Origin of the sequence: Pseudomonas sp. QL9, from assembly GCF_041409665.1 — a bacterium.
In the GTDB taxonomy this organism is placed as follows: domain Bacteria; phylum Pseudomonadota; class Gammaproteobacteria; order Pseudomonadales; family Pseudomonadaceae; genus Pseudomonas; species Pseudomonas knackmussii.
In genome coordinates, this window is sequence record NZ_CP166971.1 from 3,585,001 (window position 1) to 3,696,754 (window position 111,754).

The following is a 111,754-nucleotide window of genomic DNA, read 5'->3' on the forward strand; positions in this document are numbered from 1 at the left end:
GGAGCGTTCTGTAAGCCTGTGAAGGTGAGTTGAGAAGCTTGCTGGAGGTATCAGAAGTGCGAATGCTGACATGAGTAACGACAATGGGAGTGAAAAACTCCCACGCCGAAAGACCAAGGGTTCCTGCGCAACGTTAATCGACGCAGGGTTAGTCGGTCCCTAAGGCGAGGCTGAAGAGCGTAGTCGATGGGAAACAGGTTAATATTCCTGTACTTCTAGTTACTGCGATGGAGGGACGGAGAAGGCTAGGCCAGCTTGGCGTTGGTTGTCCAAGTTTAAGGTGGTAGGCAGAGATCTTAGGTAAATCCGGGATCTTAATGCCGAGAGCTGATGACGAGCGTTCTTTTAGAACGTGAAGTGGTTGATGCCATGCTTCCAGGAAAAGCTTCTAAGCTTCAGGTAACTAGGAACCGTACCCCAAACCGACACAGGTGGTTGGGTAGAGAATACCAAGGCGCTTGAGAGAACTCGGGTGAAGGAACTAGGCAAAATGGCACCGTAACTTCGGGAGAAGGTGCGCCGGTGAGGGTGAAGTATTTACTACGTAAGCCCATGCCGGTCGAAGATACCAGGCCGCTGCGACTGTTTATTAAAAACACAGCACTCTGCAAACACGAAAGTGGACGTATAGGGTGTGACGCCTGCCCGGTGCCGGAAGGTTAATTGATGGGGTTAGCGAAAGCGAAGCTCTTGATCGAAGCCCCGGTAAACGGCGGCCGTAACTATAACGGTCCTAAGGTAGCGAAATTCCTTGTCGGGTAAGTTCCGACCTGCACGAATGGCGTAACGATGGCGGCGCTGTCTCCACCCGAGACTCAGTGAAATTGAAATCGCTGTGAAGATGCAGTGTATCCGCGGCTAGACGGAAAGACCCCGTGAACCTTTACTGTAGCTTTGCACTGGACTTTGAGCCTGCTTGTGTAGGATAGGTGGGAGGCTTTGAAGCGTGGACGCCAGTTCGCGTGGAGCCATCCTTGAAATACCACCCTGGCATGCTTGAGGTTCTAACTCTGGTCCGTTATCCGGATCGAGGACAGTGTATGGTGGGCAGTTTGACTGGGGCGGTCTCCTCCTAAAGAGTAACGGAGGAGTACGAAGGTGCGCTCAGACCGGTCGGAAATCGGTCGTAGAGTATAAAGGCAAAAGCGCGCTTGACTGCGAGACAGACACGTCGAGCAGGTACGAAAGTAGGTCTTAGTGATCCGGTGGTTCTGTATGGAAGGGCCATCGCTCAACGGATAAAAGGTACTCCGGGGATAACAGGCTGATACCGCCCAAGAGTTCATATCGACGGCGGTGTTTGGCACCTCGATGTCGGCTCATCACATCCTGGGGCTGAAGCCGGTCCCAAGGGTATGGCTGTTCGCCATTTAAAGTGGTACGCGAGCTGGGTTTAGAACGTCGTGAGACAGTTCGGTCCCTATCTGCCGTGGACGTTTGAGATTTGAGAGGGGCTGCTCCTAGTACGAGAGGACCGGAGTGGACGAACCTCTGGTGTTCCGGTTGTCACGCCAGTGGCATTGCCGGGTAGCTATGTTCGGAATAGATAACCGCTGAAAGCATCTAAGCGGGAAACTAGCCTCAAGATGAGATCTCACTGGGAACTTGATTCCCCTAAAGGGCCGTCGAAGACTACGACGTTGATAGGTTGGGTGTGTAAGCGCTGTGAGGCGTTGAGCTAACCAATACTAATTGCCCGTGAGGCTTGACCATATAACACCCAAACAATTTGTGTGTTAGACGGTGAAGTCGACGAACCGAAAGTTCGTGAGAACCGCAAATACCTGTCACATACCCGAATCGGGATGAGCGTGTGCGCAAGCCACGAGCGTCCGAAAGAATTGCTTGACGACCATAGAGCGTTGGAACCACCTGATCCCATCCCGAACTCAGAAGTGAAACGATGCATCGCCGATGGTAGTGTGGAGTTTCTCCATGTGAGAGTAGGTCATCGTCAAGCACCTATCCCAAAGCCCCGGTCAGCTTCGCTGTCCGGGGCTTTGCCTATTAGCGTAAGCACATAGATTGTGCTTCCCGCTGACGAGAAGCGCTGCTGCTCGAAAGCGCAAGCGGTTGAGTAGAAAAGAGATTTTCGAAAAACAGCTTGACAGTAAGAAAGGCTGCTGTAGAATGTGCGGCCTCGGTTGAGACGAAAGACTTCGCCGAAACGCTCTTTAACAAGTTGAATCAAGCAATTCGTGTGGGTGCTTGTGAGTTAAGACTGGTGATCGCAAGATTATCAGCATCACAAGTAACACTCGTGAATTCGAGAGTTTTTTGCGATTGCTGAGCCAAGTTTAGGGTTTTCTCAAAACCCAATCAGTATTGAACTGAAGAGTTTGATCATGGCTCAGATTGAACGCTGGCGGCAGGCCTAACACATGCAAGTCGAGCGGATGAAGGGAGCTTGCTCTCTGATTCAGCGGCGGACGGGTGAGTAATGCCTAGGAATCTGCCTGGTAGTGGGGGACAACGTTTCGAAAGGAACGCTAATACCGCATACGTCCTACGGGAGAAAGTGGGGGATCTTCGGACCTCACGCTATCAGATGAGCCTAGGTCGGATTAGCTAGTAGGTGAGGTAACGGCTCACCTAGGCGACGATCCGTAACTGGTCTGAGAGGATGATCAGTCACACTGGAACTGAGACACGGTCCAGACTCCTACGGGAGGCAGCAGTGGGGAATATTGGACAATGGGCGAAAGCCTGATCCAGCCATGCCGCGTGTGTGAAGAAGGTCTTCGGATTGTAAAGCACTTTAAGTTGGGAGGAAGGGCAGTAAGTTAATACCTTGCTGTTTTGACGTTACCAACAGAATAAGCACCGGCTAACTTCGTGCCAGCAGCCGCGGTAATACGAAGGGTGCAAGCGTTAATCGGAATTACTGGGCGTAAAGCGCGCGTAGGTGGTTTGGTAAGATGGATGTGAAATCCCCGGGCTCAACCTGGGAACTGCATCCATAACTGCCTGACTAGAGTACGGTAGAGGGTGGTGGAATTTCCTGTGTAGCGGTGAAATGCGTAGATATAGGAAGGAACACCAGTGGCGAAGGCGACCACCTGGACTGATACTGACACTGAGGTGCGAAAGCGTGGGGAGCAAACAGGATTAGATACCCTGGTAGTCCACGCCGTAAACGATGTCGACTAGCCGTTGGAATCCTTGAGATTTTAGTGGCGCAGCTAACGCGATAAGTCGACCGCCTGGGGAGTACGGCCGCAAGGTTAAAACTCAAATGAATTGACGGGGGCCCGCACAAGCGGTGGAGCATGTGGTTTAATTCGAAGCAACGCGAAGAACCTTACCTGGCCTTGACATGTCCGGAATCTTGCAGAGATGCGAGAGTGCCTTCGGGAATCGGAACACAGGTGCTGCATGGCTGTCGTCAGCTCGTGTCGTGAGATGTTGGGTTAAGTCCCGTAACGAGCGCAACCCTTGTCCTTAGTTACCAGCACGTTATGGTGGGCACTCTAAGGAGACTGCCGGTGACAAACCGGAGGAAGGTGGGGATGACGTCAAGTCATCATGGCCCTTACGGCCAGGGCTACACACGTGCTACAATGGTCGGTACAGAGGGTTGCCAAGCCGCGAGGTGGAGCTAATCCCATAAAACCGATCGTAGTCCGGATCGCAGTCTGCAACTCGACTGCGTGAAGTCGGAATCGCTAGTAATCGTGAATCAGAATGTCACGGTGAATACGTTCCCGGGCCTTGTACACACCGCCCGTCACACCATGGGAGTGGGTTGCTCCAGAAGTAGCTAGTCTAACCGCAAGGGGGACGGTTACCACGGAGTGATTCATGACTGGGGTGAAGTCGTAACAAGGTAGCCGTAGGGGAACCTGCGGCTGGATCACCTCCTTAATCGAAGATCCCGGCTTTCTCATAAGCTCCCACACGAATTGCTTGATTCACTGGTAAAGCGACGGTTAGGCAACCCTATATGGGTCTGTAGCTCAGTCGGTTAGAGCGCACCCCTGATAAGGGTGAGGTCGGCAGTTCGAATCTGCCCAGACCCACCAATCGTTGGAAAAGAGGGGGCCATAGCTCAGCTGGGAGAGCGCCTGCTTTGCACGCAGGAGGTCAGGAGTTCGATCCTCCTTGGCTCCACCATCCACGTCGCGAAAGTTCAGACATGAATGTTCAGGGTAATGGAACATTGATGTCTGGTCTTTGTACCGGAACCGTTCTTTAAAAATTTGGGTATGTGATAGAAGTAGACTGAATAATCTCTTTCACTGGTGATTATTCAAGTCAAGGTAAAATTTGCGAGTTCAAGCGCGAATTTTCGGCGAATGTCGTCTTCACGTTCGAGACGTATAACCAGATTGCTTGGGGTTATATGGTCAAGTGAAGAAGCGCATACGGTGGATGCCTTGGCAGTCAGAGGCGATGAAAGACGTGGTAGCCTGCGATAAGCTTCGGGGAGTCGGCAAACAGACTTTGATCCGGAGATCTCTGAATGGGGGAACCCACCCAGCATAAGCTGGGTATCTTGCACTGAATACATAGGTGTAAGAGGCGAACCAGGGGAACTGAAACATCTAAGTACCCTGAGGAAAAGAAATCAACCGAGATTCCCTTAGTAGTGGCGAGCGAACGGGGACTAGCCCTTAAGCTTCTTTGAATCTAACAGAACGCTCTGGAAAGTGCGGCCATAGTGGGTGATAGCCCCGTATGTGAAAGGTTCTTGGAAGTGAAATCGAGTAGGACGGAGCACGAGAAACTTTGTCTGAATATGGGGGGACCATCCTCCAAGGCTAAATACTACTGACTGACCGATAGTGAACCAGTACCGTGAGGGAAAGGCGAAAAGAACCCCGGAGAGGGGAGTGAAATAGAACCTGAAACCGTATGCGTACAAGCAGTGGGAGCCTACTTTGTTAGGTGACTGCGTACCTTTTGTATAATGGGTCAGCGACTTATATTCAGTGGCGAGCTTAACCGAATAGGGAAGGCGTAGCGAAAGCGAGTCTTAATAGGGCGTTTAGTCGCTGGGTATAGACCCGAAACCGGGCGATCTATCCATGAGCAGGTTGAAGGTTAGGTAACACTGACTGGAGGACCGAACCCACTCCCGTTGAAAAGGTAGGGGATGACTTGTGGATCGGAGTGAAAGGCTAATCAAGCTCGGAGATAGCTGGTTCTCCTCGAAAGCTATTTAGGTAGCGCCTCACGTATCACTCCAGGGGGTAGAGCACTGTTTCGGCTAGGGGGTCATCCCGACTTACCAAACCGATGCAAACTCCGAATACCTGGAAGTGTCAGCGTGGGAGACACACGGCGGGTGCTAACGTCCGTCGTGAAAAGGGAAACAACCCAGACCGTCAGCTAAGGTCCCAAAGTTATGGTTAAGTGGTAAACGATGTGGGAAGGCTTAGACAGCTAGGAGGTTGGCTTAGAAGCAGCCACCCTTTAAAGAAAGCGTAATAGCTCACTAGTCGAGTCGGCCTGCGCGGAAGATGTAACGGGGCTCAAACCATACACCGAAGCTACGGGTGCATCGTAAGATGTGCGGTAGAGGAGCGTTCTGTAAGCCTGTGAAGGTGAGTTGAGAAGCTTGCTGGAGGTATCAGAAGTGCGAATGCTGACATGAGTAACGACAATGGGAGTGAAAAACTCCCACGCCGAAAGACCAAGGGTTCCTGCGCAACGTTAATCGACGCAGGGTTAGTCGGTCCCTAAGGCGAGGCTGAAGAGCGTAGTCGATGGGAAACAGGTTAATATTCCTGTACTTCTAGTTACTGCGATGGAGGGACGGAGAAGGCTAGGCCAGCTTGGCGTTGGTTGTCCAAGTTTAAGGTGGTAGGCAGAGATCTTAGGTAAATCCGGGATCTTAATGCCGAGAGCTGATGACGAGCGTTCTTTTAGAACGTGAAGTGGTTGATGCCATGCTTCCAGGAAAAGCTTCTAAGCTTCAGGTAACTAGGAACCGTACCCCAAACCGACACAGGTGGTTGGGTAGAGAATACCAAGGCGCTTGAGAGAACTCGGGTGAAGGAACTAGGCAAAATGGCACCGTAACTTCGGGAGAAGGTGCGCCGGTGAGGGTGAAGTATTTACTACGTAAGCCCATGCCGGTCGAAGATACCAGGCCGCTGCGACTGTTTATTAAAAACACAGCACTCTGCAAACACGAAAGTGGACGTATAGGGTGTGACGCCTGCCCGGTGCCGGAAGGTTAATTGATGGGGTTAGCGAAAGCGAAGCTCTTGATCGAAGCCCCGGTAAACGGCGGCCGTAACTATAACGGTCCTAAGGTAGCGAAATTCCTTGTCGGGTAAGTTCCGACCTGCACGAATGGCGTAACGATGGCGGCGCTGTCTCCACCCGAGACTCAGTGAAATTGAAATCGCTGTGAAGATGCAGTGTATCCGCGGCTAGACGGAAAGACCCCGTGAACCTTTACTGTAGCTTTGCACTGGACTTTGAGCCTGCTTGTGTAGGATAGGTGGGAGGCTTTGAAGCGTGGACGCCAGTTCGCGTGGAGCCATCCTTGAAATACCACCCTGGCATGCTTGAGGTTCTAACTCTGGTCCGTTATCCGGATCGAGGACAGTGTATGGTGGGCAGTTTGACTGGGGCGGTCTCCTCCTAAAGAGTAACGGAGGAGTACGAAGGTGCGCTCAGACCGGTCGGAAATCGGTCGTAGAGTATAAAGGCAAAAGCGCGCTTGACTGCGAGACAGACACGTCGAGCAGGTACGAAAGTAGGTCTTAGTGATCCGGTGGTTCTGTATGGAAGGGCCATCGCTCAACGGATAAAAGGTACTCCGGGGATAACAGGCTGATACCGCCCAAGAGTTCATATCGACGGCGGTGTTTGGCACCTCGATGTCGGCTCATCACATCCTGGGGCTGAAGCCGGTCCCAAGGGTATGGCTGTTCGCCATTTAAAGTGGTACGCGAGCTGGGTTTAGAACGTCGTGAGACAGTTCGGTCCCTATCTGCCGTGGACGTTTGAGATTTGAGAGGGGCTGCTCCTAGTACGAGAGGACCGGAGTGGACGAACCTCTGGTGTTCCGGTTGTCACGCCAGTGGCATTGCCGGGTAGCTATGTTCGGAATAGATAACCGCTGAAAGCATCTAAGCGGGAAACTAGCCTCAAGATGAGATCTCACTGGGAACTTGATTCCCCTAAAGGGCCGTCGAAGACTACGACGTTGATAGGTTGGGTGTGTAAGCGCTGTGAGGCGTTGAGCTAACCAATACTAATTGCCCGTGAGGCTTGACCATATAACACCCAAACAATTTGTGTGTTAGACGGTGAAGTCGACGAACCGAAAGTTCGTGAGAACCGCAAATTACCTGTCACATACCCGAATCTGGATGAGCGTGTGCGTAAGCCACGAGCATCCGAAAGAATTGCTTGACGACCATAGAGCGTTGGAACCACCTGATCCCATCCCGAACTCAGAAGTGAAACGATGCATCGCCGATGGTAGTGTGGAGTTTCTCCATGTGAGAGTAGGTCATCGTCAAGCACCTATCCCAAAGCCCCTGATCAGCGAAAGCTGGTCGGGGGTTTTGCTTTTGCGCGCGGAAAAATATCCGGGCGGCGAAATGCGGCGAAGAGCCTGCTACGGCGCCAGCCCTGGGTCCTCAGGCGCGCGGCCGGCATGAGTGCCGCGAGCTCGGGATCCTCGATTTACCTTCCTTTCGTCTTGCTCGTCACGAATTACACATGCGCGCTGTGGCAGCTCTTATGCGAGACGCTTCTTTCAGATACTCGCTATGCCATTTCTGCCTTTTTCGAGGTGTCTGGAGCGGCGCCTTGCACTAGGCCAGTCGTCTACAATAGCGACAAATCGACGCCGAGCTTTTTCATGTCCGAGACTGATAGCCGCTCTCTACAGAACCTTCCCCTGGACCAACTTATCGCCTGCCATGAGTGTGATCTGCTGATGCGGCGTGAGCCCGTCCCCCTAGGGCAGCGTTCGGTATGCCCACGCTGTGGATATGAACTGGAGATTCATCGCCCGTACATGGTCAGACGAGCGCTGGCATTGGTTGTGACGGCATTGCTGCTCTACGTTCCCGCCAACTTCCTGCCGATCATGAACATCACAATCCTTGGGCAGACTGGGGTCGATACGGTCTGGAGTGGAGTAAAAGGGCTGTACAGCTCCAACATGGAAGGGGTGGGAGTCCTCGTTTTCCTGTGCAGCATGGTAATTCCGCTCGCCAAGCTGCTGTTCCAGCTCTTCGTACTGATCACCCTGCGCTTCGATGTCGCTCGGGAGCAAGGCATGACGCTGTTCCGTTGGTATCAGCACCTGCGTGAGTGGGGAATGCTCGAGGTCTACCTGATGGGCATCCTGGTTTCCATCGTGAAGCTGGCTGGCATGGCCGAGTTGCATGTTGGTATTGGTCTTGCGTGCTTCGTGGCGCTGCTTTTCTCGCAGATATGGCTGGAGGTGACCATGTCGCGGCACCAGGTATGGGAAGCGCTGGCAGGGGAGTTCGACGATGCGAGCCATTGATGCCGGCATTCTGATTTGTGGCGAGTGCCATCAGCTCAATCGGCAACAGGATGAAGACGACGGCCACCAGCATTGCACGCGTTGCGGTTCGGTCCTGCACGCCCGGCGCCCCAACAGCCTCACGCGGACCTGGGCCCTGCTGCTCACCGCCGCGGTTCTCTACATCCCGGCCAACCTGCTGCCGATCATGACGGTGAACTTCCTCGGCAGCGGCATGCCGGCCACCATCATGGAAGGCGTCGTAGAGCTGATCAACGCGGACATGCTGCCGGTTGCCGCAGTGGTCTTCGTCGCGAGCATCCTCGTACCGACCTTCAAGCTCGTCGGCATCACTCTACTGCTTTACTCGATCCAGCGGCGGCAGCCGCTTTCAGCACGCCAGCGGATTGTGATGTACCGCTTCATCGAATGGATCGGTCGCTGGTCGATGCTCGACATCTTCGTCATCGCGATCCTGGTGACCATGGTGAACTTCGGCAATCTGGCCAGTATCGAGGCCAACCTCGGTGCGGCTGCTTTCGGCAGTGTGGTGGTGCTGACCATGCTGGCGGCGGTGACTTTCGATCCCCGACTGATCTGGGATAACACGGACGCGGAAAACGACGATGACTGATGAGCTCCCCAAGCCAAAGCTGCGCAAGACGACGAACTGGTCGGCAATCTGGATATTGCCCCTGATCGCCCTGGCGATTGGCGCCTGGCTCGGTTGGCGCGCCTACGATCAGGCCGGTGTGATGATCAACATCCAGTTCGAGAGCGGCGAAGGCCTCCAGCCGAACAAGACCGAGGTCATCTTCAAGGGCATCGCAGTCGGCAAGGTCGTCGACATGCACGTCAACAAGCCTGCGCTGGGCATCACCGCGACCGTGGAAATGCGCAAGGAGGCTTCCGAATACTTGAGCAAGCAGACCCGTTTCTGGCTGGTCAAGCCGCGGGTCTCCCTGGCTGGCGTCACAGGTCTGGAGACCCTGGTATCCGGCAACTACATCGCCATTGACCCGGTGAAGGGTGAGATGAGCCACGATTTCGTCGCGCTCAAGGAGCCGCCCCCGTTGTCCGACAGCCTGCCGGGCCTTCATCTGACGCTGAAAGCGGAGCGCCTTGGCTCGCTGGAGCAGGGAAGCCCCATCTACTACCGGCAGATCCAGGTTGGCCAGGTGAAGAGCTACCAGTTGGCCGCGGACCAGAAGACCATCGAGGTGAAGATCCACATCGAACCGGCCTACGCCAACCTGGTGCGCAAGCACACGCGCTTCTGGAACGCCAGTGGCATCACCCTTTCCGGGAGTCTCAGTGGCCTGAAGCTGCGTACCGAGTCGCTGGCCAGCATCGCCGCCGGTGGTATCGCCTTTTCCACGCCTGAAATCTATGCGGACAGTCCGCCGACCGATCCGAGCAAGCCGTTCCGCCTCTATGAGGACTACGATGCGGCCCAGACCGGCATTCCGGTGCACCTGAAAGTCACCGACATCAGCGGTCTGACCGCCGGTGACACGCCGGTTATGTACAACGGTGTGCAGGTGGGTACGGTCAAGACCGTCGACATGGACTCCGATTTCAACGGCGCCACTGCAACCCTGTCGATGGACCCGCGCACGGAAGATTTCCTCAACAGCAAGACCGAGTTCTGGATGGTCAAGCCGAGTATCTCGCTGGCGGGCATCACCGGGCTCGAGGCGCTGGTGAAGGGCAACTACATCGCGGTGCGCTTCGGCAAGGATGGCGAGCCGACCCGCGACTTCGCGATCCGTCCGAAGGCTCCGCCGCTCAATCTCGATGCGCCCGGCCTGCACCTGGTGCTGACCAGCGATCACCTGGGGTCGCTGGACGTGGGCACGCCCATCCTCTACCGGCAGATGAAGGTCGGTACCGTGCAGAGCTACCAGCTCTCCCGTGATCGCCAGCGGGTGGTGGTTGGCGTGCACATCGAGCCGGAGTTTGCTGACCTGGTGAACACCTCGTCGCGCTTCTGGAACGTCAGCGGGGTGACCCTCAGCGGCGACCTCAACGGCATCAAGTTCAAGAGCGAGTCGCTGCAGACGCTGATCAGCGGCGGCATCTCCTTCGACACTCCCGATCCCAAGGCCGCGCCGCTCACCAAGGTACGGCGTTTCTACCTGTTCGACAGCGAGGACGACGCCAAGGCCAAGGGACAGTTCATCGAGTTGCGTACCGACAGCGCCGACGGACTGCGCGAAGGCACGGTGCTTCGCTACCGGGGCCTGGATGTTGGCCGTGTCGAGCAGGTCGACCTCAACCGCGACCTTTCCGGCGTGGTGCTCAAGGCTCGCATAACGCGCGCTCAAGACAGCATCGCTCGCGAAGGCAGCCGCTTCTGGGTGGTGAAGGCGCAATTGGGCCTGTCTGGAGCGGAGAACCTGGGCACCCTGGTCAGCGGCCCGTACATCGAGGTGATGCCGCGCGAGAAGGCCGGTGCGGTGCAGACCCGTTTCCCGCTGCTGGACCAGGAGCCCAACCGCCTGCTCGAAGCCGACGGCCTGCGCCTGACCCTGAGCGCCGCGCGCCGGGGTTCGCTGAAGCCTGGCGTGCCCGTGACCTACCGGGAAGTGCAGGTGGGCAAGGTGACTTCCTTCGAGCTGGGCGAGACCGCTGACCGCGTACTTATCCACATCCTCATCGAGCCGCGCTATGCGCCGCTGGTGCGCACCGGCAGCCGCTTCTGGAACACCAGTGGGGTTGGCGTCGATGCCGGGTTGTTCAAGGGCGTGAAGGTGCGTACCGAGTCGTTCGAGACCATCCTCGCTGGCGGCGTTGCGTTCGCCACTCCGGACAACGCGCAGATGGGCACCGCGGCGAAGCCGGGGCAGACCTTTGCGCTGTTCGATGAGTATCAGGACGAGTGGCTGCAGTGGGCGCCGAAGATCCCGCTGGGCAAGGCGGTCGGGCAATAACGCTCGTCCCCGAGCCTAAAACGAAAACGCCCCGCCGGGAGACCGGCGGGGCGTTTTCTTTTGCAGCCTGTTTGTAGGAGCGAGCTTGATCGCGAATATTCCAGAGCGGTTCGCGAGCCAGCTCGCTCCTACGACGAAGCTCCGCTTCGCGCTGCGCGGGTGGTCAGCAGGTAGACCGGCACGCCGGAGATGAGGATCAGCAAGGCTGCATAGGGCGCAGCCGCTGCGTATTCCAGTGTGGAGGTATGTACCCAGACCGCGGTCGCCAGGGTGCTCAGTCCGGTAGGGCCGAGCACCAGCGTCGCGGTCAGCTCCTTCATGCTGTCGAGGAACACCAGGACGAACCCCGCGCCTATGGCCGGCGAGATGATCGGCAGGGTGATGCGCAGGAAGGCGCGCAACGGCGTTTGCCCGAGGGTGCGGGCGGCCTCTTCGAGTTGCGGCGAAGCCTTCTCCAGCGCCACGCGGATCGGCGCCTGGGCCAGCGGCAGGAACAGCAGGGCATAGGCGATCAGCAGCAGCGCATTGGTCTGGTAGATGGCCGGTACGTAGTGCAGGGCGAAATACACCAGCGACAGGGCGATCACCAGGCCCGGCAGTGCCTGCAGCAAGTAGGGTAGACGTTGCGCCCAGCGCGCCAGCGGACCGGGATAGCGCACCACCAAGAAGCTCACCGGCAGGGCCAGCAGGCAGCCGAGCAGTGCTCCACCGAACGACAGCGAGAGCGACGAGAACAGCGCCTGGCCGACCTCCAGCAGAGGGAAGGCCGCCGAGGTGCCGGTGAGCAGCCAATAGCCGAGCATCGCCATGGGAATGCCGGTGCCGACAACCACGAGCGCTGTGAGCAGCAACTGTACCGGCCATTTCCCAGCACCGAGGCGGATGCGCTCGGCCTGCCGGGCGCTGCCCTGGCCGGTACGCACGAGTCGGCCGCGACCACGCATGCGAAGCTCCAGCCATAGCAGCAGGAAGCACAGCGCGAGCAGCACTGAGGAGAGCATCGCCGCGGTGGCGTTGCTGAACTGCAGCTCGAACTCCTGGTAGATGGCCGTGGTGAAGGTCTGGAAGCGCAGGATCGACAGCGCGCCGAACTCCACCAGCATGTGCAGCGCTACCAGCAGGCTGGTGGCGGCCAGGGTGGGACGTAGCAGCGGCAGGGTGACCCGCCAGAACACCTGGCGACGCGATACGCCGAGCATGCGTGCACTCTCTTCCAGCGCTGGATCGAGGTTGCGCAAGGTGGCGGCCAACGGCAGGTAGACCAGCGGATACTTGGACATCGCCATGACCAGCACGGCGCCGCCCAGGCCTTCGTAGAGCGGGCTCAGCGAAACCCAGGTGAAGCTGCTGACGAAGGACGGGATGGCGAACGGCAGGCAGAGCAGCACGTTCCAGTAACGCCGGCCGGGCAGGTCGCTGCGTTCTACCAGCCAGGCGCAGGCGAGGCCCAGAAGGGCGCTGGCGAGCGTGACCAGCACCATCAGCTTCAGGGTGTTGCCGAACAGGCGGAACACGTAGGGCCGCCAGAGCAGGTGCCAGGCCGCCTGCCAGCCGGTGTCCCAGGCCTTGGCGGCGACGTAGCACAGCGGCAGGGCCGCCAGCAGGGCGAGCAGAAGGACCGGCGGCAGCAGCCAGAGCGGAGCCTTGCGCGCCTGGCTGCCGCGAGCCTGAAGCGGTGGTGAGGCCGGGAGCATCAGTTCAGGCCGACGTCGCGTTCGAGGTCGAGGGCGTCGTTGGCTTCACCCATGTCGGCCGGGGTCAGCTTGGGCGCCTGCAGTTCGGCGAACGGCTTGAGCGCCGGGTCCGGTTGCATGCCCTTGCGCAGCGGGTATTCGGCCGACTGGCTGAGGATGGCCTTCTGGCCCTCTTCGCTGAGCATGAAGGCAACGAACTGCTGGGCTTCCTTGGGATGCTGGCTGGACTTGAGGACGGCGGCGCCGGAAACGGTGACAAGGGCGCCCGGGTCCTGGTTGCCGAAGAAGTACAGGCGCGACTTCAGCTCGCCCTTCTCTTTCTTCAGGGTGTACCAGTAGTAGTTGTTGATCAGCGCCATATCGACCTCACCGTTCTCCACGGCTTTCATGGCGGTTACGTTGTTGGTGTAGATCGAGCCGAAGGCCTTCAGGCCGGTGAGCCACTCTTCGGCGGCGTCCTGGCCCTTGAGCTTGATTACCGCGGAAACCTGTTCGAGGAATGCGCCACTGGTGGGGACGAAGCCGAAGCGCCCGGACCATTGGCCGTCGGCCAGGTCCATCAGGCTCTTGGGCAGGTCCTTCTCGGCGATCTTCGCCGGGTTGTAGGCGAGCACGCGAGCACGGGCGGTGATACCGACCCAGTCACTGCGGGCGCCAGCGTTTTCAGCTTCCACCTGGGCCAGGGTCTGCGGATCGAGCGGGGCGAGCAGGCCGGCCCCGGACAGGCGCACCAGCGGCGGCGACTCCTCGGTGTAGATGACGTCGGCCGGCGAGCGCGCCCCTTCTTCGGTGATCTGGCTGGCCAGTTGGCCGTCGCCACCCTTGCGGATTTTTACCTGGATGCCGGTCTTCTCGGTGAAGGCCTTGGCGATGGCCACGCCGGTGGCGGCGTGCTGGCCGTTGTACAGGGTGAGGGTAACCGGATCGGCGATTGCATTCAGCGACAGACCGCCGAGCAAACCGGCCAGGACAGCGCGCTTGAAGCCCGCGAGCAGACGAACAGACATGGTAACTCCCGTGCTTTCGCTAATGAGAATGCAAGCCATTATATGTAAGCGAGTCTGTCAGGCCAAACTCAATAGCTTGCTTAGCATCCACAAATCATCGGGAGAGGGCATTCCGCCGCCGGTTTTACACCGGCGGCGGAGGGTGGATCAGGCCGGCTCGGCGGCCTCTTCGGCCTCGGCGGCGGGGGCTTCGGCGGGACGTTCGCGGCGACGGATGAATTTCCAGTCGGCTTCGTCGATGTAGATGCCGTTGGGACCGCTGCCGCCTTCCAGGTCGATGGCCACCTGCGCCGACACCTGCGGCTTCACGCTCGCGAGGATCGGTACGAAGCCCAGCTGCAGGCTGGTTTCCAGCAGTGCGGCCTGGTTGCGTTCGTCGATGTCGGCGGCTTCGTCGAGGTAGTAGGGCAGGCGGATGCGCCCGGCCTGCTCGCGGTCCATCAGGTGCAGCAACAGGTACATGTTGGTCAGCGCCTTGATGGTCATGGTGGTGCCGTTGGAGGCGGCGCCGTCGATGTCGGTGTGGACGATCGGCTGGCCGCCGACCTTGGTGATCTCGAACGCCAGCTCGAACAGGTCCTTCAGGCCCAGCTGGTTGTTGTTCGCGGCCACCAGGCGCGACAGGTAGTCCTTGGCTTCCTCGTTCTTCGCATCCTGCTCGGCGCCCTGGGTCAGGTCGAACACCGAGAGGTTCTCGCCTTCCTCGTACTGGCCGGCGCTGTGGATGATCTGGTCGATGTGCTTGAGCGCTTCCTTGTTCGGCGCGAGGACGATGCGGAAGCTCTGCAGGTTCGACACCTGGCGGCGGTTGATCTCGCGGTTGAACAGCGCGAGCTGGTGCTCGAGGTTGTCGTAGTCGCTGCGGATGTTGCGCAGGGTCCGGGCGATGTCGGTGACCGCGGCACGGCGTGCCTTGGCCAGGGTCAGGGCCTCGTCGGTGCGGTGCGCGTAGGCGTTGATCAGCAGTTGCAGGCGACGCTCCGGATCGTCCTCGCTGTCGAACTTGGCCACGCCTTTGAGGCGCACCTGGGCGTACAGCGCCTCGATCTGGCCGTCGATGCGCTGCAGCGATTGCCAGGTGTCCTGATAGTCGTTGAGCAGCGGCAGCAGGTTGTCCAGCGAGTCGTCCACCGGCTCCATGAACGGCGTGCCGAAGGGCAGGTCGGCGGGCAGCAGCTGGCGGCGGCGCAGGGCGTCGTCGAGGGTGCGCTGCTTGGCTTCCAGGTCGGCCAGTTGGCGGCCCACCAGTTGCAGCTTGGCGGACAGCTGCTGGACGCGTTCGGTGAAGGCGTCGGCCGAGCGCTTGAGTTCGTCCTGGGTGGCTTCCAGCTGCGCAAGCTGTTCCAGCTTGACCGGTTCCTCAGCGCTCAGGGTTTCGCTGCGGCGGAAGTCTTCCAGGGCTTTCTGCGCGTCGAGCACGTCCTGGTAGAGCTTGTCTGCCTGTGCCTTGCTGGCGTTGCGGTCGGCGGCAACGCTCTGCTGGGTCTTGAGCTGCTTGAGCTCCTTCTCCAGGCGCTCCTTCTGGTCGCGCAGCGCGGCGCGGTCGGCCAGTGCCTGCAGGGCCGGCGGCTCGATGTGCGAGAGGTCGATGGACAGGCCGGGCACTTCGAAGCGCTCGCCCTTGAAGGCGTCGAGGATCTTCTCGACGCTGCCGACCCACTTGCCTTCTTCGTCGAGGTCGACGCCTTTCTCGCCCAGCGGCAGGCTGAACAGCGCACCGTTGAACAGGCGCATCAGGCGCTCGACGTCCTGCTGCGAGAACTCCTCGCGCAGGCGGGCGTAGCTGTTGTTATCGGCGTGTTCGAGCTGCTGGCGCACGCCTTTGACGCGCTTCTCCAGGTCACGCACGCGCTCGTCGAGGTCTTCGCTGGAGAACTGCCGGGAGTGCGCCAGGGCGCCGGCCAGTTCGTCGTGGGCGTCCTTGGCGGCGAGCAGTTGCTGCTCCAGCACCTTGGCGTCCTCGACCAGCGCAAAGCGGTTTTTCAGCACTGCCAGCTCGCCCATCCAGCGCTGCAGCTCGCTGATCTCGCGCTCCAGGCGCATCAGCTCGGCGGTGCCGCCGCGCTGTTCGTTCTGCAGGCCGTCCTGTTCGCGGCGGTAGTGCTCGGCCTGGATCACCAGCTCTTCCTTGCGCGCCCCGGCGTACTCCTCCCAGGTGCCCAGCAAGCTGTCGAGCAGCGGGGAGAGGCGATGCATCTTGCCGCGCAGCAGTTCGCGCTGTTGCACGCCGTTGGCGAGGGCCTCGACCAGCGGGCCGGCTGCCACCAGGGCCTGGTAGTCGCCCTCCATGCGGCGTACGTCGCGGAAGGCCTCTTCGCAGGCGGCGATGTAGTCGACGCTGCCCGAACGCAGGCTGTGCTCGAAGGCGTCGAGGAACAGCTGCTTGAGCTTGGCCGCGGTGATCTCGCGCATGTGCAGCAGGTTGATGAACAGTGCGCGGAAGGTCTTCAGGCTCTGCTCGCTGGTGGAGCGCAGCGGGATCAGCGTGAGGTCCAGCGGAATCGAGGTGTGGCCGCCGACGAGCAGGCGACGCAGCTCGTCGGGCTTGAGTTCGTAGGCCTTCAGGCCCGCGCGTTCGAGGCTGGCGTAGAGCTCGCGCAGGCGCAGGCAGGTGCCGTTCTTCTGGTAGTGGTCCAGGTCCAGCTCGCCCTGGTAGGCGAAGAACTGGTGGCCGAAGCCACCGCCCGGGCCGCGTCCGCCGACGCCGATGACGTGGCGGCCGTGAGGAAGTTCGAGCTCGATGAGGATGTAGCTGGTGTCGGTGGCGAAGTAGAACTTGCGCGAGGCTTCCAGGCTGTACTTGCCGAAGCTCATGTCCGACATGCGTGCCAGGATCGGGAACTGCAGGGCGTTGATCGACGCCGACTTGCCGAGGTTGTTGGCGCCGTACACCGACAGCGGCTGTTCCAGCGGGAAGATGCCGAGGCTGTAGCCGGCGGTGTTGAGCAGGGCGAAGCGGCGGATGCCGTAACGTTCTTCGGTCATGCCTGGGCCTCCATGTCGGCTTGTTCTTCGGCTATGGCGCGGGCGAGGGCGTCTGCCTCGCTTTCCTCTTCTTCAACGACCGGTGCGACGGCTGCCGGGGCTGGAGCCTCGTAAGGCTCGTCGAGGCTGACGATGGGCTCTTCCTCTTCCTCGGCCAGTGCCGGGGCGACGAAGGCCAGGTCGGCGGCGTGCATGCTGGCGGCCAGGTCGCGGTCCTGCTGCACCGACAGACAGACGTCGAGGAAGCGGTGGATCGGCGGCAGGAAGCGGTACACGCCGTTGTCCTCGGCGGCGAAGCCGAGCTGGGTCAGGCGGCGCATGACCTTCTCTTCGAGTTCTTCCTGGGTGGTCACCTCGGCCTGCAGGAACAGGTCGCGGTACTTCTCCAGCAGCGGCGGCAGCTCGTCGCGGCCGATGCTGCCGCCATCGAGCACGGCGAGCGGATCGCGGCCCTGGTCGGCGAGGTGCTCGACGAGGATGAAGGTGAACAGCGCCAGGCGCTGGGCGGTCTTGTTGACCTGGGCGCCGATCTGCTCGGGGACGAAGTAGTAGAAGCCGCGCGTGTCGCAGACAAGTTCGAAGCCGAGCGAGCGGAACAGCGTGCGGTACTGGTCCTGCTGGTTGGACAGCTGGCTGTACAGCTCGGGGTCGCGGCGGCTGATGTGGAAGCCCTTGAACAGCTCGCGGAAGATCGGCCCGAGCTGGGTCAGTTCGGTGAGATTAATTTGCATGGGGTTCGCTCGCTTGGTCGCCCTTGCCGGTCGGTGCGGCAAGCAGGGCGAAGGAGCACAGGCTGACGCTGTGCTGGGCGGTTTCGTAATCGCGGCGCTCCAGGCGCTCGCGCTGGAAGCGGCCATCGCGCGACAGGCGCGAGAACCAGTAGAGCAGCTCGTCGGTGGCGCCACCGGGCTCCTGGTCCAGCAGCCAGACCATCAGGTCCGGCAGCGGCAGGGCCGCCTGGCAGCGGTCGAGCATCTCGCGGGCGGTACGCGGCGCGCTGCGCGGGCCGTCGCCCTTGCGGTTGCCGCTGGCTTTCGGGAAGTGCGCCGGCTTGGGCTCGAAGCGCGCCAGGGCGAAGACGTAGCTCTCGACCTGCGAGGCGCTGCCGAGGAAGGTGCTCTGCGGCCGGGTGAACAGCGGCAGCGCGGCCTGCGGAACGGCTTCGATGCCCTTGCGGCGGATCACCGAGAGCGCCAGCGCGGCGCCGCGGGTGATCGCGTTGTGCCGGCGTGCTTCTTCGCGCAGCGGCAGCAGCAGTTCGCGGGCGCGGCGCAGGGTGAGCTGGGCGGTGGTCTGCATTTCCAGGATGCGCGCGTGGGTGCGCAGCAGTTGGTCGTCGTCAACCAACTGACCGAGACGGTGCTGTTCGCCCAGCAGGCGCAGCAGCACTTGCTCGACGCGGCGCACGCCCTGTTCGAAGGCGCCGTCGGCGGAGACCAGCTGGATCATCGGCTCGACGTATTCGTCCCAGGTCGCCAGGACTTCGGCGTAGCGCTGGCGCAGCGGAATCTGCCGGTCGCTGGTCTTGGCCCGCTCGGCCACGGCGATCAGCGCCTGTTCGTCGTTGGCGAGCTTCTTCAGTACGTCGCGCACGCGCATGTCGAGCAGGCGCAGCTGGCGCGCCAGGTCGTTGCCGTCGCGCACTTCGAAGGCGTCGCGGATATAGCCGGCCAGGCGTTCCAGGTGGCGCAGATAGGCCTCGATCTCCAGGCACAGGCCCAGGCGGTGCTCGTGGCGCAGGTAGGCGAGGAAGTCGTGGATCTGCGCGTTGAGCTCGAAGCGGTTGGGGCTCTTGGCCACCGGCACCAGGATGTCCAGGCGGATCCACTGGTCGAGTAGGGCGGTGATGTCCGCCGGGCTGCCTTCGGCGAGCTGCGCGGTGAGTTGCAGGCGCAGTTCCGCCAGGCTCAGGGTGCCGCTGTCGAAGCGCTCGCACAGCGGTTCGAGCAGGGCCCAGTGTTCGGCGAGGGCGCGCAATACGCGTCGGGGATCGATCATCGGGAAGCCGCAGGTAACGGATAAAGGGGGCGATTGTACTGCAAAGGTTTGCCCACGGCGGAAGGGGTGACGAAAAGCGGCAGTTTGCGACCGGAGGCAGGCGGAACGGGGCCGGAATGGCCCCGCATTTGTGATCCAAGTCACTGAATTTCCTGGCATGTTTTCTGCGATGGGAAGAGCAGTCACTCGCCAATTGCCGCCATGACCTACGACGCCGCCCTCGCCAAGGCCCGCTGGGCCGAACTGGAACGCCAGAACGATCTGGACTGGGATCTCGATGCCATCACCGACCGCAGCGAGGCCATCGCCTTCCTGCGCCGTTTCGAGAACCGCCTGTGCATCTACTCGTCGTACGTCGAGAAGCTCTACAGCAACTACAGCTTCGTGATTCCCGAGAGCCAGGAAGGCGGCATCACCATCCTTCCCGACGAGCAGGCCTGGTTCGACACCTTCCACGACATCCCCGCCGAGGCGGTCGAGCCCACCGGGATTCACATCCTGCCGGGTGAAACCATGGGCCATAGCGGCCTGTACATGAAGATTCCCGGCGAACACCGCCTGGCCGGCTCCGCCGAGATGCGCTTCCAGGACGGCCTGAAGCTGCTGATCCGCCGCTACCGCATGCGCGACGAGCCCTTCCTGCCGCTGCTGGTGAAGGGCGACCTGCGCGAATACGAGGCGCGCATGCCGTCGCTGCACCTGCACCGGCTGAACGTCGCCAAGCTGCAGTCGCAATCGCGGCTGAACATCGAAGGCGTCAAGGGCGCCATCGCCGAGCACCTGATCGGCCTGTTCCGCCACGCCTGACGGCGCGTTCCCGTCTTCGCCGTTACGCGGGTGTGACAATGGGTAACACCCGCTTTCGCCCCATCGGGCCGTTCTCGACTATGGGTTGGGCTGTGCTAGCCGGGGAATCCTGCATAGTGGGATCACGGCTCCGAGTCCCCGTGCGGATCGGATCGGCCCACAAAACAAGAACGGGAAAACGCCATGCCTTCGTCCACTCGTCTGCCCGCGCGCGTCTTTGCCGTCCTCTGCGGCAGCCTGCTGGCCGTGTCCGCCCAGGCCCACATGCAGGCGATGGACGATGGCGAGTTGTCGAACGTGACCGGCCAGGCCGCCTTCCTCACGGTGGATGCGTCGACCTACCAGAACTACCAGTACACCCGCCTGAACTTCGGCGCCGACATCAGCCTGCTGACCAACATGGACCAGCTGAGCCTGGGCAACTACACCCGCACCGGCTCCAATACCGTGTCCTCGCAGCCATCGGACATCCTGATCAACAACTTCGCCCTGGGCCGGGTGGACAACGCCAACTCGGCCCAGGCCAGCGTGGTGCCGTTCCAGATCCAGGACCCGTACGTCGAGTTCGCCTTCCAGACCAACGCCCAGGGCGTGCGCCAGCTGGTCGGTGCACGGATCGGCTTCGGCCGCGCGCTGGGTGACCTGTCCGGCGACATCCAGTCGTTGACCGGCAACCTGCAGGGCAAGATCTACGGGCCGGCGTCCATCGCCCAGCAGTACTACATGCAGCAGCACAACCTGAACGGCTTCACCTGCCTGTTCGATACCAACTGCCTGGCGCTATCGCTGGCGGGCAACACCCAGGTCTATGCCGACGTCAATTTGCTCAAGGCCGGCACCGGGGAAACCACCATCAACGGCCAGCCGATCAACCGCGCCACGCAGATCGGTATCGCAAAGGGCGACTCGCTGCACAGCGACGAGAGCGGCCTGATCGCCTCGCTGATCCCGACCCTGTCGACCACCAGCAACTGCCAGGCGTTGGGCCTGACCACCTGCTTCGACCTGACCAACTACAAGAGCATCTACATCGGCAAACCGGGCGGCACCAACGTCGCCACCGATGGCGCCCAGGGCATCTTCTTCTCGCTGCAGAACCAGAACGTGCCCTGGAAGGACCTCGCCAACGCCGGCAATTTCGTCAGCACCCAGTCCGGCGCCTTCGCCAACTTCCCCAAGGTGGGTACCGGCGCCGATGCGGTCTATCCGATCCTGATCAACCTCTACGACGCCCTGCGTGGCCTGCCGCGGGTCTCCACCTGCATGGGCGCCCAGGCCTCGGGGTGCTGACATGAGCCGCCGTCTGCTTTCCCTGTTGTGCCTGTGCGGCGTGTTGCTGAGTTTGCCGGCCATGGCGATGAAGGCGTTGGATGACGAGCAGCTGGAAGGCGTCAGTGGTGCCGGCCTGGGCTTCTTCATCGACGGTTTCAGCTACGACCAGGCCACCGCCACGGCGAAGATCACCGGGGTGAAGAACAGCTCCGGCGCGGACGTTGCCGTGGACATCACCGGTGCCTACATCAAGGGCGCCGGCAGCCAGCGTGGCACCCAGGACGTGAAGGCCTACCTCGGCACGCCCATGCATCCCTTCACCCTCGGGCCGATCAAGTACGCCAGCGGGCAGAACATCCCGGTCGGCTCCCAGGCGCTGCAGCTGAAGACGCCGACCTGGACCGACCCGATCAACGACACCCACCAGTTCGGCCTCTGGTCCTACTACCAGGGCTGCCTGTACGGCGAAGCCGGGTGCACCGATCCGACCAAGGCCACTACCAAGATCAACGGCGAGCTCAGCGGCCTGACCAGCCAGCGCGATGCGATCTACACCACCTATGGCACCAACCTCACCACGCTGAAGAGCGGCATAGACACCGACATGGCGGCGGTGAACACCCAGCAGGCCCAGGTCGCCACCGCGCAGGCTGACGTCAACGCCAAGTACGCCAGCATGTCCAGCCTCTATAACCAGTTGCCCTCGCAGATTTGCGGCATCACCTGCCAGAGCAAGCCGGCGCTGGGGCAGACCTACAGTTGCCCGCTGTTCGCCAACTGCTCGGCAGCCACGAACTACAACAACTCGGTGTCGGCCTACGGTACGTCCTCGGACAACCTCGAATCCGCCCAGCAGAATCTCAGCGCAGCCTGGAACGTGCAGCGTAACGGTCGCACCTTGAGCCAGCGCGCCAGCGACTACGACAGGTTCGTCCAACTGTGCGGAGCCCAGAGCGGTAGTGCCACCACGTGCGTCGGTGGCTCGATCAAGCGCACGCAAGGCAATGTCGCCACCGTGCAACTGGTCGCCAGCACCCTGCAGACTTCCGGCAACACGCGCATCCAGGGCCTGGATATCGGCCTGAAGACCACCTTCACGCTGCCGAGCGTCGCCTACAACAGCGATGGCAGCCAGGGCGCCACTACGACCCGCCAGGACTACTTCGCCATCGACATCCAGAACTTCACGCTCAACGGCTCCTACCTCAACATCTGGGGCGCCGCCGCTGGCATGAAGCTTTCCATGAGCCTGCAGATGTATGCCGACAAGATGATCATCAGCGGTTGCCAGACCTGCACCGACAACGACCGCGCGGTGCTGAAGAACATCTACTTCGACCTCAACCTGGGCGACGCTAACTACCAGCCGGCTACCCTTACCGTGGCCAGCACCGGCGACCTGGTGCTGAACGCGCCGGGCGTCACCTGGGCCAACCACGACGCCTTCTACCAGAACGTGCAGAAGAGCAATATCAGCATCGGTGACCTGAGCATCAGCGGCACCGACCTCGGTTCGCAGGCCATCCGCGGCATGCGCATCGACTACCTGAACGTGCAGACGCACGCCCTGCCGCGCTGAGGAGAACCGCGATGAACATGCCTTCCCGCCGCCTCCTGCTCGCCGTCCTGTTCGCTGCCGCGCCGCTGGCCCATGCCGAGATGCAGGGCCTCGACGACAGCGAGATGTCCAGCGTCAACGGCCAGAACGGCGTCAGCCTGGCGGTGAACTTCAACCTCGCGGCCAATACCGCCGACACCCGTTGCAGCGGCGGTTGCGGCGCGCGCCTGGCGATCCAGCCGCTGAACAGCACCGGCTACATCGTGCTGGACAACTTCAAGGGCACCTTCAGCTTCGATGGCATGACCATCGATGTGGTGAACATCAACAGCGGCTTCAACGGCGACGGCGCGCTGTTCAACCAACAGGCGCTCAAGGTCGGCCTGACCAACGCCAGCGCCACCAACCTGCAGTTCTCCCTTGGCGGCGCCAACCAGGCCAAGGCGGGCGCCGGGCTGCAGCAATCGACCCTGCTCACCTACCAGGCTTCCGGCGCGGTCAAGCTGACCGGCAACATCTACGTCTTCGGCACCCACTGACGGCGCTTCCGCCGGCCGGACTTTCCGCGCGCGGCGTTTCACGCGACAATCCCGGCCCGTTGTGATTTCCCTGCAGCCGCAGGATGCCCACAGGTACTGGACTCTTGATCGAAGAAGCCCGCCGTCGCGCCTACCTTGGCGCCATGCAGGTCGCCTCCTGGCTGCCGCGCGTGGCCTTGCCCTTCGCTGCGCCTTCGCGCCCCGAACTGCTGGAGCCGCTGGCGCCCGCCGAAGAGGTGGCGCCGGCCGCCGTACCCGAAGCCCGTACTGAAGCAGCGGCTCCTGCGGTAGCGCCGACTCGCCCGGCGATCCCGGTGGTGATGCCCAAGCGTGCCGAGAAGGCAGCCGAAGCACCGGCCCAGGCCGAGCCCGAGGCGGCTGCCCCGCGCGCGCCCGTCGAGCCGCCGCCGCGCTTTGCCCTGCAATTGCTGCGTGCCGGCAGCTGCGCCCTGCTGGTGGAACTGCCCACCGGCGAGCCACTGGCCAGCCGCGACCCGGCCTACCTGCTGCTCAAGGACCTGCTGCGCGCCGCCGGCCTGCCGGACAGCCCGCAGATCATCGGCGAGCCGGTGCGCTGGCCGTTGCTCTCCCGCGGCAACCTGGACCAGGGCCCGCAGGCTGCACGAGAGTTCGTCCAGGGCTTCGTCGCCGCGCGCCTGGAAGAGAGCGGTGCCTGCAAGTGCCTGTGGCTGGTCGGCCGCCCCGCCGTGCGCTTCGCTGGCGAGGCCGAAGACGATGCCCTTTACCGCGAACTGCAGGTCGAGGAGCTCGGCGTCGCCTGGGCCATCCCCGGCCTGGAGCGCCTGATCGAAGAACCTCCGCTCAAGGCCGAGCTCTGGCGCGCCATGCGCCGGGTGCGGCAGCGCTGGACGAGCCAGAACGACGCATGACCGACGCGATTTCCTTCCGCCCCATGACCGAGGCGGATCTCGATGCCGTACTGAAGATCGAATACGCCGCCTTCAGCCACCCCTGGACCCGCGGCATCTTCACCGATGGCCTGAAGAGCTACGACTGCTGGCTGATGTTCGAAGGCTCCCAGCAGGTCGGCCACGGGGTCATCCAGATCATCCTCGACGAGGCGCACCTGCTGAACATCACGGTGAAGCCGGAAAGCCAGGGCCGCGGCCTCGGCCTGCGCCTGCTCGAGCACCTGATGGCCCGCGCCAACGAGCTGGGCGCGCGCGAGTGCTTCCTCGAAGTGCGCGAGTCCAACCAGGGCGCCTACCGCCTCTACGAGCGCTTCGGCTTCAACGAGATCGGGCGCCGGCGCGGCTACTACCCGGCCGTGGGCGGTCGCGAAGACGCATTGGTCATGGCCTGTACGCTTTTGGACTGATCCGTCACTCCGGCCATATCCCGCAGTTACCGGCTGGTCTAGGCTTTCGACCAATAACAAGAACAAGGTCGTGCCATGAAGCCAACCGCTGCAACGGCGGTGCCGTCCACCCGGGGCGCCACCCGCTGTGCCCGGCATAGCGCCGGGTATTCTCCTGCCGTTTCCCACCCTGCACGACGTGCGTCGGAGTCTGGCGCCGTCGCTGTGAACTAGGGAGGCGCCGGCATGTGCGACACCCTCGTCCTGCGCAGTGAAAATCGCACCTGGTTCGCCAAGAACAGCGACCGCGAGCCGGCCGAGCCGCAACGCCTGCTGCGTCTGCCGGCCGTGCGTGGCGACAGCGCCGCGCACGTGCGCACCACCTACCTGGAAATCCCCCAGAGCGCCGAACGGCATGCCGTGATCCTCAGCCAGCCGAGCTGGATCTGGGGCGCGGAAATGGGCGTCAACGAACACGGCGTGGCCATCGGCAACGAAGCGGTTTTCACCCGCCTGACCAGCCAGCAGGGCGAGGCGCTGCTCGGCATGGACCTGCTGCGCCTGGGTCTGGAACGTGGCGCCAGCGCGCGCGAGGCGCTGGAAGTCATCACCGAGCTGCTGGAGCGCCACGGCCAGGGCGGTCCCGCCGGCTTCCGCAACAAGCGCATGCGCTACGACAACAGTTTCCTGATCGCCGACGCCGAAGAAGCCTGGGTGCTGGAGACCGCCGGGCGGCTGTGGGCGGCCAAGCGCGTTGAGCGCTGGGCGATCTCCAATGCCCTGACGCTAGGCCACGAATACGACCTCGCCAGTGAAGACCTGCCCGGCCAGGCGCGCCGCCTGGGCTGCTGGAACGGCCGGGGCGACTTCCACTTCGCCCGCGCCTTCGACGGCCGCGTGCTGCCGTGGATCGCCGGCGCGCACCAGCGTCGTCGGCTGAACATGGACTTCCTCGCCAACTGCCCGAGCCAGCCCGATTGGCAGGCCCTGGTCGTCGCCCTGCGCAATCATGGGCAGCGCGAGCATGACTTCCATCGCCACGACAACCGCCAGGTGTGCATGCACGCCGGCAGTTTCTGGCGACCCTCGCAAACGACGGCCAGCCTGATCGCGCGCCTCGGCGGCGGTGAACCGCGGCTGGCTGCCACCGGGACCTCGGCGCCGTGCCTGTCGCTGTTCCAGCCGCTGGCGTTCGACCCGGCTGCCGGTGCCAGCCTGCTCAGCAATGCCGATGACCCGGTGGAGCGCTCGCTCTGGTGGCGCTTCGAGAGTGTCCATCGGCGCGCCCTGGTCGATGCGGAATTCGCCGCCGCGCTGCGCGCCGGGCATTCCTGGCTGGAGAGCGAGCAGCTCGCCGCGCTGGACCGGCGCATGCCGGAGTGGGCCCGCCTGGCGGCCGAGGCCGAGGCCTGGCATGGCGCCTGGCAGCAGTTGGCCAGGCATCTGCAACCACGGCTGCCGCGCTGGTGGCGGCAGCATGCCGCGCCCTAGGGGATGGCGCTTGTCAAAGGTGCCGGTGCTGACTAAGGTGCGGCACCGGACTGGAGGAGCCAACCATGAGCGACCTGCAACAGCTGTTCGACAACAACGCCCGCTGGGCCGAAGCGATGAACCGCGAGCACCCGGAGTTCTTCGCCAAGCTGGCCCAGCAGCAGACGCCGGAATACCTGTGGATCGGTTGCTCCGACGCCCGCGTGCCGGCCAACGAGATCGTCGGCATGCTGCCCGGCGATCTGTTCGTCCACCGCAACGTCGCCAACGTCGTGCTGCACACCGACCTCAACTGCCTGTCGGTGATCCAGTACGCCGTGGACGTGCTCAAGGTGAAGCACATCCTGGTCACCGGCCACTACGGCTGCGGCGGCGTGCGCGCCTCCATGCAGGACCGCCAGTTCGGCCTGATCGACGGCTGGCTGCGTAGTATCCGCGACCTGGCCTACGAGCACCGCGAGCACCTCGCCCAGTTCGCCACCGAAGAGGAGCGGGTCGACCGCCTCTGTGAGCTGAACGTCATCCAGCAGGTGGCCAACGTCAGCCACACCACCATCGTGCAGAACGCCTGGCATCGTGGCCAGGAGCTGTCGGTGCATGGCTGCATCTACGGCATCAAGGACGGCCGCTGGAAAAACCTCAACGTCACCGTCAGCGGCCTGGAGCAACTGCCGTCGCAATACCGCCTGCGCCCAGTCGGCCAGCCCTGAGTGCCGCCGACCGGTCATCCGGCGCGCTCGCCGGGTGCGCCGGGCGGTTCGATCATGAATGGGTAGATGGACGTGGAAGGCGAGGCGGGCATGCGTGAACTTTGTGTAATCGCCGGTGACGGCATCGGCCGCGAGGTGCTTCCGCCGGCTGTCGCCGTGTTGCAGAAAGTGCTGCCGGAGCTGCGTTTGCGCGAAGCCGAGGCTGGCTGGGACTGCTTCCAGCGCCACGGTACCTCGGTGCCCGAGGCTACCTTCGAGGCACTGCGGCAGTGCGGTGCAGGGCTGTTCGGCGCGGTTTCCTCGCCCAGCCACAAGGTCGAGGGCTATCGCAGTGCCATCCTCCAGCTGCGCCAGAGGCTGGGGCTCTACCTCAACCTGCGCCCGGTACGCAGCCTCCCGGTGGTGTCGCACCATCCCGGCGTCGACCTGCTGATCCTGCGCGAGAACAGCGAGGGGATGTACAGCGGCCGCGAGCACTGGGAAAGCGACGGCGTGGCGATCGCCGAGCGGGTCATCAGCCGCGCCGCCTGCGAGCGCCTGGCGCTGGCCGCCGCGCGTATCGCCCATGGCCGCAAGGCGCGGCGAATCACCCTGGTGCACAAGGCCAACGTGCTGTCGCTGACCTGTGGGCTGTTCCGCGACACCTGCCGCGACACCCTGACCACCGAAGGCTGGAGCAACGTGCTGGACGAGCGTCTGGTCGACGTCGCCGCGCTGCAACTGGTGGAGTGCCCGGAAGGCTTCGACATGATCGTCACCAGCAACCTGTTCGGCGACATCCTTTCCGATCTTGCCTGCCACTGGGGCGGCGGCCTGGGGCTGGCGCCTTCGCTCAACCTGGGCGACGGCCTGGCTCTCGCCGAGCCGGTGCACGGCAGCGCCCCCGACATCGTCGGCAGTGGCCGCGCCAACCCGTTGGCAGCCATCCTCAGTGCGGCGCTGTTGCTGCGCAATCACTGGCAGGACGAAGCCAACGCGCGGCGTATCGAGCGGGCAGTGGAGGCCTTCCTGCGCGAGGAGGGCCATATCGATCACGGCGTGGAAACCACTCGCGTGGTGGGCGAGGGCGTGCTGCAGCGGCTCTAGCGGCTCAACCCAGTTCGGGGTGCGCGGCCAGGTAGCGGCCGATGACGGTACCCAGGACGATCAGCGGCAACGCCGCCAGCGCCAGGCGCCAGCCGGTGTCGAGAGGCAGCCAGTGGAGGAAACTGGTGTATTGCGTGGCGAGCAGTCCCAGCCCGAGCGACACGGCGGTCGCCTCGAAAGTCCTGAAATCGCGAGGCATACGGGGAAACCTGTGGCAGAAAAATACGCCATTGCCCAAGGGGCAGCGTGTGGGCAATGGCGCCATTGGAGAGCAGGTAAATGGAGAAACCTGCGGCGCCAAAGATACCGATGCGAGCGGACCATTAGCCAGCTAAGCAAAGGCGAATCTGTGTTGCCGAGATCGAAACAATCCAGTCTTCGAGGCCCCTGTCTGGCTTCATCGGACCGGCATTCTGTCGCCCGAGGATCGGGCTTTGCCGCGCGCCGCTGGATAGGCTGTAAGCCTGCCATGCATCGGATCGCGAGGACGCGAAATGGACAAACCACTGCAAGGGCGGGTGATCGCCATCACCGGCGCCTTCGGCAATCTGGGGCTGGCGCTGGCCGTTGAAGCTGCGCGCCGAGGCGCACGGCTGGCGCTGCTCGGGCGTGCGTCGGTCGAGGGCGTGAACCTGCCGGTCGAACTGCACGAGGCGCTGCTGCTGGGTGGCGTCGACCTGACCAGCGAGGACTCGGTGGCGCAGGCCCTGGCGCACATCGAAGATCACTTCGGCCAGCTGGACGGCCTGGTCAACGCCGCCGGCGGCTTCCGCTGGCAGACCCTGGACGGCGGCCAGCTGGACGCCTGGGACGACCTGTACCGGACCAACCTGCGAACCGCCGCTACTGCGAGCAAGGCAGCGCTGCCGCTGCTGCAACGCTCCAGGGCCGGGCGCATCGTCAACATCGGTGCTGCCGGCGCGGTAAAGGCGGGAGCCGGGATGGGCGCCTATGCCGCCTCGAAGGCCGGTGTCGCGCGTTTGACCGAGAGCCTGGCGGAAGAGCTGAAGGACAGCGACGTGACGGTCAACGCCGTGCTGCCCGGCATCATCGACACTCCGCAGAACCGCGCCGACATGCCGGGCGCCGACGTCTCCCGCTGGGTCACGCCGGCCGCGCTGGCGGCGGTAATCCTGTTCCTCCTCTCGGACGATGCAGCTGCCATCACCGGCGCGCTGCTGCCTGTCACCGGACGGCTCTGACGTGCTGGCCGTATTCTGCGAACTGGTGCTGTTCGGCGCGTGTGCGTGGGCAGCCTGGGGCTGCGCCCGCCGAGGCCAGGGCTGGGCAGTGCTCGGTTTCGCTCTGCTGGGTTTCGCCGCCTTGCTGGGGGCTCTGACCTATGCCGGTGTGGCAGCCGTCAGCGAACCGCACCATTGGTTATCCACAGCCGCTGGCCGCGTTGCGCTGGTGCTGATCGCCTTTGCCGGCGGAATCGGTCGCTGGCGAGTGTTCGGCGTGCTGGCAGCGGTGGCAGCCATGTCTCTGCTACCGGACAACCTGGCGCTGGCCGGCAACCTGGCCGCCCTGCTGGCGATCGCCTGGAAAGGCCGCTCCGCTCGATGGCCGTTCGCAGTCGCAGGCGTGGTGCTATTCGCCTCGGCCGGCCTGCTGATCGGCACGCACGGCGAATGGCTGGGCATGGCGCGGCTGGACCTGTTCCACCTGTGCCTGGCGGCGGCGGTGCTGACCTGGGGCGCGGCGGGAATTGGCGAGGGGCGGTTGGCGGGGCGGAGCGCGCGTCCGGAGCTGGCGCGCGGGCATTAAAAAAGCCGGCTTGTGGCCGGCTTTCAGGGGGTGGTCCGTTCTCACTTCTGGTAAGCAGCGACCGCCTTGATAATTCTGTGGACGGGGCGCTGGCGCCGGCGTCGTGGGCGCGCACTTTAGCAAATTCGTCCGGGCTTGCCTAATGGCATTTGCGCCAAGCGGCGGCTAATGCGGCTGCTACGCTCTGCGCTGGCAGTTTGCGGGAGATGGCCGATGCACAAGGCTTGGATTGGAATTCTGCTGCTGGGGCTGGCGGGCTGCCAGTCGCCGGGAGCGCTGAAGGAGGAGGTATCGGTGTCGAGCGTGCAGACGCTGAAGTCGCCGCCGGTGTATCGCGATTGCCTGTTGCCGAAGTGGCGCGCCTATCGCTCCGGCACCGAGCAGGTGGAAGTCCGTTACGGCTATCGCCTGGTTCTGCCGGATAGCGCCGGCCAGCCCGGTGCGTTGCTGGAGGTCGGTGCCAATGAGCGCGGCAGTCTGGTGTCGCTCTATCAGCGACCCGGTGTGGACAGCGTGCTCGCCGAGCGCAGCCTGCGTGAGTGCCTTTAGCACCCATGAAAAAGCCCCGCGCTTGGCGGGGCTTTTTAGCAAGGCAGCGGGCGAGGCCCGCGTCCGTCACTTGGCCTGGAAGGCGGCGACGGCCTTGGTGATGTATTCGCGAGCTTGTTCGGCGTTGCCCCAGCCCTCGACTTTCACCCACTTGCCCTTCTCGAGATCCTTGTAGTTCTCGAAGAAGTGCTTGATCTGCTCCAGCAGCAGGGCCGGCAGGTCGGTGTATTCCTGCACGTCCTTGTAGAGGACGGTCAGCTTGTCGTGCGGTACGGCAACCAGCTTGGCGTCGCCGCCGGCTTCGTCGCTCATGTTCAGCACGCCGACCGGACGGCAGCGGATGACCGAGCCCGGCGCGACCGGGTAGGGGGTCACGACCAGCACGTCGAGGGGGTCACCGTCGTCGGCCAGGGTGTTCGGGATGAAGCCGTAGTTGGCCGGGTAGAACATCGGGGTGGCCATGAAACGGTCGACGAACAGGCAGTCGGTGTCCTTGTCGATCTCGTACTTGATCGGCGCGTGGTTGGCCGGGATCTCGATGGCGACGTAAATGTCGTTCGGCAGGTCTTTGCCAGCCGGGATGCTGCTGTAGCTCATGGACGACTCCAGGTGTCTGTCGGACCGAAAAAAGTGCGGCGGATTATAGGCAGATTGCCCCGCGCAAGCCACAGCCGGCGCTCAGTGCGGGGGATGTTCCTGATATTCGGGGTGTTCGCGCTGCAGGCTGCGCAGGCGCGCCAGCGGATCTTGCCGGTAGAACAGGGCGAGCTGCTGGTAGACCTTCGGATAGGCCGCCTCGAGCAGGTCGGGGCCGGTGAAGAAGTATTCGCTGGTCACGGCGAAGAATTCCGCCGGGTTTTCCGCCGCGTACGGGTCGATGGCCGTATGCGCGTGCGGGTTGTGGTCGAGCTGGCGGTTGAGGTCGTCGTAGGCCGACTGCATGGCGCTGGCCCAGTCGGCGATGCGCATGTCGCGGTGCAGCGGCGGCAGGCCGTTGGCGTCGCCGTCGAGCATGTCCAGCTTATGCGCCAGCTCGTGTATCACCAGGTTGTAGGCATCCCAGCCGCCGCCGCTTTCCACGCCGGGCCAGGCGAGGATCACCGGGCCTTGGAAGGAGGTTTCGCCGCTGCGTTCGTCGTCGAATTCGTGGACCACGCCGGCCGGGTCGCGGTGTTTCTGCGGGCTGAGGAAGTCGTCCGGGTACAGCAGCAGTTCGTGGAAGCCCTGGTACCAGTTCAGTTCCGGCAGGTGCAGCAACGGCAGCTGCGCTTGGGTGGCGAGCAGCAGGCGGCGGAAGTCGTCGAGCTCGACGCCGGGCAGGGCGTTGAGGCGCTTGTCGCGCAGGAACAGCAGCGCCCGCTCGGCGAGCAGGCTCAGTTCGTCGGCGCTCAGGCCGTCGAGGATCGGCAGTTGCCGGCGGACCTCGGCCCATAGCGCCGGGTCCAGCGGATGTCGGGCGAGGAAGCGGCGCCTGCGCCAGGCGCCGAACGACCACATGGGCTCAGCGCTCCGAGGTCTGGGCCTTGGCGTTGCGCGACAGCTTGTGGCGGATCACGCCGATCGCCATGGGGACCAGCGAGAAGGCGATGATGCCGATGATCATCAACGAGAGGTTCTGCTTGATGAAGGGCACGTTGCCGAAGAAGAAGCCGAGGGTCACCAGGCCGCCGACCCAGGCGATGCTGCCGACGACGCTGAAGGCGAGGAAGCGCAGGTAGGGCATGTAGGCCATGCCGGCGACGAAGGGCGCGAAGGTCCGCACGATGGGCAGGAAGCGCGCCAGGGTCACGGTCTTGCCGCCGTGGCGTTCGTAGAAGGCGTGGGTCTGGTCCAGGTAGTCGCGGCGGAACAGCTTGGAGTTGGGGTTGCTGAACAGGCGTTTGCCGAGGGTCCGGCCGATCACGTAGTTGGTGCTGTCGCCGCTGACCGCCGCGAGCAGCAGCAGGCCGCCGAGCAGCCAGGGGTCCATGCCGCCGCTGGCGCAGATGGCGCCGGCGATGAACAGCAGCGAATCGCCCGGCAGGAAGGGAGTCACCACCAGGCCGGTTTCGCAGAAGATCACCAGGAACAGGATGGCGTAGATCCAGGCACCGTAGTTGCTGACCAGCAGCGTGAGGTAGGTGTCTAGGTGCAGGACGAGGTCGATCGGGTTGAAGTCCATGAAGTGCCTTGAGAACGACGGGGTGAACTGGCCAAGCGGGGCATTATAGGCGGCGCAGGGATGCCACGGGGCGCGCATTGTCGCGCGGCCGCGGAAACTCAGATTGCAGGATATTACAGCCTCCGGGTGAAAAAGCTGTCGGCATGAAGCCTGCAGTTTCCCCCTTCGATAGCCATCGTCGGGGGACGCTCCATGCGCCACAGCTCCATCGCCCGCCTGGCGCCCGGCCTTGCGCTGTGCGTCGGCACCGATCTGCCCGAGCAGGCGGCGCGGTTGCGCACGCACTGGCTGGACGGACGGCAGGGGCGGCCACCGCTGTTCATGCTCGCGCTGCTCTGGGGGCGCGGGCGCACCGATATGGTGCAAACCCTGGAGGCGCTGCTGGATGGCCTGTTCGCCGATTTCGCCGGAACGCCCGAGGGGTGGTCGGAGACCCAGGCGGTGCGCCAGGTGCTCGCCTCGCTGAACATGCAGCGCTTCCGCCTGGCCCGTGGCGGGCAGGCGCTGCCTGAGCTGGCGGTGGGCATCCTACTGATCCAGGGCGAGGACGTGCATTTCCTGCGTTGTGGCAACGTCGGTCTGCTGCGCGTTCGGCAGGGCGAGCTGCAATCCCTGGCCGGGCGCGAGGACGGCTTCCTCGGAAGTCAGGCGGAGCTGGCGCTGACCCAGCACAACCTGGCGAGTCGCCCGGACGAGGCGTTGCTGCTGGCACCGCAACCCTTGCTCGAGGTGATGGACCGACGGCCGCTGCAGGCGCTTGGTGCATTGAGTCCCGAAGTTGATCCCGGCGAACTGCTCGCGCCTTTGCTGCAGGCCCCTGGTGCGGCAGCGCTTTTGTTGCCGGCTCGCGCGCTCGGTCAGCCCGGCATACCCCAGCCGAACACCTGGCCAGCACCGCCTGCCTTGCATCCTGGCGACGAACTGGACGGCTGGCGGGTGCTCGAACGTTGCGGATACGGGCCAGAGGCGCGCTTGTATCGCGTGCGCCATGACGATGGTCGCGAAGCCTGGCTGCTGGCGGCGGAACACGCGGCGGACCAGGCCTACTGGCTCCGCGAATGGGCCCTGCGCTGCTGCAAGGTCGCGAGCCTGCCGGATGTGCTTTCGCCGCGCGAGGCGCGCCGGCATGCCTTCCAGTTGCTCGGCCTTCCGCCTGGAACATGGCGAAGCCTGGCGGACTGGCGCGGGGCCCGTCGGCAACCCTCGGCGAGCGAGCTGCTGGGGTTGCTGCGGCAACTCGTCGAGGCGCTGCGGGCATTGCAGCGGCGCGGTGTGCTCGGGCTTTGGGTTTCGCCGCGGCAGGTGCTGGTGAACGAAAAGGGCATGCTGGTGCTGGTGCCTGAGGTTGCGGCGGTGGTTCCCGGAGTCCCCCGCCAGGCTCTGCCGGGAAATGTCTTGCCGCTGGCGCCGGAGCTGCGTAACGGCGGTGCGCTGGACAGTCGGGCCGATCAGTTCATGGTCGCGGCCTACGCCTATTGGCTGGCCAGCGGACGTTGGCCGGCGTTGGCGCTACCGGATGCCGAGGAGGGGGCGCGCTATGTGCCGCTGGCGGAGCGGGGCGTGCGGGTTCCCGCTGGCTGGGACGGCTGCCTGGCGCGGGCGTTGGCGCCTGAGCCCGGGCAGCGCTTCGAGGCCATGTCGGAGTTCATGCAGGCGCTGGAGCGCCCGCTACTGCATGCCGACCCAGTTCAGGGTTGGCGGCGTCGGGCGATATTCGCTGCGCTGTTCGGCGTGACCCTGGCCGGGGCCGTGCTCTATCTGTTCGGCTAGCGGGTGCTCGGCCACCGCGCGCATGGCCTGTGCCGTTTCGAGGTGGGCGTCGGCGATCAGCTGCTGCAGTCGCCCGCTCTGACGCAGGGTACGCAGGCTGCGGTCGAGGTTGGCGGCCAGTGCTTCGCCGCCGCTGCGGGCCTTGGGAATCAGCACATAGAGCGGCTTGACTTCCAGGGGAGGCTGGATGAACTCCAGCTGCTCGCGCAGCGCCGGGGCGTTGCGGGCCAGCAGCTGGTAGCCGGTGTAGCGATCCACCACGGCCAGGTCGAGGCGCCCGCGCAGGAGCTTCTCGAGGTTCTGCCAGTCGCTGTTGACCACTTCCTTGTTCAGGTAGTCGGCGGCGTCGAAGTCCGCCTGGTTCACGTAGCCGCGCACCACGCCGATGCGGTACGGGCGCAGGCTGTTCAGGTCCCCGGGGTTGTAGGCGATGGCGCGGTCGCGGCGGTGAAAGAAGCCGAGCTGCGAATCCAGCAGCGGCATCGAGGTGTAGAAGTCGCGGCTGCGATCGACCGACAGGTAGGCCGGCATCAGCGCGTCGTAGTGGCCCTCGCGGGATTCGTTGAGGGCGCGTTGCCAGGGAAGGAAGATGACCTCGGCCTTGTCGCCGTTGAGGGCAAGGGCTTCGTCGAGAATGCGGGTGGCCAATCCTTTGCCCGGCAGGTCGGGCCCCACGTAGGGTTCCCATTCCAGGGTCGCCACGCGCAGGGTTTCGGCGTGGGCGCTGCCCAGGGCGAGCAGCAGGGCGAATGCCAGGCGACGCAGAGATCGTTGGGGAGAATGCATGTAACCCCTTATCCGTCGGACTACGGATGCTGCACCTACGGTGCCATGACTCTAGCGCTGCGGCCCCGCTGCGACCAGCGGGGCGGGATAAATGCTCAGACGAGGTCGTCGCTGATCGGCAGGATGTAGTTCTTGAACTCGGTGTCCTCGCGGAAACCGATCGATTCGTAGACCTTCTGCGCCACTTCGTTGCCGATGCTGGTCGACACGCGCATGCGCACGGCGTTGGTGTCGCGCGCCATCTGCCGGGCGTGCTGCAGCAGGTGGTCGGCGACCAGCTGGCGGCGCGCGTCCTCGGCGACGTAGATGTCGTTGAGGATCCACACGCGCTTGAGCGACAGCGAGGAGAAGCTCGGGTACAGCTGGCAGAAGCCCAGGATGCGGTCGTCAGCGTCGTCGGGCAGGGCCAGATAGATCACCGACTCCTTGCGGCTCAGGCGCTTCTCGAGGAATTTCCGCGACGACTCGGGGTAGGGGAGCATGCCGTAGAACTCGCGGTACTTGACGAACAGCGGAGTCAGCATGTCGAGGTGATCGAGGGTGGCTTGCACGATGCGCATATCGATTCTCTGCGGTCGGTGAATGGGCTGCTATCACGATGCAGTTGCTATGCCAGCGAAATGGCATGGGGCTGGATGCTGCACCAGAAATCGTGGAAAGCGCAATCCAAGCAAGCGTTTGATCGAAGGCGGTGTGGCAGCTGTTTCGTAGGCGCGAGCTTGCTCGCGAATGCCCCGCTGCGAAGCCGGTTCGCGAGCAAGCTCGCTCCTACAGGGAAATTTTCTGCGTCAGTTGCCGGCAAGCAGGAAGTTGGCGCCCGGCCCCTCGCCACCCAGGCTCGGCAGTTCCGCCTCGTCCTTCAGGTTGACCCCGGAGAGCTGGCGCCGGCAGGCCTCGCGCATCAGGTAGAGCAGGCGGTGCGCGGCCATGCCGTAGCTCAGGCCTTCCAGGCGCACGTTGGAGATGCAGTTGCGGTAGGCGTCGTTGAGGCCGACCTTCGGCGCCCAGGTGAAGTACAGGCCGAGGCTGTCCGGCGAGCTGAGGCCGGGGCGTTCGCCGATCAGGATGACCACCATCCTCGCCCGCAGCAGTTCGCCCACTTCGTCGGCCACCGCGACCCGGCCCTGTTGCACCAGGGCTACCGGCGACAGGCTCCAGTTTTCAGCCTGCGCCTGTTCTTCGAGACGTTCCAGGAAGGGCAGGGCATGGCGCTGCACGGCCAGGGCGGAAAGCCCGTCGGCGATCACCACGGTAAGGTCGTAGCCCTGCGGGTTGGCCTCGGCGTGCTGGCGCAGGAGTTGAGCAGAATCAGCGTGCAGGCGCCGGCCGAGATCGGGGCGTTGCAGGTAGACATGGCGGTCGGCGGCGGCGCTGTGCAGCAGCAGCGTGTCGCGGCCGCGTTCGGCCAGGGCGGCGCTGATGCCGGCATGGTCGAAGGGCAGGTGCACGGCGTCGCGGGCCTGCGCGTGGGCGAACTGGAAGTCCAGTTGCGCCTGGGTCGGCAGGCTGGTGCCGGCGCGGCCGAGGGCGATGCGCGCTGGGGTCAGGCGGCGCAGTTCCTGCCAGGGATTGGGCGTGGCGGTGGGCTTGTCGTCGTGCATCGCGCTTCCTCAGCTCAGTTGCGCCAGGGCCGGGCGGAACGCCGGCGGCAGTTGCTCGGCCAGGCGCACGCGGCCTTCCTGTTGCTGGAGAATCTGCATGCGTTCCAGCCACGCCTCGAACTCCGGTGCGGCGCGCAGGCCGAGGCTCTGCCGCGCGTAGAGCGCGTCGTGGAAGGAGGTGGTCTGGTAGTTGAGCATCACGTCGTCGGAGCCGGGGATGCCCATGATGAAGTTGATCCCGGCCACGCCGAGCAGGGTCAGCAGCATGTCCATGTCGTCCTGGTCGGCTTCGGCATGGTTGGTGTAGCAGATGTCGCAGCCCATCGGCACGCCGAGCAGCTTGCCGCAGAAATGGTCTTCCAGGCCGGCGCGGATGATCTGTTTGCCGTTGTACAGGTACTCCGGGCCGATGAAGCCGACCACGGTGTTCACCAGGAACGGCTTGAAGTGCCGGGCCACCGCATAGGCGCGGGTCTCGCAGGTCTGCTGGTCGACGCCGTGGTGGGCGTTGGCCGAGAGCGCGCTGCCCTGGCCGGTCTCGAAGTACATGAGGTTGTCGCCGAGCGTGCCGCGCTTGAGCGACAGGCCGGCCTCGTAGCCTTCCTTGAGGACTGCCAGGCTGACGCCGAAGCTGGCGTTGGCCGCCTCGGTACCGGCGATGGACTGGAAGACCAGGTCCAGCGGCGCGCCACGATTGATCGCTTCGATCGAACTGGTGACGTGGGTCAGCACGCAGGACTGGGTGGGAATCTCGTACCGCTGGATGATGGCGTCGAGCATCTCCAGCAGGGTGCAGATCGACTGCAGGCTGTCGGTGGCCGGGTTGATGCCGAGCATGGCGTCGCCGTTGCCGTAGAGCAGGCCGTCGAGGACGCTGGCGGCGATGCCTGCCGGGTCGTCGGTCGGGTGGTTGGGCTGCAGGCGGGTCGACAGTCGCCCGCGCAGGCCCTGGGTGTTGCGGAAGCGGGTGACCACGCGGATCTTCTGCGCGGCCAGTACCAGGTCCTGCACACGCATGATCTTCGATACCGCCGCTGCCATCTCCGGCGTCAGGCCCGGCGCCAGGGCGCGCAGGCTGTCCTCGTTGGCGGCGTCGCCGAGCAGCCAGTTGCGGAAGTCGCCGACTGTCAGGTGGCTGACCGGCGCGAAGGCGGCGCGGTCGTGACTGTCGATGATGAGGCGGGTGACCTCGTCGTCCTCGTAGGGGATCAGCGCCTCGTCGAGGAAGCGCTTGAGCGGCACCTCGGCCAGCGCCATCTGCGCGGCGACGCGCTCGGCATCGCTGCTCGCCGCGACGCCGGCCAGGCAGTCGCCGGAGCGCTCCGGGCTGGCCTTCGCCATGAGGTCCTTGAGACTGTCGAAGCGCCAGGTCTGGCCGCCGACGCTATGGGCGTATCCGGGCATGGGATCTCCTTGGGGCGACGAAGGCGCCAGGCCCTGCGGCCCGGCGCCGGTGGATCAACCTTCGCTGGCGAAGCTGGCCGGCACGCCACGGCGCGCGGCGATCACCAGGTTGCAGCAGATGATGCCGGCGAGCATCAGGACCACGAACACCACGGCGATGACTTCGTTGTACCAGAGCATCGCCACCAGGCACAGCAGCGCCAGGCCGAGCGCGATACCCGGCACGATCGGGTAGCCGGGGGCGCGGAAGGTGCGCTCCAGGTTCGGCTCGCTGCGGCGCAGCTTGAACAGGCTGAGCATGCTCATGATGTACATGACGATGGCGCCGAACACGCTCATGGTGATCATCGCCGCGGTCAGGGTCATGCCCTGCAGGCTGATCAGGTTGTCGCTGAAGATCGCCGCGATGCCGATCACGCCGCCGGCGAGGATCGCCCGGTGCGGGGTCTGGAAGCGCGACAGCTTGGCCAGCGCCGGCGGCAGGAAGCCGGCACGGGCGAGGGCGAAGAACTGCCGCGAGTAGCCGAGGATGATGCCGTGGAAGCTGGCGACCAGGCCGAACAGGCCGATCCATACCAGCATGTGCATCCAGGTCGAGTTGTTGCCGACCACCGCTTTCATCGCCTGCGGCAGCGGGTCGTTGATGTTCGACAGGGTGCGCCAGTCGCCCACGCCGCCGGCGAAGATCATCACGCCGATGGCCAGCACCACCAGGGTCAGGATGCCGCCGATGTAGGCGCGCGGGATGGTGCGTTTCGGGTCCTTGGCTTCCTCGGCGGCCATGGCTGCACCCTCGATGGCGAGGAAGAACCAGATGGCGAAGGGGATCGCCGCGAAGATGCCGCCGATGGCCGAGACGCTGAATTCGCTGGAACCGGCCCAGCCATTCAGGACGAAGTTGCTGAAGCTGAAGCCCGGGGCGACCACGCCCATGAACACCAGCAGCTCGATCACCGCGAGCACCGTGACCACCAGCTCGAAGGTCGCGGCGATGCTCACGCCGATGATGTTCAGGGACATGAAGATCACGTACGCGCCGGCCGCCGCCCACTTCGGATCGAGGGCCGGGAACTGCACGTTGAGGTAGGCGCCGATGGCCATGGCGATGGCCGGCGGGGCGAAGACGAATTCGATCAGGGTGGCGATCCCGGCAATGCTCGCGCCGGTCTTGCCGAACGCCCGCAGGCTGTAGGCGAAGGGGCCGCCTGCGTGGGGGATCGCAGTGGTCAGCTCGGTGTAGCTGAAGATGAAGCAGGTGTACATCAGGGCCACCATCAGGGTGGTGACCAGGAAGCCGAGGGTGCCGGCGGTGCCCCAGCCGTAGCTCCAGCCGAAGTATTCGCCGGAAATCACCAGGCCCACGGCGAGGCCCCAGAGGTGCAAGGTTCCCAGCGTCGGTTTTAGTTGTGATGCGCTCATCGAGGACTCCTCTGCCCCTAGGGGCGTGGTCGGGTTGCCAGGCCTCGATGGTAGCGAGCGAGGCGGGCGAGGACTTGACCCTGGGGCACCGCGTGCGAGCCCTGCGGTCAAGTTGCAACAGGGTGTTACCCATCGCCCCAGAATGAGGCGTGGCGCGCCCTCCAAGGTGGCGCGATGGTTTGCCGATAGCCCCGTTTGACGCGCTTTGGAGGTGTCGGCAAACGAGGCATGGGAATTGCAAATCCGTTTTCTTGGATAAGTGATCAATAAAACGAGCGTGCGCCCATGACCCCGTCTCTGTTCTCCGCCGCCGGCCTTGCGCCCACGGCCAGCAACATCGGTGTGCTGTCCGCCGCCGCCAGCGGACTGGATGGTTTCATCCGCGCCCAGGGCGGCGACCTCGACCGGGTCTTCGGCCGCGCCGGCATCGATCCCGAACAACTGCGCCACCCGACGCTCAGCCTGGCGCTGACCAACTATTGCCAGGTGCTGGAAGAAGCGGCGCGGCAATCGGGCTGCGACAACTTCGGCCTGCGCTACGGCCAGCAATTCCAGCCACGCGCCCTCGGCCTGCTGGGCTATGTCGGGCTGTGCTCGGAAACCCTGGAAGACGCCCTGCGCAACTTCGCCGCGGCATTCCCCTATCACCAGCACAGCACGCTGATCCGCCTGGTCGATTGCGGCGAGTGCTACCGCTTCGACTACCAGGTGCAGCACGGCGCCATCCTCGACCGTCGACAGGACGCCGAGCTGACCATGGGCATGGCGCTGAACCTGTTGCGCCACGCCCTCGGCGCAGATTGGACGCCGCGCGCAGTGGGCTTCGAGCACGCGCGGCCGGATGGCTGGCAGGAACATGGCAAGGTGTTTGGCGCGCCGGTGCATTTCCAGCGCGGCTGCAATTCGCTGCTGGTGCCCAAGGCCGACATCCGCGGCCGGCTGATGCCCGAGCGCGACGCCAACCTGCTGTTCCTGGTCCAGGACGTGATCCGCCGCCTCGGTGAACAGGGCAATCGCCCGGACCTGCTGGAAGATGCGGGCACCCAGATTCGCCTGGCACTGGGCGAGGGTGAGCCGGTGCTGGAGCTGATTGCAGAACGCCTGGAGCTGACCGCGGCCGGCCTGCAGCGGCGCTTGCGCGAGGCGGGCCTGAGCTTCAGCCAACTGGTGGAAAACACCCGCCGCGACCTGGCGCTGCACTACCTGCGCCAGCGCCAGCGGCCGATTTCCGAGCTGGCGCCGCTGCTTGGCTATTCCGAGACCAGCGCCTTCTCCCGCGCCTTCCGCCGCTGGTTCGGGGTGAGCCCGCGGCAGTGGCGTAGCCATGAGGGCTGAGCGCCCCAACTAGACCTGAGCCATCCCCGCTGCAGAAAGCACTGTAGGAGCGGACCTTGTCCGCGATCGCGGGCATGGCCCGCTCCTACAGGATGCGCGGGTGCCAGGGTTTTCGCGGATAAGATCCGCTCCTACGCGGTGCCGCTTTCCGCAAGGCAAAAAAACGCGGCCCGCAGGCCGCGCAAAGAAGAGAGTCGGGAGCCGCCCGCCGCAGCGGGCGGGTGGATCAGAAGAAGCCCAGCGGGTTGATGTCGTAGCTGACCAGCAGGTTCTTGGTCTGCTGGTAGTGGTCGAGCATCATCTTGTGGGTCTCGCGGCCCACGCCGGATTTCTTGTAGCCGCCGAACGCGGCGTGCGCCGGGTACAGGTGGTAGCAGTTGGTCCACACGCGGCCGGCCTTGATGCCACGGCCCATGCGGTAGGCGCGGTTGATGTCGCGGGTCCAGACGCCGGCGCCCAGGCCGTACTCGGTGTCGTTGGCGATGGCCAGGGCCTCGGCTTCATCCTTGAAGGTGGTGACGCCGACCACCGGGCCGAAGATTTCTTCCTGGAAGACGCGCATCTTGTTGCTGCCCTTGAGCAGGGTCGGCTGGATGTAATAGCCGGTGGCGAGGCTGCCTTCGAGCTTCTCGACCTGGCCGCCGACCAGCACTTCGGCGCCTTCCTGCTGGGCGATGTCGAGGTACGAGAGGATCTTGTCGAATTGCTGCTGCGAGGCCTGGGCGCCGACCATGGTGTCGGTGTCCAGCGGGTCGCCGCGCTTGATCGCCTTGACCTTCTTCATCACCACTTCCATGAACTGCGGGTAGATGGATTCCTGCACCAGCGCACGGGACGGGCAGGTGCAGACTTCACCTTGGTTGAAGAAGGCCAGCACCAGGCCCTCGGCGGCCTTCTCGATGAAGGTCGGCTCGGCTTGCATGATGTCTTCGAAGTAGATGTTCGGGCTCTTGCCGCCCAGCTCTACCGTGGAGGGGATGATGTTCTCTGCGGCGCACTTGAGGATGTGCGAGCCCACCGGGGTCGAGCCGGTGAAGGCGATCTTGGCGATGCGCTTGCTGGTGGCCAGCGCTTCACCGGCCTCGCGGCCGAAGCCCTGAACGACGTTGAGCACGCCCTTGGGCAGCAAGTCGCCAATGATCTCCATCAGCACGCAGATGCCCAGCGGGGTCTGCTCGGCCGGCTTGAGCACGATGCAGTTGCCGGCGGCCAGCGCCGGGGCGAGTTTCCAGGCGGCCATCAGCAGCGGGAAGTTCCACGGGATGATCTGCCCGACCACGCCCAGCGGCTCGTGGATGTGGTAGGCCACGGTGCTGTCGTTGATCTCGGCGGCCGAACCTTCCTGGGCGCGGATGCAGCCGGCGAAGTAGCGGAAGTGGTCGGCGGCCAGCGGGATGTCGGCGTTGAGGGTCTCGCGCACCGGCTTGCCGTTGTCCCAGGTTTCGGTGACGGCGAGCACTTCGAGGTTCTGTTCGATGCGGTCGGCGATCTTCAGCAGGATGTTCGAGCGCTCTTGCACCGAAGTGCGGCCCCAGGCGTCGGCGGCAGCGTGGGCGGCGTCCAGCGCCTTGTCGATGTCGGCGGCGTCGGAGCGGGGGAATTCGGCAATCGCCTGGCCATTCACCGGCGAGGTGTTGATGAAGTACTGGCCGTTCACCGGCGGCACGAACTCGCCGTTGATGTAGTTGCCGTAGCGCGACTTGAAGGACACGACGGCACCGGCAGTTCCAGGTTGGGCGTAACGCATGGTTGATCTCCTGACTCTTGTCTTTGTTGGGGAGGACGCGTTTGCGGTTTAACAAGACTAGAGCAAGGGCCGGGCCATGCCAGTGGAAGGCCCGTCATTGCTGGGCCAACGGTCGGATTGTGGAACCTGCCTGGAAGGCGCTGTGGCAGCTGCGGGACAGTCGCGGGTGACAGTTTGTCCCGCTTTCGGTACAGCCCATGACCTGCGGGTCACACGGCCATTGCATTGCTCCGCGCGCTGGACGATGCTGCGGAAACGGTCGCCCCGGGACTGCCTGCCGTCCCTTCCGTGGAGAACCAGAACAATGAGTGCGAACGCCATGAGTCGCCACGCCCGCCAGGTCATGACAGTGGCCAGCGGCAAGCTGCAGCAGAGCGGACCCGGAGCCGATCCGTCGATCGCCCGTTCCTGGTTGCGTTGCCTGGAGCAATACCACCTCGATCCGTCGCGGATGCTGCCGCCGACGGTGCTCGAACATACGCGCATGCTCGAACGCCGCGAGGGCCTGCAGCAGGTGCTGGAGATCGCCAACGGCGAGATGGCCAGCCTGCACCAGCAGCTCGCCGGCTCCGGCCACGCGGTGCTGCTCACCGATTCGCGCGGGGTGATCCTCAACCGCGTTTGCGCCGACGCCGACCGCGATGCCTTCGAGCACGCCGGGCTGTGGCTCGGCGCCGACTGGAGCGAGGCCAGCGAGGGCACCAATGGCATCGGCACCTGCCTGGTCGAGCGCCAGGCACTGACCATCTTCCGCGACGAGCACTTCCGCAGCCTGCACACCGGGTTGACCTGCTCGGCGAGCCCGGTGTTCGACCCGCAAGGCGAGCTGCTGGCAGTGCTCGACGTGTCCTCGGCGCGCCCCGATCTGTCGCGGCAGAGCCAGTTCCACACCATGGCCCTGGCCAACCTCTCGGCGAAGATGATCGAGAGCTGCTACTTCCGGCGCCGCTTCGAAGGGCAATGGCTGCTGCGTTTCCACCTGCAGGCGGATTACGTCGGCCTGTTCAGCGAAGGGCTGCTGGCCTTCGACGGCGGCGGGCGCATCCTCGCCGTGAACCAGAGTGCGCTCAACCTGCTCGATCACCCGCGCGACGCGCTGCTCGGGCGTTCGGTGGAAGACTGCTTCGACCTGCACCTGGACGACCTGCTCGGCCGCGCCAGCGCGCAACCGTCCGCCAGCTGGCCGCTGCGCAGCCACGCCGGGCGGCTGTTCCATGCCTTGTTGCGCGGCGAACCGCGTCCGCTTCGCGTGGCCTTGCCGCGAGAGTCGAAGGTGCCGGCAGCGCCGGGGCTGTGCCTCGGCGACGAGCGCCTGGCTGCCGATTTCCGCCGCGCGCTGAAGGTCTACGCGCATGACGTGCCGCTTTTGCTGCACGGCGAAACCGGGTCGGGCAAGGAGGCTTTCGCCAAGGCCGTGCACCTGTCCGGCGAGCGTGCCGGCAAGGCCTTCGTCGCGCTGAACTGCGCGGCCATTCCGGAGAGCCTGATCGAGAGCGAGCTGTTCGGTTATCGCGGCGGCAGCTTCACCGGTGCACGCAAGGAAGGCATGCGCGGCAAGCTGCGGCAAGCCGACGGCGGCACGCTGTTCCTCGACGAGATCGGCGACATGCCGCTGACCCTGCAGACCCGCCTGCTGCGCGTGCTCGAAGAACGCCAGGTGGTGCCGCTGGGCGATGCCGTGGGGCAGCCGGTCGACCTGCGCCTGATCAGCGCCACGCACCGCGACCTGGAGGCGCTGGTGGCCGCCGGCAGCTTCCGCGAAGACCTCTACTACCGCCTCAACGGCCTGGTGCTGCAATTGCCGGCGCTGCGTGAGCGCGAGGACAAGGCGCAGTTGCTGGCGCAGCTGCTGACCGAGGAATCCAAGGGCCGGCACGTCCTGCTCGACGAAGACGTGCGCCAGGCACTGCTCGACTATCCCTGGCCGGGCAACGTACGCCAGCTGCGCAATGTGCTGCGTACTTTGGTCGCGCTCAGTGAAGGCGGGCGGGTGCGCCTGGCCGATCTGCCTGTGGATATCCGGCGGGGTCCGCCGGCGCAGGTGGTGGCACGTACGGAACCGGTCGCCGACAGCCTGCAGGATGCCGAGCGCGCGGCCCTGATCGCCGTGCTGGAAGCGCAGCGCTGGCACATGAGCCGCACCGCGCAGCAGCTGGGCATCAGCCGCAATACCCTCTACCGCAAGTTGCACCGTCACGGCCTGAGCCGGTCGGCGCCTTAATCGGCGGTTCGCGAGCAAGCTCGCTCCTACATGTTGTGGCACCACGCTGCTCCTCGTAGGAGCGAGCTTGCTCGCGAACATCGCCCCCACGGAACCCCCGCCAAACGGCGTCGTCTGATGCTCCCGGCCGCGCCGCGAGAGGGTGGCGCTGTGCTAATCTGCCGGCCATTCGAAGCGCCTCACCAGGCTTGATTGCAGGAGTCTGCATGCATATCCACATCCTCGGCATCTGCGGCACCTTCATGGGTTCGCTGGCCGTGCTGGCCAAGGAGCTGGGCCACCGCGTCACCGGCTCCGACGCCAATGTCTACCCGCCCATGAGCACCCAGCTGCAAGCCCAGGGCATCGAACTCATGCAGGGCTACGAGCCCGCGCATATGGAGCCGGCACCGGACCTGGTGGTGATCGGCAACGCCCTGTCGCGCGGCAACCCCGCGGTCGAGTACGTGCTGAACAAGGGCCTGCCCTACGTCTCCGGTCCGCAGTGGCTGGCCGACCACGTGCTGCAGGGCCGCTGGGTTCTGGCCGCTGCCGGCACCCACGGCAAGACCACCACCAGCAGCATGCTGGCCTGGGTGCTGGAGCATGCCGGCATGAGCCCGGGCTTCCTGATCGGCGGCGTGCCGCAGAACTTCGGTGTTTCCGCGCGCCTGGGCAGTACGCCGTTCTTCGTGGTCGAGGCCGACGAGTACGACAGCGCCTTCTTCGACAAGCGCTCCAAGTTCGTCCACTACCGCCCGCGCACCGCGATCCTGAACAACCTGGAATTCGACCACGCGGACATCTTCCCCGACCTAGCGGCCATCGAGCGGCAGTTCCACCACCTGGTGCGGACCATTCCCGGCGAAGGCCTGGTCATCCATCCCGAAAGCGAGACCGCGCTCAAGCGCGTGATCGGCATGGGTTGCTGGACCCCGGTGCAGACCACTGGTGAAGGCGGCCAATGGCAGGCGCGCCTGCTCAGCGAGGACGGTTCGCGCTTCGAGGTGCTGTTCGACGGCGCCGCGCAGGGCGTGGTCGAGTGGGAATTGACCGGCCAGCACAACGTCGCCAACGCCCTGGCCTGCTTGGCCGCGGCGCGTCACGTCGGCGTGGTGCCGGAGCTCGGCATCGCCGCGCTGGCTGCCTTCAAGAGCGTCAAGCGGCGCATGGAGAAGGTCGCGGAAGTGAAGGGCGTGACTATCTACGACGACTTCGCGCATCACCCGACTGCCATTGCCACCACGCTCGACGGCCTGCGCAAGCGCGTCGGCGACGCCCCGGTGATCGCGGTGATCGAACCGCGCTCCAATTCCATGAAGCTTGGCGCGCACCGCGACGGCCTGCCGGACAGCGTCACCCAGGCCGACCACGTCTTCTGGTACGCGCCGCCGAACCTCGGCTGGGACCTCGCCGCCACCGTCGCCAGCTCGACCGTGCCGACCCAGGTGTGCGACTCGCTGGAGTCGATCATCGAAGGCGTGAAGGCCATCGCCACGCCGGGAACCCAGGTAGTGATCATGAGCAACGGCGGTTTCGGCGGCTTGCACGGCAAGCTGGCCAAGGCCCTGGAGGACTGAGATGGCGGGAGCCGAACGCGTCACCCTGGCGATGACCGGCGCCTCCGGCGCGCAGTACGGTTTGCGCCTGCTCGATTGCCTGGTGCAGGAGGACCGCGAGGTGCACTTCCTGATTTCCAAGGCCGCGCAGCTGGTGGTGGCCACGGAAACCGACGTGACCCTGCCGAGCAAGCCGCAGGCTATGCAGGCTTTCCTCAGCGAATACACGGGCGCAGCGCCGGGGCAGATCCGCGTCTACGGCAAGGAAGACTGGATGGCCCCGGTGGCGTCCGGCTCGGGGGCGCCGAGCGCCATGGTCGTGGTGCCCTGTTCCACCGGCACGCTCTCGGCCATCGCCACGGGCGCGTGCAACAACCTGATCGAGCGCGCCGCCGACGTTGCCCTCAAGGAGCGCCGGCAGCTGATCCTGGTGCCGCGCGAGGCGCCGTTCTCCAGCATCCACCTGGAGAACATGCTCAAGCTGTCCAACCTGGGCGCGGTCATCCTGCCGGCCGCACCGGGCTTCTACCATCAGCCGCAGACCATCGACGACCTGGTCGACTTCGTGGTCGCGCGCATCCTCAACCAACTGGGCATTCCCCAGGACATGCTGCCGCGCTGGGGCGAACACCATCTTGTCAGTGACGAATAAATTCCTTGCCGCCCTGCTGTTGCTGCAACTGGGTGGCTGCGCCACGGTGAAGACCCTCGATGCGAACAAGCCCGGCGCCCCGCTGATCTACGCGGGCACGCGCCTGGACTGGTATTCGCTCAACGGCGGTTGCTGCCCTGAGGACCACTTCGGGACCCAGGCACCGACCTACCCGGGCGTCGACCTGCCGGGCAGTGCGTTGCTGGATACGCTGCTGCTGCCGTTCTCGATCGCCGCTGAACTGGGCATCGGATTGCAGGTGTGGGGCGGGAACTGAATCGTCGCTTGGGCGGATAACCGTTCGCGGTTATCCGCCGCCATGCGCAGGGGAGGTTATTTGCCGAGCCGGCGCAATTCGTCCGACTCGACGAAGCGCACGCCCTTGCCGGTTTCCAGCGCCAGGCGCCAGAGCGCGCGGGCCAGGGCGCAGGCGTAGATGCCGTGCAGCTTGCCCGGCAGGATACGTGCGAAGGGCGCGGCCAGCAGTTCTGCCAGGCGCACTTCCTCGCGTTGGCCAAGCAGCAGGGACGGGCGGGCGATGGTCAGCTGCGGCCAGCCCTGCTTCTGCAGTGCTTCCTCCAGCTCACCCTTGACGCGGTTGTAGAACAGCGACGACTTGCTGTCGGCGCCCAATGCGCTGACCACCACGTAGTGCCGTGCGCCCAGTTCGAGCGCGCGCTTGCCCAGGGCCAGCGGCAGGTCGTAGTCGACCGCGCGGAAGGCCGCTTCCGAACCCGCTTCCTTGATCGTCGTGCCCAGGCAGCAGAACACCGTGTCGATCGGTCCCTGCAGTTGCGGGATGAGTTCGGCCAGCGGGCCGATGGGGTTTTCCAGGCGCGGGTGGGCGGCGAGTTGTCGACGCGCAGGCGCCAGCACGCGCTTGACCGTGCGCTCGCTGAGCATGCGGTCGAGCAGGTGTTCGCCGGTAAGGCCCGTGGCGCCGGCAAGTAGGATATGCGTCGGTGTTGAATACATCCGTTTATCTCCGCTGACACACTGACAAGCATAGTTGCCAGGCTAAGGTTTTTCCCGCTGGTCGGGCGTGTTCGCGCTCAACGCCTGGCCTGCCTGCGCCGCGCGCAGGCTCTTCCAGTGCGCCAGCACGCCTGGCGGTGCCCAGATCTGTGGCTCCGATGCTTCGAAGGATTGCTCCTTCTCCCGCCGCGCCACTTCTGCACTGGCTAATTGGAAGGCCTGTTGCAGGTCGTCGGTCACATGCAGGGCATCGGCGAACAAGGCCTGGCCGAAATAGGTGAAGTCCGCCTCCTCGGAACAGCCGAAGGACACCCGGTCGCTTCGAGCTGCCGTAATGATAAGAGTCCTCTCGTCCTTCAAGGGTTCGATGAATCCGCCGCTGTAGCAGGCGGAGATGACCAGGATCTTGTCGCGCTGCTTGAGTGGCGCGAGCAGTTCGGCCATGGCGTCGGCGGGCAGGTTGTCGATGCGTATCCCCGGCATGTCGAGGACCAGTTGGTGGTCGCGGCTGCCGTGGCTGGTCAGGTAGACGAACACCAGGTCTTCCGGGCCGCTGCGCTGGGCCAGGGCGCGGACCGCGCGGGCGATGCTCTCGCGGGTGGCCATGGGGCGGTCGGCGGCGTGGCCGCGGTTGTTTACCAGGGTGATCACGCCGCGTGCGGCGAAGCGTTCGCCTAGCATTCTGGCGACGTAATCGGCCTCGCGCAGGAACACGCTCTGCTTGCCGTCGCCGCCGATGCTCAGGACGTAGAGCTCGGGACGCGGGGTCGATTGCGGCACTGCGGCGACGGCCTGGTCGAGCAGCCGTCCCTGTTCCAGCAGACCCAGTTCCAGTGGGTTGGGGACCAGCTGGCCGTGCTCGTCGCGACGGCGCAGTCCGTTGCTCCAGATGCCGGAGAGGACCTTGCCGTCAGTGCCGCGCAGGGTGCCAATGCCTGCATACTTGCCGTCGGCGAATTCGCCCCGGTAGACCTGGCCGTCGGTCTGCATCAGCTCGCCGCTGCCGGAGAAGCGCCAGTCGACGAAGCCGCCCTTGTAGCGCGTGCCATCGTTGCCCTGGTACTGCCCCCGGCCGTTCAGCGCACCCTGGCGGAATTCGCCACTCCAGACATCGCCGTCCGCATTCTTGAAGTGTCCCTGCCCCTCGAACTGGGTGTCGCGGAAACCGCCGCTGTAGCGGTCGCCATCGCGGTCGGTGAATAGGCCTTCGCCTTGTAGCTGGCCATTGAGGAATTCGCCGCTGTACTCGTTGCCCTGGCCGTCGTCGAGCAGCCCCTGGCCGTTGGCCATGCCCTTGGCGAAGTGGCCCTGGTGGACGCTGCCGTCGGGCAATTCGAGCAGGCCTTCACCTTCGTACAGGCCACGGCGGAACTGGCCGCGGTAATGGGTCATGCCCTGGCTCAGCAAGCCCTCGCCGTCGTAGAGCCCGGCGCGGAATTCGCCGTTGTAGACGCTGCCGTCGGCGCCGTGCCATTCGCCCTTGCCGGCGAACAGGCCCTTGTCGAAGTGGCCCTGATACCAGGCGCCATTGGGGTAGTCGAGGCGGCCTTCGCCTTGCAGTCGACCGTCCACCAGGCTGCCCTTGTAGCGCGATCCGTCGGGCAGCGTGGCACTTCCCGAGGGCACGCTGTCGCCTTGGCCGCAAGCGGTCAGCAACAGGAGCAGGGCGAGTGACGGGAGGGCGGCACGCATCGGCAATTCTTCGGGTGGACTGCTTTCAGTGTGACGCAAAAAAGCCCGCGGGCGCGGGCTTTTTTCGGAACCGGTTGGCGATCAGACGAAGGCCAGACTCAGCACTTCGGCGATGTAACCCGGCTTGGGCAGGCCTTCGATCTCCAGGGTGCAGCGTGCCTTGATCAGCCACTGGCCGGGGTTCTTCTCGGTGACGTCGACGATGCTCGCCGCCAGGCGCACGCGGGAGTCGACCGGTACGGGCTGGATGAAGCGCACGCTGTCGAGGCCGTAGTTCACCACCATCTTGGCGTTTTCCGGCAGGACCAGCAGGCCCTCGAAGAGCTTGGGAATCAGTGAAAGGGACAGGAAACCGTGGGCGATGGTGCCGCCGAACGGGGTCTTCTTCGCCTTTTCCGGATCAACATGAATGAACTGATGATCCTCTGTGCATTCGGCGAATTGATTGATGCGGTTCTGGTCGACGGTGAGCCAGTCGGAATGGCCCAGGTCCTTGCCTACATAGTCCTTGAGCGAGCTGACGGGAACGAACGGCATAAATCTCCTCCATGGAAGACGTGTTGTTGTAATTGCTCTGCGATCCAGCATGGCACAGGAGCGTGGTGACTGTGCACCTATCCTTGAAGCGAATGCCGTGCCATAGCCATGCCGTACTTCGGCATAATGTCGGGCTCATGTATTGGAGGCTCCCATGCTGCTCCGTGGCCTGACCTGGCTGGTGCTGTTCCAACTGCTCGGAACCGGCCTGAATGTTCTCATCCTGCCGATGATCCCCGGCCCCATCATTGGGCTGGTCCTGCTGCTGGCGTTCCTTCTGGTGCGTGGCGAGGTGGGCGAGCCGATCAGCGTCGCGGCGACTTCGCTGCTGCGCTACCTGCCGCTGCTGCTGGTGCCGCCGGCGGTTGGGGTGATGGTCTACAGCCGCCAACTGCTGGCCGACTTCTGGCCGCTTGCCGGGGCCCTGATGCTGTCGCTGCTGGGCTCGTTCCTATTCGCCGGCTGGTTGATGCAGAAGCTGATCGACCGCCAGCGCGGTCGCAAGGAGGCCAGCGATGCTTGACTGGCATGGCGCCTGGCAGGCGGTGATCCACCACCCGCTGTTCTGCATTGGCATCACCCTGGCCGCCTACCAACTGGCGCTGGCCGCCTATGAGCGCACGCGCTGGGTGTTCCTGCAGCCAGTGCTGGTCTCTATGGCGATGGTGATCGGCGTGCTGCTGCTCACCGGCATCGACTACCCGGCCTATATGAGCGGCGTAAGTGTGCTCACCGTGCTGCTTGGTCCGGCGACGGTGGCGCTGGCTGTGCCGCTGTTCCTCAACCTTCGGCGCATCCGCCAGCTGTTCTGGCCGACCCTGATCACCCTGCTGGTCGGCGGCCCGATCGCGACGGCGGCGGGCGTTGGCCTGGCCTGGCTGTTCGGCGTGCGTGGCGAGCTGCTGATGAGCCTGGCGCCGAAGTCGGTGACTTCGCCCATCGCCATGCTGGTGGCGCACCAGATCGGCGGGGTGGCGGCGCTGGCCGCGGTCTTCGTGCTGATCACCGGTGTGATCGGGGCGATGCTCGGTCCGGAGTTGCTGCGCCGTATTGGCGTGCACCATCCGGCCGCGCAGGGCATGGCGCTGGGCATGACGGCCCATGCGGTGGGTACTTCCCGCGCCCTGCAGGAGGGCGAGGAATGCGGTGCCTTCGCCGCCCTGGCGATGAGCCTGATGGGCGTCGCCACCGCAGTGCTGCTACCGTTGGCGGTAGCCCTGGTTGCCTGATACAGGAAGTTCGTCGATGAAGTTGCCGCTGTTTCCCCTCAATACCGTGCTGTTCCCTGGTTGCCGCCTCGACCTGCAGATCTTCGAGGCGCGCTACCTGGACATGATCGGCCGCTGCATGAAGCAGGGCGTCGGGTTCGGCGTGGTGTCGATCATTGCTGGGCGCGAGGTGGGCGAGACACCGCAGGCGTTCAGCCTGGTCGGTTGCGAGGCGCAGATCCGCGACTGGCAACAGTTGCCCAACGGCTTGCTGGGCATCCGCGTCGAGGGGGGCCGGCGTTTCCGCATCGACCGCTCGGAAGTGCAGGACGACCTGCTGCTCGAAGCCGACGTGACCTGGCTGGAAGAGATGCCCGACCAGCCGCTGACCGGGGAGCACGACGACCTTGCCGCGCTGCTTGGCGCGCTGTCGCTGCACCCGATGGTCGCCACCCTGGAGATGGGCGGCGAAGTGAAAGGCCAGCAGGAACTCGCCTGCCAGCTCGCCTATCTGCTGCCTTTCGAGCGTGATCAGAAGCAGGTGCTGCTGGAGATGGACGACCCGAGCGTGCGCCTCGCGCGCATCCAGGTGCTGCTGGAGCAATTGCAGGGCGAAATGCTGGCCTGACTCTCTGTAGGAGCGGGCCATGCCCGCGCATCGCGCCCATGGGGCGCTCCTACAAGGTGTTACCGCCTCAGACCACGAACAACTCCATGAACCTGTCCACCGGCGTCGCTTCCAGCTGCGCCGGGTCGCTGCACAGCGCGAGGATCTGTGCGCAGCGCTGCGCGGCGAAGCGCGTGCCCAGGGCGTGGCGGAACTTCGCCTCGAGCAGCGGCATGCCTTCGGCGCGGCGCCGCCGGTGGCCCATCGGGTACTCCACTTCGATCATCGGCGTGCTGCTGCCATCGCTGAAGAACACCTCGATGGCATTGGCGATGCTGCGTTTGTCCGGCTCCAGGTATTCGCGGGTGTAGCGCGGCTCCTCGACCACCTCCATCTTCTCGCGCAGGCGATCGATCGAAGGATGCGCCGCGTGGAAGGCGTCCTCGTAGTGCTCGGCTTCCAGGCGGCCATAGATCAGCGCCACTGCGACCATGTACTGCATGCAGTGGTCGCGGTCGGCGGCGTTGGCCAGCGGGCCTTCCTTGGAAATGATGCGGATCGCCGACTCCTGGGTGCGGATGGCGATGCGGGTGATCTGGCTGATGCGGTTGCGCACCAGCGGGTGCAACTGCACGGCGGCCTCCACGGCGGTCTGCGCGTGGAACTCGGCGGGGTAGCTGAGCTTGAACAGCACGTTCTCCATCACGTAGCTGCCAAAGGGTTGCGGCAGGCGGAACTGGCGCTGGTCGGCGGGCTTGAGCGCGAGGTCCTTGTTGGTGTGGCTGAACAGCACGTCGTAGAACCCCCATTGCGGAGCGGTCAGCACACCGGGGACGCCCATCTCGCCGCGCAGGGCGATATCCGCCAGGCGCAGGCCGCGGCTGCTGGCGTCGCCGGCGGCCCAGGACTTGCGCGAGCCGGCGTTCGGCGCCTGGCGGTAGGCGCGCAGGGCCTGGCCATCGACGCAGGCGTGGGACAGCGCCGAAAGCAGTTGTTCGCGGTTGGCGCCGAGCAGGCGCGCGCTGACGGCGGTGGAGGCCAGCTTGACCAGGAGCACGTGGTCCAGGCCTACGCGGTTGAAGGCGTTCTCCAGGGCGAACACGCCCTGGATTTCGTGGGCCATGACCATCGCCTCGAGCACCGTGCGCAGGGTCGGCGGCGCCTCGCCTCGGGCTACGCGGCGCTGCGCCAGGTGGTCGGTGATCGCCAGGATTGCGCCGAGGTTGTCCGAGGGGTGTGCCCATTCGGCGGCTAGCCAGGTGTCGTTGTAGTCCAGCCAGCGCACCAGCGTGCCTATGTCCCAGGCGGCCTTGACCGGGTCGAGGCTGAAGCGGGTACCGGGCACGCGCGAGCCGTGCGGCACGACAGTGCCTTCGACCTGCGGGCCGAGCAGCTTGGTGCATTCGGGAAAGCGCAGGGCGAGCAGGGCGCAGGCCAGGCTGTCGAGCAGGCACAGGCGGGCGGTGGCCAGGGCCTCGGCGGAGTCGACGTGGTAGTTGAGGACGTAGTCGGCCACCTGCTGCAGGACGGCGTCGTAGTCGGGGCGGGTGTTCGGATCGGCGTTGGCGCTCATGGCGAGGCTCCTGCGCGGTGATCCGGGAGAGTCTAGACGGTGGAAGACCGAGGTCCCCTGTAGGAGTGGGCCATGCCCGCGAATCGCGCGCATGGCGCGCTCCTACAGTCGAACCTCGGTGCGAGGATCAGAACGAATCCCCCGGCACCCGTACCCAGCCTTCCATCAGGATGCGCGAGCTGCGGCTCATGATGGCCTTGGTCACGGTCCACTCGCCGTCCACCTGCCTGGCTTCGGCGCCAACGCGCAGGGTTCCCGACGGATGGCCGAAGCGCACTGCGGTGCGCTCACCGCCACCGGCGGCGATGTTGACCAGGGTGCCCGGCACGGCCGCGGCAGTGCCGATGGCGACGGCGGCGGTGCCCATCATGGCGTGGTGCAGCTTGCCCATGGACAGCGCGCGGACCAGCAGGTCGACGTCGCCGGCCTTCACTTCCTTGCCGCTGGAGGTGAGGTAGTCCTTGGGCGGGGAGACGAAGGCGATCTTCGGCGTGTGCTGGCGGGTGGCCGCTTCTTCCGGGGTCTTGATCAGGCCCATGCGCAGCGCGCCGGCCACGCGGATCTTCTCGAAGCGCGCCAGTTGCTCGGGGTCGCCGTTGATGGCTTCGCGCAGCTCGGTGCCCTGGTAGCCGATGTCCTCGGCATTGACGAAGACGGTGGGGATGCCGGCGCTGATCATGGTCGCCTTGAAGGTGCCGACGCCGGGCACTTCCAGATCGTCGACCAGGTTGCCGGTGGGGAACATCGAGCCGCCTTCCTCGCCGTCGTCGGACGGATCGAGGAACTCCAGCACGATCTCGGCCGCCGGGAAGGTCACGCCGTCCAGCTCGAAGTCGCCGGTTTCCTGGACCTGGCCGTTGGTCACCGGGACGTGGGCGATGATGGTTTTCTGGATGTTGGCCTGCCAGATGCGCACCACGCAGGTGCCGTTATCCGGGATGCGCGACGGATCGACCAGGCCGGCGTGGATGGCGAAGGAGCCGGCGGCGGTGGAGAGGTTGCCGCAGTTGCCGCTCCAGTCGACGAAGGCCTTGTCGATGGAAATCTGCCCGTAGAGGTAGTCGACGTCGTGGTCCGGCTGGCTGCTCTTGGACAGGATCACGCACTTGCTGGTGCTGGAGGTGGCGCCGCCCATGCCGTCGATGTGCGCCGAGTACGGGTCGGGGCTGCCGATCACGCGCATGAACAGCTTGTCGCGCGCCGCGCCCGGCACCTGGCAGCGCTCGGGCAGGTCCTGCAGGCGGAAGAACACGCCCTTGCTGGTGCCGCCGCGGATGTAGGTGGCGGGGATTTTCACTTGGGGTACGTGGGGCATGGATCAGGTCCTGTTGGCTCTTACGCAAAGAAGCCGGGCCCTAAGGCCCGGCGTTTGACATCAAGCTACCGCGCCTTGCAGGAAGTCCTTGGCGAAGCGCTGCAGCACGCCGCCGGCCTTGTACACGCTGACATCGGCAGCGGTGTCCAGGCGGCAGGTCACCGGAACCTTGACCACTTCACCGTTGCGGCGATTGACCACCAGGGTCAGGTCGCAGCGGGGCGAGACTTCGCCTTCGATGTCGTAGGTCTCGGTGCCGTCCAGGCCCAGGGTCAGGCGGGTGGTGCCCGGCTTGAACTCCACCGGCAGCACGCCCATGCCGACCAGGTTGGTGCGGTGGATGCGCTCGAAGCCTTCGGCCACGATCACCTCGACGCCTGCCAGGCGCACGCCCTTGGCCGCCCAGTCGCGGGACGAGCCCTGGCCGTAGTCGGCGCCGGCGACGATGATCAGGTTCTGCTTGCGGTTCATGTAGGTTTCGATGGCTTCCCACATGCGCATGACCTTGCCTTCCGGCTCCACGCGGGCCAGCGAACCTTTCTTCACCTGACCATCGACCACGACCATCTCGTTGACCAGCTGCGGGTTGGCGAAGGTGGCGCGTTGTGCGGTGAGGTGGTCGCCGCGGTGGGTCGCGTAGGAGTTGAAGTCCTCTTCCGGCAAGCCCATTTTCGCCAGGTATTCGCCAGCGGCGCTGTCCAGCAGGATGGCGTTGGACGGCGACAGGTGGTCGGTGGTGATGTTGTCCGGGAGGATCGCCAGCGGACGCATGCCCTTGAGGGTGCGTTCACCGGCCAGCGCGCCTTCCCAGTACGGCGGACGGCGGATGTAGGTGGACATCGGGCGCCAGTCGTACAGCGGGCTCTCCGCTTCCTTCACGCTGCCCAGGTCGAACATCGGGATGTAGATCTGGCGGAATTGCTCCGGCTTCACACTCGAAGCGACTATGGCGTCGATTTCTTCATCGGACGGCCACAGGTCCTTCAGGGTGATCGGGTTGCCGTTCTTGTCGGTGCCCAGCGCGTCCTGCTCGATGTCGAAGCGCACGGTGCCGGCGATGGCGTAGGCGACCACCAGCGGCGGCGAGGCCAGGAAGGCCTGCTTGGCGTACGGGTGGATGCGGCCGTCGAAGTTGCGGTTGCCCGAGAGCACGGCGGTGGCGTACAGGTCGCGGTCGATGATTTCCTGCTGGATCTTCGGTTCCAGCGCACCGGACATGCCGTTACAGGTGGTGCAGGCGTAGGCGACGATACCGAAGCCCAGCTTCTCCAGTTCCGGCAGCAGGCCGGCTTCTTCCAGGTACAGCTTGGCGACTTTCGAGCCCGGCGCGAAGGAGGTCTTCACCCAGGGCTTGCGCACCAGGCCCAGCGCGTTGGCCTTCTTCGCCAGCAGGCCGGCGGCGACCACGTTGCGCGGGTTGGAGGTGTTGGTGCAACTGGTGATGGCGGCGATGATCACCGCGCCGTCCGGCATCAGGCCTTCGGCTTCCTCTGCCTTGCCGGCTTGCAGCTTGGCCTCGTCGGCGATGCCGCGCTCGGTCAGCGCCGAGGTCGGCAGGCGGCGGTGCGGGTTGGACGGACCGGCCATGTTGCGCACCACGCTGCCCAGGTCGAAGCTCAGCACGCGCTCGTACTCGGCGGTCTTCAGCGCATCGCCCCACAGGCCCAGGGTCTTGGCGTAGTTCTCCACCAGCGCCACCTGCTCCGGCTCGCGGCCGGTGAGCTTGAGGTAGTCGATGGTCTGGCCGTCGATGTAGAACATCGCGGCGGTCGCGCCGTATTCCGGGCACATGTTGGAGATGGTCGCGCGGTCGCCGATGGACAGGCTGTCGGCACCCTCGCCGAAGAACTCGACGTAGGCACCCACGACGCGCTCCTTGCGCAGGAACTCGGTCAGCGCCAGGACGATGTCGGTGGCGGTGATGCCGGGCTGGCGCTTGCCGGTCAGCTCGACGCCGACGATGTCGGGCAGGCGCATCATCGACGGATGGCCGAGCATCACGGTTTCCGCTTCCAGGCCGCCGACGCCGATGGCGATCACGCCCAGGGCGTCCACGTGCGGGGTGTGCGAGTCGGTGCCAACGCAGGTGTCGGGGAAGGCCACGCCGCCGCGCGCCTGGATCACCGGGCTCATTTTCTCCAGGTTGATCTGGTGCATGATGCCGTTGCCGGCGGGGATCACGTCGACGTTCTTGAACGCGGTCTTGGTCCACTCGATGAAGTGGAAGCGATCCTCGTTGCGGCGGTCTTCGATGGCGCGGTTCTTCTCGAAGGCTTCCGGGTCGAAACCGGCGGCTTCGACGGCCAGCGAGTGGTCGACGATCAACTGGGTCGGCACCACCGGGTTGACCTTGGACGGGTCGCCGCCCTGGTCGGCGATGGCGTCACGCAGGCCGGCGAGGTCGACCAGCGCGGTCTGGCCGAGGATGTCGTGGCAGACCACGCGCGCCGGGTACCAGGGGAAGTCGAGGTCGCGCTTGCGCTGGATCAGCTGCTCCAGCGAGGCATTCAGGCTTTCCGGTTCGCAGCGGCGCACCAGCTGTTCGGCCAGCACGCGCGAGGTGTAGGGCAGTTTGGCCCAGGCGCCGGCCTGGAGCGCTTCGACCGCCTCGCGGGCGTCGAAGTAGTCCAGCGCGGTGCCCGGCAGGCGTTTGCGGAATTGAGTGTTCATCTTATTTACGGTCCTTGAGCGGAACGAACTTCAGGTCTTCGGGACCGACGTAGTTGGCGCTCGGGCGGATGATCTTGCCGTCGATGCGCTGCTCGATGACGTGGGCCGACCAGCCGGCGGTGCGGGCGATCACGAACAGCGGGGTGAACATGGCGGTGGGCACGCCCATCATGTGGTAGCTGACCGCGCTGAACCAATCGAGGTTGGGGAACATCTTCTTGATTTCCCACATCACGCTTTCCAGGCGCTCGGCGATGTCGAACATCTTGCTGTTGCCCTGCTCGACGGAGAGCTCACGGGCGACTTCCTTGATCACCTTGTTGCGCGGGTCGGACACGGTGTAGACCGGGTGGCCGAAGCCGATCACCACTTCCTTGCGCTCGACGCGGGCACGGATGTCGGCTTCCGCTTCGTCCGGGTTGTCGTAGCGCTTCTGGATCTCGAAGGCGACTTCGTTGGCGCCGCCGTGTTTCGGGCCGCGCAGGGCACCGATGGCGCCGGCGATGCAGGAGAACATGTCGGAGCCGGTGCCGGCGATCACGCGGGAGGTGAAGGTCGAGGCGTTGAATTCGTGCTCGGCGTACAGGTTCAGCGAGGTGTGCATGGCGCGCACCCAGGACTCGCGCGGCTTCTCGCCGTGCAGCAGGTGCAGGAAGTGGCCGCCGATGGAGTCGTCGTCGGTCTCGACGTCGATGCGCTTGCCGTTGTGGCTGTAGTGGTACCAGTAGAGCAGGGCGGAGCCGAGGGAGGCCATCAGCTTGTCGGCGATGTCGCGGGCGCCCGGATGGTTGTGGTCTTCCTTCTCCGGCGCCAGGCAGCCGAGCACGGAAACCGCGGTGCGCATCACGTCCATCGGGTGGGCCGAGGGCGGCAGTTGCTCGAGGGCGGCTTTGACGCCGGCCGGCAGGCCGCGCAGGGCTTTCAGCTTGGCCTTGTAGCCGGCCAGTTCGGCGACGTTCGGCAGCTTGCCGTGGACCAGCAGGTGGGCGATCTCTTCGAATTCGCAGCGGTTGGCGAAGTCGAGGACGTCATAGCCGCGGTAGTGCAGGTCGTTGCCGGTGCGGCCGACGGTGCACAGCGCGGTGTTGCCGGCGGCGGTGCCACTCAGGGCCACGGACTTCTTCGGCTTGAAGCCGGTGGTGGTTTCTGCGGTAGCGCTCATCGCTCTCTCCTCATCGAATCCGGTTGTTTGTTCTTGTCAGCGGGCTCGCGGCCCGGTGTATCTGTTCGATTGCAGCAGGCGGACGAAGCGCATCGCTCCATCCGCCCTCAGGCTTATTTCTTGTTCGCGGCGAACAGCGCGTCGAGCTTCTGCTCGAAGGCGTGGTAGCCGATGCGGTCGTACAGCTCCGCGCGGGTTTGCATGATGTCGATCACGTCTTTCTGGTGGCCGTTCTGGCGGATCGAGGTGTAGACCGCCTCGGCTGCCTTGTTGGCGGCGCGGAAGGCCGACAGCGGGTACAGCTGGATGGCCACGCCGACCGAGGCCAGCTCGTCGCGGGTGAACAGCGGGGTGGCGCCGAACTCGGTGATGTTGGCCAGGATCGGCACGTTCAGCGCGTCGACGAAGCGCTTGTAGGTCGGCAGGTCGTAGGCGGCCTCGGCGAAGATGGCGTCGGCGCCGGCTTCGACGTAGCGCTGGCAGCGCTCGATGGCGGCGTCCACGCCTTCGGCCTGGATGGCGTCGGTGCGGGCGATCAGGAAGAAGTTCGGGTCGGTCTTGGCGTCGGCGGCGGCCTTCACGCGGTCGGCCATCTCCTCGGTGGAGACGATTTCCTTGCCCGGACGGTGGCCGCAGCGCTTGGCGCCGACCTGGTCTTCGATGTGCGCGGCGGCGGCGCCGGCCTTGATCAGGTTCTTGACGGTGCGCTCGATGTTGAAGGCGCTCGGACCGAAGCCGGTGTCGATGTCGACCAGCAGCGGCAGGTCGCAGACGTCGGTGATGCGGCGCACGTCGGTGAGCACGTCGTCCAGGGTGTTGATGCCCAGGTCCGGCAGCCCCAGGGAGCCCGCCGCCACGCCGCCACCGGAGAGGTAGATGGCCTTGAAGCCGGCGCGCTTGGCGAGCAGGGCATGGTTGGCGTTGATCGCGCCGATCACCTGCAGCGGCTTCTCTTCAGCGATGGCAGTGCGGAAACGCTGGCCAGGGGAAAGCAGACTCATGACTCACCTCGTTTGTTGGCTGTCTTCTGAGCGTCCAGGTAGTGACGCTCGATGTTGCGCTTGGAAGCGCCGATGTGACGGCGCATCAGCAGTTCGGCCAGTTCGCCGTCACGGTCGGCGATGGCATCGAGAATCCGGTGGTGTTCGGCGAAGGCCTGGCGCGGGCGGTTGGGCGTCGCCGAGAACTGCAGGCGATACATGCGCACCAGTTGGTAGAGCTCGCCGCAGAGCATGCGGGTGAGGGTGCTGTTGCCGCTGCCCTGGATGATCCGGTAGTGGAAGTCGTAGTCGCCTTCCTGCAGGTAGTAGCCGCGCCCGGCCTGGAAGGCCTCGTCGCGCTCGTGGGTGTCGAGCACCCGGCGCAGTTCGTCGATCTCGGCCTGGCTCATGCGCTCGGCGGCGAGACGGCAGGCCATGCCTTCGAGGGACTCGCGGATTTCGTAGAGCTCGATCAGCTCGGCATGGCTCAGCGACACCACCCGCGCGCCGACGTGCGGTACGCGCACCAGCAGCTTCTGGCCTTCCAGGCGGTGGATCGCCTCGCGCAGCGGGCCACGGCTGATGCCGTAGGTGCGCGCCAGCTCCGGCTCGGAAATCTTGCTGCCGGGGGCGATCTCGCCTTTGACGATGGCCGACTGGATCTTGCGGAACACGTGTTCCGACAGGGTCTCGCTGTCGCCTTCGAGGTCGCTGGGCAGGGTTTGGGTTTCGCTCATGGTGTCGACAATCCGCATCAAGTGCGGCGAAAACTATCCCTTGCTGTGCATGGGGTCAAGGGGATTGTCGACAATCGTCTAACAGTCCGTCGGGTTATGCGCAAAGGTTCCTGGCCGGCCGGCGAATGGCCGAAACACCCCGCGCCGGCCCGGCGGGACTGGGCTAGGCTGCTCGAAACCGCCGGAGGGACCGCCATGGGACTGTATGACCGCTACGTGCTGCCGCACCTGATCGACTGTGTCTGCGGCATGGGCGACGTGATGAAGCAACGCTCGCTGCTGGTGCCGCGCGCCCACGGCCGGGTGCTGGAGATCGGCATCGGCAGCGGGTTGAACCTGGGTTTCTACGACCCGGACAAAGTGTCGACAATCGTCGGCGTCGACCCCTCGGCGCAGATGCAGAGCCTGGCGCGCAAGCGGGTCGAACAGATTCGAATTCCGGTGGAGATGGTCGCGCTGGAGCTGGGGCAGATCCAGGCGGATGCGGCGAGCTTCGATTGCATCGTCTGCACCTTCACCCTCTGCACCATCCCCGACGTGGCAGCGGCGCTGCTGGAAATGCGCCGGGTGCTCAAGCCGGGTGGCGAGTTCCTCTTCTGCGAACACGGGAAGGCGCCGGACGCTGGCGTGCGCGCCTGGCAGGACCGCCTGACGCCGATCTGGAAGCCGCTGGCCGGCGGCTGCCACCTGAACCGCGACATTCCGGCCCTGATCGGCGCCGGCGGCTTCCAGGTGCGCGAGATGACCCACGACTACCTGCCCGGCCCCAAGCCGATGACCTACGTCTATCGCGGCATGGCCGCCTGAGCGGGACTCAGGCTGGCAGCGGCCCCAGGGCCATTACCCGCAGGATGTGCACGCTGCGGATGAACAGGTCGGCCACCGGGCCGCGACGACCGCGCCGGCAGTCATCCAGGCGCACCAGTAGTGGGGCGCAGCCAGAGATCAGGTCGAGGTAGTCGCGCAATTGCATGCGTCCGCGCAGGCGCTGCGGGCGATGCTCGTTGTCGAGGGTTTCGAGTTCCACCCAGAGGGTGTCTTGTTCCTGTTGCATGTGGGATCTCGCACGGCGTGAGTGCCGATGTCTGCGTAGGAACCGGCTGAAGGACGCGCCGGATTCCCATCCGACTGGCGGCAATGCGCCCGGTTCCCCGGGCGCTGCGCAAAATCCGTCCTGTTCAGCTTCGATTCAGCTGGCGAGACCCGAGGGACTCAGAGGTCGACGTCGGCGCGCACCAGCACGCAGTGGCAGCCGTCTTCCTCGTCGCTCCAGTCGTGCAGGAAGTACATCTCGACCTTGTCCGGGGTCGGCATCACTGCGACGAAATCGCCGATCTCCGGCAGGAAGAACGCCTTGGAGCCGGGCTCCGCCTCGCACTCGATCAGCGCATTGAAGAACGCCGACGGATCGCTCTCGCCGAAGAACTCCTTGCGCTCGGCGGCATCCCATTCGACCGGTGCCTCGAACGGGCCGAGGAACAGCACCTTGGCGTCGCCCAGGTCGAGTTCCTCGCCTTCCGGGTCGTTGTCGTCGGCGCGGTAGAAGCAGCTGTCGAGCGCCTTGGCGTCGGCCAGCACGGCCTGGCGCGCGGCGAGGCGGCGCTGCGGATCGACGCCGGCATCGGCGCAGAGCTGGTTCCAGAAGGCTTCGGATTTGGCGGACATGATGGCTCCAGCGGTGCGGCAGTTACGGAAAAGGGTGAATAGTGTCCCGGAGGTCAGGAGGTAGCGCAATGCGCGGCTGTTCGCGAGCAAGGGGCGTTACGCCAACCCGTACTTCTTCACCTTGTCGAACAGCGTGGTCTTGGCCATGCCCAGGGCGCCGGCGGCCTGGCTGAGGTTGCCGGCGTGGCGTTCCAGGGCGCCTTGCAGGAGACCGCGCTCGAAGGCTTCCACAGCTTCGGCGAAGCGCGGTTCGCTGGCGTCCGGGCCCTGGCCGCCGCCGAGCACCGGCAGGCCCAGGGCGAAGCGTTCGGCGACGTTGCGCAGCTCGCGCACGTTGCCCGGCCAGTCGTGGGCCATGAGGCTGGCGGCGGTGGCGTTGTCGATGGCCGGCGCCGGGCGGTCGAAACGCAGCGAGGATTGCTGCAGGAAATGCTCGAAGAGCATCAGGATGTCTTCGCGGCGTTCGCGCAGCGGCGGCAATTGCAGGCTGACCACGTTGAGGCGGTAGTAGAGGTCGCTGCGGAAGCTGCCCTCGCGGCCCATGGCGGCGAGGTCCGACTTGGTCGCCGCGATCACCCGGCAATCCACCGAGATGAGTTGGTTCGAACCCAGGCGTTCCAGCTGCTGCTCCTGCAGCACGCGCAGCAGTTTGATCTGCAGGTTCAGCGGCATGCTCTCGATCTCGTCGAGGAACAGGCTGCCGCCGTCGGCGTGCTCGATCTTGCCGATGCGCCGCTTGCCCGCGCCGGTGAAGGCGTGTGCCTCGTGGCCGAAGATCTCGCTGTCGATCAGGCTCTCCGGCAGGCCGCCGCAGTTGAGCGCGACGAAGGCCTTGGCCTGGCGCCGGCTGTAGTCGTGCAGGCAGCGGGCGACCAGTTCCTTGCCGGTGCCGGTCTCGCCTTCGATGAGCACATTGGCCGAGGTGTCGGCGATGTTGGCGATCAGCTCGCGCAGTGCCTGCATCGCCGGCGAGCGGCCGATCAGGCGGGTCTCCAGCGCCTGGCGTCCTGCCAGTTGGCGCCGCAGTTGGCCAACCTCGCGGGACAGGGCGCGCTGGGCGAGGGCGCGGCGGACGACCTCGACCAGGCGTTCCGGGGCGAAGGGTTTTTCCATGAAGTCGTAGGCGCCGTCGCGCATGGCCTGCACCGCCATGGCGATGTCGCCGTGGCCGGTGATCAGCACCACCGGCAGTTGGGCGTCGCGTTCGCGCAGGCGGGCGAGCAGTTGCAGGCCGTCCATGCCGGGCAGGCGGATATCGCTGACGACAATGCCGGGGAAGTCCGCGCCGATCTTCTGCAGCGCTTCCTCGGCGCTGCCCACGCCGATGCTCGGGATGTCTTCCAGGGCCAGCGCCTGCTGGCAGCCGAGCAGGACGTGCGGGTCGTCCTCGACGACCAGGACGCTTAGGGGGTCGTCGATCATGCGCTGGACTCCTGGGGGCGAACCATCGGCAGGCTCAGTTCGAAGGCGGTGCCGCCGCCTTCCGGATGGGCCGCGACCAGGCTGCCGCCGGCGGCGGTGGCGAGGCTGGCGGAAAGGGTCAGGCCCAGGCCCAGGCCGTGCTCGCCGGGCTTGGTGGTGAAGAAGGGTTCGAACAGGTGCTGGCGCGCGTGCGGCGGAATGCCCGGGCCGTTGTCGCGCACGCTCAGCTGGTAGAAGGCGCCCTCGACGCGGCCGACCAGCCAGAGCTGGCGGTCGTCCTGGGCGCTCATGGCGTCCACGGCATTGGCGATCAGGTTGACCAGGATCTGCTCCAGGCGGGTCTGGTCGATGCCCAGGCAGGCGTCCTCGAATTCGCGGTGCAGGGTCAGCGGACAGGCTTTCAGGCGCACCTGCAGGACCAGCAGGGCGGCGTCCACCGCCTTGTCCAGGCGCGCCTGGCCGTGGTCGTCGGCGCGCCGGGCGAAGGCGCGCAGACTGCCGGTGATGCGGCCCATGCGGTCGACCATTTCGTTGATCGCTTCGAGGTTGCTGCTGGCGGTGTCGAGGGCGCCGCGCTGGAGGAAGCGCACGGTGTTGCCGGAGAGGGTACGCAGTGCCGCCAGCGGCTGGTTGAGCTCGTGGGCGATGCTGGTGGACATCTGCCCGATCACCGCCAGCTTGCCGGCTTGCACCAGCCGGTCCTGGGCCTTGCGCAGGGTTTCCTCGGCCTGGCGGCGCTCGCGGATCTGTTCACGCAGGTGCTGGTTGCTGGCGCGCAGGTCGCCGGTGCGCTCGGCGATGCGCCGCTCCAGTTCGTCGTTGGCCTGCTGCAACGCTTCGCGCGCCGCCAGGCGGGTGGCAATAACCTTGCGCCGTTCGTTCCAGGCGATCAGCAGGAAGGCCAGCAGGGCGAAGCCGACGGCGGCCAGCACGCCGTGGATCATGGCTTCGCGGCGCACGTCGCGCAGCGGGCTGAGCAGGGTGAAGTGCCAGGGCGTGTCGCCCAGGCGGCGGCTCTGCGCCAGGTACAGGCGCTCAGCGTGTTCGACACCCTTGGCGTCCTTGTCGCGGAAGCCGATCTCCTCGACGCCGTCGCCCAGGACCTTGCGCGAGCTGGGCTGCCATTCGTTGAGTGCCCACCAGTAGTACTGCAGGCTGCGGGCCAGGCGTTCCTTGTCGTCGGCGCTCAGCGGGCGCACCGCCTTCAGGCGCAGCTGCGGGTCGCTGGAGAGGATGATGATGCCGTTCTCGTCGCTGACGAAGGCCTGCAGCTGGGCCTTCTCCCAGCGCTCTTCGAGGGCATCCATGCGCACCTTGACCACCGCCACGCCGATGATGCGCCCGCCATGCACCAGGCCGTGGGCCAGGTAGTAGCCGGGCTCGCCGGTGGTGCTGCCGATGCCGTAGAAGCGCCCCGGCTGGCCGGTGACGGCCTGCTGGAAATAGGCGCGGAACGACAGGTCCTCGCCCAGGTAGCTGTCGGCGTCCTGCCAGTTGCTGGTGGCCAGCACCCGGCCGCTGGTGTCGAGCAGGTAGATGGCGCGGCTGCCGGCGCGGCGGTTGAGGCCTTCGAGGTAGGCGTTGACCAGGTCGCGACGGTACGGCGTGGGCTCCAGCAGCAGGCGGCTGACGTTGCCTTCCAGCTCCAGCAGGCTGGGCAGGTAGGTGTAGCGGCTGATCTCACGTTCCACGCCGCTGGCGTGCAGTTCGAGCTGGCGCTCGCCGCTGTCGATGAGCGCGCGGGTGCCGGCGCCGCTGCTGACCAGGTAGCCGCCATAGCCGAAGCCGAGCATCAGCAGGAGCAGGGGAATCGGCAGCAGCAGGTTGCGAATCAGGCTCGGCTTCACGATCTGCAGGGACACGGCGGGGAGCGGGGCGGGCATTGCAGCACAGTCGTCGGGGGTGGGCCAGCCCGTCGCCGGGGTAGGCGACGGAGGGAGGGAGCGCCGAAGTGCTCTTTGTAGGAGTGAACAAGCTCGCTCCTACAGAGAGCACAGGTCAGTGGCTGAGGATCTTGGCGAGGAACTGCCTGGCACGCTCGGAGCGGCCGTCGAGGTTGCCGAAGAACTCGTCCTTGGCGCAGTCCTCCACGACCTGCCCGCGGTCCATGAAGATCACCCGGTCGGCGACCTTGCGGGCGAAGCCCATCTCGTGGGTCACGCACATCATGGTCATGCCTTCCTGGGCCAGTTGGACCATGACGTCGAGCACCTCGTTGACCATCTCCGGGTCGAGCGCCGAGGTCGGTTCGTCGAACAGCATCACGATCGGGTCCATGGCCAGCGCGCGGGCGATGGCCACGCGTTGCTGCTGGCCGCCGGAGAGCTGGCCGGGGTGCTTGTGCGCGTGGGCCTTGAGGCCGACGCGGTCGAGTAGCGCCAGGCCCTTCTCGGTGGCCTCTTCCTTGCCGCGGCCGAGCACCTTCACTTGGGCGATGGTCAGGTTCTCGGTGATGGTCAGGTGCGGGAACAGCTCGAAGTGCTGGAACACCATGCCGACCCGCGAGCGCAGCTTGGGCAGGTTGGTCTTCGGATCGGCGATGGACGTGCCGTCGACCACGATGTCGCCCTTCTGGAACGGCTCCAGGGCGTTGACGCACTTGATCAGGGTCGACTTGCCCGAGCCGGACGGCCCGCAGACCACCACCACTTCACCCTTGGCGACCGAGGTGTTGCAGTCGGTGAGGACCTGGAAATCGCCGTACCACTTGTTGACGTTCTGGATGGAGATCATAGGGCGAACCTTTTCTGCAGGCGCTTGACCGCAAGGGACGCGGAGAAGCTGACGAGGAAGTAGACGAGACCGGCGAAGATCAGGAACTCGTGGGGCTGGCCGGTGATGTCGCCGCGCGAGCGCGCCGCGTTGAGGAAGTCCATCAGGCCGACGGTGTAGACCAGCGAGGTGTCCTGGAACAGGATGATGCTCTGCTGCAGCAGCAGCGGAGTCATCTTGCGGAAGGCCTGCGGCAGGATGATCAGGCGCATGCACTGGCCGTAGGTCATGCCCAGGGCCTGGGCCGCGCCCATCTGGCCCTTGGGGATGGCCTGGATGCCGGCGCGGACGATCTCGCAGAAGTACGCCGCCTCGAACATCACGAAGGCCACCAGGCAACTGGCGAAGGCGCCCACCGGGGTGTCGCTGCCGGTGATCCAGCGCAGGATGAAGGGCACCGCCAGGTAGAACCAGGTGATCACCAGCAACAGCGGGATGGAGCGGAAGTAGCTGACGTAAAGGCCGGCGATCTTGCTCAGCAGCGGGTTGTGCGACAGCCGCATGAGGGCGAGCAGGGTGCCCAGCACCACGCCGCCGAGCACGCCCAGGCCGGTCAGCTGCAGGGTCAGCAGCAGGCCGTCCTGCAGGCCCGGCAGCGCCGGGAGGATCGAACTGAAGTCCATCACTTGCCTCCCACGGCGATCAGCCCGGGCAGCGCGACCTTGCGCTCCACCTGGCGCATGAACAGCATCAGGCTCATGTTCAGGGTGAAGTAGATCAGCGTGGCCAGGGTGAAGGCCTCGAACAGGTTGGCGCTGAATTCGGCGGTCTGCTTGGTCTGCGCCAGCAGCTCCATGAGGCCGATCAGCGAAGCGACCGAAGAGTTCTTGAAGATGTTGAGGAACTCCGAGGTCAGCGGCGGGATGACGATGCGCAGCGCCTGGGGCAGCAGCACGTAGCGATAAACCTGCGGCAGGCGGAAGCCAAGCGCGCGGCCGGCGGCCACCTGGCCCTTGGGCAGCGCCTGGATGCCGGTGCGCACCTGCTCGCAGACGCGCGCCGCGGTGAACAGGCCCAGGCACACGACCACGCTGATGTAGGCCGAGGTTTCCGGCGCGAGGCCGAGCTTGAACCAGTCCTGCAGCGGTTGCGGCAGCAGGTCGGGGACCAGGAAGTACCAGAGGAACAGCTGCACCAGCAGCGGCACGTTGCGGAACAGCTCGACGTAGGCGGTGGCGAAACCGGACAGCCAGCGGTTGGGCACGGTGCGCAGCACGCCGAGCACGGAGCCCAGCAGCAGCGCCACCAGCCAGGCGGCGAGGGCGACGGCGATGGTCCAGCCCAGGCCGGTGACGTACCAGTCCAGGTAGACCTCGTCGCCGATGCCGGTGGACTTGAGGAACACGCCCCAGTCCCAGGTGTAATTCATGTTGGGTTCCCCCGGTGATGCGTGGGTTCGAGGCCGGAACGCGGCGCGCAGGCGCCCGCGTCCGTGGGTAACGGACGTGTCCGGCTTCGTCAGGAATGAAGAGAGGAAGTCAGGAGCGCCGGCGGCGCTCCCGCTCCCCATCCGCCCGCGCCTCGTGAGCGCGGGCGGATGCCACCGTCAGAACTGCTCGGCAGACTTGTCGGTGGGATTGGCGACCAGCTTCTTGAGCGTGTCGCTCATCGGGAAATTGAGGTTCAGCGCCTTGGGTGGCACGGGCTGGGTGAACCACTTGGCGTAGATGGAATTGATCTCGCCCGAGGCGAAGGTATCGGCGATGGCCTTGTCGACCACCTTCTTGAAGCCCTCGTCGCCCTTGCGAACCATGCAGCCGTAGATCTCATAGGACTGCGGCTTGCCGACCACGACCCAGTCGGCCGGGTTCTTGGCCTTGGCCATTTCGCCGTAGAGCAGCGCGTCGTCCATCATGAAGGCCACCGCGCGGCCGGACTCGAGCATCAGGAAGGACTCGCCGTGGTCCTTGGCCGAGATGATGTTCATGCCCATCTTCTGCTCGGCGTTCATCGCCTTGAGCAGGCGCTCGGAAGTGGTGCCGGCGGTGGTCACCACGTTCTTGCCCTTGAGGTCGGCGAAGTCGGCGATGCCGCTGGTCTTCTTGGTCAGCAGGCGGGTGCCGACCTCGAAGATGCCGACGGAGAAGTCGACCTGCTTCTGGCGCTCGAGGTTGTTGGTGGTGGAGCCGCACTCGATGTCCACGGTGCCGTTCTGCACCAGCGGGATGCGGGTCTGCGAGGTCACCAGGTTGTAGCGCACCTTGAGGTCCGGCATGCCCAGCTCCTGCTTGACCGCGTCGACCACCTTCATCTGCAGGTCATGGGAGTAGCCCACCGGCTGGTTCGGGCTGTCGGCGAAGTAGGAGAAGGGGATGGAGGCGTCGCGGTGGCCGAGCACGATGGTGCCGGACTCCTTGATCTTCTTCAGGGTGCCGGTGAGTTCCGCGGAAAGGGCCGGAGTGGCGAACAGGGCGGCGACGATGGCCGCGCCCAGCACACGGGGTGCGATACGCATGGTGTTGCTTCCTCGACTTTTTGTGGTTGTTGTCGATCCTGCGGCAGGCGTACCCGGCGCTCGGCCATCCTGGCGCCTGGCGGGCAATCGCAGCTGCCGCATGCTCACGTCTTCCTTAGAGCAGGGAGCGTGCCATGCCGTCGAAGAGCACTTAATGTTGCGTAAGATATTGAAATTTAAGAATTAAATTTCATGGAGTGCGTGCTGCGGAGAGGGGTTGCGTTCGGCTTCCCGAATAATGGGAATTGCGTCGTTCGGTTTTCCGAACGACGAGCCTCAGGCGGCGGGCGCCTTGCGCTGCGCTTCGATCGCGGGCGCCCACTGGCCGCGCTTGTAGGGTTTGTCGCGATTGGCCATGTAGCTGGCGATGCGTTCCAGCATCTGGTGGGTCGGCGCGCGTACGCCGGTGACGCCCTGCAGCGAGCCGAACAGCAGGACGACGACCAGCAGCAGCGGCGACAGCGACGGCAGGCGGCGCAGGGTCAGGCCGAGGAAGACCGCGCTGGCGCAGAGGCCGACGCTGAGCCCGGCATAGACCTCCGCCGGCGAGTGCACGTTGATTTCCAGGCGCGAGACGCCCACCAGCACAGCCAGCACGGCCCCCGCGGCGGCGGCCGCCAGGCGCCACGCCGGGCGCCCGCGTACCAGCAGGCTGCAGAGCACCGGCAGCACGCTGGCGGCCATCATGCTGTGCCCGGAAATCCCGGTGAAATTCCATGCCGGGATGCCGATGCCCCAGCCCATGAAGGCCAGCTTGGAGGCGACGGTGACAGCGGCGACCAGGCCGAACGGCAGCAGCCAGCAGTGGGCGCTGCGGTAGTCCCGGCGATACAGCAGCCAGGCATAGATGAGCAGGGCGCAGGGCAGGAGGAGCGAGCTGTCGCCGAAGCGGGTGATCAGGGGCCAGACATTCATGTGCGGTGGGGCGGCAATCCTTCGAGCGCGCACCTTAGCACAGCGACCGCTCTGCCATCGGCCTTGCCGATGGTTGGGGGCTCAGGATGCTCCGGCCTCGTCCTCGCGGCGCAGCAGTTCCAGCTTGCGCGACAGGCCCCAGCGATAGCCGCCGCTGGCGCCCTGGGCGCCGACCACGCGGTGGCAGGGCACCAACAGCCCGACCGGGTTGCTCGCGCAGGCGCGGGCGATGGCGCGCGGGTGGGTGCCCAACTGCTCGGCCAGCTCGCCATAGCGTCGCGTCTCGCCGCTGGGGATCTGCGTGAGGGCGCGCCAGACGCGCAGCTGGAAGGCGCTGCCGTGCAAGTCCAGCGGCAGGCTGGCGGCGCGTTCGGGCTGTTCCAGCTGACGCAGCACTTCGCCTAGCCAGGCGCCGAGCGATTCGTCGTCACGGGCCAGTTCGGCGGCGGCGAAGCGTTGCTGCAAATCAGCCTCAAGTTGCTTTGCATCGTCGCCGAACAGCAGCGCGCAGACGCCCTGTGGCGTGGCGGCCAGCAGCACCAGGCCGAGCGGGCAGGGCGCGATGGCGTAGCGCAGCTGCTCGCCGGCGCCTTTCTGCCGGCGCCGCGCGGGGCTCAGCGCGGCGGGGGCTTCATAGAGGGCGCGGGTGCCGGAGTAGCCGGCCTCCAGCGCCGCATCCAGCACCGAGCGTGCCTGCGGCAGCGCGGCAGCCAGGCGTTGCTGGCGGCGGGCCTCGGCCCAGGCACGCGGGGTCAGCCCGGTGCGTTCCTTGAAGGCGCGTGCCAGGTGCGAGGCGGAGAGACCGATGCGTGCGGCCAACTGGTCCATGGTCGGCGGCCGCTCGGCCTGCTCCAGCAGCTCGCAGGCGGCGGCGACCAGGGCGTCCAGGCGCTGCGCCGGGCTGTCGCCGTCGGGCGTGCAGCGCTTGCAGGGGCGGAAGCCGGCGGCCTCGGCGGCGGCCGGGTCGGCGTGGAAACGCACGTTGTCCCGCGTCGGCCGACGGGCCGGGCAGCTGGGTCGGCAATAGATGCCGGTGGAGCGGACGGAGAACACGAAACGGTCGTCGAAGCCGGCGTCGCGCTCGCACACGGCCTGCCAGAAGCGTTCGCTATCGATTGCCGGTTGCATGCTGTACTCCGCGAATTCTGTGGGGTTCGAGGGAAATTCTCGGCCTGTGCGGCGCACCGGGCAATCCGCAATCGCTTTTCAAACTGCCGGCTACGCTTGCAGGAAGTCCGTCGAGAGCCCGCCATGCCCTGCCGCCGAGTCCTTGTCGCGTGCCTGATATCGCTCGCCTTGCTGTGCTCCATGGCACAAGCGTCCATGGTGGCGCTCAGTGCCGACGAACGCGCCTGGCTGGATGCGCACCAGACCCTGCGCGTCGGGCTCTACCGGGGCGGTTGGCCGCCGTTCGAGATGCTCGACAACGAAGGGCACTTCGAAGGCTTGAGTGCCGACTACCTGAACCTGGTAGCGCAACGCCTCGGACTGCACCTGCAACCGGTGCTCATGGACGACTGGCAAGCGGTGCTGGAAGCTGCGCGCAAAGGTGAGATCGACCTGCTGCCGACGGTGGCGCGCACCGAGGAGCGTGAGCGCTTCCTCGCCTTCTCGCGGCCCTATTTGAGCACCAGCAGCCTGATCTTCGCCCGCCGCGACAGCAACGTGCGGGTGCTCGACGACCTGTCCGGCAAGCGCGTCGCGGTGGAGCGCGACTTCGCCGTGCACGATCTGCTGCGCGCAGCTGTGCCCGGGGTCTCCTTCGTCTTCACCGACGACAGCGCCGCCGCGCTCAAGGCGGTTTCGGCAGGGCAGGCCGACGCCTACATCGGCAACCTGATCAGCACCACCTACCTGCTCAGCCAGCTCAACCTGAGCAACCTCGAGGTGCGCGGCGACAGCGGCCTGGACAACAGCCAGGTGCGCTTCGCGGTGCGCAAGGAACTGCAACCCCTGGTGCCGCTGATCGACCGCGCCTTGAGCGGCATCGACGACGAAGAGCGGCAGCACATCCATGACAGGTGGCTGCCCTCGACCAACCCCTTCGATTGGCAACAATTGCTTCAGGCGGCCTGGCCCTACGTGGCCGGCTTCTTCGCCTTGCTGACCTTCGTCCTGATCTGGAACCGCCGGCTGCAGATCCAGGTCGCCGAGCGCGCCCGCGCCGAGGCCGAGGAGCATCGCCAGCGCAAGACGTTGATGGCGCTGATCGACTCGATTCCCGATCCGATCTGGTTCAAGGACATCCAGGGCCGCTACCTGGGGGTCAACCAGGCGTTCGCCGAGTGCCTGGGGCTGCGCGCCGAAGACGTGGTCGGCCGCAGCGACGAGCAGCTGTTCAGCGATCAGTCCCGTGCCGGCCGCCGCGATCGCGATCGCCAGGCGCTGTCGGCGCGCGAGCCGTTCGCCAGCGAGGGCTGGGTGGTCTATCCGGACGGCCGGCGGGTGCTCTTCGATACCCTGCGCAGCGCCTTCCACGACGACCACGGCGAGCTGCTCGGGCTGGTCGGCGTGAGCCGCGACATCACCGCGCGCAAGGCCACCGAGGACGCCCTTGGCCAGGCCCGCGACCTCGCCGAGCAGGCGGCGCGGCTGAAGAGCGAATTCCTCGCCAACATGAGCCACGAGATCCGCACGCCGCTGAACATCATCATCGGCCTTTCGCACCTGCTCGAAGCGACCGCGCTGGACCCGCAGCAGCGCGATTACCTGGGCAAGATCCAGGGCTCCGGGCAGTACCTGCTGGAGCTCATCAGCGACATCCTCGACCTGTCGAAAGTGGAGGCCGGCCGCCTGGAGTTCGAGCGCATCGAGTTCGATTTCGAGCGCCTGCTCGGCGAGCTGGTCGACCTGTTCGCCATTCGCGCTGCCGGCAAGGGCCTGACCCTGCACTGCGAGCTCGACCCGAAGCTGCCGGCGCGGCTGATCGGCGACCCGCTGCGCCTGCGGCAAATCCTGATGAACTACGGCAATAACGCGCTCAAGTTCACCGAGCGTGGCGAACTTGGCCTGGACGTGCGCGTGGACATGGAGGCCGGCGACGAGGTGTGGATCTACTTCGGCGTCAGCGACACCGGCATTGGCCTCGAGCCTGCGCAGCAGGAGCGGCTGTTCGAGTCGTTCAGCCAGGCAGACAACTCCATCACCCGGCGCTACGGCGGTTCCGGCCTGGGCCTGGCGATCTGCAAGCGCCTGGCCGAGGCCATGGGCGGGGAGGTCGGGGTGAGCAGCGAGGCGGGCAAGGGCAGCCTGTTCTGGTGCCGCCTGCCGCTGGGCCGGGTGGACGACGCGCCGCGCCTGGACCCGCAGCAGGTCCAGCGCGAGCGGCCGGTCGCGCCGCCACCGCTGGCGGTCGAGACGAGCGCTCCGGCGGCACCTGTGGACGATCAGGAGGTCGAACAGGTGGTCCGTCGCCTGGCGCACCTGCTGGCGGCCGACGATCCGCGCGCCGGAAGGTTGCTCGGCGAACGGGCAAGCCTGCTGCGCAGCGTCTTCAATGAGGGATACGACAGCCTGGCGGCGAGTGTTCGCCGCTTCGAATTCGAACGGGCACTGGAAAACCTGCTGATGCTGGCGCGGGAACGCCACATCCGCATCTGAGAGCGCAACGAGGTAGGAGCATGGACAGCATGTTGGATAGGCCGGAACAGGAAGTGATCCTGGTCGTGGACGACCAGCCGGACAATTTGATGCTGATGAGCGAACTGCTCATGGGCCATTACCAGGTCCGCGTCGCCGCCTCAGGCGCCAAGGCGCTGCGGGTGGCGCAGAGCAGCCCGGCGCCGGACCTGGTGCTGCTCGACATCATGATGCCGGAGATGGACGGCTACGAAGTGTGCCGCCGGCTCAAGGCCGACCCGCGGACCCGCGACATCCCGGTGATCTTCCTCACGGGCGTGGTCAGCAGCGCGGACGAGCAGCGTGGCCTCGACCTGGGCGCGGTGGACTACATCACCAAGCCGATCAGCCCGCCGGTGACTCTGGCGCGCATCCGCGCGCACCTGAAGCTGAAGGCCAATGCCGACTTCCTGCGCGACAAGAGCGAGTTCCTCGAACTCGAGGTGCGCCGGCGTACCCGCGAACTGCAGGCGGTGCAAGGCGCCACCCTGGAAGCCATGGCCACGCTCTGCGACCTGCGCGACAACCCGCACAGCCGCCATCTGCTGCGCATCGAGCAGTACATGCGGTTGCTCGCCGATTCGCTGGCGCGCCGCGACGGCGAGGCCAGCGAGCTGGACCTGGAACAGATCGAACTGCTGGCGCGCTCGGCGCAACTGCACGACATCGGCAAGGTAGTCGTCCCCGACCGCGTGCTGCTCAACCCGGGGCAGCTCAGCCCGGAGGACATGGCGCTGATGCAGAGCCATACCACTGCCGGGCGCGATGCCCTGGAGGCCGCCGAAAGCCGGCTGGGCATGTCGGCCGAGTTCCTGCGCTTCGCCAAGGAGATCACCTACAGCCACCACGAGCGCTGGGACGGCAGCGGTTATCCCCAGGGCCTGCTGGGCGAGCAGATCCCCCTGTCGGCGCGCCTGCTGGCGCTGATCGACTGCTACGACGAGCTGACCAGCCGGCATCCGTACCAGGCGCCGCTGAGTCCGGAGGAGGCGCAGCAACGCATAATCGCCGCCAGCGGCAGCCACCTCGATCCGCAAGTGGTCGAGGCTTTCGTCGAGGTTGCCGACGGTTTCGCCGCCATCGCCCTGCGCTACGCCGACGACGACCAGGCGCTGGGCAACGAGCTGCAGCGCATGGCCGATGCGCTGGGCGAGTCCATCGACATGACCTCCACACCCAACTAGAAAATGCACGGGCTGGGCGGCGCCCCGCGGATGCCGTATAACGGGCCGCCGCTCCCGGCCGTACCGAGGAACCACGACGGAATTCGATGAAGACCCCAAAACGCTTGCTGCCGTTGATCGAGGACGGCCTGATCGACGAAGTGCTGCGGCCGCTGATGAGCGGCAAGGAAGCGGCGGTTTACGTAGTGCGCTGCGGCGACGAGCTGCGCTGCGCCAAGGTCTACAAGGAGGCGAACAAGCGCAGCTTCCGCCAGGCCGCCGAGTACCAGGAGGGCCGCAAGGTGCGCAACAGCCGGCAGGCGCGCGCCATGGCCAAGGGCTCCAAGTACGGCCGCAAGGAGCAGGAGGACGCCTGGCAGAACGCCGAGGTCGCCGCGCTGTTCCGCCTGGCCAACGCCGGGGTGCGCGTGCCCAAGCCGTACGACTTCCTCGACGGCGTGCTGCTGATGGAAATGATCGCCGATGAAGACGGCGACGCCGCGCCGCGCCTCAACGACGTGGAAATGGAGGCGGACGTTGCACGGGATTTCCACGCCTTCCTGATCCGCCAGATCGCCATGATGCTCTGCGCCGGCCTGGTGCATGGCGACCTCTCCGAGTTCAACGTGCTGGTCGGCCCGGACGGCCCGGTGATCATCGACCTGCCGCAGGCGGTGGATGCCGCCGGCAACAACCATGCCTTCCGCATGCTCGAACGGGACGTGGGCAACATGGCCGCGTACTTCGGGCGATTCGCTCCGGAGCTGAAGTTCACCCACTACGCCAAGGAAATGTGGGCGCTCTACGAGGCCGGCGAACTGCAGCCGGACTCGGAGCTGACCGGGCATTTCGACGATCCGGAAGACGAGGCCGATGTCGATTCGGTTCTGCGCGAGATCGCCGAAGCGCTGCGCGAGCAGGAGCGCCGCGAAGCCGGCCGGGTCGCCCAGGACGCCGCGCCGAGCGACGAGCCGCCGCCACCGCCGTGGCTGCAGTGATGACCGCTCCGCCGCGCAACGCGGCGGAGATCATCGACCTGCTGGCCCGCGACCCCGAACGCATGCACCTGCTGCGCACCGTGCTTGAGCATGGGCCAGCGGGCGCATGGATTGGCGCAGGCTTCGTCCGCAACGCGGTGTGGGATGCCCTGCATGGCTACGCGACCGCGACGCCCTTGGCAGACGTCGATGTGCTGTATTTCGATCCACAGCAGCTGGATGCGGCGCCTGACCTGGCCTGGGAAGAGCGACTGACCCGGGTCTGCCCGCACGTGCCCTGGTCGGTGCGCAACCAGGCGCGCATGCATCTGCGTAACGGCGATGCCGCCTACGCCGACGTTGCCGCTGCGCTTTGCCACTGGCCGGAAGTCTGCACGGCGGTCGCGGTGCGCTTGTCCGGCGGGCAACTGGAGTTGTTGGCGCCGCTGGGCGTCGAGGATCTGCTGCAACTGCGCGTGCGGCCCACCGGGCATTTCCTTGGCAAGCTGGAGCTCTACCGGCAACGCGTGCGCGAGAAAGACTGGCTGCGGCGCTGGCCGCTGCTGTGCATCGAATCCGCCAGCTAGTCTGTATCCCCGATTTCCACGGCAACTGTGTGCAGACGCTCCAGCGCGACCTTGCTAGCGTGGAGAACCCACTTCAGAGCCGCTACCATGCCCTTGCCGCATATCCTTCTCGCCCTGCTGGTCACGCTGATCTGGGGCGTCAATTTCGTCATCATCAAGGTCGGCTTGCACGACTTCCCGCCGCTGCTGTTTTGCGCCCTGCGCTTCGCCCTGGCGGCGCTGCCGCTGATCTTCCTGCGCGGGCCGCTGCCGGCGCCGTTCTGGCGCATCGTGCAGATCGGCGTGCTGCTGGGCGTCGTCAAGTTCGGCCTGCTGTTCGTTGGCATGCACCTGGGCATGCCGGCCGGCCTGTCGTCGCTGGTGCTGCAGAGCCAGGTGTTCTTCACGGTGCTGATCGCCGCGGTGTTCCTCGGCGAACGCCCTTCGCCGCGTGCGCTGTTTGGCTTGCTGCTGGCTGCCGCCGGCTTGTTGCTGATCGGCCTGGAGCGCCCGCTGGGCGACAGCCTGCTGGCCTTCGGCCTGGTGATCGCGGCAGCGCTGGCCTGGGCTTTCTCCAACATCGCCACCAAGCGTTCCGGCGCGAACGACATGCTCCGCCTGATCAGCTGGGTAAGCCTGATTCCGCCGCTGCCGCTGCTGGTCCTGTCGTGGATCTTCGAAGGCCCGCAAACGATGGCCGCCGCCGTGCGCGGCATCAGTTGGGAAGGCGTGGGTGCGCTGCTCTACATCGCCTTCCTGGCCACCACCGTGGGTTTCGGCCTGTGGAGCTTCCTGCTGCGCCGCTACCCGGCCAGCCAGGTGACTCCCTTCGCCCTGGCGGTGCCGGTATCCGGTCTGCTGTCCGGCTGGCTGATGCTTGGCGAGCAGCTCACCGCTCAGGACTGGCTGGCCTGCGTACTGGTCTTCCTCGGCCTGGCGGTAACCGTGCTGCCGGCGTCGCTGTGGCAGCGCCGTAGCGCTGTGGCGCCTTCGTAGGAGTGGACCTTGTCCGCGAAATCGCGGGCATGGCCCGCTCCTACAGGGGACTGCGGCGCGGGTTCTTCGCGGATGAGATCCGCTCCTACGAGAATGGGACCTGCGTTCAGAGCGCCTCGCTGAGGCGCTCCACCACCCACTGATTGATGCTCTTGTTGCTCAGTTCGGCCTTCAGGGCTACGCGTGCGTGGAGGGCGGGGTCCAGGCGCAGGCTGAGTTTTCCTGAGTAGGGCTTCTGCGGTTCACGACCGAGTCGAGCGCAGGTCTCCAGGTAGTCGTCGACCGCTTCCTGAAACAGTTGGCGCAGCTCGCCTACCGACTCGCCATGGAAACCGATCACGTCGTGGATGCCGGCGATGCGGCCAACGAACAGTTCATCGTCGTCGCTGTATTCGATGTGGGCGACGTAGCCTTTGTATTTCATCGGGCTCATGGTGCGTATCCCGCTCGTTCGAGGAAGGTCCGCGCATCGCGAACCTGATAGGGTTTGGCTTCCTTGCCCGGATGTGGCCGGTGGAAGCTGGCGATGACGCCGTTCAGCTCGAAGCGCACGCGCGAACCGTTGCCCTCGAGCTTGCGCGCGCCCAGGTACAGCAGCAGTGCCTCGATACGGAACCATTCCAGGTGGTTGGGCGTTGGCGTCGCGTACAACAGCTCCCAGGTGGAGCGTTGGCGGCTGTTCATCCATTCTGGCCTCATTGTGGTATCAAATAATGATACCGTCCAGGCCTTTAGGTCAGCGCCGTCTTACTTCCGCTATGCCTGTGCGATTTGGTGCATGGCTCTTGTAGGAGTGGACCTTGTCCGCGAAATCGCGGGCATGGCCCGCTCCTACAAGGGACTGCGGCGCGGATTCTTCGCGGATGAGATCCGCTCCTACCGGGTGGCGGTTTGGCCTGTACGAGCGAAGCTCAGTGACAGCAATTGCCCGACTCCAGGTCCTTGAGGATCGGGCAGTCCGGGCGGTGGTCGCCGTGGCAGTGATCGCTCAGGTCCTGCAGGGTGTCGCGCAGGCTGGAGAGCTCGGCGATCTTGCGGTTGAGTTCGTCGATGTGGCGGGTGGCGAGGGCCTTGACGTCGGCGCTGGCGCGCTTGCGGTCCTGCCACAGCGCTAGCAACTGACCTACTTCTTCCAGCGAGAAGCCGAAGTCCCGCGAGCGGCGGATGAAGGCCAGGCGGTGCAGGTCCTGCTCGCTGTAGTGGCGGTAACCGCTGGCGCTGCGGCCGGCCGGTTGCAGCAGGCCGATGGATTCGTAGTAGCGGATCATCTTCGCCGACAGGCCGCTCTTCTTCGCGGCTTCACCGATGTTCATCGCGAGCTCCGGGTTTCGTTGTCGCTGGTTTGCAGGTCCGGCTTCCAGCGCTTGAGCAGCAGGGCGTTGCTCACCACGCTGACGCTGGACAGGGCCATGGCGGCGCCAGCGACCATCGGGTTGAGCAGGCCGAGGGCGGCCAGGGGCACGCCGATCAGGTTGTAGACGAAGGCCCAGAAGAGGTTCTGGCGAATCTTCGCGTAGGTGCGTCGGGCGATGTCCAGCGCTGCCGGGACCAGGCGCGGATCGCCGCGCATCAGGGTGATGCCGGCCGCGTGCATGGCCACGTCGGTACCGCCGCCCATGGCGATACCGACATCTGCCGCGGCCAGCGCCGGGGCGTCGTTGATGCCGTCGCCGACCATGGCCACCACCGCGCCGCCCTGTTTCATCTGCGCGACCACCGCGGCTTTGTCCGCCGGCAGCACTTCGGCATGCACTTCGTCCAGGCCCAGGGCCTCGGCGACCAGTCGCGCGCTGCCGCGGTTGTCGCCGGTGATCAGGCAGTTGGCGATACCGCGTTCGCGCAGCGCGTGGATGGCTTCGCCGGCGCCGGGTTTGAGGCTGTCGCCGAAGGCGAACAGGGCGATCAGCCGCGCTTGCGGTTGCAGTTCGATCAGCCAGGAAAGGGTGCGGCCGTGGCTTTCCCATTCGCTCGCTTTTACCTGCAGATCGCCGGCGGCCAGCCCCTGTTCGTCGAGCAGGCGGCGGTTACCCAGGGCCAGCAGGCGCTCGCCGACTCGCCCTTGAATGCCGCGCCCGGCCAGGGCCTGGCTTTCGCTCGCGGCGTGGGCGTGCAGGCCGCGTTCGACGCAGGCGCCGAGCACCGCCTTGGCCAGCGGGTGTTCGCTGCCGCGTTGCAAGGCACCGGCCAGCGCGAGGGCTTCGTCGGCTTCGCCTTCGGCGACCGCGAAGTCCACCAGGCTGGGCTTGCCGGCGGTCAGGGTGCCGGTCTTGTCGAAGGCCACCGCGCTGACCGCGTGGGCGACTTCCAGGGCTTCGGCGTCCTTGATCAGGATGCCGTGGCGCGCGGCGACGCCGGTGCCGGCCATGATCGCCGTCGGCGTGGCCAGGCCGAGCGCGCAGGGGCAGGCGATGACCAGCACGGCGACGGCGTTGATCAACGCCGTTTCCAGGCCCGCGCCGGCCAGCAGCCAGCCGAGCAGGGTGAGCAGGGCGATGCCGACCACCACCGGGACGAAGACGTTGCTGACCTTGTCCACCAGCTTCTGGATCGGCGCCTTGGCCGCCTGGGCGTCTTCCACCAGGCGGATGATGCGGGCCAGCACGGTTTCCCCGCCCAGGGCGGTGGCGCGGATGGTCAGCAGCGCTTCGCCGTTGATGGCGCCGCCGGTGACCTTGTCGCCGGGGCCCTTGGCCACCGGCAGGCTTTCCCCGGTTATCAGCGCCTCGTCGGCATGGCTGCGGCCATCGAGGACGAGCCCGTCCGCCGGGAAACGCTCGCCGGGGCGCACGAGCAGTTCATCGCCCAGGCGCAGCTCGGCGATGGCCACGTCTTCCTCATGGCCGTCGCGGATGCGTGTGGCGCGTTCGGGGCGCAGGGCTTCCAGGGCGCGGATGGCCGAGGCGGTCTGGCGCTTGGCGCGGCTTTCCAGGTACTTGCCGAGCAGGATCAGGGCGATCAGCACGGCGCTCGCCTCGAAGTACAGGTGCGGCATGCTGCCGGGCGGCGCGCTCAGCCAGAGGTACAGGCTCAAGCCGTAGCCGGCGCTGGTGCCCAGGGCGACCAGCAGGTCCATGTTGCCGCTGCGCGCGCGCAGCGCTTTCCAGGCCGAGACATAGAAGCGCGCGCCTATGACGAACTGCACCGGCGTGGCCAGGGCGAACTGCACCCAGGCCGGCAGCATCCAGTGCATTCCGGCCCATTCGGCGAACATCGGTAGCACCAGCGGGAGGGCCAGCGCGAGAGCGATTATCAGCAGGATGCGCTCGCGGGCCAGGCGGGCCAGCGCCGCGTCTTGCGCCGGCTTCTCAGCTTCGAGCAGGCGGGCGTGGTAGCCGGCCTTGTCCACGGCGGCGATGAGGATGGCAGGATCGACTGCGCCGAGCAGGTCCAGGTGCGCGCGTTCGCTGGCGAGGTTGACGCTCGCGTCGCGCACGCCGGGGACCTTCTTCAGCGCGCGTTCGACGCGGCCAACGCAGCTGGCGCAGGTCATGCCCTCGATGCCCAGTTCCAGCGTGTGGCTGGGCACCTGGTAGCCGGCCTTCTCAACGGCCTCGACCAGTTCCGGTAGCTGTCCGGCGTCGTTCAGGCTCACTCGCGCCTGCTCGCTGGCCAGGTTGACGCTGGCGCCGAGCACGCCGGGGACTTTCTGCAGCGCACGCTCGACGCGGCCGGCGCAGGAGGCGCAGGTCATGCCGTGTACCGGCAGGTCGAGCTCGATGGGGGCGGGGCTGTTCACGGGGCTTCTCCTGATTTCCGGCGACCGCGCGGTAGGCGCGCAATCGTCTGGATCCGACGATGCCCCGAGGATGAACCTTGCCACAAGGGCAAGGTCAAGCGTCGTTTCAGGGCGTGTTGACCGGGGTCAGGAAAAGCCCGCCTTCGCGGTAGCCGATGCGGTAGTTGCGGATTTCCCCGGCGCGCAGGCGCAGGCTCTGGTTCTGCAGTTGCTGCATGCCCTGGCGGCAGGCGCCGGTGCTGGAGGTGGCCAGGCGGATCGGGACTTCGCCGGGGGCGAGGTTGAGCGACACGCTGCCTTCGGGCTGCAGGCGCGCCAGCAATTCGCCGCGCACATAGAGGTCGACATCGCAGGCGCTGCCGCTCTGCAGGCCCATGCGGGTGATGTTGAGAATCGCGTAGCCGGGCGGTGGCGGATCCTGTTGCGGCCAGGCCTGCACCGTTGGCGGGTCGGCGGCCAGGGCCAGGGCGGGCCAGAGCAGGCAGGGCAGGGCGCGGAGCAGTAGCCGGCGCATCGGAGGACTCCCAGGTGAAGGCGACAGCGCTGAGCTTGGCCGAGGCGGTCGCTGGCGGCAAGCGGAGCGCAAGGGCTTGACCTTGCCACGGTGGCAAGGTCGACACTGCGCCACGAATTCATCGATCCCCAAGGAGTTCGACATGCATGTGTTCAATGTGAAAGGCATGTCCTGCGGCCACTGCGTACGCGCCGTGACCCAGGCGATCCAGGCTCGCGATGCGGCCGCCCAGGTCCAGGTGGACCTGGCGGACGGCGAAGTGCGGGTGGACAGCCGGCTACCCGACGAGGCGCTGCTGGAGGCGATCCGCGAGGAAGGCTACGAGGCCGCGCCGGCCTGAGCCCAATCGCGGATCAGCCCGCGGAACAGCGGCTCGAAGAGCTGTTCGGTGTCCTGCAATGGGTCGAACAGCTCCGGGTCGCGCAGCCAGTCGTTGATCAGGCCGTAGATCATGCCGTGCACCGAGCGCGCGGCGATCCGCGGGGTGATGCCGGGCATCAGGCGCTGTTGATTGGCCTCGCGGGCGAACAGCTGCTCGCAGAGGTCGATGAACTGGCGGATCACGGCGTTGTGGCGCAGCACCGCATCGCGCAGCTCTTCGGTGAACTCGCAGCGCTGCATGAGGATGGTCAGGACGCGCCGGCGCTGTTCGTTGCTGGCCAGGTTGCGGACCACCTCGATGCACAGCTCGTAGAGCGATTGCAGGGCATCCACGCCGTTGCAGCCGGACAGCCGGGCAATCAACTGCTCGGGCGGCAGGCGCACCTGGTTGATCATTTCGTGGAACAGATGCGACTTGTTCTCGAAGTGCCAGTAGACCGCTCCCCTCGTCACACCGGCGTTACGCGCAATTTCTTCGAGACTGGTATTGGAAACCCCGTTTTCCAGGAACAGCGCTTCGGCCGAATCCAGGATGGTTTGGCGGGTCTTCTCCGAGTCTTCTTTAGTTCTTCTCATGGTATCGGTGACCGCTCTTTTGGCTGGCCTTGCATTTGGTCCGCCAGTCTACTGAATTTTCGTGAAATAACCGTCACTTGCCCTGCCGTGGCTACGCCAAGCCCTCTGCCTATTTCGAATGAATCGTGCTGTGGGAGTTTTCCGAATCTTCTCTAGGCCTCTTCGTGGCGGCAATTGCTATACAGGCTAGTCTCATCTGAAGTCCGCCCGGCGTTGCTGAACCGTTCAGCGTGACCTGTTAGCCACCGAATTTGGGGCGGGGCTCGGGATGTATTCCTGCCAATTCGAATAGAAATTGCCTTCCATGGAGAGGTTCTATGCCGTTTGCCCTTCGTCCGTCATCGTTGATGGCCTGCTGCGTCCTGCTTGTGGCGCAGCTTCCCTTGCCTGGGCTGGCAGCTGAAGAGAAGGCGGCCCCTCCTGCGCCGCCGGTCACGGTCGAAATCGCGAAGAGCGGCCCGATGCCACTGAACCTCGAATACTCCGGGCGTGCCGCCGGCTACCGGGAGGTGCAAGTTCGCGCCCAGGTCAGCGGCATCCTGCAGAAGCGCACCTATGAGGAAGGCCGGCCGGTCAAGCAGGGCCAGGTGATGTTCCAGATCGACCCGCGTCCCTACCAGGCGGCGCTGGGCCAGGCCAAGGGCGCGCTGGCCCAGGCGCAGGCGCGGTACCGGCAGACCGACCGCGACCTCAAGCGTATCCGCGAGCTGCAGGTCAAGGGCTTCGCCAGCGCCATGGAACTGGACCGCTACATTTCCAACTTCGAACAGGCCAAGGCCGACGTCGAGGCCTCCAAGGCAAACGTGCAGGCCAAGCAGATCGACCTCGACTACACCACGGTGAAGGCGCCGATCTCCGGCATGGCCAGCAAGCAGACGGTATCCGAGGGCAGCCTGGTGGCCGCCAACGACCCGAACTCCAGCCTGCTCACCGAGCTGACCCAGCTCGACCCCATCTACATCAACTTCGCCTACACCGACACCGAGGCGGCCCGGCTGCGCGACGGCGTGGAAAGTGGGCGGATGACCCTGCCGGAGAAGGGCAAACTGAAGGCTGAGCTGTACTTCGGCGACGGAACGCGCTACCCGATCGATGGCGTGGTCGACTTCACCGACAGTTTCGTCAACACCGGCACCGGCACCATCAATGCCCGGGCGACGGTGGACAACCCGGAAAGCCGCCTGATTCCCGGCCAGTTCGTGCGTGTGGTGGTCTCGGGCATCATGCGCAAGTCGGTGGTGACCGTGCCTGAGCGCGCGTTGTCCCAGAGCCCCGCGGGTACCTTCGTCTACGTAGTCGACGACAAGGGCATCGCACACATGCGCCCAGTGAACGTCGCGCAGATGGTCAACGGCCGCTGGGTGCTCGATTCGGGCGTCAATGCCGGCGAACGGGTGATCGTCGACGGGCTGTCCAAGGTGCGCCCGGATCAGCCGGTCAAGGCACAGGAAGCTTCCGCCGAGGCTGCGCAACCAGCCCAGGCCAAACAATAAGGAGCGCCCATCGTGATCTCGCGCTTCTTCATCGACCGGCCGATCTTCGCCATGGTGATTTCCATCGTCATCCTGCTGGGCGGGATGGCGGCCATTCATGCGCTGCCCGTCGCGCAATACCCGCAGATCCTGCCGCCGCAGGTGTCGGTGACCACCAACTATCCCGGCGCCAGCTCGCAGGTGATCGCGGAAACCGTCGCCGCGCCCCTGGAGCAGGAAATCAACGGCGTCGAAGGGATGATCTACCAGCTGTCCACCTCGGACAGCAGCGGCGCCATGACGCTGACTGTCTACTTCAAGGTCGGCACCAATCCCGACCAGGCCACCATCAACGTCAACAACAAGGTTCAGGCCGCGCTGGCCAAGCTGCCGGAGGAAGTGCGCCGGCAGGGCGTGAAGGTGCAGAAGAAGTCCTCGGACATCTTGCAGATGGTTACCCTGTTCTCGCCGGACAACTCGGTCGACCCGGTGCAGATCAGTAACTACGCGCTGATCAACGTCATTGACGAGCTCAAGCGCCTGCCCGGCGTCGGCGACGTCACCCAGTTCGGCGCCAAGGACTACTCGATGCGCATCTGGCTGCGCCCGGACAAGCTGGCGCAGTACAGCCTGACGCCGAGCGACGTGGTCGACGCCATCCGCGAGCAGAACTCGCAGTTCGCCGCCGGCAACTTCGGCAAGGAGCCGCTGAACAGTCCGCAGGCATTCACCTACACGGTGAGCACGCAGGGGCGCTTCACCGATCCGAAGGAGTTCGAGAACGTCATCCTGCGCACCGACAGCACTGGCGCCAGCCTGCTGCTCAGGGACGTCGCGCGGGTCGAACTGGGTGCCCAGGACTACTCGATGATGACTTCCCTCAATGGCCAGCAGAACGCGGCCTTCGGGGTCTACCTGCAGCCCGGCGCCAATGCCCTGGACACCGCCGAGGCGATAAGGTCCACCATGGAGCGCCTGTCCAAGCGCTTCCCGCCCGGCATCGTCTACAAGATCCCCTACGACACCACGGTGTTCGTGCAGGTATCCATCGAAGAGGTGATACACACGTTCTTCGAGGCCCTCGTGCTGGTGATGCTGGTGGTCTACATCTTCCTGCAGAACCTGCGCGCTACCCTGATCCCGGTGCTGGCGATCCCGGTGTCGCTGGTCGGCACTTTCGCCGGCATGTACCTGCTGGGCTTCTCCATCAACCTGCTGACCCTGTTCGGCCTGGTACTGGCGATCGGCATCGTGGTGGACGACGCCATCGTGGTGCTGGAAAACGTCGAGCGGGTGATGCGCACCGAAAAACTCGCGCCGCGGGAGGCGGCGATCAAGGCCATGGAAGAGGTGACCGGGCCGATCATCGCCATCGTCCTGGTGCTCTGCGCGGTGTTCATCCCGGTTGGTTTCCTCGGCGGTCTCGCCGGGCAGATGTACCAGCAGTTCGCGATCACCATCGCGGTGTCCGTGGTGATCTCGGGGATTGTCGCGCTGACGCTCTCGCCGGCGCTCTGCGCGCTGCTCCTCAAGTCCGAGCACAAGGAGCCGGCGGCACCGTTCCGCTGGTTCAACCGCATGTTCGACAAGGCCACCGAAGGGTATGGCGCGGGTGTGCAGTTCTTCCTCAAGCGCGTTTCCATCGGCCTGCTGCTGGTCGGCGGGATGATTGCGCTGATGGTGGTGCTGTTTGGCCGCGTGCCCGGCTCGCTGGTGCCCGACGAAGACCAGGGCTACGTGATCAACGCCTACATCCTGCCGCCAGCTGCCTCGCTCAAACGCTCCGAGGAGCTGACCAGCGCGGTGACCGAGCAGTTGCTCAAGCACCCGGCGGTCAAGGACGTGGTGACCTTCGCCGGCCTGAATATCCTGACCAACACCAACGTCACCAGCGCCGGTGTGTCCTTCATCACCCTGAAGGACTGGAAGGAGCGCAAGGACCCTTCGCTGGACGCGCGCAACCTGACGCGCACCTTCATGGGTATGGGCATGAAGCAGCAGGACGGCGTGACCCTGACCTTCAACCCGCCGCCGATCACCGGCATGTCCACCACCGGTGGCTTCGAGGCCTATATCCAGGACCGCAGTGGCGGCACTCCCGAGCAGCTGCAGGCGATGGTGCAGAAGTTCATGGCCGCCGCCGCCAAGCGTCCCGAGCTGGCGGGCGTGACCACCACGTTCAACGCCAACGTGCCGCAGTACTTCATCGACCTGGACCGGACCAAGGCGCGCGCCCTCGGGGTAGCGATCGACGACGTGTTCACGGCCATGCAGGCGACTTTCGGCGCCTACTACGTCAACGACTTCAGCCTGTACGGGCGGACCTGGAAGGTGAACCTGCAGTCCGAGTCGGACTTCCGCCGCAAGCCCGAGGATCTCAAGCAGGTCTACGTGCGCGCGTCCACCGGTGACCTGGTACCGCTCTCGGCGCTGGTGCAAGTGCGGCGCATCCTCGGTCCGGATACCTTCTCGCGCTTCAACGTGTTCCCAGCGGCCAAGCTCCTCGGCGGCCCGGCGCCGGGCTACAGCTCCGGCCAGGCGCTGGCGGCGATGCAGCAAGTGGCTGACCAGACCCTCGGCCAGGACTACATGCTGACCTGGATCGGTTCGGCCTATCAGGAACTCGAAGCCCAGGGCTCGGGCGGGCAGGCGTTCATCTTCGGCCTGATCCTGGTATTCCTCATCCTCGCCGCACAGTACGAACGCTGGTCGCTGCCGCTGGCGGTGGTCACCGCCGTGCCCTTCGCGGTGTTCGGCGCCATCCTCGCCATCTGGCTGCGCGGCATCGACAACGACGTGTACTTCCAGGTCGGCCTGGTGACCCTGATTGGCCTCGCGGCGAAGAACGCCATCCTGATCATCGAGTTCGCCGTGCTCTGTCGCGAGGAGCAGGGCATGGGGCCGATGCAGGCGGCGCTGGAGGCGGCCAAGCTGCGCTTCCGCCCGATCGTCATGACCTCACTGGCCTTCATCCTCGGTTGCGTGCCGTTGGCGATCAGCAGCGGCGCCGGTTCCGCCAGCCGTCACTCGATCGGTACCGGGGTGATCGGCGGGATGCTAGCCGCAACCCTGCTGGCGACCTTCCTGATCCCGATGTTCTACATGCTGGTGGAGTCGTTCTCCGACCGTCTCGGCAAGCGCAAGGAGAAGGTCAGTCCCCAACCCGCGCCCGAAGCGCACCCCGCGCACGGCGAAGGTCCCGCGGCCTGAGTGCCGGCCAGGGTGCGAGCCGCGCTCGCACCCTGGCCATCCGGTTATCCCCATGGCGGAAATCTGTGTACGCCGGCCTGCCCGCTGAGCGCCAAATTGCTATGCTTGGCGGCGTTTCGTTAGCCAGCTTTCTTTTCGCCCCGCGACTTGCCCGTAGCCTCGGCCGGACACCGCGGCGGCGGTCCCCGAACCGGTGAGCCATGACCTTCCCGATCCTGCTGATCCTCGGCGCGCTGAGCGCCTTCGGCCCCATGGCCATCGATTTCTATCTGCCGAGTTTCCCGGCGCTGGCCCAGGCCTTCGGTACCGATGTCGAGCACGTGCAGCTGAGCCTGTCGGCGTACTTCGCCGGCCTTGCCATCGGCCAACTGCTGTACGGTCCGCTGGCCGACCGTTATGGCCGGCGCAAGCCGCTGCTGCTGGGCGTGAGCATCTTCACCCTGGCGTCGCTGGCCTGTGCCGTCGCACCGAGCCTCGAATGGCTGATCGGCGCGCGCTTCGTCCAGGCCCTGGGTGGCTGCGCCGGCATGGTGATCTCCCGCGCGGTGGTGCGCGACCTGTGCGATCCGATCGCCGCGGCGAAGGCGTTCTCGCAGCTGATGCTGGTCATGGGGCTGGCGCCGATCCTCGCGCCCTTGGCCGGCGGCGCACTGCTCGGCACCTTTGGCTGGCAGTCGATCTTCTACTGCCTGACTGGCTTCAGCGCGCTCGCCGGGCTGGCAATCGGCCTGCGCCTGCCAGAGACCATCCCGGCCGGCCCGCGACCGCCACTGGGCGGAGCCCTGGGCGAGTACCGCCGGCTGTTCGGCGATCGCGCCTTCCTGACCTATGCGCTGACCGGCGGGGTTGCCATCGCGGGGATGTTCTCCTACATCGCCGGCTCGCCATTCGTGTTCATCCAGCTCTACGGCGTGGCGCCCGAGCACTATGGCTGGGTATTCGGCAGCAACGCCGCGGGCTTCATCCTGATGGCGCAGGTGAACGCCTACCTGCTGCGTTTTCGCGGACCGGGGTTCTGGCTGCGGCGTGCGGTCTGGGTGTACTTCGGTTGCGGGCTGATCCTGCTGGCGGTGACGTTGTTTCGTCCTGAGCACCTGTGGCCGCTGCTGGTGCCACTGTTCGGCTGTATCGCCAGCCTGGGATTCCTGATGCCCAACTCCTCGGCATGCGCCATGGCGGGGCAGGGAAGTCACGCCGGCAGCGCATCGGCGCTGATGGGCAGCCTGCAGTTCAGCGTGGCGGCCGGCGCCTCGGCGCTGGTCGGCGCGCTGCACGACGGCAGCGCCCTGCCCATGGCAGTGGTGATCTGTCTGTGCGGGGGATGCGCGGCGCTGCTTGGCTGGTCGAGCGGCCAGATCAGCGAGCGCAGCGTCTGAGCGAAGGCTCAGCTGGCCAACGGCGGTATCTGTCTGGGTAGGACGTGGGGCGCTTGCAGGCGGGTTTCCAGGGTGCTGACGAAGAGCCTGGCTTCCTGTTCATTGCGGAAGTCCACGGCCAGTTGATCCAGACACACCTGCCAGCACTTGCCCTTGCTGCTGGAGGACGGGCGAACGAGGATTTTCATGCTGTGACACCCCGGGGTAAGGGAGGGGAGTCGAGAGTTTAGTCCCGCACCGATGCCGCGCCGGGGGCTGGCGACGACCGGCAGCGAACCCCCTCAGGCGCCCCCGCGCCCCTCGCCCAGACGCGCGCGATAGGCACTGGGCGACAGGCCCATGACCTTGCTGAAAAGCCTTGAAAAGTAATAGCTGTCGTCATACCCGAGGGCTTCGCTGACCTGGGCGACGCTGTGCCCGCTGCTGTCCAGCAACTGGCAGGCGTACTCGATCTTCAGGTGCAGGAAGTGCTGCACCGGCGTGCGTCCGGTCAGCACCCGGTAGCGATTGACGAAGTGGAACTTCGACAAGTTGCAGAAGGCCGCCAGCTGCGCCAGTTCCAGGCGTCGGTGCAGGTTCTCGCGCATGTACGCGTGCAGGCCGTCGAGGTCCAGTCCGCCCTCGCGTAGCGGGCGCAACAACGGTAGCTGGCAGAGCAGCGCGCGTAGCCGGCTGGCGGCCAGCAGGTAGGGCTGGAAGCGGTAGCCGCTGTGACCGGCCTCGAGCAGTTGGGTGAAACCGCCCAGCAGCGCGTGCTGCACGCCCCAATGGCGCAGCGGCGAGGCGTCGTAGCCGGCAGCCTGGCGCAGCCAGGGTGCGCCGTCGCCGCGCAGGTGGACCCAGGAGATGCTCCAGGGTTGTTCATGGTCGGCGCGGTATTCGTGCGCCATACCCGGCGGCAGCCAGATCAGGTCGCCGCTGCCGACGCGCAGCGCCTGCGGGCCTTCCGTGGTGTCGGCGAGAAGATGGCCAACACCCTCGCTGCAATAGATCAGCAGGTGGTCGTCGTGGCGGTCGCGGCTCATCTGGTGGTCGCGGGCACGCCGGTAGTGGCCCAGCGAGGTGGGGTAGAGGTCGCGGCTCAGCGGATGCGCGGCGAGCTTGGCGAGCAGCACGGGCGGCAGCAGCAGGCGCAGGCTGTCCGGCGGCAGCGGCCAGTCGGAGGTTCTCGACATCTGGATAGGCGGCTCAGCAATTTAATCCATCAAGAACACAACTTAGTCGATCTGGAAGGCTTTGCGCGGGTGCTAGCTTAGGTCCGAGTTGGCAGCCTTGCTTGGCTGTCAGCAATTAAAGCCGGTTGTCCATTTCGAGAACCGGCCAATGCCGAGGGGCGCAGTCTCGCAGGAAGGCTCCGCCGGCGTTCGACAAAAGGCTGATGGCGGCCCCCCGAGGCCTGTCCATACTCGTTACTCGACCTCGATAACAACAATTCAGAGGGCTCGATGATGAACTACCGGCAATCCTACGACCGCTCCCTGGCGGATCCTGTCTCCTTCTGGGCCGAGCAGGCCGAGGCCGTGGCCTGGTACCAGCGCCCGCGCAATATCCTCGAACACCTGGCCGACGGCAGCCATCGCTGGTTCGCCGACGGCCGCCTGAACAGCAGCTACCTCGCTCTCGACCAGCAGATCGCCCTCGGCCGCGGCGAGCAGGCTGCGCTGATCTACGACTCGCCGGTGACCGGCGTGCAGCAACGCTTCAGCTACCGCGAACTGCGCGACGAGGTGGCGCGCCTGGCGGGTGCCCTGCGCGCGCTCGGCGTGGGCAAGGGCGACGGGGTGATCATCTACATGCCTATGGTGCCGCAGGCGGCGATGGCCATGCTGGCCTGTGCGCGCCTTGGGGCAGTGCACTCGGTGGTGTTCGGCGGCTTCGCGCCCTACGAGCTGGCGCTGCGCATCGACGACGCCAAGCCCAAGCTGATCCTCACCGCGTCCTGCGGCCTGGAGTTCGAGCGCGTCATCGAATACAAGCCGCTGGTGGACAAGGCACTGGAGCTGGCGCTGCACCAACCGGCGCACGTGATGGTCTGGCAGCGTCCGCAGGCGATGGCCGAGTTGCACGCCGGGCGTGACCTCGACTGGCGCGAGACGGTGGCCCATGCCGAGCCTGCCGACCCGGTGGAGCTTGCGAGCGGCGACCCTCTGTACATCATGTACACCTCCGGCACCACCGGAAAACCCAAGGGCATCGTGCGCGACAACGGCGGCCATGCGGTGGCCATGCAGTACGCGCTGCCGAACATCTTCGGCATGCAACCGGGGGACGTCTGGTGGGGCATCTCCGACGTCGGCTGGGTGGTCGGCCATTCTCTGATCGTCTACGGCCCGCTCATGAATGGCTGCACCACTGTCTTCTATGAAGGCAAGCCGGTGCGCACGCCAGATGCCGGCGCCTACTGGCGGGTGATCCAGGAGCACAAGGTCAATGCGCTGTTCTGTGCACCCACGGCGATCCGCGCGATCCGCAAGGAAGACCCGCACGGCGAACTGCTCAAGCACTACGACCTAAGCTCGCTGCGGCGCCTGTTCCTCGCCGGCGAGAAGCTCGACAGCAGCACCCAGCACTGGCTGGAAGAACTCACCGGCAAACCGGTGCACGACCACTGGTGGCAGACCGAGACCGGCTGGCCGGTGACCGCGCCCTGCACCGGCCTGGGGAGCGCGGATCAGCGTCCCGGCTCGAGCAGCCTGCCGGTGCCTGGCTACAACGTCCAGGTGGTGGACGAGGAAGGCCATCTGCTGGGCCCGAACCAGACCGGCTCGATCGTCATCGGCCTGCCGCTGCCGCCCGGTTGCGCGCAGACGCTGTGGGGCGACCACCCGCGCTATTTGAATGCCTACCTGCGGACTTATCCCGGCTACTACCACACCGGCGACGGCGGCTACGTCGACGAGGACGGCTTCGTCTACATCATGGGCCGTACCGACGACGTGATTAACGTCGCCGGGCACCGCCTTTCCACTGGCGAGATGGAGGAGTTGCTGGCGCTGCACGGCGCGGTGGCCGAGTGCGCGGTGATCGCCGTGCAGGACCCGATCAAGGGCCACGTACCGTTGGGCCTGGTGGTGCTCAAGGACGATGCGCGGCTCGGCGAGGAACAGGTGCAGCGCGAACTGGTGGCGCTGGTTCGCGAGCGCATCGGCGCGTTGGCCTGCTTCCAGCGCGTGGTGGTGGTCAAGCGGCTGCCGAAGACGCGCTCGGGCAAGATCCTGCGCGCTGTTTTGCGCAAGATCGCCGACGGCGAGGAATATGCCCCTCCCTCGACCATCGACGATCCGGCGATACTCGGTGAAATCGCCGAGCGCCTGGGCGCCGCCGGTCTCGCCCGCGCCTGCTGAACCCCGGCGCCGGCTGGATGCCGGCGTATTCCCAGGGCCGCTTTGCGGCCCTTCTTTTTGGCGGCTTGCGCTTTCGGAGTGGCCGCTATAATGGATGGCAAATGGCCTTCACGGACGTCCGCAGCCCATGTCGCAGAACAACTTCCTCAGCGAAGAGGAACTCGAGGCGCTCAGGGAAATTACCGAGACGCCGGTGCGCCGCCCGGTCATCCTGCTGGTGGACGACGATGAGGACGTGCTTGCGGAAATGCGCGAGCTGATCGAGGGCGCCGACGTCGACTGCCTCACCGCCAGCAGCGCCGCCGAAGCGCTGCGGCGCATCACCCGAGACGAGTCGTCGATCGACCTGCTGGTGACCGACCTGAACATGGAGGAGGAGGGTTCCGGGCTGCACCTGGTCCGCGAGCTCAACCTCATCGGCACCTTCCTGCCGATCATCGTGCTGTCCGGCCAGGCGGCCACCCGCGACGTGATCGAAGCCATGCGCCTCAACGTGCTCGACTTCATGCTCAAGCCGGTCGAGCCGGCCTACTTCCTGCGCGTTCTCAGCCGAAGTCTGTGACCCCCGCGATTGTTTCTCCCCGTAGGAGCGGACCTTGTCCGCGAATCGCGCGCATGGTGCGCTCCTGCGTTCGATGAAGATCGCGGATGAGATCCGCTCCTACCGACCAGCGCCGGACGGATCAGCTCGCGCTACAGTGCCTGCGCCTTGAAGGTGTCGCACTTGCCCGGCGATCCGCCGTCGAAGCCGAGCTTGAACCAGCGCATGCGCTGCGCCGAGGTGCCGTGGGTGAAGGAGTCGGGTACCACGCTGCCGCGCGACTGGCTCTGCAGGCGGTCGTCGCCGATGGCGTTGGCGGCGTTCAGGGCGCTTTCCATATCGCCCGGTTCCAGCCAGTTCAGGCGTTGCTGGGCGTGGTTGGCCCAGACCCCGGCGAAGCAGTCGGCCTGCAGCTCCTGGCGCACCGAGAGACCGTCCGCCCCCTCCATGCGCGCACCGCGCTGGCGCGCCGCCTGGATCTTGGCCGAGATGCCCAGCAGGTTCTGCACATGGTGGCCGACTTCGTGGGCGATCACGTAGGCGCGGGCGAAGTCGCCGGAGGCGTGGAAGCGCTGCTCCATCTCGCGGAAGAAGTCGAGGTCGAGGTAGACGCGGTGATCGCCCGGGCAATAGAAGGGGCCGACCGCCGAGGAGGCGAAGCCGCAAGCCGAGTTCACCCCGCCGTTGAACAGGATCAGCTTGGGCTGCTCGTACTGCATGTTGCTGTGGGCGAAGATCTGCCCCCAGGTGTCCTCGGTGTCGCCGAGGATAGCGCGGACGAAGTCCACCTGCGGGTCGTTGGGGTTCGCCGTATGGCCCTGCGTCGGTCGCGTGGCCGGGGCCTGGGTCGCACCCATCTGGCCGAGCAGGTTGCCGAGGATCTGCATCGGGTCCTGGCCCATCAGCAGGCCGACCACCACCACGATGGCCACCCCGCCCAGGCTCAGGCCGCGGCCGCCGATGCGCGGACCGCCGCCACCCATGCCGCCGCCGTCGCTGCCGGCGTCCTCCACGTTGTCGCTGCGTCGTCCCTTGCCCCATTGCATGGCGTCTTCTCCTGCGAACTCGTCGAATCAGTGTCGTCGGCGCAGTGGCGCCTCGCCAGGCCGGCCGTCAGCCGAGCGTGCAGAGAAGTTCTGCATGCGCCAGCAACTGCACCTTGCCGCCGACCTGCACCTGGCCGTCGAGGCCGACCTTGACCTCCAGCCGGCTGGGGCGGCCGAGGAAGCGGCCCTGGGCCAGCGCGAAGGCCTCGCCGCGGCGCGCCTTGCCCAGCTCCACCAGGTAGGCGGCGACGGGACCGGCGGCGCTGCCGGTGGCGATGTCCTCGACCAGCCCGGCGCTGTCCCAGGTGCGGCCTTCACGGTTATCCACATCGACCAGGAAGACGAAGGCCGCTCCGATGCCGGCCAGCCCGGCGGAGAGGTCGGCGCGCTGGCGGATGCGCCCGAGGGCTTCCCCGCGCACCGGCAGCAGCAGGTAGGGCAGGCCGGTGCTGACCACTTGCGCCGGGTAATCGGCGAGATCGCTGACCTGCAGCGAGAAGGCCTCGGCGAACCAGCGCCGACCATTCTCGTCGAGGGTGGCGCCGAACTGCGCCTGGCCCTGGTTCATCTGAGCGACGAAGCCATGGCCGTGGCGGCGGGTATCGAGTTCGACCTGCTTGGCCGGCAGTTGGATGGTCCAGTGCTCCTGCTCGCCGCGCTGGTGGATGTGGTGCAGCAGCGCCGCGGCGCCGAGCAGCGGATGACCGGCGAAGGGCAGTTCCTCCTCCATGGTGAAGATGCGCGCGGCGTAGGTGTCTAGCTGCGCGGTGGGGTAGAGGAAGATCGTCTCGAACTGGCGCAGCTCCTGGGTCAGGGCTTGCAGCGTGGTGTCGGACAAACCGCGGGCGTCGGCGAACACCGCCAGGCCGTTGCCGCTGAGCGGGCGATCGGCGAAGACGTCCAGTTGCCAGTAATGCAGAGGTGACATGGATTCGAAGCCTGAAAGGAAAACTCGACAGCGAGCCTAGCGGCGGATATGTTCGCCGACAAGAAAGGCCCCGCGCCTTTCCAGGCCACCGCAGTGGCCGACGTCGCTCGGACGGTTCCGGGCGCTTACGTTCACCGAGGAAATCATGACTGAACCCCGTTCAGCTCGCCGCTTTGCGCGCATCGACCGTCTCCCGCCCTACGTCTTCAACATCACCGCCGAACTGAAGATGGCCGCGCGCCGCCGCGGCGAGGACATCATCGACCTGTCCATGGGCAACCCCGACGGCCCGACCCCGCCGCACATCGTCGAGAAGCTGGTGCAGGTCGCCCAGCGCGAAGACACCCACGGCTACTCCACCTCTCGTGGCATCCCGCGCCTGCGCCGCGCCATCTCGCACTGGTACAAGGATCGCTACGCCGTGGACATCGACCCGGACAGCGAAGCCATCGTCACCATCGGCTCGAAGGAAGGCCTGGCGCACCTGATGCTGGCGACCCTCGACCACGGCGACAACATCCTGGTGCCGAACCCCAGCTACCCGATCCACATCTACGGCGCGGTGATCGCCGGCGCCCAGGTGCGCTCGGTGCCGCTGGTGCCGGGCATCGACTTCTTCAACGAGCTGGAACGGGCGATCCGCGAATCCATTCCCAAGCCGAAGATGATGATCCTCGGCTTCCCCTCCAACCCGACCGCGCAGTGCGTCGAGCTGGACTTCTTCGAGCGCGTGGTGGCCCTGGCCAAGCAGTACGACGTGCTGGTGGTGCACGACCTGGCCTACGCCGACATCGTCTTCGACGGCTGGAAGGCGCCCTCGATCATGCAGGTGCCGGGCGCGAAGGACATTGCGGTGGAGTTCTTCACCCTGTCCAAGAGCTACAACATGGCCGGCTGGCGGATCGGCTTCATGGTCGGCAACCCCGAGCTGGTCAGCGCCCTGGCGCGGATCAAGAGCTACCACGACTACGGCACCTTCACCCCGCTGCAGGTGGCGGCCATCGCCGCGCTGGAAGGCGACCAGCAGTGCGTGCGCGACATCGCCGAGCAGTACCAGGTGCGCCGCGACGTGCTGGTGAAAGGCCTGCACGAGGCGGGCTGGATGGTCGAGAACCCCAAGGCCTCGATGTACGTCTGGGCGAAGATCCCCGAGCCCTACGCGCACCTGGGCTCGCTGGAGTTCGCCAAGAAGCTGCTGCAGGACGCCAAGGTCTCGGTATCGCCGGGCATCGGCTTCGGCGACTACGGCGACGACCACGTGCGCTTCGCCCTGATCGAGAACCGCGACCGCCTGCGCCAGGCTGTGCGTGGGATCAAGGCGATGTTCCGCGCCGACGGGCTATTGCCCAAGGCCTCAGGCAAAGGCGCCGAGTGAATGAAAAGGGGCGGCCAGTTGGCCGCCCCTTTTCATTCACTGTAGGAGCGGACCTTGTCCGCGATTCGCGCGCATGGCGCGCTCCTACAGAAAAGCCATCAGCGCTGTGGATAATCCGCCAGCACCACGGCCTTGCCGTCCTTGGTCAGCCCCAGCACCTGGTAGGCATCGTGGCGATCGCCCATCTCCATGCCCGGCGAGCCGATCGGCATGCCCGGCGTTGCTGCGCCGACCAGGTCGCTGCGCTCGCGCAGCTTGAGCACGTCGGACGCCGGCACATGGCCCTCGACGAACTTGCCGTCGATTACCCCGGTATGGCACGAGCCCATGGAGTGCGGTACGCCAAGGCGTGTCTTGACCGCGGACATGTCGTTTTCCACATGATCATTGACCTGGAAGCCATTGGCCTGAAGGTGCTTGATCCAGTCCTTGCAGCAACTGCAGTTGGCGTCACGGTAGACGTCGATGGTCAGCGGTTCGGCGGCCTGGGCGCTGCCGGCGAGGAGGGCAGCGAGAAGGAGGAAACGGCGCATCGGAATCTCCTGTCAGAATGAAACCGCCGGAGCATACGCCCGAGGTTCCCGGCGCCCGCGGTGGTACTGTTTCAGCATGTGACGACCGGCGCCGAACTCGCCTCGCCGCCGAGGGTCTGTGTCCTTTAGCCACCCTTCATCACACGGGCCTCGGGCCCCGGGAGAATCTGGATGCTCTTCGCCCGTATCGTCCTGCTGGTTCAAGCCCTGGTCTGGTGTGGCCTGGGGATTCTGTACTGGGTCCGCCCGTACGAGATGGCCAACCTCAGTGGCATGCTGCTGATGGAGCCGTCCTCGGTAAGCGACGCCCAGGTATTCTACGGCGGCCACCAGTTCGCCCTGGCGCTGTTCCTGTTCTTCGCCGTTCGCCGCGTGGAGCTGCTGCGCCCCGGCTTGATCCTGGTTGTGCTGATCCAGCTCACCCTGACCCTGTCGCGGCTGTTCATCGCCTGGTCCTCCGGCAGTGGCCTGGAGGGCGACGCGACCCTCTACGGCTTGCTCTATCGCGGCGGGATTTCCGTGCTGGCGCTGCTTGCCCTGTACTGGCTGGAGCGTCGCAAGGAGGCGCCGGTGGAGCCCGAGCCGGTCGAGGAGACGCCGCCGCAGAAGATTCGCGAAGCGGACTTCGAGGGACTCTAAGGCCCGTCGTTCCTGCGCTGGCGCAGTGTTCCGTGGTAACATCGCGCCTTTCCGGAAAGGCATTGCGGGCGTCGTCATGAAATTCATCCACCAGCGCGAACATCTCAACGAGGGCGACCTCGTGATCATTGAATGCTCGCGCATGTGCAATATCCGTCTGATGAGCGATGCCAACTTCCGCAGCTTCAAGAACGGTGGCCGCCACTCCTACCACGGCGGCGCCTTCAAGCAGTTCCCGGCGCGCATCCGCGTCCCCAGCACCGGCTTCTGGAACGTTACCCTGGACACCGTGACCAGCCGTCCGATCAGCGTCACGCGCAAGCCGGACTTCAGCTACTCCATCAAGTTCGTCCGCAAGACCCCGTCCAACCACCAGTGACCGGCCATCTGGCCGCGCCCGCGCTTCAGCGCGCGCCCTGGTGCGCCGGAAAGTCCTTCAGCAGCTTGGCGATGGCGGCGTCGAACGCGGCCTGACTCAGGTTCGGGTCCTGCACCTGGCGGCTGAGCTGCGCTTCGTAGAGCACTTCCTGACTGCGTTCATCGAGGATGCGCATGGCCAGCCGTGCGCGGTCGGAATCGGCGATCTGCGTCTGGTTGATCACACCCGCCTGGGTCGCGACCGGACGCTGGATGACGTCGGTCTGGCGGTCCAGGCCCAGCGCATAGAGCACCTGCAGATCGCCGCCGTCCGCCTGGTAGCGATAGCCCTTGGCCTCCAGCGCGTGGCGCACGGCCGTATCGAAACGCTCCTCCAGATCCAGGCGATGGCCCTGGGTGCGCACGGCGTGGATGAAGAATGTGCTCTGGGTGCCGTCGGCGTGCGGCGAGACGCTGACCTGTTGCGGGTCGCTGCCGGCGCAGGCACTGAGCAGCAGGGACAGCAGCGCAGCAAGGAGAGGTTTCATGGCGAGGCTCTGGGTGTTGTGGTTATCCACAGCAGCCTAGCGGGCGGCGCGCCATACGCCGCCCAACCCAGGTTGGGTTCGCCTTAGCGACGTTCCAGCAGAACGCCCGCTTCCATGTGGTGGGTGTAGGGGAACTGGTCGAACAGCGCGCTGCGGGTGACCTTGTGGGTGTCGTGCAGCTGGGCGATGTTCTGCGCCAGGGTCTCCGGGTTGCAGGAGATATAGAGGATGCGCTCGAAGCGGCGGGTCAGCTCGCAGGTGTCCGAGTCCATGCCGGCGCGCGGCGGGTCGACGAAGACGCTGCCGAAGTCGTAGGACTTCAGGTCGACGTCGGCCAGGCGGCGGAACGGGCGCACCTCGTTGAGCGCCTGGGTCAGCTCCTCGGCGGAGAGGCGCACCAGGGTGACGTTATCCACAGCGTTGTCGGCCAGGTTGGCGAGGGCGGCGTTCACCGAGGTCTTGCTGATCTCGGTGGCCAGCACCTTGCGCACGCGGGTGGCCAGCGGCAGGGTGAAGTTGCCGTTGCCGCAGTACAGCTCCAGCAGGTCGTCCTGGCGCTCGCCCAGGGCGTCGAAGGCCCAGTTCAGCATCTTCTGGCAGACCTGACCGTTGGGCTGGGTGAAAGCGCCCTCCGGCTGGCGGTAGCGGAAGGTGCGGCCGGCGACGGTCAGCTCTTCGTTCACGTAATCGCGCCCTACCACCACGCGCTTGCCGCGGGAGCGGCCGACGAGGCTCACGCCCAGGTCGGCGGCGAGCTTCTGCGCGGCAGCTTCCCAGGCGGCATCCACCGGACGGTGGTAGCAGAGGGTGATGAGCGCATCGCCCGCCAGGGTGGTGAGAAACTCCACCTGGAACAGCTTGTGGCCCAGCGCCGGCTCCGCCCAGGCCGCCTTCAGGCGCGGCATCAGTTCATTGATGCGCAGGCTGGCGATGGGGAAGTCGTCGATCAGGATCGGCGTGTGCTTGTCGCCCTGCTCGAACATCGCGTAATGGCGCTGCTCGGCCTCGCGCCACAGACGGAACTCGGCGCGCAGGCGGTAGTGCTCGCGCGGCGAATCGAACACCTGCGGCTCGGGTGCGGCGAAGGGCGCCAGCAGCTCGCGCAGGCGCGCGGCCTTGTCGGCCAGTTGGGTGTCGTAGGCGGCAGGGTTGAAGCGGGGGCTGCTCATGGGGCGAGGAACTCTTGCGGATCGGCGGTTGCAATGGCGCGTGGTATCGCTGGGCTCCCGCGTTCGCGGGAGTGACGGAACCGAGCCGTCATCCCCGCGAATGCGGGGACCCAGAAATTAGGCGGTCGCTGATTAGGCGTTGTACCAGCCCAGCTTGATGACGAACAGCACCGACAGGATCACCAGCGCCCAGTTCAGTTCGCGCCAGCGGCCGGACAGCAGCTTGCAGGCGGTCCAGGTGATGAAGCCGAAGGCGATGCCGTTGGCGATGGAGAAGGTCAGCGGCATGGCCAGCGCGGTGACAACTACCGGTGCGGCGACGGTCAGGTCGTCCCAGTCGATCTCGGCCAGGCCCGAGGCCATCAGCACGGCGACGAAGAACAGCGCAGGCGCAGTGGCGAAGGCCGGCACGTTGCCTGCCAGCGGGGCGAAGAACAGCGCCAGGAGGAACAGCACGGCGACCACGATGGCGGTCAGGCCGGTCCGGCCACCGGCGGAAACGCCCGCCGCCGACTCGATGTAGCTGGTGGTGGTGGAGGTGCCCAGCAGCGAGCCGAACATGGCGGCGGTGCTGTCGGCGATCAGCGCACGGCCCATCTTCGGCATGTGCCCGTCCTTGCCCATCAGGCCGGCGCGCTTGGCCACGCCGATCAGGGTGCCGGAGTTGTCGAACAGGTCGACGAAGAGGAAGGCGAAGATCACGCTGGTCAGGCCGATGTCCAGGGCGCCCTTGATGTCCAGCTGCAGGAAGGTGGGCGCCAGCGACGGCGGCATCGACACCACGCCGCCGAACTTGGAGACGCCCAGGGCGATGGCGACGAAGGTCACGGCGAGGATGCCGATCATCACCGCGCCGGTCACGCGGCGGGCTTCCAGGGCGACGATCAGGATGAAACCGAGGATTGCCAGCAGCGGCTCGGGCTTGGCCAGGTCGCCCATGCCGACGAGGGTGGCCGGGTTAGCGACGACGATGCCGGCTTCCTTCAGCGAGATCAGCGCGAGGAACAGGCCGATGCCGGCGGCGATCGCCGAGCGCAGTGCCAGCGGGATGCTGTTGATGATCCATTCGCGGATGCGGAAGATCGAAATGACGAAGAACATGCACGCCGAGAGGAACACCGCGCCAAGCGCCACCTGCCAGGTGTGGCCCATGTGCAGCACCACGGTGTAGGTGAAGAAGGCGTTCAGGCCCATGCCCGGCGCCAGGGCGATCGGATAGTTGGCGATCATCCCCATGATCGCCGAGCCGATGGCCGCGGCCAGGCAGGTGGCGACGAACACCGCGCCCTTGTCCATGCCGGTCTCGCCGAGGATGCTCGGGTTGACGAAGAGGATGTAGGCCATGGTCAGGAAGGTGGTGATCCCGGCCAGGATCTCGGTGCGTACGTTGGTGTTGTGCGCCTTGAGTTGGAACAGCTTTTCGAGCATGTCGTGCTCCCTAGGTTGGGCGTCTTTTTCAGTCGACCGGTCAGTCAGGAATAGCCGTCTTGCGCGGCCTGGGCAAAAAAGGCGGGCATCATACCAGCTCCCCGCGGCCTGGGGTATTGAGCCCGGTCGGTGGTTCCTGCACGAGCCTAGTTGGCCGGCGTCGAGGCTGCCAGCGAGGCCTGCGGGCGGGGGGGGGGGGCGGAAAAGAAGAAGCCCGGCGGATGCCGGGCTTCTTCGTGTTCGTGGTAGGGCTTAGTTGCCGTATACCGGGAACTTGGCGCAGAGGGCCTTGACCTGCTCGCGCACGCGGCCTTCGACGGCCTCGTCGCCCAGGTTGGCGAGGATCTCGCAGATCCAGGCGGCCAGCTGGCGGCACTCGCCTTCCTTGAAGCCGCGGGTGGTTACGGCCGGGGTGCCGATGCGCAGGCCCGAGGTAACGAACGGGGAACGCGGGTCGTTCGGCACGCTGTTCTTGTTCACGGTGATGAAGGCGCGACCCAGGGCGGCGTCGGCGTCCTTACCGGTGATGTCCTGCTTGATCAGGGACAGCAGGAACAGGTGGTTCTGGGTACCGCCGGAAACCACGTCGTAGCCGTTCTCGATGAACACCTGGGCCATGGTCTGGGCGTTCTTGATGACCTGCGCCTGGTATTCCTTGAACTCGGGCTGCAGGGCTTCCTTGAAGCACACGGCCTTGGCGGCGATCACGTGCTCCAGCGGGCCACCCTGGCCACCCGGGAAGACAGCGGAGTTCAGCTTCTTCTCCAGCTCTTCGTTCTTGCGGGCGATGATCAGGCCGCCGCGCGGGCCGCGCAGGGTCTTGTGGGTGGTGGTGGTGACGACGTCGGCGAACGGAACCGGGTTCGGGTACAGGCCGGCAGCAACCAGGCCGGCCACGTGGGCCATGTCGACGAACAGGTAGGCGCCTACCTTGTCGGCGATGGCGCGGAAGCGCGGGAAGTCGAGGACCTGCGAGTAGGCGGAGAAGCCGGCGATGATCATCTTCGGCTTGTGCTCGACGGCCAGGCGCTCGACTTCGTCGTAGTCGATCAGGCCGTTGCTGTCGATGCCGTACTGCACGGCGTTGTAGATCTTGCCGGAGAAGCTGACGCTGGCGCCGTGGGTCAGGTGGCCGCCGTGGGCCAGGCTCATGCCCAGCACGGTGTCGCCGGCGTTCAGCAGGGCCATGTAGACGGCGCTGTTGGCCTGGGAGCCGGAGTGCGGCTGGACGTTGGCGTAGTCGGCGCCGAACAGTTGCTTGGCGCGGTCGATGGCCAGTTGCTCGACGACGTCGACGTATTCGCAACCACCGTAGTAGCGCTTGCCCGGATAGCCTTCGGCGTACTTGTTGGTCAGCACCGAACCCTGGGCTTCCATCACCGCCGGGCTGGTGTAGTTCTCGGAGGCGATGAGCTCGATGTGCTCTTCCTGGCGCTGGGCTTCTTGCTCCATCGCGGCGAAGAGTTCGGCATCGTAGCGGGCGAGGGTCAAATCACGGCTGAACATGGCGGTCCTCTTAAGGATCGGTGCTAGGGAAAGGGGCGCATTCTACCCCATGCCGCCAGTGCTGGCATATGAAAGGCAGTCATGCGGCGGATAAGCGGGCCTCACGCGGGGCGGGAAATCAGCGGGGCGATGTTCGCGAATGCCGGCGTCAGCCGAGCAGGAACAGCGTATTGCTGGAGAAGAGCGCGGCGAACTGCTCGGCGGTCATCGGCCGGCCGAACAGGAAGCCCTGTACCTCGTCGCAGCCGTGCTCGCGCAGGAAGTCGAGCTGTGCCTGGGTTTCCACGCCCTCGGCGATCACCATCAGGTTCAGGCTGTGGGCCATGGCGATGATGGCGCGGGCGATCATCGCGTCCTGCTCGCCGTGGGGCAGGCCGTCGACGAAGCTGCGGTCGATCTTCAGCACGTCGATGGGGAACTGCTTGAGGTAGTTCAGCGACGAGTAGCCGGTACCGAAGTCGTCCACCGCGATGGCCAGGCCCAGGCGCTTGAGGCCGAAGAGGATATGCATGGCCTCGGACACGTCGCTCATCAGGATGCTTTCGGTCAGCTCCAGCTCCAGACAGGCCGGCGGGATGCCGGTCTCCATCAGGATGCCGGCGATGCGCGTGCCGAGCTGGCCGTCGGCGAACTGCCGGGCCGACAGGTTCACCGAGACCTTGGGCACCCGCACCTTGTCGCGATGCCAGCGCTTGAGCTGGCGGCAGGCTTCGGCGAGCAGCCAGTCGCCGACCTGGGCGATCAGGCCAAGCTCTTCCAGCACCGGGACGAACTCGGCTGGCGGAATCAGCCCGCGGCGCGGGTGCTGCCAGCGCAGCAGGGCCTCGGCGCCGGTCAGGCGGCGGCCGTCGCCGGTGAACTGCGGCTGGTAGTGCAGGACGAACTCGTTCAGCTCGATGGCGCGGCGCAGGTCGCTTTCCAGCTCCAGGCGCTCGAGGGCGCGGGCGTTCATTTCCGCCTGGTAGAACTGGAAGTTGTTCTTGCCCATTTCCTTGGCGTGGTACATCGCCGTGTCGGCGTTCTTCATCAGCTGGCTCAGCTCGGCGCCGTCCTGCGGCGAGAGCGCCACGCCGATGCTGGCGGTGACGAAGAACTCGCGGCCTTCAAGGGTGAAGGGGCGGGCGAGGCTGGCGAGGATCTGCTCGGCGACCTGGATGGCGCGCTTGAGCGCGATCTCGCGGTTGCCGAGCGCCGGCAGCAGCAGGGTGAACTCGTCGCCGCCCATGCGCGCCACGGTATCGGAATCGCTGACGCACTGGTTCAGGCGTTCGGCGACTTCCTTGAGCATGCGGTCGCCGGCGGCGTGGCCCAGGGAGTCGTTGATCGGCTTGAAGCGGTCGAGGTCGAGGAACATCAGCACGACCCACTGCTGGTGCCGTTCGGCCTGCATCAGCGCGGTGTGCAGGCGGTCCTGGAACAGCGTGCGGTTGGGCAGGTGGGTGAGGGCGTCGTAGTAGGCCAGGCGGTGGATGCGCCTTTCGCTCGCCTTGCGCTCGCTGATGTCGCTGAAGAAGCAGACGAAGCTGACCAGGTCGCCTTCCTCGTCCTGCACCGCGGTGATGCCGACCCAGGAGGGATAGAGCTCGCCGCTCTTGCGCTTCTGCAGGATCTCGCCTTCCCAGCTGCCGCTCAGTTGCAGGCTGTCGAGCACGTGCTTGAGCTGGTTGGCTTCCTGCTGGTCGGCAGTGAGCATGCGTGGCTGCTGGTCCAGCACTTCGGCGGCGGAGTAGCCGGTCAGGCGCGAGAAGGAGTCGTTGACCTGGACGATGTAGCCGGCCGGGTCGGTAACCATGATCGCCGCCGTGGAGTGCTCGAATACCGTGGCGGCCATGCGCATCTCGCGCTCGGCGCGGCGCTGCTGGCTGATGTCGCGGGCCACGCCGAGCAGGCCGACGAAGCGCCCGCCTTCGTCCCACATCAGGGCGATGCGCAGCTCAACCGGGATCTTGCGGCCGTCGGCGCGCAGGCAGTCGAGGGTGAACAGGTGCACCGAGCTGGACTCACGCAGGGCGGCGAGGCGCTCGGGCTTGCCGGTCGCGTCCTCGACGCGCTCCAGCAGGTCGTTGATCCGGGCCATCTGCGCCGGGTTGGTGGCTATCTGCTGGAAACCGCTGCCGAGCAGCGCTTCGGGGCTGTAGCCGAAGGTCTGCTGGATCGACGGGCTGATGTAGTCGACGCGCAGAAGAGCGTCGGTGGTGAGGATCACGTCGCTGATGCTTTCCGCGAGCATCTGGTAGCGGCGACTGCTTTCGAGCAACGAGTTGTTCGCCTCGACCGAGGCGGTGATGTCCTTGGCCACGCCGATCAGGCGCGCCACGCGGCCGGACTCGTCGCGGCTGAAGGCTTGCTCGCGGATGTCGAACCAGTGCCAGGTGCCGTCGCGGTGCCGCCAGCGCAACTGGCTGTCGAGCAGCAGGCTGTCGCCGATCACCTGCTGCAGGTTGCGTACGCGCCAGTAGTACTCGACGTCGTCCGGGTGCAACAGGCATTCCCAGAACCGTTCGCCCATCTGGGCGAGCTCGGCTTCGTTGTAACCGAGCTGGCTGCCCAGGTGGTGGTTGCTGAAGATCACGCGGCGCGCGGTGATGTCGTGGATGTACAGGGTGTCGGGCACGGCGCGCACCGCGTCGGACCAGAACTTCTCGCGCTCCACCAGCGACATCTCGATCTGCTTGAGGCTGCCGATGTCGGACAGGCTGAGGGTGATGGCGCCGAAGTCTTCCTGGCGCTCGGGCATGCGCACCTGCAGCCAGAAGTACCGGGGCTCGCCGCCGCGGCTGCGCAGGCTGACTTCCTGTTCGACCAGGGCGCCGCCGGTGAGCGTCGCGTTGATCAGCTTGGCGCGCACGCTGTCCGCTCGCCGCGCACTGGAGCCGATCATCTGCTGCCAGGCCTGCTTGGTGTCCTGCACGCCGAGCAGGCGCTTGGCGATGTCGTTGATCTCGGTGATGCGGATCTGCCGCAACAGCTGCGGCCATCGCTCTTCGCTCTGGGCCAGCCAGGCGTCGAGTTCTTCCGGAGTCCGCAGCGCGCGTTCGTCCAGGTAACGCCGCAGCCCGGACAGGTCGAGCACGCAGAGGGCCACGCCGACATCCTGGAAGATGTCCTGGTAGCGCCGCCGGGTTTCTTCCAGCACCTGCAGCGAGCGCTGCTCCTCGGTGACGTCGCGCAGAACCCAGACCTGCCCGCCCTGGGACAGGTTGCCGCGCAGCACCCAGGCCAGCTCGCCCGGCAACTGGGTGTCGTCCAGGGCGTGGCGGCTGACGGCGAACAGGCGGCGCTGGCCGTCGTGTTCGAGTTCGATATGTTCGGGCTGCTGCGCCTGCTTGAGCTGTGGCAACAGCGTCATCAGGTGATGGCGTCCGGCGTCGGCGACGCGGACGCCGAGCAGTTGTTCGGCTTGCGGGTTGAGGTAGGCCAGGCGGCCATCGGGGCGCTCCACCAACACCCTTTCCTCGATCGCGGCCAGGGCCTGGGCGGCTTGACGCAGGCGCGACTGGGAGTCGGCCGTGAGCGCGCGCAGGCTCTGCTGTTCGCGCTGCAGGCGGAACAGGGCGTAGCCGGCGATGCCGGCCAGCAGCAGGAGCAGGGCCAGTTCGCCAGCCAGGCGCGGCAGCAGCGAGCGCCCGGCGTGCAGGTCCTCGAACAGCGGGCGTATCCGCCAGTCGCTGTTGGCTACCAACAGTCCGTCCAGGGCGACTTCGCTTGGGCCAGTGTCGGCGCCCGGTGCTTGCGGCGTGGCGGGCGAACGGGCCAGCAGGCGGTGGCTCTCCTGATCTTCCAGGGCCCACGGCTGCGAGCCTGGCGGCATCTTGTCGACCCACTGCTGGCGAGCCACGGAGGCGTCCATGCGCAGTATCGCGAGCGGGCCGTCGGTGTCGCTCCAGGGGCGTAGAAGCACGTAGAAGCGGTCGCCGGCTTCGTTATAGGCGTAGTGATAGGCCTGGCCGGTGCTGCGCTGCAGCAGGCCGGCGATGAAGTCGGCGTCAGCGGAGGTTGGAGCGGTGTCGCGCTCGATCCGCCCTTCGGCGTTCAGCCAGGCCAGGCTGCGCAGCGCGGGGAAGATGTGCTGCAGGTCGTCGAGCAGCAGCACCGGCTCTTCGCCCTGGCGCAACCGCTGGCTGGCGAGGGTACGCGCGGCCAGGGCCTTGAGCTCGAGGGTCAGCGAGAGTTGGCGGGCCAGTTCCTGGCTGTAGACCGTGGCGCGTTCGCGCTCATAGCGTTGCTGCCCGAGGTACTCCTGGCGCAGCTGCCAGATCAGCAGGCCGAGCATCATGGGCACGAGCAGCAGCAGCGCACTCTTGGTGGCCAGCCGTCCTGGTCGGGCCAGGCTGGCCGAGGAACGGGTGGGTTTGGGCAAGAAGCGGCTACCTGACGAGGAAACGACTGGACTCGGCGCGCGTAAGCATGCCCGGAAGCAAGGCCAAGTGCCAGCACCGCCGACGAGCGTGGTTTGCCCTTCACGGTCGCTTCCGGTAGCTTTGCCGCACGCGCGTGGTGATCAGCGCGCCCATTTTCCGCGAAACCGGCCATGCCGTCCTGCGTTTCGCCCGTCGCCCGCGACGAATGGTCGCTTCAGGCCTTCCGGATGCTCCCGGATCGAAACCGTCGAAGCGACACTGCCCCGATCACCCTTATCCCAGAAGCTAGGTATCCATGGCTCAATACGTCTATACCATGCACCGGGTCGGCAAGGTCGTGCCGCCCAAGCGTGAAATCCTCAAGAACATTTCCCTGTCGTTCTTCCCCGGCGCCAAGATCGGCGTGCTCGGCCTGAACGGCGCGGGTAAATCCACCCTGCTGCGCATCATGGCGGGCGTCGACACCGAGATCGAAGGCGAAGCCCGTCCGATGCCGGGCATCAACGTCGGTTACCTGCCGCAGGAGCCGAAGCTCGACCCGCAGGCCACCGTGCGCGACATCGTCGAAGAGGCCGTTGGCCAGATCAAGCAGGCCCAGGCCCGCCTGGACGAGGTCTACGCCGCCTACGCCGAGCCGGATGCCGACTTCGACGCCCTGGCCGCCGAGCAGGCCAAGCTGGAAGCCATCCTCCAGGCTTCCGATGGCCACAACCTGGAGCGTCAGCTGGAAGTCGCCGCCGACGCCCTGCGTCTGCCGCCGTGGGACGCCAAGATCGAGCACCTCTCCGGTGGCGAGAAGCGCCGCGTGGCGCTGTGCCGCCTGCTGCTGTCCGCCCCGGACATGCTGCTGCTGGACGAGCCGACCAACCACCTGGACGCCGACTCGGTAGCCTGGCTGGAGCACTTCCTGCACGACTTCCCGGGCACCGTGGTGGCGATCACCCACGACCGCTACTTCCTCGACAACGTCGCCGGCTGGATCCTCGAGCTGGACCGTGGCCAGGGCATCCCGTTCGAAGGCAACTACTCCGGCTGGCTGGAATCCAAGGCCAACCGCCTGGCCCAGGAAGCCAAGCAGGAAGCCTCCCACGCCAAGGCCATGAAGGCCGAACTGGAGTGGGTACGCCAGGGCGCCAAGGCTCGCCAGTCCAAGTCCAAGGCCCGTCTGCAACGCTTCGAGGAAATGCAGTCGCAGGAATTCCAGAAGCGCAGCGAGACCAACGAGATCTACATCCCGGCCGGTCCGCGCCTGGGCGACAAGGTCATCGAGCTGAACAACGTCAGCAAGGGTTATGGCGATCGCGTGCTGATCGACAACCTGTCCCTGAGCATTCCGAAGGGCGCCATCGTCGGCGTGATCGGCGGCAACGGCGCGGGTAAATCGACCCTGTTCCGCATGCTGACCGGCAAGGAACAACCGGACTCGGGCACCATCGAGATCGGCGAAACCGTGCAGATCGCCAGCGTCGACCAGAGCCGCGAAATCCTCGACGGCAGCAAGACCGTCTGGGAACAGGTCTCCGATGGCTTCGAGCAGATCAAGATCGGCAACTACGAAGTTCCGTCGCGCAGCTACGTCGGCCGCTTCAACTTCAAGGGCGGCGACCAGCAGAAGTTCGTCAAGGACCTCTCCGGTGGTGAGCGTGGCCGTCTGCACCTGGCCCTGACCCTGAAGCAGGGCGGCAACGTCCTGCTGCTCGACGAACCGTCCAACGACCTCGACGTGGAAACCCTGCGTGCGCTGGAAGAAGCGCTGCTGGACTTCCCCGGCGCCGCCATCGTGATCTCCCACGATCGCTGGTTCCTGGACCGTATCGCCACCCACATCCTCTCCTACGAGGACGACGGCAAGGTGGTCTTCTTCGAAGGCAACTACACCGAGTTCGAAGCCGATCGCAAGAAGCGCCTGGGCGACGCTGCCTCGCAGCCGCACCGCGTGCGCTACAAGAAGCTGGCGTAAGCCACTTCGATACGAAAACGGGGCCTGCGGGCCCCGTTTTCGTTTGTGCCGTCAGCGGCTGCGCTTGAGATCGTCGACGGCGCGCTGCTGATCGGACAGCTGTCTCTCCAGGCGTTCGATGGTGCGCGATTGCTCGTCGAGCGCGCGTTGCTGGGTTTCGAGGCGCTCGGCCATGCGCTTGAGGTCGTCGCTGCTGAAGTCCGACTTGTGGATAACCTGGTTGTCGAAAGTGTCGGCCACCAGCAGGGGGCCGGAGGCGCTGAAGGTGCCGAGCTTCATTTCCGCGTGGGCCGATGCGGCGCCGAGTAGCAGGAGAAGGAGGAGCGAACGGGGCATGGCGGGTTCCTTGGCTATCGGGCAACTGGCCCAATGCTATGACTCCAACCCCCGCTTGCGGTTCAGCCCTTGACACAGACCACCTGGCGCAGCGTGTGGACGACTTCGACCAGGTCGCGCTGGGCCGCCATCACCGCATCGATGTCCTTGTAGGCCATCGGGATCTCGTCGATCACGTCCTTGTCCTTGCGGCATTCGACGTGCGCAGTGGCGCGCACCTGATCCTCGACGCTGAAGCGCTTCTTGGCCTGGGTGCGGCTCATGCTGCGACCCGCGCCGTGGCTGCAGGAGCAGAAGGCTTCCTCGTTGCCCAGGCCCCGAACGATGAAACTCTTCGCCCCCATCGAGCCGGGGATGATGCCGAGCTGGCCTTTCTGCGCGGAAACCGCGCCCTTGCGCGTGACCAGCACTTCGCGGCCGAAATGCTGCTCGCGTTGCACGTAGTTGTGGTGGCAGTTCACCGCTTCCAGGCTGGCCTCGAAGGGTTTGCGAATCACCTTGCGAGCCGCGGCGATCACCGCCTGCATCATCAGCTCGCGGTTCTGCCGGGCGAAGTCCTGGGCCCAGCCGACGGCCTCGACGTAATCGTCGAAATGCCGGCTGCCTTCCTCGAAATAGGCCAGGTCCTTGTCCGGCAGGTTGGCCAGGTGCTGGCGCATGTCGGCCTGGGCCAACTCGATGAACAGGCTACCGATGGCGTTGCCGACCCCGCGCGAGCCGCTGTGCAGCATGAACCAGACGCAGTCGGCCTCGTCCAGGCACACCTCGATGAAGTGATTGCCGGTGCCCAGGGTGCCGAGGTGGTGGCGGTTGTTGGTCTTTTCCAGGCGTGGGTACTTGTCGGTGATCGCCTTGAAGCGCTTCGCCAGGCTCTTCCAGGCCTGGTCGGCATGGGCGGGCACGTCATCCCAGGCGCCCTGGTCGTGGCGGCCGAAGGTCTTGCCGTGGGGGACGGCCTTCTCGATAGCGCTGCGCAGGCCGTGCAGGTTGTCCGGCAGGTCCGCGGCCATCAGCGAGGTGCGCGCGGCGATCATGCCGCAGCCGATATCGACGCCGACCGCAGCAGGAATGATGGCGCCGACCGTGGGGATCACGCTGCCGATGGTCGAGCCCTTGCCCAGGTGCACGTCGGGCATCACCGCCAGGTGCTTGAAGATGAACGGCAGGCGCGCGGTGTTCATCAGTTGCTTGCGGGCGTCGTCCTCGACCGGCACGCCCTGGGTCCAGAGCTTGATCGGCTTGCCGCCGGCGACTTCGAGCAGGGTGGGGGCGTTGGCTTTCATGCTGCGTTACCTGCCCGCCGTTGCGGCGGGCATCGAATCCCGTGGATTCAGTAATGGTACCAGCGCAGCTGCAGCATGACCTCGTTGACCGGCCCGGCCTGGTGGCTGAACTCGCGCTCCGCGGACAGCCGCAGGCCGAGGTCGCGGGTCAGCTCGAACTGCTGGCCGAAGCTCAGGTTGCGGCGCACCTCGCCGTTGTGGAAGTAGTCGCCGCTGCCCTCAAGGGACAGATTGCCCAGCGAGTTGCGCCACAACAGCCCGCTGTCGAAGCCCATCGCCGGGGCGATGGTTGCGGCGAAGTCCGGATTGGTCTCGATGCGCGCAGTGCCTAGGGCATACGCTTGCAGGCCATCGGTGAGCTTCCAGCTGCCGCCGGCGCCACCGTTGATATGCCCGACCAGGGTGTCGTCGTGGTTGTCGCTGTTCTTGCCCAGGACCCGTTCCCAGCCGCCGGTGACCTGCCAGGAGAGCGGCTTGAGCATGGTGCTGCGCGGAGTCATCGAGCGGATGCTGACCAGGTCGAGGTTCTGCAGTTGCCAGCGGTTGCCCTCGTACTGGCGCACACGCAGGTCGCCCAGCTCCAGTTGCGCGCCCTGGGGGAAGCCGTAGCTGTTGTCTTCCAGGTCGTGATAGGCCATGCGCAGGCCGTAGTCGCCGAAGGCCTGACCGTCGCGGCTGCCGGCGCCGAGCTGCCAGGTCAACGACTGGTGGCCTTCTTCCGGCTGACCCGGGCGTTCCACCTGCAGCGCCGGCGGCGGGTTGACGTTGATCGCACGCAGCAATTGATAACTGCGCGCGGCATCGGCTTCGTCGCGTTCCTTGCCGGTGGCGCGGTAGCGCAGCAGGCGGAAGGCTGCGTCCTGCACCAGGGCCTGGCGGTCGGGTGGCAGGGCCTTGAACTCGGCGCTGTCGAGCAACTTGTCGTCGTCGGCCAGGCGCACCGCGAGGTGCTTCTCGGCGCTGTCCAGCGGCTCGGCGCGGGCGAGCAGTTCCTTTTCCCGCGAGGGGCGGTAGTCGATCTTGTCGATCATCCCGGCGTCCTTCACCGCGCGCACCGTGTCGGTGGGGATGGCGTACAGCGGGAAGTGGTCGGTGAGCTCGGCGCCGGGGCGGGCGATCTCCAGCAGTTCGAGCAGACGGAACGAGCAGTTCTCGTCGAAGAAGAAGTACTTGAAGCGGACCTGCTTGAGCTCCCAGACGTGCTCGACCATGCGCCCGGTTTCCTCGGGCGTCAGGTTCAGCCGGTACTCCCAGAGGTCGCGGTTCTCCAGGCGGCTGTATTCGGAGAGCTTCTCGCGGTACGGGACCAGCGCGAACAGCCCCGGATAGCCACCCATCAGGCCCTTCCAGGCATAGAGGATGCTGTTGTCCATGCCTTCGATGAAGGCGCCGAAGTTCAGCGCGTAGCTGAGCAGCGCGGTGTTGTTGCTGTCGACATCGGCCTGGTCGATGCGTAGCAGGGTATGGCCGAACATCGAGGACGGGCTGTTCAGGTAGGCCGCCGGGAACACCAGCACCGCGCTGTGCGGGTTGATGTCGTGATACCAGGTGGCGAATTCCTTGCACTCGACTTGCGGCAGGTCGGTCAGCTGCAGCTGCTGCTTCAGCCAGCGGGTGCGCGCCGGGTAGACGCACTGGGCATGCTTGTCGCCCAGGCTGGGCGAGGCGTAGAGCGCCTTCAGCGTGGCGGCCAGCTCGTGCTCCGGGGAGCGCTCACCGTCGTCGGCGAGAAAGAACTTCGGATCGTCCACATAGCTGCGCCAGCCGCCGAGCTTGGCCGGGGTGTAGTGCCCGATCGCCAGCCAGTAGGGTTGCGCGGCCAGGGCCTGAATACGGGATTGGGCAAGCTCGGGAGCGGCTTGCAGGGACATGCAGGCGCACAGCGCCAACCATGGCAACAGGCGTTTGGGCATGGGGACCTTGCTGGTCAGGGAATGGGGGCCCGCCCGTTGGGGCGGGCCTTCAGGCTCAGGCCTGGTCGGCGTACTTGGCCAGACGGGCGTCCTGCTTCAGGACAGCCTGGGTGTTGGCGAGAACGTCTTCGGCAGTCACGTCGGACTTGGTGAAGATCTGCGCGAAGTGCTCGTGGGTCACTTCGGCGAAGTGGGCGCGGTCTTCCGGCTTCACGCCGAGTACCACGGCATAGGTGGTCAGGGCTTCGCCGTTGCCTTTGGCCATGTCTTCGGACAGCTCGTCCATCATGCCGCTGACGACGATCATCGGCTTGCCGCCATAGGTCAGCGCGCCGTTGGTGTGGCAGCCGTTGGTGCCGGTGGTCATGCCGAAGGTGTTGTTGCCGGAGCTGCCGTTGGTGGTTGCTG

General features: G+C 65.7%; 94 protein-coding genes, 2 tRNA genes and 5 rRNA genes (2 of these 101 running past the window's edge). 47 read left to right on the top strand and 54 right to left on the bottom strand.

Translation table 11 applies throughout. From position 1 onward, the window contains the following. From ACA097_RS16810 to ACA097_RS16855, 10 genes are all read left to right on the top strand, one after another. Positions 1 to 1,713: ribosomal RNA gene (locus ACA097_RS16810) — 23S ribosomal RNA — on the top strand; it begins 1,178 nt to the left of the window's first position. Positions 1,714 to 1,844: 131 nt separating this feature from the next. Next, a 5S ribosomal RNA gene (gene rrf / locus ACA097_RS16815) occupies positions 1,845 to 1,960 on the top strand. Between the two features lie 367 nt (positions 1,961 to 2,327). Then, positions 2,328 to 3,864: ribosomal RNA gene (locus ACA097_RS16820) — 16S ribosomal RNA — on the top strand. An 81-nt stretch (positions 3,865 to 3,945) separates the two neighbouring features. After that, positions 3,946 to 4,022 (top strand) — tRNA-Ile (locus ACA097_RS16825). A gap of 15 nt (positions 4,023 to 4,037) precedes the next feature. Beyond that, positions 4,038 to 4,113, top strand: a tRNA-Ala gene (locus ACA097_RS16830). Between the two features lie 231 nt (positions 4,114 to 4,344). Continuing rightward, positions 4,345 to 7,235: ribosomal RNA gene (locus tag ACA097_RS16835) — 23S ribosomal RNA — on the top strand. A 132-nt stretch (positions 7,236 to 7,367) separates the two neighbouring features. After that, positions 7,368 to 7,483 (top strand): 5S ribosomal RNA (gene rrf, locus ACA097_RS16840). Together the 16S, 23S and 5S rRNA genes with 2 tRNA genes alongside form the textbook arrangement of a ribosomal RNA operon. 342 nt (positions 7,484 to 7,825) lie before the next feature. Further along, complete coding sequence (locus tag ACA097_RS16845) at positions 7,826 to 8,482, top strand: paraquat-inducible protein A (RefSeq protein WP_371364633.1); 657 nt, start codon at positions 7,826 to 7,828, stop codon at positions 8,480 to 8,482. Then, entirely contained in the window at positions 8,469 to 9,095 is a 627-nt protein-coding gene (locus ACA097_RS16850) for a paraquat-inducible protein A (RefSeq protein ID WP_043255218.1), read from the top strand. The genes ACA097_RS16845 and ACA097_RS16850 overlap by 14 nt, the downstream gene beginning before the upstream one ends. Next, positions 9,088 to 11,394: an intermembrane transport protein PqiB gene (locus ACA097_RS16855; RefSeq protein WP_371364635.1), complete on the top strand. Its 2,307-nt coding sequence runs from the start codon at positions 9,088 to 9,090 to the stop codon at positions 11,392 to 11,394. The genes ACA097_RS16850 and ACA097_RS16855 overlap by 8 nt, the downstream gene beginning before the upstream one ends. A gap of 128 nt (positions 11,395 to 11,522) precedes the next feature. On the opposite strand, the gene ACA097_RS16860 is transcribed toward ACA097_RS16855, so the two are convergent. The 5 genes from ACA097_RS16860 to mksB form a co-directional block, all read right to left on the bottom strand. Continuing rightward, entirely contained in the window at positions 11,523 to 13,088 is a 1,566-nt protein-coding gene (locus ACA097_RS16860) for an ABC transporter permease (protein ID WP_371364637.1), read from the bottom strand. Next, positions 13,088 to 14,095, bottom strand: a complete 1,008-nt coding sequence (locus tag ACA097_RS16865) for an iron ABC transporter substrate-binding protein (protein WP_043255213.1) — start codon at positions 14,093 to 14,095, stop codon at positions 13,088 to 13,090. The genes ACA097_RS16860 and ACA097_RS16865 overlap by 1 nt, the downstream gene beginning before the upstream one ends. A 147-nt stretch (positions 14,096 to 14,242) precedes the next feature. Further along, a complete protein-coding gene (gene mksF / locus ACA097_RS16870) occupies positions 14,243 to 17,080 on the bottom strand; it encodes an Mks condensin complex protein MksF (RefSeq protein WP_371364640.1) in 2,838 nt (945 codons plus the stop codon). Then, positions 17,077 to 17,811, bottom strand: coding sequence for an Mks condensin complex protein MksE (gene mksE, locus ACA097_RS16875; RefSeq protein WP_371364642.1), 735 nt, complete (start codon positions 17,809 to 17,811; stop codon positions 17,077 to 17,079). Before mksE ends, mksF begins: the two co-directional genes overlap by 4 nt. After that, positions 17,801 to 19,078 carry an Mks condensin complex protein MksB gene (gene mksB / locus ACA097_RS16880; RefSeq protein WP_371364644.1) on the bottom strand — a complete coding sequence of 426 codons (1,278 nt, stop codon included), beginning with the start codon at positions 19,076 to 19,078 and terminating at the stop codon, positions 17,801 to 17,803. The genes mksE and mksB overlap by 11 nt, the downstream gene beginning before the upstream one ends. A gap of 201 nt (positions 19,079 to 19,279) precedes the next feature. Between mksB and ACA097_RS16885 the strand changes: the two genes are divergently transcribed. The 9 genes from ACA097_RS16885 to ACA097_RS16925 all read left to right on the top strand — a co-directional run bounded on the left by ACA097_RS16885 (position 19,280) and on the right by ACA097_RS16925 (position 27,859). After that, on the top strand, positions 19,280 to 19,885 hold the full coding sequence (locus ACA097_RS16885) for a hypothetical protein (RefSeq protein WP_371364646.1): 606 nt from the start codon (positions 19,280 to 19,282) through the stop codon (positions 19,883 to 19,885). A 183-nt stretch (positions 19,886 to 20,068) separates the two neighbouring features. Beyond that, positions 20,069 to 21,175 (top strand): DUF6160 family protein, encoded by a 1,107-nt coding sequence (locus ACA097_RS16890; protein WP_371364648.1) that lies wholly within the window; start codon positions 20,069 to 20,071, stop codon positions 21,173 to 21,175. A gap of 1 nt (position 21,176) precedes the next feature. Then, positions 21,177 to 22,736, top strand: a complete 1,560-nt coding sequence (locus ACA097_RS16895; RefSeq protein ID WP_371364650.1) for a hypothetical protein — start codon at positions 21,177 to 21,179, stop codon at positions 22,734 to 22,736. An 11-nt stretch (positions 22,737 to 22,747) separates the two neighbouring features. Next, on the top strand, positions 22,748 to 23,254 hold the full coding sequence (locus ACA097_RS16900; protein WP_371364652.1) for a DUF6160 family protein: 507 nt from the start codon (positions 22,748 to 22,750) through the stop codon (positions 23,252 to 23,254). 104 nt (positions 23,255 to 23,358) lie between these two features. After that, the gene (locus ACA097_RS16905; RefSeq protein WP_371364654.1) at positions 23,359 to 24,144 is read left to right on the top strand and encodes an energy transducer TonB; all 786 of its coding nucleotides are present in this window, start codon (positions 23,359 to 23,361) and stop codon (positions 24,142 to 24,144) included. Next, a complete protein-coding gene (gene rimI / locus ACA097_RS16910) occupies positions 24,141 to 24,593 on the top strand; it encodes a ribosomal protein S18-alanine N-acetyltransferase (protein ID WP_160288389.1) in 453 nt (150 codons plus the stop codon). The genes ACA097_RS16905 and rimI overlap by 4 nt, the downstream gene beginning before the upstream one ends. 225 nt (positions 24,594 to 24,818) lie before the next feature. Continuing rightward, the gene (locus tag ACA097_RS16915) at positions 24,819 to 26,063 is read left to right on the top strand and encodes a C69 family dipeptidase (RefSeq protein WP_371364656.1); all 1,245 of its coding nucleotides are present in this window, start codon (positions 24,819 to 24,821) and stop codon (positions 26,061 to 26,063) included. A 65-nt stretch (positions 26,064 to 26,128) separates the two neighbouring features. Next, positions 26,129 to 26,773 (top strand): carbonate dehydratase, encoded by a 645-nt coding sequence (gene can / locus ACA097_RS16920; protein ID WP_160288387.1) that lies wholly within the window; start codon positions 26,129 to 26,131, stop codon positions 26,771 to 26,773. Between the two features lie 90 nt (positions 26,774 to 26,863). Continuing rightward, on the top strand, positions 26,864 to 27,859 hold the full coding sequence (locus tag ACA097_RS16925; RefSeq protein ID WP_371364658.1) for an isocitrate/isopropylmalate family dehydrogenase: 996 nt from the start codon (positions 26,864 to 26,866) through the stop codon (positions 27,857 to 27,859). 4 nt (positions 27,860 to 27,863) lie between these two features. On the opposite strand, the gene ACA097_RS16930 is transcribed toward ACA097_RS16925, so the two are convergent. Then, positions 27,864 to 28,058, bottom strand: coding sequence for a hypothetical protein (locus ACA097_RS16930; RefSeq protein WP_371364660.1), 195 nt, complete (start codon positions 28,056 to 28,058; stop codon positions 27,864 to 27,866). 295 nt (positions 28,059 to 28,353) lie between these two features. On the opposite strand from ACA097_RS16930, the gene ACA097_RS16935 reads away from it, so the two are divergent. From ACA097_RS16935 to ACA097_RS16945, 3 genes are all read left to right on the top strand, one after another. Beyond that, entirely contained in the window at positions 28,354 to 29,061 is a 708-nt protein-coding gene (locus ACA097_RS16935; protein WP_371364662.1) for an SDR family NAD(P)-dependent oxidoreductase, read from the top strand. Between the two features lies 1 nt (position 29,062). Next, entirely contained in the window at positions 29,063 to 29,626 is a 564-nt protein-coding gene (locus ACA097_RS16940) for a hypothetical protein (protein WP_371364664.1), read from the top strand. 213 nt (positions 29,627 to 29,839) lie between these two features. After that, entirely contained in the window at positions 29,840 to 30,175 is a 336-nt protein-coding gene (locus ACA097_RS16945) for a hypothetical protein (RefSeq protein ID WP_371364666.1), read from the top strand. Positions 30,176 to 30,241: 66 nt separating this feature from the next. Here ACA097_RS16945 and ppa read toward each other — a convergent pair whose 3' ends face one another. The 3 genes from ppa to ACA097_RS16960 form a co-directional block, all read right to left on the bottom strand. Further along, entirely contained in the window at positions 30,242 to 30,772 is a 531-nt protein-coding gene (ppa, locus tag ACA097_RS16950) for an inorganic diphosphatase (RefSeq protein ID WP_160288381.1), read from the bottom strand. 81 nt (positions 30,773 to 30,853) lie between these two features. Continuing rightward, the gene (locus ACA097_RS16955; protein WP_160288380.1) at positions 30,854 to 31,672 is read right to left on the bottom strand and encodes a zinc-dependent peptidase; all 819 of its coding nucleotides are present in this window, start codon (positions 31,670 to 31,672) and stop codon (positions 30,854 to 30,856) included. A 4-nt stretch (positions 31,673 to 31,676) separates the two neighbouring features. After that, positions 31,677 to 32,336, bottom strand: a complete 660-nt coding sequence (locus ACA097_RS16960; protein WP_043255174.1) for a DedA family protein — start codon at positions 32,334 to 32,336, stop codon at positions 31,677 to 31,679. A 192-nt stretch (positions 32,337 to 32,528) separates the two neighbouring features. On the opposite strand from ACA097_RS16960, the gene ACA097_RS16965 reads away from it, so the two are divergent. Next, the gene (locus ACA097_RS16965; RefSeq protein ID WP_371364668.1) at positions 32,529 to 34,106 is read left to right on the top strand and encodes a protein kinase; all 1,578 of its coding nucleotides are present in this window, start codon (positions 32,529 to 32,531) and stop codon (positions 34,104 to 34,106) included. On the opposite strand, the gene ACA097_RS16970 is transcribed toward ACA097_RS16965, so the two are convergent. From ACA097_RS16970 to eat, 5 genes are all read right to left on the bottom strand, one after another. Further along, the gene (locus ACA097_RS16970; protein WP_371364670.1) at positions 34,005 to 34,892 is read right to left on the bottom strand and encodes a substrate-binding periplasmic protein; all 888 of its coding nucleotides are present in this window, start codon (positions 34,890 to 34,892) and stop codon (positions 34,005 to 34,007) included. The two genes, ACA097_RS16965 and ACA097_RS16970, sit on opposite strands and share 102 nt — an antisense overlap. Positions 34,893 to 34,987: 95 nt before the next feature. Beyond that, positions 34,988 to 35,452 (bottom strand): N-acetyltransferase, encoded by a 465-nt coding sequence (locus ACA097_RS16975; protein ID WP_160288377.1) that lies wholly within the window; start codon positions 35,450 to 35,452, stop codon positions 34,988 to 34,990. A 228-nt stretch (positions 35,453 to 35,680) separates the two neighbouring features. Next, a complete protein-coding gene (gene eutC / locus ACA097_RS16980; RefSeq protein ID WP_371364673.1) occupies positions 35,681 to 36,493 on the bottom strand; it encodes an ethanolamine ammonia-lyase subunit EutC in 813 nt (270 codons plus the stop codon). Between the two features lie 9 nt (positions 36,494 to 36,502). Then, positions 36,503 to 37,897, bottom strand: a complete 1,395-nt coding sequence (locus ACA097_RS16985) for an ethanolamine ammonia-lyase subunit EutB (protein ID WP_371364675.1) — start codon at positions 37,895 to 37,897, stop codon at positions 36,503 to 36,505. Between the two features lie 54 nt (positions 37,898 to 37,951). Next, complete coding sequence (eat, locus tag ACA097_RS16990; protein WP_371364677.1) at positions 37,952 to 39,316, bottom strand: ethanolamine permease; 1,365 nt, start codon at positions 39,314 to 39,316, stop codon at positions 37,952 to 37,954. A 285-nt stretch (positions 39,317 to 39,601) separates the two neighbouring features. On the opposite strand from eat, the gene ACA097_RS16995 reads away from it, so the two are divergent. Continuing rightward, the gene (locus ACA097_RS16995) at positions 39,602 to 40,651 is read left to right on the top strand and encodes an AraC family transcriptional regulator (RefSeq protein ID WP_043255165.1); all 1,050 of its coding nucleotides are present in this window, start codon (positions 39,602 to 39,604) and stop codon (positions 40,649 to 40,651) included. Positions 40,652 to 40,877: 226 nt separating this feature from the next. On the opposite strand, the gene ACA097_RS17000 is transcribed toward ACA097_RS16995, so the two are convergent. Continuing rightward, positions 40,878 to 42,398 carry an aldehyde dehydrogenase family protein gene (locus tag ACA097_RS17000; protein WP_371364679.1) on the bottom strand — a complete coding sequence of 507 codons (1,521 nt, stop codon included), beginning with the start codon at positions 42,396 to 42,398 and terminating at the stop codon, positions 40,878 to 40,880. Positions 42,399 to 42,702: 304 nt separating this feature from the next. On the opposite strand from ACA097_RS17000, the gene ACA097_RS17005 reads away from it, so the two are divergent. The 4 genes from ACA097_RS17005 to ACA097_RS17020 all read left to right on the top strand — a co-directional run bounded on the left by ACA097_RS17005 (position 42,703) and on the right by ACA097_RS17020 (position 47,086). Further along, on the top strand, positions 42,703 to 44,619 hold the full coding sequence (locus ACA097_RS17005; protein WP_371364681.1) for a sigma-54-dependent Fis family transcriptional regulator: 1,917 nt from the start codon (positions 42,703 to 42,705) through the stop codon (positions 44,617 to 44,619). 206 nt (positions 44,620 to 44,825) lie between these two features. Continuing rightward, a complete protein-coding gene (gene mpl, locus ACA097_RS17010) occupies positions 44,826 to 46,178 on the top strand; it encodes a UDP-N-acetylmuramate:L-alanyl-gamma-D-glutamyl-meso-diaminopimelate ligase (RefSeq protein WP_371364683.1) in 1,353 nt (450 codons plus the stop codon). A 1-nt stretch (position 46,179) separates the two neighbouring features. Continuing rightward, positions 46,180 to 46,809 carry a flavin prenyltransferase UbiX gene (gene ubiX / locus ACA097_RS17015; protein ID WP_043255159.1) on the top strand — a complete coding sequence of 210 codons (630 nt, stop codon included), beginning with the start codon at positions 46,180 to 46,182 and terminating at the stop codon, positions 46,807 to 46,809. Next, positions 46,799 to 47,086: a YceK/YidQ family lipoprotein gene (locus tag ACA097_RS17020; protein WP_371364685.1), complete on the top strand. Its 288-nt coding sequence runs from the start codon at positions 46,799 to 46,801 to the stop codon at positions 47,084 to 47,086. Before ubiX ends, ACA097_RS17020 begins: the two co-directional genes overlap by 11 nt. A 56-nt stretch (positions 47,087 to 47,142) precedes the next feature. Here ACA097_RS17020 and ACA097_RS17025 read toward each other — a convergent pair whose 3' ends face one another. The 3 genes from ACA097_RS17025 to ACA097_RS17035 all read right to left on the bottom strand — a co-directional run bounded on the left by ACA097_RS17025 (position 47,143) and on the right by ACA097_RS17035 (position 50,013). Continuing rightward, positions 47,143 to 47,784, bottom strand: a complete 642-nt coding sequence (locus tag ACA097_RS17025; RefSeq protein WP_043255156.1) for an oxidoreductase — start codon at positions 47,782 to 47,784, stop codon at positions 47,143 to 47,145. Positions 47,785 to 47,826: 42 nt separating this feature from the next. Continuing rightward, positions 47,827 to 49,476, bottom strand: coding sequence for a C13 family peptidase (locus tag ACA097_RS17030; RefSeq protein ID WP_371364687.1), 1,650 nt, complete (start codon positions 49,474 to 49,476; stop codon positions 47,827 to 47,829). An 81-nt stretch (positions 49,477 to 49,557) separates the two neighbouring features. Continuing rightward, the gene (locus tag ACA097_RS17035; RefSeq protein ID WP_371364689.1) at positions 49,558 to 50,013 is read right to left on the bottom strand and encodes a MaoC family dehydratase; all 456 of its coding nucleotides are present in this window, start codon (positions 50,011 to 50,013) and stop codon (positions 49,558 to 49,560) included. Between the two features lie 154 nt (positions 50,014 to 50,167). On the opposite strand from ACA097_RS17035, the gene ACA097_RS17040 reads away from it, so the two are divergent. From ACA097_RS17040 to ACA097_RS17050, 3 genes are read left to right on the top strand one after another with little or no spacing between them, the layout of a single operon-like run. After that, positions 50,168 to 50,536, top strand: coding sequence for a CidA/LrgA family protein (locus ACA097_RS17040; protein WP_371364691.1), 369 nt, complete (start codon positions 50,168 to 50,170; stop codon positions 50,534 to 50,536). After that, on the top strand, positions 50,529 to 51,242 hold the full coding sequence (locus ACA097_RS17045) for an LrgB family protein (RefSeq protein WP_371364693.1): 714 nt from the start codon (positions 50,529 to 50,531) through the stop codon (positions 51,240 to 51,242). The genes ACA097_RS17040 and ACA097_RS17045 overlap by 8 nt, the downstream gene beginning before the upstream one ends. Before the next feature lie 16 nt (positions 51,243 to 51,258). Beyond that, positions 51,259 to 51,849, top strand: coding sequence for an LON peptidase substrate-binding domain-containing protein (locus ACA097_RS17050; protein WP_371364695.1), 591 nt, complete (start codon positions 51,259 to 51,261; stop codon positions 51,847 to 51,849). A gap of 67 nt (positions 51,850 to 51,916) precedes the next feature. Here ACA097_RS17050 and ACA097_RS17055 read toward each other — a convergent pair whose 3' ends face one another. The 6 genes from ACA097_RS17055 to ACA097_RS17080 form a co-directional block, all read right to left on the bottom strand. Next, positions 51,917 to 53,401 (bottom strand): bifunctional 2-methylcitrate dehydratase/aconitate hydratase, encoded by a 1,485-nt coding sequence (locus ACA097_RS17055; protein ID WP_371364697.1) that lies wholly within the window; start codon positions 53,399 to 53,401, stop codon positions 51,917 to 51,919. Positions 53,402 to 53,528: 127 nt separating this feature from the next. Continuing rightward, the gene (prpF, locus tag ACA097_RS17060; RefSeq protein ID WP_371364699.1) at positions 53,529 to 54,716 is read right to left on the bottom strand and encodes a 2-methylaconitate cis-trans isomerase PrpF; all 1,188 of its coding nucleotides are present in this window, start codon (positions 54,714 to 54,716) and stop codon (positions 53,529 to 53,531) included. Between the two features lie 60 nt (positions 54,717 to 54,776). Next, a complete protein-coding gene (gene acnD, locus ACA097_RS17065) occupies positions 54,777 to 57,386 on the bottom strand; it encodes a Fe/S-dependent 2-methylisocitrate dehydratase AcnD (protein ID WP_371364701.1) in 2,610 nt (869 codons plus the stop codon). Between the two features lies 1 nt (position 57,387). Next, complete coding sequence (prpC, locus tag ACA097_RS17070) at positions 57,388 to 58,548, bottom strand: 2-methylcitrate synthase (RefSeq protein ID WP_043255141.1); 1,161 nt, start codon at positions 58,546 to 58,548, stop codon at positions 57,388 to 57,390. 113 nt (positions 58,549 to 58,661) lie between these two features. Next, positions 58,662 to 59,549, bottom strand: coding sequence for a methylisocitrate lyase (gene prpB / locus ACA097_RS17075; protein WP_043255138.1), 888 nt, complete (start codon positions 59,547 to 59,549; stop codon positions 58,662 to 58,664). After that, positions 59,546 to 60,265: a GntR family transcriptional regulator gene (locus ACA097_RS17080; protein WP_043255137.1), complete on the bottom strand. Its 720-nt coding sequence runs from the start codon at positions 60,263 to 60,265 to the stop codon at positions 59,546 to 59,548. The genes prpB and ACA097_RS17080 overlap by 4 nt, the downstream gene beginning before the upstream one ends. Before the next feature lie 195 nt (positions 60,266 to 60,460). Here ACA097_RS17080 and ACA097_RS17085 point away from each other — a divergent pair, with 195 nt between their 5' ends. Beyond that, positions 60,461 to 61,072, top strand: a complete 612-nt coding sequence (locus tag ACA097_RS17085) for a class I SAM-dependent methyltransferase (RefSeq protein WP_043255135.1) — start codon at positions 60,461 to 60,463, stop codon at positions 61,070 to 61,072. Positions 61,073 to 61,079: 7 nt separating this feature from the next. Here ACA097_RS17085 and ACA097_RS17090 read toward each other — a convergent pair whose 3' ends face one another. From ACA097_RS17090 to ada, 10 genes are all read right to left on the bottom strand, one after another. Next, positions 61,080 to 61,319 carry a hypothetical protein gene (locus tag ACA097_RS17090; protein WP_371364705.1) on the bottom strand — a complete coding sequence of 80 codons (240 nt, stop codon included), beginning with the start codon at positions 61,317 to 61,319 and terminating at the stop codon, positions 61,080 to 61,082. A 158-nt stretch (positions 61,320 to 61,477) separates the two neighbouring features. Beyond that, positions 61,478 to 61,930 carry a hypothetical protein gene (locus tag ACA097_RS17095; protein ID WP_371364707.1) on the bottom strand — a complete coding sequence of 151 codons (453 nt, stop codon included), beginning with the start codon at positions 61,928 to 61,930 and terminating at the stop codon, positions 61,478 to 61,480. 96 nt (positions 61,931 to 62,026) lie between these two features. Continuing rightward, on the bottom strand, positions 62,027 to 63,352 hold the full coding sequence (locus tag ACA097_RS17100) for a sigma-54-dependent transcriptional regulator (protein ID WP_371364709.1): 1,326 nt from the start codon (positions 63,350 to 63,352) through the stop codon (positions 62,027 to 62,029). Then, a complete protein-coding gene (locus tag ACA097_RS17105; RefSeq protein WP_371364711.1) occupies positions 63,349 to 65,235 on the bottom strand; it encodes an ATP-binding protein in 1,887 nt (628 codons plus the stop codon). Before ACA097_RS17105 ends, ACA097_RS17100 begins: the two co-directional genes overlap by 4 nt. A 115-nt stretch (positions 65,236 to 65,350) precedes the next feature. Continuing rightward, entirely contained in the window at positions 65,351 to 66,085 is a 735-nt protein-coding gene (locus ACA097_RS17110; protein ID WP_371364713.1) for an amino acid ABC transporter ATP-binding protein, read from the bottom strand. Continuing rightward, positions 66,082 to 66,750 carry an amino acid ABC transporter permease gene (locus ACA097_RS17115; protein WP_371364715.1) on the bottom strand — a complete coding sequence of 223 codons (669 nt, stop codon included), beginning with the start codon at positions 66,748 to 66,750 and terminating at the stop codon, positions 66,082 to 66,084. The genes ACA097_RS17110 and ACA097_RS17115 overlap by 4 nt, the downstream gene beginning before the upstream one ends. After that, the gene (locus tag ACA097_RS17120; RefSeq protein WP_043255124.1) at positions 66,747 to 67,493 is read right to left on the bottom strand and encodes an amino acid ABC transporter permease; all 747 of its coding nucleotides are present in this window, start codon (positions 67,491 to 67,493) and stop codon (positions 66,747 to 66,749) included. The genes ACA097_RS17115 and ACA097_RS17120 overlap by 4 nt, the downstream gene beginning before the upstream one ends. A 177-nt stretch (positions 67,494 to 67,670) precedes the next feature. Beyond that, positions 67,671 to 68,579, bottom strand: coding sequence for a glutamate/aspartate ABC transporter substrate-binding protein (locus ACA097_RS17125; RefSeq protein WP_371364717.1), 909 nt, complete (start codon positions 68,577 to 68,579; stop codon positions 67,671 to 67,673). A gap of 276 nt (positions 68,580 to 68,855) precedes the next feature. Beyond that, the gene (locus ACA097_RS17130; RefSeq protein ID WP_043255121.1) at positions 68,856 to 69,494 is read right to left on the bottom strand and encodes a phosphatase PAP2 family protein; all 639 of its coding nucleotides are present in this window, start codon (positions 69,492 to 69,494) and stop codon (positions 68,856 to 68,858) included. Positions 69,495 to 69,575: 81 nt separating this feature from the next. After that, positions 69,576 to 70,622, bottom strand: coding sequence for a bifunctional DNA-binding transcriptional regulator/O6-methylguanine-DNA methyltransferase Ada (ada, locus tag ACA097_RS17135; protein ID WP_371364720.1), 1,047 nt, complete (start codon positions 70,620 to 70,622; stop codon positions 69,576 to 69,578). Between the two features lie 180 nt (positions 70,623 to 70,802). On the opposite strand from ada, the gene ACA097_RS17140 reads away from it, so the two are divergent. The 5 genes from ACA097_RS17140 to ACA097_RS17160 all read left to right on the top strand — a co-directional run bounded on the left by ACA097_RS17140 (position 70,803) and on the right by ACA097_RS17160 (position 76,814). Then, a complete protein-coding gene (locus tag ACA097_RS17140) occupies positions 70,803 to 73,094 on the top strand; it encodes an ATP-binding protein (RefSeq protein WP_236658332.1) in 2,292 nt (763 codons plus the stop codon). A 20-nt stretch (positions 73,095 to 73,114) separates the two neighbouring features. Next, the gene (locus ACA097_RS17145; RefSeq protein WP_160288353.1) at positions 73,115 to 74,296 is read left to right on the top strand and encodes a two-component system response regulator; all 1,182 of its coding nucleotides are present in this window, start codon (positions 73,115 to 73,117) and stop codon (positions 74,294 to 74,296) included. An 86-nt stretch (positions 74,297 to 74,382) separates the two neighbouring features. Further along, positions 74,383 to 75,273 carry a PA4780 family RIO1-like protein kinase gene (locus ACA097_RS17150; protein ID WP_160288352.1) on the top strand — a complete coding sequence of 297 codons (891 nt, stop codon included), beginning with the start codon at positions 74,383 to 74,385 and terminating at the stop codon, positions 75,271 to 75,273. Then, positions 75,273 to 75,839, top strand: coding sequence for a nucleotidyltransferase family protein (locus ACA097_RS17155; RefSeq protein WP_371364723.1), 567 nt, complete (start codon positions 75,273 to 75,275; stop codon positions 75,837 to 75,839). Before ACA097_RS17150 ends, ACA097_RS17155 begins: the two co-directional genes overlap by 1 nt. An 87-nt stretch (positions 75,840 to 75,926) precedes the next feature. Continuing rightward, positions 75,927 to 76,814, top strand: a complete 888-nt coding sequence (locus ACA097_RS17160; RefSeq protein ID WP_371364725.1) for an EamA family transporter — start codon at positions 75,927 to 75,929, stop codon at positions 76,812 to 76,814. Between the two features lie 106 nt (positions 76,815 to 76,920). Here the strand turns inward: ACA097_RS17160 and ACA097_RS17165 are convergent, their stop codons facing one another. The 5 genes from ACA097_RS17165 to ACA097_RS17185 all read right to left on the bottom strand — a co-directional run bounded on the left by ACA097_RS17165 (position 76,921) and on the right by ACA097_RS17185 (position 81,064). Then, positions 76,921 to 77,247: a type II toxin-antitoxin system HicB family antitoxin gene (locus ACA097_RS17165; RefSeq protein WP_043255112.1), complete on the bottom strand. Its 327-nt coding sequence runs from the start codon at positions 77,245 to 77,247 to the stop codon at positions 76,921 to 76,923. Further along, a complete protein-coding gene (locus tag ACA097_RS17170; RefSeq protein WP_371364727.1) occupies positions 77,244 to 77,498 on the bottom strand; it encodes a type II toxin-antitoxin system HicA family toxin in 255 nt (84 codons plus the stop codon). Before ACA097_RS17170 ends, ACA097_RS17165 begins: the two co-directional genes overlap by 4 nt. 227 nt (positions 77,499 to 77,725) lie before the next feature. After that, entirely contained in the window at positions 77,726 to 78,127 is a 402-nt protein-coding gene (gene cueR / locus ACA097_RS17175; RefSeq protein WP_043255109.1) for a Cu(I)-responsive transcriptional regulator, read from the bottom strand. After that, positions 78,124 to 80,550 (bottom strand): heavy metal translocating P-type ATPase, encoded by a 2,427-nt coding sequence (locus tag ACA097_RS17180; protein ID WP_371364729.1) that lies wholly within the window; start codon positions 80,548 to 80,550, stop codon positions 78,124 to 78,126. The genes cueR and ACA097_RS17180 overlap by 4 nt, the downstream gene beginning before the upstream one ends. A gap of 106 nt (positions 80,551 to 80,656) precedes the next feature. Next, a complete protein-coding gene (locus tag ACA097_RS17185) occupies positions 80,657 to 81,064 on the bottom strand; it encodes a hypothetical protein (RefSeq protein ID WP_160288346.1) in 408 nt (135 codons plus the stop codon). A 142-nt stretch (positions 81,065 to 81,206) separates the two neighbouring features. On the opposite strand from ACA097_RS17185, the gene ACA097_RS17190 reads away from it, so the two are divergent. Then, positions 81,207 to 81,404 carry a heavy-metal-associated domain-containing protein gene (locus ACA097_RS17190; RefSeq protein WP_371364731.1) on the top strand — a complete coding sequence of 66 codons (198 nt, stop codon included), beginning with the start codon at positions 81,207 to 81,209 and terminating at the stop codon, positions 81,402 to 81,404. On the opposite strand, the gene ACA097_RS17195 is transcribed toward ACA097_RS17190, so the two are convergent. After that, complete coding sequence (locus ACA097_RS17195; protein WP_371364733.1) at positions 81,383 to 82,021, bottom strand: TetR family transcriptional regulator; 639 nt, start codon at positions 82,019 to 82,021, stop codon at positions 81,383 to 81,385. The two genes, ACA097_RS17190 and ACA097_RS17195, sit on opposite strands and share 22 nt — an antisense overlap. A gap of 317 nt (positions 82,022 to 82,338) precedes the next feature. Here ACA097_RS17195 and ACA097_RS17200 point away from each other — a divergent pair, with 317 nt between their 5' ends. The 3 genes from ACA097_RS17200 to ACA097_RS17210 all read left to right on the top strand — a co-directional run bounded on the left by ACA097_RS17200 (position 82,339) and on the right by ACA097_RS17210 (position 88,079). Then, positions 82,339 to 83,514 (top strand): efflux RND transporter periplasmic adaptor subunit, encoded by a 1,176-nt coding sequence (locus ACA097_RS17200; RefSeq protein WP_371364735.1) that lies wholly within the window; start codon positions 82,339 to 82,341, stop codon positions 83,512 to 83,514. Positions 83,515 to 83,526: 12 nt separating this feature from the next. After that, entirely contained in the window at positions 83,527 to 86,703 is a 3,177-nt protein-coding gene (locus ACA097_RS17205; RefSeq protein ID WP_043255099.1) for an efflux RND transporter permease subunit, read from the top strand. A gap of 200 nt (positions 86,704 to 86,903) precedes the next feature. Beyond that, positions 86,904 to 88,079: a multidrug effflux MFS transporter gene (locus ACA097_RS17210; protein ID WP_371364737.1), complete on the top strand. Its 1,176-nt coding sequence runs from the start codon at positions 86,904 to 86,906 to the stop codon at positions 88,077 to 88,079. Positions 88,080 to 88,087: 8 nt separating this feature from the next. Here ACA097_RS17210 and ACA097_RS17215 read toward each other — a convergent pair whose 3' ends face one another. Further along, complete coding sequence (locus ACA097_RS17215) at positions 88,088 to 88,267, bottom strand: hypothetical protein (protein ID WP_084166716.1); 180 nt, start codon at positions 88,265 to 88,267, stop codon at positions 88,088 to 88,090. A gap of 93 nt (positions 88,268 to 88,360) precedes the next feature. Next, positions 88,361 to 89,254: an AraC family transcriptional regulator gene (locus ACA097_RS17220; protein WP_371364739.1), complete on the bottom strand. Its 894-nt coding sequence runs from the start codon at positions 89,252 to 89,254 to the stop codon at positions 88,361 to 88,363. A gap of 273 nt (positions 89,255 to 89,527) precedes the next feature. Between ACA097_RS17220 and ACA097_RS17225 the strand changes: the two genes are divergently transcribed. Both ACA097_RS17225 and ACA097_RS17230 read left to right on the top strand, forming a co-directional pair. After that, positions 89,528 to 91,423 carry a propionyl-CoA synthetase gene (locus tag ACA097_RS17225; protein WP_371364741.1) on the top strand — a complete coding sequence of 632 codons (1,896 nt, stop codon included), beginning with the start codon at positions 89,528 to 89,530 and terminating at the stop codon, positions 91,421 to 91,423. A 127-nt stretch (positions 91,424 to 91,550) separates the two neighbouring features. Then, a complete protein-coding gene (locus ACA097_RS17230; protein WP_371364743.1) occupies positions 91,551 to 91,985 on the top strand; it encodes a response regulator in 435 nt (144 codons plus the stop codon). 131 nt (positions 91,986 to 92,116) lie between these two features. Here ACA097_RS17230 and ACA097_RS17235 read toward each other — a convergent pair whose 3' ends face one another. Beyond that, positions 92,117 to 93,010 carry a neutral zinc metallopeptidase gene (locus ACA097_RS17235; protein ID WP_043255093.1) on the bottom strand — a complete coding sequence of 298 codons (894 nt, stop codon included), beginning with the start codon at positions 93,008 to 93,010 and terminating at the stop codon, positions 92,117 to 92,119. A 67-nt stretch (positions 93,011 to 93,077) separates the two neighbouring features. Beyond that, positions 93,078 to 93,938: a PhzF family phenazine biosynthesis protein gene (locus ACA097_RS17240; RefSeq protein ID WP_043255091.1), complete on the bottom strand. Its 861-nt coding sequence runs from the start codon at positions 93,936 to 93,938 to the stop codon at positions 93,078 to 93,080. Positions 93,939 to 94,083: 145 nt separating this feature from the next. Here ACA097_RS17240 and alaC point away from each other — a divergent pair, with 145 nt between their 5' ends. Further along, on the top strand, positions 94,084 to 95,313 hold the full coding sequence (gene alaC, locus ACA097_RS17245) for an alanine transaminase (protein WP_043255089.1): 1,230 nt from the start codon (positions 94,084 to 94,086) through the stop codon (positions 95,311 to 95,313). 98 nt (positions 95,314 to 95,411) lie between these two features. Here the strand turns inward: alaC and ACA097_RS17250 are convergent, their stop codons facing one another. Continuing rightward, a complete protein-coding gene (locus tag ACA097_RS17250; RefSeq protein ID WP_371364745.1) occupies positions 95,412 to 95,846 on the bottom strand; it encodes a DUF411 domain-containing protein in 435 nt (144 codons plus the stop codon). Positions 95,847 to 96,017: 171 nt separating this feature from the next. Here ACA097_RS17250 and ACA097_RS17255 point away from each other — a divergent pair, with 171 nt between their 5' ends. After that, positions 96,018 to 96,485 carry a DUF4345 family protein gene (locus ACA097_RS17255; protein WP_371364747.1) on the top strand — a complete coding sequence of 156 codons (468 nt, stop codon included), beginning with the start codon at positions 96,018 to 96,020 and terminating at the stop codon, positions 96,483 to 96,485. Between the two features lie 76 nt (positions 96,486 to 96,561). Beyond that, entirely contained in the window at positions 96,562 to 96,864 is a 303-nt protein-coding gene (locus ACA097_RS17260) for a DUF1883 domain-containing protein (protein WP_371364749.1), read from the top strand. Between the two features lie 25 nt (positions 96,865 to 96,889). Here the strand turns inward: ACA097_RS17260 and ACA097_RS17265 are convergent, their stop codons facing one another. The 5 genes from ACA097_RS17265 to ACA097_RS17285 form a co-directional block, all read right to left on the bottom strand. After that, on the bottom strand, positions 96,890 to 97,390 hold the full coding sequence (locus ACA097_RS17265) for a DUF4136 domain-containing protein (protein ID WP_371364751.1): 501 nt from the start codon (positions 97,388 to 97,390) through the stop codon (positions 96,890 to 96,892). An 83-nt stretch (positions 97,391 to 97,473) separates the two neighbouring features. Beyond that, complete coding sequence (gene trmA / locus ACA097_RS17270) at positions 97,474 to 98,559, bottom strand: tRNA (uridine(54)-C5)-methyltransferase TrmA (RefSeq protein ID WP_371364753.1); 1,086 nt, start codon at positions 98,557 to 98,559, stop codon at positions 97,474 to 97,476. 132 nt (positions 98,560 to 98,691) lie between these two features. After that, complete coding sequence (locus ACA097_RS17275; RefSeq protein WP_160288331.1) at positions 98,692 to 99,987, bottom strand: NCS2 family permease; 1,296 nt, start codon at positions 99,985 to 99,987, stop codon at positions 98,692 to 98,694. 252 nt (positions 99,988 to 100,239) lie between these two features. Further along, on the bottom strand, positions 100,240 to 101,493 hold the full coding sequence (glyA, locus tag ACA097_RS17280) for a serine hydroxymethyltransferase (protein ID WP_371364755.1): 1,254 nt from the start codon (positions 101,491 to 101,493) through the stop codon (positions 100,240 to 100,242). A gap of 148 nt (positions 101,494 to 101,641) precedes the next feature. Next, positions 101,642 to 105,769, bottom strand: coding sequence for an EAL domain-containing protein (locus ACA097_RS17285; protein ID WP_371370537.1), 4,128 nt, complete (start codon positions 105,767 to 105,769; stop codon positions 101,642 to 101,644). Between the two features lie 380 nt (positions 105,770 to 106,149). Here ACA097_RS17285 and ettA point away from each other — a divergent pair, with 380 nt between their 5' ends. Continuing rightward, positions 106,150 to 107,814 (top strand): energy-dependent translational throttle protein EttA, encoded by a 1,665-nt coding sequence (ettA, locus tag ACA097_RS17290; protein ID WP_160288330.1) that lies wholly within the window; start codon positions 106,150 to 106,152, stop codon positions 107,812 to 107,814. A gap of 51 nt (positions 107,815 to 107,865) precedes the next feature. Here ettA and ACA097_RS17295 read toward each other — a convergent pair whose 3' ends face one another. From ACA097_RS17295 to ACA097_RS17310, 4 genes are all read right to left on the bottom strand, one after another. Further along, positions 107,866 to 108,150 (bottom strand): hypothetical protein, encoded by a 285-nt coding sequence (locus ACA097_RS17295; RefSeq protein ID WP_371364758.1) that lies wholly within the window; start codon positions 108,148 to 108,150, stop codon positions 107,866 to 107,868. A gap of 62 nt (positions 108,151 to 108,212) precedes the next feature. Continuing rightward, positions 108,213 to 109,433, bottom strand: a complete 1,221-nt coding sequence (locus ACA097_RS17300) for an RtcB family protein (protein WP_371364760.1) — start codon at positions 109,431 to 109,433, stop codon at positions 108,213 to 108,215. Between the two features lie 47 nt (positions 109,434 to 109,480). Then, positions 109,481 to 111,346: a DUF4105 domain-containing protein gene (locus ACA097_RS17305; protein WP_371364762.1), complete on the bottom strand. Its 1,866-nt coding sequence runs from the start codon at positions 111,344 to 111,346 to the stop codon at positions 109,481 to 109,483. Positions 111,347 to 111,401: 55 nt separating this feature from the next. Next, positions 111,402 to 111,754, bottom strand: the 3' portion of a protein-coding gene (locus ACA097_RS17310) for a DUF3015 domain-containing protein (RefSeq protein ID WP_043255068.1). Its footprint extends 136 nt past the window's final position; only the last 353 of its 489 coding nucleotides appear in the window; its start codon lies off the right edge, out of view — the gene reads right to left on this strand; the stop codon is at positions 111,402 to 111,404.

What these genes read in the sequence shown, in the direction of transcription:
- ACA097_RS16845 (WP_371364633.1), top strand. Translation starts at nt 7,826, where the DNA reads ATGTCCGAGACTGATAGCCGCTCTCTACAGAACCTTCCCCTGGACCAA.
- ACA097_RS16850 (WP_043255218.1), top strand. Translation starts at nt 8,469, where the DNA reads ATGCGAGCCATTGATGCCGGCATTCTGATTTGTGGCGAGTGCCATCAG.
- ACA097_RS16855 (WP_371364635.1), top strand. Translation starts at nt 9,088, where the DNA reads ATGACTGATGAGCTCCCCAAGCCAAAGCTGCGCAAGACGACGAACTGG.
- ACA097_RS16860 (WP_371364637.1), bottom strand. Translation starts at nt 13,088, where the DNA reads ATGCTCCCGGCCTCACCACCGCTTCAGGCTCGCGGCAGCCAGGCGCGC.
- ACA097_RS16865 (WP_043255213.1), bottom strand. Translation starts at nt 14,095, where the DNA reads ATGTCTGTTCGTCTGCTCGCGGGCTTCAAGCGCGCTGTCCTGGCCGGT.
- mksF (WP_371364640.1), bottom strand. Translation starts at nt 17,080, where the DNA reads ATGACCGAAGAACGTTACGGCATCCGCCGCTTCGCCCTGCTCAACACC.
- mksE (WP_371364642.1), bottom strand. Translation starts at nt 17,811, where the DNA reads ATGCAAATTAATCTCACCGAACTGACCCAGCTCGGGCCGATCTTCCGC.
- mksB (WP_371364644.1), bottom strand. Translation starts at nt 19,078, where the DNA reads ATGATCGATCCCCGACGCGTATTGCGCGCCCTCGCCGAACACTGGGCC.
- ACA097_RS16885 (WP_371364646.1), top strand. Translation starts at nt 19,280, where the DNA reads ATGACCTACGACGCCGCCCTCGCCAAGGCCCGCTGGGCCGAACTGGAA.
- ACA097_RS16890 (WP_371364648.1), top strand. Translation starts at nt 20,069, where the DNA reads ATGCCTTCGTCCACTCGTCTGCCCGCGCGCGTCTTTGCCGTCCTCTGC.
- ACA097_RS16895 (WP_371364650.1), top strand. Translation starts at nt 21,177, where the DNA reads ATGAGCCGCCGTCTGCTTTCCCTGTTGTGCCTGTGCGGCGTGTTGCTG.
- ACA097_RS16900 (WP_371364652.1), top strand. Translation starts at nt 22,748, where the DNA reads ATGAACATGCCTTCCCGCCGCCTCCTGCTCGCCGTCCTGTTCGCTGCC.
- rimI (WP_160288389.1), top strand. Translation starts at nt 24,141, where the DNA reads ATGACCGACGCGATTTCCTTCCGCCCCATGACCGAGGCGGATCTCGAT.
- ACA097_RS16915 (WP_371364656.1), top strand. Translation starts at nt 24,819, where the DNA reads ATGTGCGACACCCTCGTCCTGCGCAGTGAAAATCGCACCTGGTTCGCC.
- can (WP_160288387.1), top strand. Translation starts at nt 26,129, where the DNA reads ATGAGCGACCTGCAACAGCTGTTCGACAACAACGCCCGCTGGGCCGAA.
- ACA097_RS16925 (WP_371364658.1), top strand. Translation starts at nt 26,864, where the DNA reads ATGCGTGAACTTTGTGTAATCGCCGGTGACGGCATCGGCCGCGAGGTG.
- ACA097_RS16930 (WP_371364660.1), bottom strand. Translation starts at nt 28,058, where the DNA reads ATGCCTCGCGATTTCAGGACTTTCGAGGCGACCGCCGTGTCGCTCGGG.
- ACA097_RS16935 (WP_371364662.1), top strand. Translation starts at nt 28,354, where the DNA reads ATGGACAAACCACTGCAAGGGCGGGTGATCGCCATCACCGGCGCCTTC.
- ACA097_RS16945 (WP_371364666.1), top strand. Translation starts at nt 29,840, where the DNA reads ATGCACAAGGCTTGGATTGGAATTCTGCTGCTGGGGCTGGCGGGCTGC.
- ppa (WP_160288381.1), bottom strand. Translation starts at nt 30,772, where the DNA reads ATGAGCTACAGCAGCATCCCGGCTGGCAAAGACCTGCCGAACGACATT.
- ACA097_RS16955 (WP_160288380.1), bottom strand. Translation starts at nt 31,672, where the DNA reads ATGTGGTCGTTCGGCGCCTGGCGCAGGCGCCGCTTCCTCGCCCGACAT.
- ACA097_RS16960 (WP_043255174.1), bottom strand. Translation starts at nt 32,336, where the DNA reads ATGGACTTCAACCCGATCGACCTCGTCCTGCACCTAGACACCTACCTC.
- ACA097_RS16965 (WP_371364668.1), top strand. Translation starts at nt 32,529, where the DNA reads ATGCGCCACAGCTCCATCGCCCGCCTGGCGCCCGGCCTTGCGCTGTGC.
- ACA097_RS16970 (WP_371364670.1), bottom strand. Translation starts at nt 34,892, where the DNA reads ATGCATTCTCCCCAACGATCTCTGCGTCGCCTGGCATTCGCCCTGCTG.
- ACA097_RS16975 (WP_160288377.1), bottom strand. Translation starts at nt 35,452, where the DNA reads ATGCGCATCGTGCAAGCCACCCTCGATCACCTCGACATGCTGACTCCG.
- eutC (WP_371364673.1), bottom strand. Translation starts at nt 36,493, where the DNA reads ATGCACGACGACAAGCCCACCGCCACGCCCAATCCCTGGCAGGAACTG.
- ACA097_RS16985 (WP_371364675.1), bottom strand. Translation starts at nt 37,897, where the DNA reads ATGCCCGGATACGCCCATAGCGTCGGCGGCCAGACCTGGCGCTTCGAC.
- eat (WP_371364677.1), bottom strand. Translation starts at nt 39,316, where the DNA reads ATGAGCGCATCACAACTAAAACCGACGCTGGGAACCTTGCACCTCTGG.
- ACA097_RS16995 (WP_043255165.1), top strand. Translation starts at nt 39,602, where the DNA reads ATGACCCCGTCTCTGTTCTCCGCCGCCGGCCTTGCGCCCACGGCCAGC.
- ACA097_RS17000 (WP_371364679.1), bottom strand. Translation starts at nt 42,398, where the DNA reads ATGCGTTACGCCCAACCTGGAACTGCCGGTGCCGTCGTGTCCTTCAAG.
- ACA097_RS17005 (WP_371364681.1), top strand. Translation starts at nt 42,703, where the DNA reads ATGAGTGCGAACGCCATGAGTCGCCACGCCCGCCAGGTCATGACAGTG.
- mpl (WP_371364683.1), top strand. Translation starts at nt 44,826, where the DNA reads ATGCATATCCACATCCTCGGCATCTGCGGCACCTTCATGGGTTCGCTG.
- ubiX (WP_043255159.1), top strand. Translation starts at nt 46,180, where the DNA reads ATGGCGGGAGCCGAACGCGTCACCCTGGCGATGACCGGCGCCTCCGGC.
- ACA097_RS17025 (WP_043255156.1), bottom strand. Translation starts at nt 47,784, where the DNA reads ATGTATTCAACACCGACGCATATCCTACTTGCCGGCGCCACGGGCCTT.
- ACA097_RS17030 (WP_371364687.1), bottom strand. Translation starts at nt 49,476, where the DNA reads ATGCGTGCCGCCCTCCCGTCACTCGCCCTGCTCCTGTTGCTGACCGCT.
- ACA097_RS17035 (WP_371364689.1), bottom strand. Translation starts at nt 50,013, where the DNA reads ATGCCGTTCGTTCCCGTCAGCTCGCTCAAGGACTATGTAGGCAAGGAC.
- ACA097_RS17040 (WP_371364691.1), top strand. Translation starts at nt 50,168, where the DNA reads ATGCTGCTCCGTGGCCTGACCTGGCTGGTGCTGTTCCAACTGCTCGGA.
- ACA097_RS17045 (WP_371364693.1), top strand. Translation starts at nt 50,529, where the DNA reads ATGCTTGACTGGCATGGCGCCTGGCAGGCGGTGATCCACCACCCGCTG.
- ACA097_RS17050 (WP_371364695.1), top strand. Translation starts at nt 51,259, where the DNA reads ATGAAGTTGCCGCTGTTTCCCCTCAATACCGTGCTGTTCCCTGGTTGC.
- ACA097_RS17055 (WP_371364697.1), bottom strand. Translation starts at nt 53,401, where the DNA reads ATGAGCGCCAACGCCGATCCGAACACCCGCCCCGACTACGACGCCGTC.
- prpF (WP_371364699.1), bottom strand. Translation starts at nt 54,716, where the DNA reads ATGCCCCACGTACCCCAAGTGAAAATCCCCGCCACCTACATCCGCGGC.
- acnD (WP_371364701.1), bottom strand. Translation starts at nt 57,386, where the DNA reads ATGAACACTCAATTCCGCAAACGCCTGCCGGGCACCGCGCTGGACTAC.
- prpC (WP_043255141.1), bottom strand. Translation starts at nt 58,548, where the DNA reads ATGAGCGCTACCGCAGAAACCACCACCGGCTTCAAGCCGAAGAAGTCC.
- prpB (WP_043255138.1), bottom strand. Translation starts at nt 59,549, where the DNA reads ATGAGTCTGCTTTCCCCTGGCCAGCGTTTCCGCACTGCCATCGCTGAA.
- ACA097_RS17080 (WP_043255137.1), bottom strand. Translation starts at nt 60,265, where the DNA reads ATGAGCGAAACCCAAACCCTGCCCAGCGACCTCGAAGGCGACAGCGAG.
- ACA097_RS17085 (WP_043255135.1), top strand. Translation starts at nt 60,461, where the DNA reads ATGGGACTGTATGACCGCTACGTGCTGCCGCACCTGATCGACTGTGTC.
- ACA097_RS17090 (WP_371364705.1), bottom strand. Translation starts at nt 61,319, where the DNA reads ATGCAACAGGAACAAGACACCCTCTGGGTGGAACTCGAAACCCTCGAC.
- ACA097_RS17095 (WP_371364707.1), bottom strand. Translation starts at nt 61,930, where the DNA reads ATGTCCGCCAAATCCGAAGCCTTCTGGAACCAGCTCTGCGCCGATGCC.
- ACA097_RS17100 (WP_371364709.1), bottom strand. Translation starts at nt 63,352, where the DNA reads ATGATCGACGACCCCCTAAGCGTCCTGGTCGTCGAGGACGACCCGCAC.
- ACA097_RS17105 (WP_371364711.1), bottom strand. Translation starts at nt 65,235, where the DNA reads ATGCCCGCCCCGCTCCCCGCCGTGTCCCTGCAGATCGTGAAGCCGAGC.
- ACA097_RS17110 (WP_371364713.1), bottom strand. Translation starts at nt 66,085, where the DNA reads ATGATCTCCATCCAGAACGTCAACAAGTGGTACGGCGATTTCCAGGTC.
- ACA097_RS17120 (WP_043255124.1), bottom strand. Translation starts at nt 67,493, where the DNA reads ATGAATTACACCTGGGACTGGGGCGTGTTCCTCAAGTCCACCGGCATC.
- ACA097_RS17125 (WP_371364717.1), bottom strand. Translation starts at nt 68,579, where the DNA reads ATGCGTATCGCACCCCGTGTGCTGGGCGCGGCCATCGTCGCCGCCCTG.
- ACA097_RS17130 (WP_043255121.1), bottom strand. Translation starts at nt 69,494, where the DNA reads ATGAATGTCTGGCCCCTGATCACCCGCTTCGGCGACAGCTCGCTCCTC.
- ada (WP_371364720.1), bottom strand. Translation starts at nt 70,622, where the DNA reads ATGCAACCGGCAATCGATAGCGAACGCTTCTGGCAGGCCGTGTGCGAG.
- ACA097_RS17140 (WP_236658332.1), top strand. Translation starts at nt 70,803, where the DNA reads ATGGCACAAGCGTCCATGGTGGCGCTCAGTGCCGACGAACGCGCCTGG.
- ACA097_RS17145 (WP_160288353.1), top strand. Translation starts at nt 73,115, where the DNA reads ATGGACAGCATGTTGGATAGGCCGGAACAGGAAGTGATCCTGGTCGTG.
- ACA097_RS17150 (WP_160288352.1), top strand. Translation starts at nt 74,383, where the DNA reads ATGAAGACCCCAAAACGCTTGCTGCCGTTGATCGAGGACGGCCTGATC.
- ACA097_RS17155 (WP_371364723.1), top strand. Translation starts at nt 75,273, where the DNA reads ATGACCGCTCCGCCGCGCAACGCGGCGGAGATCATCGACCTGCTGGCC.
- ACA097_RS17160 (WP_371364725.1), top strand. Translation starts at nt 75,927, where the DNA reads ATGCCCTTGCCGCATATCCTTCTCGCCCTGCTGGTCACGCTGATCTGG.
- ACA097_RS17165 (WP_043255112.1), bottom strand. Translation starts at nt 77,247, where the DNA reads ATGAGCCCGATGAAATACAAAGGCTACGTCGCCCACATCGAATACAGC.
- ACA097_RS17170 (WP_371364727.1), bottom strand. Translation starts at nt 77,498, where the DNA reads ATGAACAGCCGCCAACGCTCCACCTGGGAGCTGTTGTACGCGACGCCA.
- cueR (WP_043255109.1), bottom strand. Translation starts at nt 78,127, where the DNA reads ATGAACATCGGTGAAGCCGCGAAGAAGAGCGGCCTGTCGGCGAAGATG.
- ACA097_RS17185 (WP_160288346.1), bottom strand. Translation starts at nt 81,064, where the DNA reads ATGCGCCGGCTACTGCTCCGCGCCCTGCCCTGCCTGCTCTGGCCCGCC.
- ACA097_RS17190 (WP_371364731.1), top strand. Translation starts at nt 81,207, where the DNA reads ATGCATGTGTTCAATGTGAAAGGCATGTCCTGCGGCCACTGCGTACGC.
- ACA097_RS17195 (WP_371364733.1), bottom strand. Translation starts at nt 82,021, where the DNA reads ATGAGAAGAACTAAAGAAGACTCGGAGAAGACCCGCCAAACCATCCTG.
- ACA097_RS17200 (WP_371364735.1), top strand. Translation starts at nt 82,339, where the DNA reads ATGCCGTTTGCCCTTCGTCCGTCATCGTTGATGGCCTGCTGCGTCCTG.
- ACA097_RS17210 (WP_371364737.1), top strand. Translation starts at nt 86,904, where the DNA reads ATGACCTTCCCGATCCTGCTGATCCTCGGCGCGCTGAGCGCCTTCGGC.
- ACA097_RS17215 (WP_084166716.1), bottom strand. Translation starts at nt 88,267, where the DNA reads ATGAAAATCCTCGTTCGCCCGTCCTCCAGCAGCAAGGGCAAGTGCTGG.
- ACA097_RS17220 (WP_371364739.1), bottom strand. Translation starts at nt 89,254, where the DNA reads ATGTCGAGAACCTCCGACTGGCCGCTGCCGCCGGACAGCCTGCGCCTG.
- ACA097_RS17225 (WP_371364741.1), top strand. Translation starts at nt 89,528, where the DNA reads ATGAACTACCGGCAATCCTACGACCGCTCCCTGGCGGATCCTGTCTCC.
- ACA097_RS17230 (WP_371364743.1), top strand. Translation starts at nt 91,551, where the DNA reads ATGTCGCAGAACAACTTCCTCAGCGAAGAGGAACTCGAGGCGCTCAGG.
- ACA097_RS17235 (WP_043255093.1), bottom strand. Translation starts at nt 93,010, where the DNA reads ATGCAATGGGGCAAGGGACGACGCAGCGACAACGTGGAGGACGCCGGC.
- ACA097_RS17240 (WP_043255091.1), bottom strand. Translation starts at nt 93,938, where the DNA reads ATGTCACCTCTGCATTACTGGCAACTGGACGTCTTCGCCGATCGCCCG.
- alaC (WP_043255089.1), top strand. Translation starts at nt 94,084, where the DNA reads ATGACTGAACCCCGTTCAGCTCGCCGCTTTGCGCGCATCGACCGTCTC.
- ACA097_RS17250 (WP_371364745.1), bottom strand. Translation starts at nt 95,846, where the DNA reads ATGCGCCGTTTCCTCCTTCTCGCTGCCCTCCTCGCCGGCAGCGCCCAG.
- ACA097_RS17255 (WP_371364747.1), top strand. Translation starts at nt 96,018, where the DNA reads ATGCTCTTCGCCCGTATCGTCCTGCTGGTTCAAGCCCTGGTCTGGTGT.
- ACA097_RS17260 (WP_371364749.1), top strand. Translation starts at nt 96,562, where the DNA reads ATGAAATTCATCCACCAGCGCGAACATCTCAACGAGGGCGACCTCGTG.
- ACA097_RS17265 (WP_371364751.1), bottom strand. Translation starts at nt 97,390, where the DNA reads ATGAAACCTCTCCTTGCTGCGCTGCTGTCCCTGCTGCTCAGTGCCTGC.
- trmA (WP_371364753.1), bottom strand. Translation starts at nt 98,559, where the DNA reads ATGAGCAGCCCCCGCTTCAACCCTGCCGCCTACGACACCCAACTGGCC.
- ACA097_RS17275 (WP_160288331.1), bottom strand. Translation starts at nt 99,987, where the DNA reads ATGCTCGAAAAGCTGTTCCAACTCAAGGCGCACAACACCAACGTACGC.
- glyA (WP_371364755.1), bottom strand. Translation starts at nt 101,493, where the DNA reads ATGTTCAGCCGTGATTTGACCCTCGCCCGCTACGATGCCGAACTCTTC.
- ACA097_RS17285 (WP_371370537.1), bottom strand. Translation starts at nt 105,769, where the DNA reads ATGATGCTCGGCCTGCTGATCTGGCAGCTGCGCCAGGAGTACCTCGGG.
- ettA (WP_160288330.1), top strand. Translation starts at nt 106,150, where the DNA reads ATGGCTCAATACGTCTATACCATGCACCGGGTCGGCAAGGTCGTGCCG.
- ACA097_RS17295 (WP_371364758.1), bottom strand. Translation starts at nt 108,150, where the DNA reads ATGCCCCGTTCGCTCCTCCTTCTCCTGCTACTCGGCGCCGCATCGGCC.
- ACA097_RS17300 (WP_371364760.1), bottom strand. Translation starts at nt 109,433, where the DNA reads ATGAAAGCCAACGCCCCCACCCTGCTCGAAGTCGCCGGCGGCAAGCCG.
- ACA097_RS17305 (WP_371364762.1), bottom strand. Translation starts at nt 111,346, where the DNA reads ATGCCCAAACGCCTGTTGCCATGGTTGGCGCTGTGCGCCTGCATGTCC.